This is a genomic window from Lewinellaceae bacterium (assembly GCA_020636135.1).
In the GTDB taxonomy this organism is placed as follows: domain Bacteria; phylum Bacteroidota; class Bacteroidia; order Chitinophagales; family Saprospiraceae; genus JAGQXC01.
Genome location: JACJYK010000001.1, coordinates 57,672 through 173,014 on the forward strand (window position 1 = coordinate 57,672; position 115,343 = coordinate 173,014).

The 115,343-nt window shown below is 48.6% G+C and carries 103 protein-coding genes (1 of these 103 only partly in view); 32 read left to right on the forward strand and 71 right to left on the reverse strand.

Features of this window, described 5'->3' with window-relative positions:
* Nucleotides 1-104: 104 nt before the first annotated feature.
* Nucleotides 105-1,346: an aminotransferase class V-fold PLP-dependent enzyme gene (locus H6570_00200; protein ID MCB9317671.1), complete on the forward strand. Its 1,242-nt coding sequence runs from the start codon at nucleotides 105-107 to the stop codon at nucleotides 1,344-1,346.
* Nucleotides 1,347-1,352: 6 nt separating this feature from the next.
* Here the strand turns inward: H6570_00200 and H6570_00205 are convergent, their stop codons facing one another.
* A complete protein-coding gene (locus H6570_00205) occupies nucleotides 1,353-2,615 on the reverse strand; it encodes an HlyD family efflux transporter periplasmic adaptor subunit (GenBank protein ID MCB9317672.1) in 1,263 nt (420 codons plus the stop codon).
* A 64-nt stretch (nucleotides 2,616-2,679) separates the two neighbouring features.
* On the opposite strand from H6570_00205, the gene H6570_00210 reads away from it, so the two are divergent.
* Nucleotides 2,680-3,075: a transposase gene (locus H6570_00210; protein MCB9317673.1), complete on the forward strand. Its 396-nt coding sequence runs from the start codon at nucleotides 2,680-2,682 to the stop codon at nucleotides 3,073-3,075.
* Between the two features lie 65 nt (nucleotides 3,076-3,140).
* Nucleotides 3,141-3,923, forward strand: a complete 783-nt coding sequence (locus H6570_00215) for an IS3 family transposase (GenBank protein MCB9317674.1) — start codon at nucleotides 3,141-3,143, stop codon at nucleotides 3,921-3,923.
* A 177-nt stretch (nucleotides 3,924-4,100) separates the two neighbouring features.
* Here H6570_00215 and H6570_00220 read toward each other — a convergent pair whose 3' ends face one another.
* Genes H6570_00220 through H6570_00235 form a run of 4 tightly spaced genes read right to left on the reverse strand, consistent with a single transcriptional unit; the run spans nucleotide 4,101 to nucleotide 7,254 of the window.
* The gene (locus tag H6570_00220) at nucleotides 4,101-5,351 is read right to left on the reverse strand and encodes an ABC transporter permease (protein ID MCB9317675.1); all 1,251 of its coding nucleotides are present in this window, start codon (nucleotides 5,349-5,351) and stop codon (nucleotides 4,101-4,103) included.
* A gap of 2 nt (nucleotides 5,352-5,353) precedes the next feature.
* A complete protein-coding gene (locus H6570_00225) occupies nucleotides 5,354-6,193 on the reverse strand; it encodes an FtsX-like permease family protein (protein MCB9317676.1) in 840 nt (279 codons plus the stop codon).
* Nucleotides 6,194-6,247: 54 nt separating this feature from the next.
* Complete coding sequence (locus H6570_00230; GenBank protein ID MCB9317677.1) at nucleotides 6,248-6,583, reverse strand: ABC transporter permease; 336 nt, start codon at nucleotides 6,581-6,583, stop codon at nucleotides 6,248-6,250.
* Nucleotides 6,580-7,254 (reverse strand): ABC transporter ATP-binding protein, encoded by a 675-nt coding sequence (locus tag H6570_00235; GenBank protein ID MCB9317678.1) that lies wholly within the window; start codon nucleotides 7,252-7,254, stop codon nucleotides 6,580-6,582. The genes H6570_00230 and H6570_00235 overlap by 4 nt, the downstream gene beginning before the upstream one ends.
* A gap of 197 nt (nucleotides 7,255-7,451) precedes the next feature.
* On the opposite strand from H6570_00235, the gene H6570_00240 reads away from it, so the two are divergent.
* Entirely contained in the window at nucleotides 7,452-8,282 is an 831-nt protein-coding gene (locus tag H6570_00240; GenBank protein ID MCB9317679.1) for a CHAD domain-containing protein, read from the forward strand.
* 125 nt (nucleotides 8,283-8,407) lie between these two features.
* On the forward strand, nucleotides 8,408-11,041 hold the full coding sequence (locus tag H6570_00245; protein ID MCB9317680.1) for a carbohydrate binding family 9 domain-containing protein: 2,634 nt from the start codon (nucleotides 8,408-8,410) through the stop codon (nucleotides 11,039-11,041).
* Nucleotides 11,042-11,282: 241 nt separating this feature from the next.
* Here H6570_00245 and H6570_00250 read toward each other — a convergent pair whose 3' ends face one another.
* From H6570_00250 to H6570_00285, 8 genes are all read right to left on the reverse strand, one after another.
* A complete protein-coding gene (locus H6570_00250; GenBank protein MCB9317681.1) occupies nucleotides 11,283-12,749 on the reverse strand; it encodes an amidohydrolase family protein in 1,467 nt (488 codons plus the stop codon).
* A complete protein-coding gene (locus H6570_00255) occupies nucleotides 12,746-14,260 on the reverse strand; it encodes a beta-lactamase family protein (GenBank protein MCB9317682.1) in 1,515 nt (504 codons plus the stop codon). The genes H6570_00250 and H6570_00255 overlap by 4 nt, the downstream gene beginning before the upstream one ends.
* Nucleotides 14,261-14,399: 139 nt before the next feature.
* The gene (locus H6570_00260; GenBank protein MCB9317683.1) at nucleotides 14,400-14,798 is read right to left on the reverse strand and encodes a VOC family protein; all 399 of its coding nucleotides are present in this window, start codon (nucleotides 14,796-14,798) and stop codon (nucleotides 14,400-14,402) included.
* Nucleotides 14,799-14,821: 23 nt separating this feature from the next.
* Nucleotides 14,822-16,660 (reverse strand): carboxylesterase family protein, encoded by a 1,839-nt coding sequence (locus H6570_00265; protein ID MCB9317684.1) that lies wholly within the window; start codon nucleotides 16,658-16,660, stop codon nucleotides 14,822-14,824.
* A gap of 102 nt (nucleotides 16,661-16,762) precedes the next feature.
* Nucleotides 16,763-17,449, reverse strand: a complete 687-nt coding sequence (locus H6570_00270; GenBank protein MCB9317685.1) for an NAD(P)-binding domain-containing protein — start codon at nucleotides 17,447-17,449, stop codon at nucleotides 16,763-16,765.
* A gap of 99 nt (nucleotides 17,450-17,548) precedes the next feature.
* The gene (locus tag H6570_00275) at nucleotides 17,549-17,974 is read right to left on the reverse strand and encodes a MarR family transcriptional regulator (protein ID MCB9317686.1); all 426 of its coding nucleotides are present in this window, start codon (nucleotides 17,972-17,974) and stop codon (nucleotides 17,549-17,551) included.
* Between the two features lie 131 nt (nucleotides 17,975-18,105).
* On the reverse strand, nucleotides 18,106-18,480 hold the full coding sequence (locus H6570_00280) for a DUF1801 domain-containing protein (protein MCB9317687.1): 375 nt from the start codon (nucleotides 18,478-18,480) through the stop codon (nucleotides 18,106-18,108).
* A gap of 63 nt (nucleotides 18,481-18,543) precedes the next feature.
* The gene (locus tag H6570_00285; protein ID MCB9317688.1) at nucleotides 18,544-21,123 is read right to left on the reverse strand and encodes a T9SS type A sorting domain-containing protein; all 2,580 of its coding nucleotides are present in this window, start codon (nucleotides 21,121-21,123) and stop codon (nucleotides 18,544-18,546) included.
* Between the two features lie 1,173 nt (nucleotides 21,124-22,296).
* Between H6570_00285 and tnpA the strand changes: the two genes are divergently transcribed.
* Entirely contained in the window at nucleotides 22,297-22,758 is a 462-nt protein-coding gene (gene tnpA / locus H6570_00290; protein ID MCB9317689.1) for an IS200/IS605 family transposase, read from the forward strand.
* 625 nt (nucleotides 22,759-23,383) lie between these two features.
* Here tnpA and H6570_00295 read toward each other — a convergent pair.
* Nucleotides 23,384-25,084: an acyltransferase family protein gene (locus tag H6570_00295; protein MCB9317690.1), complete on the reverse strand. Its 1,701-nt coding sequence runs from the start codon at nucleotides 25,082-25,084 to the stop codon at nucleotides 23,384-23,386.
* A gap of 432 nt (nucleotides 25,085-25,516) precedes the next feature.
* Here H6570_00295 and H6570_00300 point away from each other — a divergent pair, with 432 nt between their 5' ends.
* The 3 genes from H6570_00300 to H6570_00310 all read left to right on the forward strand — a co-directional run bounded on the left by H6570_00300 (nucleotide 25,517) and on the right by H6570_00310 (nucleotide 27,994).
* Entirely contained in the window at nucleotides 25,517-26,380 is an 864-nt protein-coding gene (locus H6570_00300) for a helix-turn-helix transcriptional regulator (GenBank protein MCB9317691.1), read from the forward strand.
* A gap of 149 nt (nucleotides 26,381-26,529) precedes the next feature.
* Nucleotides 26,530-27,084, forward strand: a complete 555-nt coding sequence (locus H6570_00305; GenBank protein ID MCB9317692.1) for an OsmC family protein — start codon at nucleotides 26,530-26,532, stop codon at nucleotides 27,082-27,084.
* 61 nt (nucleotides 27,085-27,145) lie between these two features.
* Nucleotides 27,146-27,994: a methyltransferase domain-containing protein gene (locus tag H6570_00310; protein ID MCB9317693.1), complete on the forward strand. Its 849-nt coding sequence runs from the start codon at nucleotides 27,146-27,148 to the stop codon at nucleotides 27,992-27,994.
* 150 nt (nucleotides 27,995-28,144) lie between these two features.
* Here H6570_00310 and H6570_00315 read toward each other — a convergent pair whose 3' ends face one another.
* The 12 genes from H6570_00315 to H6570_00370 all read right to left on the reverse strand — a co-directional run bounded on the left by H6570_00315 (nucleotide 28,145) and on the right by H6570_00370 (nucleotide 41,919).
* Nucleotides 28,145-29,374 (reverse strand): cellulase family glycosylhydrolase, encoded by a 1,230-nt coding sequence (locus H6570_00315; GenBank protein MCB9317694.1) that lies wholly within the window; start codon nucleotides 29,372-29,374, stop codon nucleotides 28,145-28,147.
* Between the two features lie 46 nt (nucleotides 29,375-29,420).
* Nucleotides 29,421-30,320 carry a hypothetical protein gene (locus H6570_00320; protein ID MCB9317695.1) on the reverse strand — a complete coding sequence of 300 codons (900 nt, stop codon included), beginning with the start codon at nucleotides 30,318-30,320 and terminating at the stop codon, nucleotides 29,421-29,423.
* Nucleotides 30,321-30,585: 265 nt separating this feature from the next.
* Nucleotides 30,586-32,904 (reverse strand): glycoside hydrolase family 92 protein, encoded by a 2,319-nt coding sequence (locus H6570_00325; GenBank protein ID MCB9317696.1) that lies wholly within the window; start codon nucleotides 32,902-32,904, stop codon nucleotides 30,586-30,588.
* Between the two features lie 125 nt (nucleotides 32,905-33,029).
* Nucleotides 33,030-34,232 carry a T9SS type A sorting domain-containing protein gene (locus H6570_00330; protein ID MCB9317697.1) on the reverse strand — a complete coding sequence of 401 codons (1,203 nt, stop codon included), beginning with the start codon at nucleotides 34,230-34,232 and terminating at the stop codon, nucleotides 33,030-33,032.
* A gap of 86 nt (nucleotides 34,233-34,318) precedes the next feature.
* A complete protein-coding gene (locus tag H6570_00335; protein MCB9317698.1) occupies nucleotides 34,319-34,822 on the reverse strand; it encodes a hypothetical protein in 504 nt (167 codons plus the stop codon).
* A 106-nt stretch (nucleotides 34,823-34,928) separates the two neighbouring features.
* Nucleotides 34,929-35,282 (reverse strand): cupin domain-containing protein, encoded by a 354-nt coding sequence (locus H6570_00340; protein MCB9317699.1) that lies wholly within the window; start codon nucleotides 35,280-35,282, stop codon nucleotides 34,929-34,931.
* Nucleotides 35,283-35,390: 108 nt separating this feature from the next.
* Nucleotides 35,391-36,308: an AraC family transcriptional regulator gene (locus H6570_00345; GenBank protein MCB9317700.1), complete on the reverse strand. Its 918-nt coding sequence runs from the start codon at nucleotides 36,306-36,308 to the stop codon at nucleotides 35,391-35,393.
* 160 nt (nucleotides 36,309-36,468) lie between these two features.
* On the reverse strand, nucleotides 36,469-37,086 hold the full coding sequence (locus tag H6570_00350) for a hypothetical protein (protein MCB9317701.1): 618 nt from the start codon (nucleotides 37,084-37,086) through the stop codon (nucleotides 36,469-36,471).
* A 228-nt stretch (nucleotides 37,087-37,314) separates the two neighbouring features.
* Complete coding sequence (locus H6570_00355; protein MCB9317702.1) at nucleotides 37,315-37,728, reverse strand: hypothetical protein; 414 nt, start codon at nucleotides 37,726-37,728, stop codon at nucleotides 37,315-37,317.
* A gap of 33 nt (nucleotides 37,729-37,761) precedes the next feature.
* Nucleotides 37,762-38,229, reverse strand: coding sequence for a nuclear transport factor 2 family protein (locus H6570_00360; GenBank protein MCB9317703.1), 468 nt, complete (start codon nucleotides 38,227-38,229; stop codon nucleotides 37,762-37,764).
* A 189-nt stretch (nucleotides 38,230-38,418) separates the two neighbouring features.
* A complete protein-coding gene (locus H6570_00365; protein ID MCB9317704.1) occupies nucleotides 38,419-41,247 on the reverse strand; it encodes a response regulator in 2,829 nt (942 codons plus the stop codon).
* Nucleotides 41,248-41,451: 204 nt separating this feature from the next.
* Nucleotides 41,452-41,919: an N-acetyltransferase gene (locus H6570_00370; GenBank protein ID MCB9317705.1), complete on the reverse strand. Its 468-nt coding sequence runs from the start codon at nucleotides 41,917-41,919 to the stop codon at nucleotides 41,452-41,454.
* Between the two features lie 204 nt (nucleotides 41,920-42,123).
* On the opposite strand from H6570_00370, the gene H6570_00375 reads away from it, so the two are divergent.
* Nucleotides 42,124-42,582: a hypothetical protein gene (locus H6570_00375; protein MCB9317706.1), complete on the forward strand. Its 459-nt coding sequence runs from the start codon at nucleotides 42,124-42,126 to the stop codon at nucleotides 42,580-42,582.
* A gap of 133 nt (nucleotides 42,583-42,715) precedes the next feature.
* Here H6570_00375 and H6570_00380 read toward each other — a convergent pair whose 3' ends face one another.
* From H6570_00380 to H6570_00405, 6 genes are all read right to left on the reverse strand, one after another.
* Nucleotides 42,716-43,327: a DinB family protein gene (locus tag H6570_00380; GenBank protein MCB9317707.1), complete on the reverse strand. Its 612-nt coding sequence runs from the start codon at nucleotides 43,325-43,327 to the stop codon at nucleotides 42,716-42,718.
* Nucleotides 43,328-43,466: 139 nt separating this feature from the next.
* The gene (locus H6570_00385; GenBank protein ID MCB9317708.1) at nucleotides 43,467-44,228 is read right to left on the reverse strand and encodes a hypothetical protein; all 762 of its coding nucleotides are present in this window, start codon (nucleotides 44,226-44,228) and stop codon (nucleotides 43,467-43,469) included.
* A gap of 84 nt (nucleotides 44,229-44,312) precedes the next feature.
* Nucleotides 44,313-44,936, reverse strand: a complete 624-nt coding sequence (locus H6570_00390) for a DinB family protein (protein ID MCB9317709.1) — start codon at nucleotides 44,934-44,936, stop codon at nucleotides 44,313-44,315.
* 84 nt (nucleotides 44,937-45,020) lie between these two features.
* A complete protein-coding gene (locus tag H6570_00395; protein ID MCB9317710.1) occupies nucleotides 45,021-45,599 on the reverse strand; it encodes a hypothetical protein in 579 nt (192 codons plus the stop codon).
* Nucleotides 45,600-46,228: 629 nt separating this feature from the next.
* Nucleotides 46,229-46,912 carry a hypothetical protein gene (locus H6570_00400; protein MCB9317711.1) on the reverse strand — a complete coding sequence of 228 codons (684 nt, stop codon included), beginning with the start codon at nucleotides 46,910-46,912 and terminating at the stop codon, nucleotides 46,229-46,231.
* 574 nt (nucleotides 46,913-47,486) lie between these two features.
* Nucleotides 47,487-50,039, reverse strand: a complete 2,553-nt coding sequence (locus tag H6570_00405; GenBank protein MCB9317712.1) for an adenosylcobalamin-dependent ribonucleoside-diphosphate reductase — start codon at nucleotides 50,037-50,039, stop codon at nucleotides 47,487-47,489.
* A 472-nt stretch (nucleotides 50,040-50,511) separates the two neighbouring features.
* Here H6570_00405 and H6570_00410 point away from each other — a divergent pair, with 472 nt between their 5' ends.
* From H6570_00410 to H6570_00420, 3 genes are all read left to right on the forward strand, one after another.
* A complete protein-coding gene (locus tag H6570_00410; GenBank protein ID MCB9317713.1) occupies nucleotides 50,512-51,438 on the forward strand; it encodes an RraA family protein in 927 nt (308 codons plus the stop codon).
* Nucleotides 51,439-51,517: 79 nt separating this feature from the next.
* The gene (locus H6570_00415; GenBank protein ID MCB9317714.1) at nucleotides 51,518-52,969 is read left to right on the forward strand and encodes a mandelate racemase/muconate lactonizing enzyme family protein; all 1,452 of its coding nucleotides are present in this window, start codon (nucleotides 51,518-51,520) and stop codon (nucleotides 52,967-52,969) included.
* Nucleotides 52,970-53,321: 352 nt separating this feature from the next.
* Nucleotides 53,322-53,534 carry a hypothetical protein gene (locus H6570_00420; GenBank protein MCB9317715.1) on the forward strand — a complete coding sequence of 71 codons (213 nt, stop codon included), beginning with the start codon at nucleotides 53,322-53,324 and terminating at the stop codon, nucleotides 53,532-53,534.
* Nucleotides 53,535-53,701: 167 nt separating this feature from the next.
* On the opposite strand, the gene H6570_00425 is transcribed toward H6570_00420, so the two are convergent.
* A complete protein-coding gene (locus H6570_00425; GenBank protein MCB9317716.1) occupies nucleotides 53,702-54,289 on the reverse strand; it encodes a hypothetical protein in 588 nt (195 codons plus the stop codon).
* Between the two features lie 183 nt (nucleotides 54,290-54,472).
* Here H6570_00425 and H6570_00430 point away from each other — a divergent pair, with 183 nt between their 5' ends.
* Nucleotides 54,473-54,799 carry an antibiotic biosynthesis monooxygenase gene (locus H6570_00430; protein MCB9317717.1) on the forward strand — a complete coding sequence of 109 codons (327 nt, stop codon included), beginning with the start codon at nucleotides 54,473-54,475 and terminating at the stop codon, nucleotides 54,797-54,799.
* A 93-nt stretch (nucleotides 54,800-54,892) separates the two neighbouring features.
* Nucleotides 54,893-55,309 carry a VOC family protein gene (locus tag H6570_00435; protein MCB9317718.1) on the forward strand — a complete coding sequence of 139 codons (417 nt, stop codon included), beginning with the start codon at nucleotides 54,893-54,895 and terminating at the stop codon, nucleotides 55,307-55,309.
* A gap of 10 nt (nucleotides 55,310-55,319) precedes the next feature.
* On the opposite strand, the gene H6570_00440 is transcribed toward H6570_00435, so the two are convergent.
* The 9 genes from H6570_00440 to H6570_00480 all read right to left on the reverse strand — a co-directional run bounded on the left by H6570_00440 (nucleotide 55,320) and on the right by H6570_00480 (nucleotide 61,343).
* The gene (locus tag H6570_00440) at nucleotides 55,320-55,847 is read right to left on the reverse strand and encodes a ferritin (protein ID MCB9317719.1); all 528 of its coding nucleotides are present in this window, start codon (nucleotides 55,845-55,847) and stop codon (nucleotides 55,320-55,322) included.
* Between the two features lie 97 nt (nucleotides 55,848-55,944).
* Nucleotides 55,945-56,736, reverse strand: a complete 792-nt coding sequence (locus H6570_00445; GenBank protein ID MCB9317720.1) for an enoyl-CoA hydratase/isomerase family protein — start codon at nucleotides 56,734-56,736, stop codon at nucleotides 55,945-55,947.
* 2 nt (nucleotides 56,737-56,738) lie between these two features.
* Nucleotides 56,739-57,239, reverse strand: coding sequence for a phenylacetate-CoA oxygenase subunit PaaJ (paaJ, locus tag H6570_00450; GenBank protein ID MCB9317721.1), 501 nt, complete (start codon nucleotides 57,237-57,239; stop codon nucleotides 56,739-56,741).
* Between the two features lies 1 nt (nucleotide 57,240).
* Entirely contained in the window at nucleotides 57,241-57,996 is a 756-nt protein-coding gene (gene paaC, locus H6570_00455) for a phenylacetate-CoA oxygenase subunit PaaC (protein MCB9317722.1), read from the reverse strand.
* Nucleotides 57,996-58,280, reverse strand: a complete 285-nt coding sequence (paaB, locus tag H6570_00460) for a 1,2-phenylacetyl-CoA epoxidase subunit B (GenBank protein ID MCB9317723.1) — start codon at nucleotides 58,278-58,280, stop codon at nucleotides 57,996-57,998. Before paaB ends, paaC begins: the two co-directional genes overlap by 1 nt.
* Before the next feature lie 18 nt (nucleotides 58,281-58,298).
* Nucleotides 58,299-59,243: a 1,2-phenylacetyl-CoA epoxidase subunit A gene (gene paaA / locus H6570_00465; protein MCB9317724.1), complete on the reverse strand. Its 945-nt coding sequence runs from the start codon at nucleotides 59,241-59,243 to the stop codon at nucleotides 58,299-58,301.
* Between the two features lie 6 nt (nucleotides 59,244-59,249).
* Nucleotides 59,250-59,828 carry a TetR/AcrR family transcriptional regulator gene (locus H6570_00470; GenBank protein ID MCB9317725.1) on the reverse strand — a complete coding sequence of 193 codons (579 nt, stop codon included), beginning with the start codon at nucleotides 59,826-59,828 and terminating at the stop codon, nucleotides 59,250-59,252.
* Complete coding sequence (locus H6570_00475; protein MCB9317726.1) at nucleotides 59,815-60,888, reverse strand: 2Fe-2S iron-sulfur cluster binding domain-containing protein; 1,074 nt, start codon at nucleotides 60,886-60,888, stop codon at nucleotides 59,815-59,817. The genes H6570_00470 and H6570_00475 overlap by 14 nt, the downstream gene beginning before the upstream one ends.
* A 203-nt stretch (nucleotides 60,889-61,091) precedes the next feature.
* The gene (locus tag H6570_00480; protein MCB9317727.1) at nucleotides 61,092-61,343 is read right to left on the reverse strand and encodes a 30S ribosomal protein S20; all 252 of its coding nucleotides are present in this window, start codon (nucleotides 61,341-61,343) and stop codon (nucleotides 61,092-61,094) included.
* Nucleotides 61,344-61,597: 254 nt separating this feature from the next.
* Here H6570_00480 and H6570_00485 point away from each other — a divergent pair, with 254 nt between their 5' ends.
* On the forward strand, nucleotides 61,598-62,635 hold the full coding sequence (locus tag H6570_00485) for an LD-carboxypeptidase (GenBank protein ID MCB9317728.1): 1,038 nt from the start codon (nucleotides 61,598-61,600) through the stop codon (nucleotides 62,633-62,635).
* Nucleotides 62,632-63,645 carry a dipeptide epimerase gene (locus H6570_00490; GenBank protein ID MCB9317729.1) on the forward strand — a complete coding sequence of 338 codons (1,014 nt, stop codon included), beginning with the start codon at nucleotides 62,632-62,634 and terminating at the stop codon, nucleotides 63,643-63,645. The genes H6570_00485 and H6570_00490 overlap by 4 nt, the downstream gene beginning before the upstream one ends.
* A gap of 38 nt (nucleotides 63,646-63,683) precedes the next feature.
* On the opposite strand, the gene H6570_00495 is transcribed toward H6570_00490, so the two are convergent.
* Nucleotides 63,684-64,466: a hypothetical protein gene (locus H6570_00495; protein ID MCB9317730.1), complete on the reverse strand. Its 783-nt coding sequence runs from the start codon at nucleotides 64,464-64,466 to the stop codon at nucleotides 63,684-63,686.
* A gap of 31 nt (nucleotides 64,467-64,497) precedes the next feature.
* Here H6570_00495 and H6570_00500 point away from each other — a divergent pair, with 31 nt between their 5' ends.
* Together H6570_00500 and H6570_00505 are read left to right on the forward strand one after the other, a co-directional pair.
* The gene (locus H6570_00500) at nucleotides 64,498-66,546 is read left to right on the forward strand and encodes a sensor histidine kinase (protein ID MCB9317731.1); all 2,049 of its coding nucleotides are present in this window, start codon (nucleotides 64,498-64,500) and stop codon (nucleotides 66,544-66,546) included.
* On the forward strand, nucleotides 66,543-67,160 hold the full coding sequence (locus tag H6570_00505) for a DNA-binding response regulator (GenBank protein ID MCB9317732.1): 618 nt from the start codon (nucleotides 66,543-66,545) through the stop codon (nucleotides 67,158-67,160). The genes H6570_00500 and H6570_00505 overlap by 4 nt, the downstream gene beginning before the upstream one ends.
* Here the strand turns inward: H6570_00505 and H6570_00510 are convergent.
* Nucleotides 67,157-67,342: an Arc family DNA-binding protein gene (locus H6570_00510; GenBank protein ID MCB9317733.1), complete on the reverse strand. Its 186-nt coding sequence runs from the start codon at nucleotides 67,340-67,342 to the stop codon at nucleotides 67,157-67,159. The two genes, H6570_00505 and H6570_00510, sit on opposite strands and share 4 nt — an antisense overlap.
* Nucleotides 67,343-67,358: 16 nt before the next feature.
* Complete coding sequence (locus H6570_00515; GenBank protein MCB9317734.1) at nucleotides 67,359-68,207, reverse strand: SPFH domain-containing protein; 849 nt, start codon at nucleotides 68,205-68,207, stop codon at nucleotides 67,359-67,361.
* A 162-nt stretch (nucleotides 68,208-68,369) separates the two neighbouring features.
* On the opposite strand from H6570_00515, the gene H6570_00520 reads away from it, so the two are divergent.
* The 3 genes from H6570_00520 (at nucleotide 68,370) to H6570_00530 (ending at nucleotide 69,876) form a co-directional block, all read left to right on the forward strand.
* A complete protein-coding gene (locus tag H6570_00520) occupies nucleotides 68,370-68,786 on the forward strand; it encodes a GNAT family N-acetyltransferase (GenBank protein MCB9317735.1) in 417 nt (138 codons plus the stop codon).
* A gap of 68 nt (nucleotides 68,787-68,854) precedes the next feature.
* Entirely contained in the window at nucleotides 68,855-69,382 is a 528-nt protein-coding gene (locus H6570_00525) for a metal-dependent hydrolase (GenBank protein MCB9317736.1), read from the forward strand.
* A gap of 113 nt (nucleotides 69,383-69,495) precedes the next feature.
* A complete protein-coding gene (locus H6570_00530) occupies nucleotides 69,496-69,876 on the forward strand; it encodes a VOC family protein (GenBank protein ID MCB9317737.1) in 381 nt (126 codons plus the stop codon).
* A 13-nt stretch (nucleotides 69,877-69,889) separates the two neighbouring features.
* Here H6570_00530 and H6570_00535 read toward each other — a convergent pair whose 3' ends face one another.
* The 3 genes from H6570_00535 to H6570_00545 are packed head-to-tail and all read right to left on the reverse strand — an operon-like array spanning nucleotide 69,890 to nucleotide 71,492.
* Nucleotides 69,890-71,152 (reverse strand): sigma-70 family RNA polymerase sigma factor, encoded by a 1,263-nt coding sequence (locus tag H6570_00535; protein ID MCB9317738.1) that lies wholly within the window; start codon nucleotides 71,150-71,152, stop codon nucleotides 69,890-69,892.
* Nucleotides 71,152-71,271 (reverse strand): hypothetical protein, encoded by a 120-nt coding sequence (locus tag H6570_00540; GenBank protein MCB9317739.1) that lies wholly within the window; start codon nucleotides 71,269-71,271, stop codon nucleotides 71,152-71,154. The genes H6570_00535 and H6570_00540 overlap by 1 nt, the downstream gene beginning before the upstream one ends.
* Nucleotides 71,250-71,492, reverse strand: a complete 243-nt coding sequence (locus tag H6570_00545) for a hypothetical protein (protein ID MCB9317740.1) — start codon at nucleotides 71,490-71,492, stop codon at nucleotides 71,250-71,252. The genes H6570_00540 and H6570_00545 overlap by 22 nt, the downstream gene beginning before the upstream one ends.
* Nucleotides 71,493-71,692: 200 nt before the next feature.
* On the opposite strand from H6570_00545, the gene H6570_00550 reads away from it, so the two are divergent.
* The 5 genes from H6570_00550 to H6570_00570 all read left to right on the forward strand — a co-directional run bounded on the left by H6570_00550 (nucleotide 71,693) and on the right by H6570_00570 (nucleotide 82,645).
* Entirely contained in the window at nucleotides 71,693-72,283 is a 591-nt protein-coding gene (locus H6570_00550; protein ID MCB9317741.1) for a TIGR00730 family Rossman fold protein, read from the forward strand.
* A gap of 368 nt (nucleotides 72,284-72,651) precedes the next feature.
* Nucleotides 72,652-74,913 carry a DPP IV N-terminal domain-containing protein gene (locus H6570_00555; protein ID MCB9317742.1) on the forward strand — a complete coding sequence of 754 codons (2,262 nt, stop codon included), beginning with the start codon at nucleotides 72,652-72,654 and terminating at the stop codon, nucleotides 74,911-74,913.
* A gap of 256 nt (nucleotides 74,914-75,169) precedes the next feature.
* Nucleotides 75,170-76,093 carry a hypothetical protein gene (locus H6570_00560; protein ID MCB9317743.1) on the forward strand — a complete coding sequence of 308 codons (924 nt, stop codon included), beginning with the start codon at nucleotides 75,170-75,172 and terminating at the stop codon, nucleotides 76,091-76,093.
* A gap of 22 nt (nucleotides 76,094-76,115) precedes the next feature.
* The gene (locus H6570_00565) at nucleotides 76,116-80,579 is read left to right on the forward strand and encodes a hypothetical protein (protein ID MCB9317744.1); all 4,464 of its coding nucleotides are present in this window, start codon (nucleotides 76,116-76,118) and stop codon (nucleotides 80,577-80,579) included.
* Nucleotides 80,576-82,645 carry a hypothetical protein gene (locus H6570_00570; GenBank protein ID MCB9317745.1) on the forward strand — a complete coding sequence of 690 codons (2,070 nt, stop codon included), beginning with the start codon at nucleotides 80,576-80,578 and terminating at the stop codon, nucleotides 82,643-82,645. The genes H6570_00565 and H6570_00570 overlap by 4 nt, the downstream gene beginning before the upstream one ends.
* Nucleotides 82,646-82,774: 129 nt before the next feature.
* On the opposite strand, the gene H6570_00575 is transcribed toward H6570_00570, so the two are convergent.
* From H6570_00575 to H6570_00595, 5 genes are all read right to left on the reverse strand, one after another.
* Nucleotides 82,775-83,242 (reverse strand): hypothetical protein, encoded by a 468-nt coding sequence (locus H6570_00575; GenBank protein MCB9317746.1) that lies wholly within the window; start codon nucleotides 83,240-83,242, stop codon nucleotides 82,775-82,777.
* Nucleotides 83,214-83,672 (reverse strand): thioredoxin-dependent thiol peroxidase, encoded by a 459-nt coding sequence (gene bcp, locus H6570_00580; protein MCB9317747.1) that lies wholly within the window; start codon nucleotides 83,670-83,672, stop codon nucleotides 83,214-83,216. Before bcp ends, H6570_00575 begins: the two co-directional genes overlap by 29 nt.
* Before the next feature lie 21 nt (nucleotides 83,673-83,693).
* The gene (locus H6570_00585; protein MCB9317748.1) at nucleotides 83,694-85,394 is read right to left on the reverse strand and encodes a M23 family metallopeptidase; all 1,701 of its coding nucleotides are present in this window, start codon (nucleotides 85,392-85,394) and stop codon (nucleotides 83,694-83,696) included.
* Nucleotides 85,391-86,428, reverse strand: a complete 1,038-nt coding sequence (meaB, locus tag H6570_00590) for a methylmalonyl Co-A mutase-associated GTPase MeaB (protein MCB9317749.1) — start codon at nucleotides 86,426-86,428, stop codon at nucleotides 85,391-85,393. Before meaB ends, H6570_00585 begins: the two co-directional genes overlap by 4 nt.
* Nucleotides 86,429-86,678: 250 nt before the next feature.
* Nucleotides 86,679-87,746 (reverse strand): hypothetical protein, encoded by a 1,068-nt coding sequence (locus H6570_00595; GenBank protein ID MCB9317750.1) that lies wholly within the window; start codon nucleotides 87,744-87,746, stop codon nucleotides 86,679-86,681.
* Nucleotides 87,747-87,859: 113 nt separating this feature from the next.
* Here H6570_00595 and H6570_00600 point away from each other — a divergent pair, with 113 nt between their 5' ends.
* Both H6570_00600 and H6570_00605 read left to right on the forward strand, forming a co-directional pair.
* Complete coding sequence (locus tag H6570_00600; GenBank protein MCB9317751.1) at nucleotides 87,860-89,068, forward strand: IscS subfamily cysteine desulfurase; 1,209 nt, start codon at nucleotides 87,860-87,862, stop codon at nucleotides 89,066-89,068.
* Nucleotides 89,069-89,134: 66 nt separating this feature from the next.
* Complete coding sequence (locus H6570_00605) at nucleotides 89,135-89,461, forward strand: iron-sulfur cluster assembly accessory protein (protein MCB9317752.1); 327 nt, start codon at nucleotides 89,135-89,137, stop codon at nucleotides 89,459-89,461.
* Between the two features lie 41 nt (nucleotides 89,462-89,502).
* Here H6570_00605 and H6570_00610 read toward each other — a convergent pair whose 3' ends face one another.
* From H6570_00610 to H6570_00660, 11 genes are all read right to left on the reverse strand, one after another.
* Nucleotides 89,503-89,874, reverse strand: a complete 372-nt coding sequence (locus H6570_00610; GenBank protein ID MCB9317753.1) for a hypothetical protein — start codon at nucleotides 89,872-89,874, stop codon at nucleotides 89,503-89,505.
* Nucleotides 89,864-90,133 carry a hypothetical protein gene (locus H6570_00615; protein MCB9317754.1) on the reverse strand — a complete coding sequence of 90 codons (270 nt, stop codon included), beginning with the start codon at nucleotides 90,131-90,133 and terminating at the stop codon, nucleotides 89,864-89,866. Before H6570_00615 ends, H6570_00610 begins: the two co-directional genes overlap by 11 nt.
* A gap of 41 nt (nucleotides 90,134-90,174) precedes the next feature.
* Nucleotides 90,175-90,912, reverse strand: a complete 738-nt coding sequence (gene lptB / locus H6570_00620) for an LPS export ABC transporter ATP-binding protein (GenBank protein MCB9317755.1) — start codon at nucleotides 90,910-90,912, stop codon at nucleotides 90,175-90,177.
* Entirely contained in the window at nucleotides 90,909-92,510 is a 1,602-nt protein-coding gene (locus H6570_00625) for an Ig-like domain-containing protein (GenBank protein ID MCB9317756.1), read from the reverse strand. Before H6570_00625 ends, lptB begins: the two co-directional genes overlap by 4 nt.
* Nucleotide 92,511: 1 nt before the next feature.
* Entirely contained in the window at nucleotides 92,512-92,976 is a 465-nt protein-coding gene (smpB, locus tag H6570_00630; protein ID MCB9317757.1) for an SsrA-binding protein SmpB, read from the reverse strand.
* Between the two features lie 2 nt (nucleotides 92,977-92,978).
* Nucleotides 92,979-93,293, reverse strand: a complete 315-nt coding sequence (locus tag H6570_00635; GenBank protein ID MCB9317758.1) for a YbjQ family protein — start codon at nucleotides 93,291-93,293, stop codon at nucleotides 92,979-92,981.
* 11 nt (nucleotides 93,294-93,304) lie between these two features.
* Nucleotides 93,305-95,497, reverse strand: a complete 2,193-nt coding sequence (locus H6570_00640) for a S9 family peptidase (protein ID MCB9317759.1) — start codon at nucleotides 95,495-95,497, stop codon at nucleotides 93,305-93,307.
* A gap of 74 nt (nucleotides 95,498-95,571) precedes the next feature.
* Entirely contained in the window at nucleotides 95,572-95,847 is a 276-nt protein-coding gene (locus tag H6570_00645) for a 2Fe-2S iron-sulfur cluster binding domain-containing protein (protein MCB9317760.1), read from the reverse strand.
* 149 nt (nucleotides 95,848-95,996) lie between these two features.
* The gene (locus H6570_00650) at nucleotides 95,997-97,865 is read right to left on the reverse strand and encodes an ABC-F family ATP-binding cassette domain-containing protein (protein MCB9317761.1); all 1,869 of its coding nucleotides are present in this window, start codon (nucleotides 97,863-97,865) and stop codon (nucleotides 95,997-95,999) included.
* 347 nt (nucleotides 97,866-98,212) lie between these two features.
* The gene (locus H6570_00655) at nucleotides 98,213-99,373 is read right to left on the reverse strand and encodes an aminotransferase class I/II-fold pyridoxal phosphate-dependent enzyme (protein ID MCB9317762.1); all 1,161 of its coding nucleotides are present in this window, start codon (nucleotides 99,371-99,373) and stop codon (nucleotides 98,213-98,215) included.
* The gene (locus H6570_00660; GenBank protein ID MCB9317763.1) at nucleotides 99,370-99,783 is read right to left on the reverse strand and encodes an OsmC family protein; all 414 of its coding nucleotides are present in this window, start codon (nucleotides 99,781-99,783) and stop codon (nucleotides 99,370-99,372) included. The genes H6570_00655 and H6570_00660 overlap by 4 nt, the downstream gene beginning before the upstream one ends.
* Before the next feature lie 216 nt (nucleotides 99,784-99,999).
* Between H6570_00660 and H6570_00665 the strand changes: the two genes are divergently transcribed.
* Nucleotides 100,000-101,547, forward strand: coding sequence for a YifB family Mg chelatase-like AAA ATPase (locus H6570_00665; protein ID MCB9317764.1), 1,548 nt, complete (start codon nucleotides 100,000-100,002; stop codon nucleotides 101,545-101,547).
* A gap of 432 nt (nucleotides 101,548-101,979) precedes the next feature.
* Here H6570_00665 and H6570_00670 read toward each other — a convergent pair whose 3' ends face one another.
* The 6 genes from H6570_00670 to H6570_00695 form a co-directional block, all read right to left on the reverse strand.
* Nucleotides 101,980-103,449 carry a glycosyl hydrolase family 32 gene (locus tag H6570_00670; GenBank protein MCB9317765.1) on the reverse strand — a complete coding sequence of 490 codons (1,470 nt, stop codon included), beginning with the start codon at nucleotides 103,447-103,449 and terminating at the stop codon, nucleotides 101,980-101,982.
* Nucleotides 103,450-103,510: 61 nt separating this feature from the next.
* The gene (locus H6570_00675) at nucleotides 103,511-105,697 is read right to left on the reverse strand and encodes an HAD-IIB family hydrolase (protein MCB9317766.1); all 2,187 of its coding nucleotides are present in this window, start codon (nucleotides 105,695-105,697) and stop codon (nucleotides 103,511-103,513) included.
* Nucleotides 105,698-105,808: 111 nt separating this feature from the next.
* Nucleotides 105,809-106,585 (reverse strand): TIGR02757 family protein, encoded by a 777-nt coding sequence (locus H6570_00680; GenBank protein ID MCB9317767.1) that lies wholly within the window; start codon nucleotides 106,583-106,585, stop codon nucleotides 105,809-105,811.
* On the reverse strand, nucleotides 106,585-109,344 hold the full coding sequence (infB, locus tag H6570_00685; protein ID MCB9317768.1) for a translation initiation factor IF-2: 2,760 nt from the start codon (nucleotides 109,342-109,344) through the stop codon (nucleotides 106,585-106,587). The genes H6570_00680 and infB overlap by 1 nt, the downstream gene beginning before the upstream one ends.
* Nucleotides 109,345-109,397: 53 nt before the next feature.
* Nucleotides 109,398-110,639, reverse strand: a complete 1,242-nt coding sequence (gene nusA, locus H6570_00690) for a transcription termination/antitermination protein NusA (GenBank protein ID MCB9317769.1) — start codon at nucleotides 110,637-110,639, stop codon at nucleotides 109,398-109,400.
* A gap of 7 nt (nucleotides 110,640-110,646) precedes the next feature.
* On the reverse strand, nucleotides 110,647-111,126 hold the full coding sequence (locus H6570_00695) for a ribosome maturation factor (protein MCB9317770.1): 480 nt from the start codon (nucleotides 111,124-111,126) through the stop codon (nucleotides 110,647-110,649).
* Between the two features lie 884 nt (nucleotides 111,127-112,010).
* Between H6570_00695 and rpoN the strand changes: the two genes are divergently transcribed.
* Together rpoN and H6570_00705 are read left to right on the forward strand one after the other, a co-directional pair.
* On the forward strand, nucleotides 112,011-113,573 hold the full coding sequence (gene rpoN, locus H6570_00700; protein MCB9317771.1) for an RNA polymerase factor sigma-54: 1,563 nt from the start codon (nucleotides 112,011-112,013) through the stop codon (nucleotides 113,571-113,573).
* A 496-nt stretch (nucleotides 113,574-114,069) separates the two neighbouring features.
* Nucleotides 114,070-115,143 (forward strand): MBL fold metallo-hydrolase, encoded by a 1,074-nt coding sequence (locus tag H6570_00705; protein MCB9317772.1) that lies wholly within the window; start codon nucleotides 114,070-114,072, stop codon nucleotides 115,141-115,143.
* 13 nt (nucleotides 115,144-115,156) lie between these two features.
* Here H6570_00705 and H6570_00710 read toward each other — a convergent pair whose 3' ends face one another.
* Nucleotides 115,157-115,343 carry the end of an ABC transporter permease gene (locus H6570_00710; GenBank protein MCB9317773.1) on the reverse strand. The gene runs 596 nt beyond the window's last position, so only the last 187 of its 783 coding nucleotides appear in the window; its start codon lies off the right edge, out of view — the gene reads right to left on this strand; it ends in the stop codon at nucleotides 115,157-115,159.

Below are 115,343 nucleotides of genomic sequence, written 5' to 3' on the forward strand. Positions count from 1 at the left end.
CATATTCTCTTCAAGCGATTCAACTCATTGCTGTTTTTCACCTGACCTTAGTCGGTATTTCGTTGGAATAAAACATTTGTATCTTAATGCCAAAATCAGAAGTCATGGCTTCCAGAAGGAATTTTATCCGGCAAGCGGGATGGTTAAGTTTGAGCCCGGCGCTCACCGGAGCTGTTGGGCCAGGAAGGAGCAGGATAGGGATTGACCTGGCAAAATGGTCATCACTGAACGACGATGCATTTTTTGCATTGGTGCGGGAACAGCTTTTGATCCCGGATGGTAGAATCTATTTAAATACGGGAAGTCTGGGGCCCAGCACCTTACAGGTGATTGACACCGTATATGAGGCCATGAGGGAGCTGGAGATGAACCCGGCTGCGGAAAACTGGGGGCCACTGGGACAAAAGATGGAAGCGGTAAGGCAGATCATCGCGGATTATATCCGGACTGAAAAAGACAACATTCTGCTTACCAGGAATACTACCGAAGGCCTAAGCCTCGTGGCACAGTCGATCCGGCTGAATCCGGGAGATGAGATCCTGACCACCGATCAGGAACATGGAGGCGCCCTGGTCGGACTGGAATATACGGCTGCCAACCAGGGGGCTGTCATCCGGAAAATGACCATACCCATGCCAACCCAGAGTACCGGACAAATTCTGGAAACCCTGCATGCAAATCTGACAGAGAAAACCAAAATGGTCCTCCTCAGCCACGTGAACACCATCACCGGCCTCGTTATGCCTTTTGCTGAAATAGCAAGGATCACCAAACCGCGGGGTATTCTGCTTATTGCCGACGGTGCCCAGGCTCCCGGGCAGATAAAGGTTGATGTTCAGGCCTTGAATGTTGATGCCTACGCCACCAGCGGTCATAAGTGGTTGCTCGGACCCAAGGAGACTGGTTTCCTCTATGTGAGCCCTGAACTTCACCCGCAGATACACAGCGCATTTACCCATTCCGGATTTGCCGGTTATTCGTCATCCTCAGGCACTCGGAATGTAGCCACGATCATTGGACTGGGAGAAGCCATACGGTGGAACCAGGAAATAGGTGTGGAACGCATTCAGCAGCGCTGCCTGGAGATGCGGAATTATTGCCGGCAAAAGCTGCTAGCACTGCCTGGCATCCGGATCATCAGCCCGGAAGATGATGCACTGAGCTGTGCCATCGTCAGCTTCACACTGGACAAGGCAAAAAATAATGAGGTAGCTCAAAAACTCAAGGAACAGGACATCATCATCAAGGTATTACCGGACGTGAACGGTAACCGGATATCCTGCCACCATTTTGTGCTCAGAGAGGAAATTGACCGGTTTATCGGCGCACTGGCATCTGCCATTTAAGTCAGATTAGTTGGATGTTGTGGCCGGCTGAGCTACTTCCTGCTGGACTTTCACCTGCATGGTCGTATCAAGGCCGCTGGTGATTTCTGTGATTAATCCATCGGATATACCTGTGGTGACCGGGACCTTTTCCACTGCCTTGTCTCCTTTCTTCACCTCAACATACGCTTTGTTGTCTTCATAGAGAATGTCGCGCTCCTTCACGGTAAGCACATTGATCTTTTTTTCCATGATCACATCCCCGTTGGCACTGTATCCGGCACGGAGGAAGACATTGGTGGTCGGTTTGACGGCTGCACGCACTTCAAATTTTACAGTCCCTTCTTCTTTTTCACCTCTGGGCGCAATGAATTCCAGGAATGCATCGATTGCTGAACTGTCGATCGCGCCGATCTTCAAAACCAGTGGCATGCCTTCTTTCAGCCTTCCCACATCGGACTCATCGACTTTGCCTTCGAAGATCAGTGCATTCATATCGGCAATGATGGCGACGGTGGTACCCTCATTGAAGTTGTTGCGCTCGATTACCGATGAACCTTCCTCCACCGGAATGTCCAGTACCATACCGGAAACCGGTGCGGTGACGATGTTGGACACTTGCTTGGAGTTTTTCGCCGCACCTTCCTTTAGTAACTGGAGGTTGTCTATGGCAGAGTTTAGTTCCTGTCTACGGATGTCAAGGGTGGTCTCAAACTGTTTAAGCGTATTTTCAGAAGAGATCTTGGTGTTCTCATAGGTCGTCTTACGCAATTCCAGGTCAAGGAGGATGCGGTTGTAATCCTGTTCGGAGATGATGCCCTCATCACGCAGCCGGCGTTGACGCTCTTCTTCCTGTTTGGCATTTTCATAATTAAGCCGGGCGCTCTCAACATCCAGACTCTGTGAGGCGATCTTCTTTTGGCGTTCCAGTTCCCGCGCGGCTTCTTTGACCTGTAGTTGGGATAGCTCGACATTGGTCTGTGCCTGGTTGATGCTGATCTGGCTGGGTATCAGCTGGATTTTGGCTACTTTCTGTCCTTTTTCGATGACCTGCCCTTCGTCGATATAAAGTTCTTCGATGACACCGGAAACCTGGGGTTTGATGTTGATTTCCAGACGTGGCTTGATGGTACCCGTCGCAACGGTTTTCTTGATCACATCCTCATAGGCCGGTTTTTCAAAACGCAGGTTATCCGGCGATTTTTTACGTTGCTGGATAAAGTAAAAAACAAGTCCTACGGTTAAGATCCCGACGGCAACTATGGTACTAATAAAACACCCACGATTCATTCTTATTATTTGTTTTAGTAATCAGTGTAAAGTCCTGAAATAAGTTGACAACAAAACAAAAACGATGGAAGTTGTCAAATTGAAGTATTCAAAAGGTTATCGCCGTTATAGTGAGAGCTTTAAATTGCATGTATTGCATGAGCTACGCACCGGGAAGTACAATAAAAATGAGCTGGCTCACAAATATGGAATTGCGGCAGGTTCGTTATTAAATTGGATCAACAAATACGAACAGCCAGACTTATTAAACCGTCGAATACGTATTGAAATGCCAGAAGATCTCAATCGAATCAAAGAGTTAGAAGCCAAAGTGAAGGAGTTGGAAAAAGCCTTGGTAAAGACCCAGCTTGATTACTTGTACCATGCAGGCTTAAATGAATATGCTGCACAGCGCTTAGGCTATGCCAATTCGGACGAGTTGGCAAAAAAGCGAGATGCCAAGGAGTCGAAAAAGCAATAGTTCTACGGAACTCGCTTGGCACGGGGAAACAACCAACCGTAGAACAAGTAAGCAGACGATTTGGGTTGAGCCGGCAAGGTTACTACCAAGGGCTACAACGGCTTGGCAAGAAACAAATCCAGGAGGAAGTGATTGTGGATAAAATTGTGCAGTGTCGACAAAAGCTTACAGAAGAAGGAGGCCGAAAAATGCTTAAGCGCATCCAACCTGTACTGATGGAATCAGGCATCAAACTGGGTAGAGATACGTTGTTTGAGCTACTACGCAAATATGACCTGGGCGTAAAATGGCGCAAGAACTATGTGCGAACGACGAATTCGTTGCATCGTTTTCACGTCTATAGTAATCTGATCAAAGAAATAAAAGCACAACGATCCAATGAAGTGTGGGTCAGCGACATTACCTATATCAGTACACGTGCCGGGTTCATGTACCTGGCTCTGATTACGGATGCATATTCGCGCAAAATCGTCGGATACGACATCAGTGATAGCCTGGAATTACACGGCTGTTTACGGGCTTTGAAAATGGCTTTGGCACAACGATCTTCAACGTTACCATTGATTCACCACTCGGACCGGGGCATTCAATACTGTAGTCATGCTTATACCCGCTTGTTGAATAGTAACAACGTTCAGATCAGTATGGCTGCCAAAGGAAACTGTTATGAAAACGCAATGGCTGAAAGAGTAAATGGTATTCTCAAGAAAGAATTCTATCTCGATCAGGAATTCGCATCAAAAAAGGTTGCTGTAAATGCTGTAAAAGACGCCATTTACCGCTACAATTATGTACGATTCCATTTAAGGCTCAATTACCAAACTCCAGCATCAGTTCATGCTGCATAAATATCATTGAACCTTACCATGGATAGTATTATTTTTAAATCATCTCTTAATCTGTCAACTATTTCCAGGACGAGACACAGTAATCAGTAATCAGTAATCAGTATTCAGTATTCAGTATTCAGTCGTTTTTTTGATGCACTCACATCTGAAATCTCACATCTGAATTCTCAAATTTTATTATTCGTCTTTCAATGCAACCACCGGATTTACCCTGGCTGCCAGGGTTGCCGGGATCAGTCCGGCGACGGTACCGGCGATGGTAAGCAAAACCATAGCGCCGATGGCGATGCCCAGATTGACTTCCGGGTTGTAAAACATCTGGGACTCCACCCCAGCTTGTTCCATTAAAAAATTGATCCCGCCAATAACCAGAACACCAGCCAGCAAGCCCAGATAACCGGATACTGCCGTGATGAATATGGACTCGGTCAATATGCTGCTGATGATCGATGCCGGCGTCGCTCCGATGGCTTTGCGTATGCCTATTTCCTTGGTACGTTCTTTCACCACGATCAGCATGATGTTGCTGACACCCACGATTCCTGCTAATAAAGTGCCTATTCCCACGATCCACAGAAATGCCGATATGCCGTCAAAAAGCCCCCGGATTTGTTGGAATTCTGCCTCGAGATTAAATCCACCGATGCCTCGGGGATCATTGGGGGCCACATGGTGCCTTGCTTTGAGCAGACTCCGGACCTGTGGTTCGATCTGTGCGATGCGATAACCTTCCTGGGCGCTGACGGCGAAATAGTGTACCCGGCCATCCATGCCAAAGGTGCGGTGCATGGTTGTCAGGGGAATCACCACCGCTTCCTGGTCGTCTTCGGTCCAGGGTTTGATCACCCGGGGGCCGAAGATGCCGACAACCAGAAATTCCGCACCGTTGATGGTGACATACTGGCCGATGGCTTGTTCAGCATTCCGGCCGAAAAGAACTTCAGCGGTTCGGGTGCCCAGAACAGCAACCTTCCTGGTTTCTTCATTATCCAGGTCACTGATGTAGCGACCATGGTATACCTTGAGGGCCTCCACTTTGATCATCTGGCTCAGCTCGCCACGGATCTCATAGGTTTCGGCAGTTTCTCCGTGCACAACTTTGGCATCCAGCCGGGTACGGGGTGCGATAAATCCAACCCCTTTGACTTGTTGCTTGATGGCTTCAAGATCATCGAAGTTTAGACGCGGGAAACGTCCCGGCTGATAACCCTGGTAGGGTAGGGATGTTGAAGAGCTCCACACATACATGATGTTCGTGGCCCGGTCACCAAAATCACGGAATACCGCATTTTCCAGACCGGAACCCATACCAAGCATAAAAATCAGCATAAAGACACCCCAGAATACTCCAAGCACGGTTAAGAACGTACGCAATTTATGCTGTTGGATGGTCATCCAGATTTCCTGCCAGGTGTCTCGGTTGAACATAATTATCTAGCTTTCATAGCGATTACAGGATTAATACGGGATGCCTGCCGGGCAGGAACCCAGCCGGCTAATGCGCCTGCGATGGTCAGGATGACGATGGCCAACAATCCAACACCCAGATGGATTTCCGGTTGCCGGAAAAATTCCGATTGGATGCTGCTGGCAAAATACAGTACCATCAGCCCGAGGATCATACCAATATAACCGGCCATGAGCGTGATAAATATCGACTCAGACAGGATCATATTGACTATGGACCCGGGGGTTGCTCCCAATGCTTTTCGGACCCCGATCTCCCTGGTGCGGTCTTTAACAATGATCAGCATGATGTTACTGACTCCGATGACACCGGCCAGTAAACTGCCTAATCCTACGAACCATAAGAAGGCTTTAATGCCCGCAAACAGGTTCTGGAAGTGCTGGTATTCTTCCAGGGCATTGGAGATCCACATCGCACGCACATCTTCCGGATCAAACAGGTATTTGGCTGACATCATCCGGCGGATGCGGTTTTCCAGAGACTTGGCCTGATCCAGATCCACCTGTGCCGTAGAGAACCAGATGTTGTTGACGTATTCAGTGCCCTGATATACGCGCTGTGCCAGGGTGATTGGGATGTAAATATCCCGTAAGGAGCGCTCACCTTCCTTATCGTAATAGACGCCAATGACTTTGTAGACAATTCCTCCGATGTTGATTTCCTTTCCTACGGCATCTTCATTTTTACCAAACAACTCTTCCTTGACCAGTGTCCCGATAACTGCATTTTTCTGTAATAAATGGTCATCGCCATCATTAAGAAACCTGCCCTGAACCATCATGAATTGCTCCAGGTAAGCCATGGCAGGAGAAACACCGCGTACCGAATAGGCAAAGATTTTGTCTTTGAAGCGTACTTATTGATTTCCCTGTAGAAAGACCCTGCCGGAAATATTCTCCACTTCCGGAAAATCGCGCTGCAGGATCGCGATGTCTTCATTATTCAGGTAAATACGGCGCCCCTTTGGGAGGCCTCTGTAGGCTTTAGAAGTCCAGCCACCGGATATCCGGATGCTGTTGGTTGCATCACCTTCAAACTGGAATTCGATGCCATTTTGCAGGCCTTGTCCGGCGCCAAGGAGGATGACCAGCATAAAAATACCCCAGAATACACCCAGGGCTGTCAGCGCGGTACGCAGCTTGTGGCGTTTGATGCTCTCGAAGATTTCATTCCATTTGTCCAGATCGATCATAAGCCTTCGTTTAAGATCAACCCATCCTTGATGTGGATGATGCGTTTTGTACGATGGGCAATGTCCATCTCATGGGTTACCAGGATCAACGTTTTCCCTTCTGAATTGACCCGGTCGAAGATCTCCATGACCTCATGGGATGTTGTGCTGTCAAGTGCCCCGGTGGGTTCGTCAGCCAGGATAACTTTGGGATTAGTTGCCAGTGCCCGTGCTATCGCTACCCGCTGTTGTTGTCCTCCGGACATTTGATTGGGGAAGTGGGTGGCCCAGTCAGCCAGACCGACTTGTTCCAGGTGGTGCATTGCCAGATCGGCGCGCTCTTTGCGGTTTATTTTCTGGTAATACAGCGGAAGGGCGACATTTTCCTGTGCTGTTTTGAAATTCAGTAAATTGAATGACTGGAATACAAAACCGATGAAACGATTGCGGTAGAAGGCAGCTTCTTTTTGTGAAAGATCTTTGGAAATCAGGGTGTTATCCAGATGGTAGGTGCCACTGTCATAGTCATCCAGGATCCCTAAAATGTTCAGCAGGGTAGACTTACCCGATCCTGACGAGCCCATAATAGACACGTACTCACCATCGCCTATCGTCAAATCAATTCCTTTCAAGACCTCTAGCCGGGTAAATTCCGTGGCGTAGGCCTTGCGTATATCACGCAGTACAATCATCAGGTTTATATGAATGGTTCCAAGCTAGAGATAAACGTGTGAACCAAAGGGAATATTAGGCTAATGCCGTATAAACTTCGACCAAATACCGGATAACGATGCCGACCGCTTATCTTGTAGGATAGCAAGCGGAAAACCCTGTCCTCCTCATTCAATAAGGTCAGGGAATGCTTGAATTGGTGTTTAAAATGCTAAAAATGGAGGACGGAACCCCGAAAACTGTGACGGAAAGGTGGACTGAATTGGTGAAGTCTACGCTTCATGAGATCCAGCTTCATCTTGGAAATTTACAAGGCGATTTGGATGTTAAAACTGTTCATCAGTTACGGTTGGCCATTAAGCGCCTCCGGGTATTACTGGCCGTTCTCAGACAGACCGACGCCGGCCGGAAACGGACCGAGACACTCCAGAAAGCCGCCAATAAATTATTTCAAACTGCCGGAGTCCTGCGGGATGCCCAGGTCCGGCTGGCTTTGCTGGAAGGCGAACCCGCTCTTGAACTTCTGTTGCCGGAGGCACAAAAGCATGTGCAAAAAGCAGAGAAGCAATTCAAGGCATACCTGAAAGCTTTCGAGCCTTCGGCGTTTAATTTTAAAAAACCATTCCAAAGCTGGCTCCTGACCCTCGACCGGGAAGTCATTGAAAACGCCATCTGGTATCTCAAACTCAAATACCTGAAGCAGATCCAGGTCCGGCCAGGGCAATCGAAAAGTGAATACCTGCATTCCATCCGGACAGCGCTCAAACGGCTGGTGGAATTGCACAAGATCCGTGTACTTATCGCACTGGATGAACGGTTATCGGAACATTGGGAAACAGCCAAATCACTGGCCCAGGAAATAGGCACCTGGCATGATCACCATCTTTTGGACCGCTACATGACTCAGGCTTTTCGGAACAGGAAACAAGAAGAATCCCATAAAGATAGAGTGGCACACCGCCATGAAGTACAAAATTCCATGCGCCAGGATCTGGAAGGTAAGATCTATACATGGGTCCGGTTGACCCGCCAGGCATTCCTGGTTTGAGGTTACTTCGCAACATGCTTTCGGCCGGCAGATAAGCCAGGGTGCCAGACACCAGATCAAAGAAAAACAACTTTTTTTGCAACTTCTTAAGGTTAAGGCCCGTCTTATCCCTGAAACCAGACTAAATGAAAGCGATGAAGAATGCTCTTGGGCTTCTGTTAGGGAGCATAGTACTGCCATTGTATGCAAGCACCCCATATCCAACAAAATCATTGCAGGCTGAGCGCATCCAAATCACGGAGTTGACTATGGATGGCCAGTTTAATGAGCCTTTCTGGCAGACGCTGGAGTGGCACGATGACTTCGTGCAATACGAGCCGGTCGAAAAAGCAGCTCCCTCCCAACGGACAGCATTTGCCCTGGCTTATGACGACAATTTTATTTACGTAGGGTTTAAGGCTTTTGACACATCTCCGGATAGCATCTATCACCGGCTTACCCGCCGGGATGATATTGACGGCGATTTTGTGGGTGTACAGTTTGATTCCTATTTTGACCGCAGGACGGCATTTACTTTCGTTGCCACGGCTGCGGGAGTCAAACTGGACTTCATCGTAAGCAATGACGGAGAAAATGAGGATAATTCCTGGGACCCAACCTGGTATGTGAAAACATCCCGTGACCAGGCAGGCTGGTATTGTGAGATGAAGATCCCCTTGACTCAGTTGCGGTTTAAGAAAGCAGATAACCAAACCTGGGGTATTCAGGTAGCGCGCAAGTTGTTCCGTAAGGATGAGACCATTGTCTGGCAACCTGCTGCGCGCGAGCAGGCCGGATGGGTATCCCAGTTTGCCACCCTCGATGGATTGACCAATCTTGAGCCTAAGTTGCCACTGGAGATCGCTCCCTATGTCGTGGCACAGGCGGATCGCTACAAGGCAGTTCCCGGTGATCCTTACCGCAACCATGGCGCTACCAATTCACTCAATGCAGGCCTGGATGGCAAAGTGGGATTGTCAAACAATTTTACGCTTGACTTTTCCATCAACCCCGACTTCGGTCAGGTCGAAGCGGATCCATCCCGCGTGAATCTGACCACCCAGGAGTTGTTTTTCGAAGAAAAGCGGTTACTGTTTATAGAAGGAAAAAACATCTTCAATTTTCCATTGCTATTTGGTGACGGAGACCTCGGTTCTGAAAACCTGTTTTACTCACGACGCATAGGCAGGAGGCCGCATTACGATCCCAGTATACTGGACGGCGAATACATTAAATCACCGGAATTCACCTCTATCCTGGGTGCAGCTAAATTAACCGGGAAAACTGAAAAAGGACTCTCCATCGGGATCCTGGAAAGCCTTACCGCTGAAGAGCACGCTTCCATCACCAACAGTGAAGGAGACGAACGCAAGGAAACCGTAGAACCACTGACCAATTATCTGGTCGGTAGAGTACAGAAAGATTTTGACTCTGGGAATACCATTCTGGGTGGGATGATTACCTCTGTCAACCGGCAAATCAGTCAGGTCAACCTGCAATTCCTTCCGGAGAGTGCCATGACCGGAGGTGTGGACTTTACCCATAAATGGAATAACCGTACCTGGGAGTTTTCAGTCAGCAATTACTTCAGCCGTCTAAAAGGTGATCCCGAGGCTATTGAAACGGTCCAGACTTCTTTTGTGCACAATTTTCAGCGCCCGGACCAGAGTTATAAGATCCTGGATCCGAGTAAAGAAGAGTTGACCGGATTTGGCGGCAAAGCCCTGCTGGGAAAATTCAGTGGGAAATTGCGTTTTTTGGCAGCGGTCGCTTGGAAATCACCCGGCCTGGAACTTAATGATGCAGGCTACATGCCGGAAGCGGATAATCTCTTTGAAGTGATCTGGGTAGGCTACCGCGTATATAAACCGTACAAAATCTTCCGCAATTTCTCCCTCAACTTTAATCAATGGCAAGCATCGGATTTTGGATTTGAAAACCTCGGGTTGGGTGGTAATGTAAACATGCACACACAGTTTACCAATTACTGGCATCTGAGCACAGGAATGAATGTCAATGGTCAGGCGCTGTATACGGCGGCACTGCGCGGTGGACCGGCGTTGCTTATTCCGACGCAATACAACTGGTGGGGCTACATTAGTACCAATGATCAGAAACCCTGGCAGCTGGAGTGGGAATGGACCCAGAACTGGAGCGCGGAAACTTATCGCAAAGGCTATTACGAAAGCCTGGGATTCAGCTACCGGCCCACCAAATCCCTGCAGACCAGCATCAACGCTTACTTCCAGAAAAACATCAGCGAACTGCAATACATTGATCAGATACCATTAGGAGAGGATACACGCTACATCTTCGGTACCATCGACCAGAATGTACTGGGTATGTCACTGCGGTTGAATTATACCATCACACCGGACCTCACCATCCAGTACTGGGGTCAGCCCTTCGTAGCAGCCGGCAAATACGATAAGTTGAAATACATCACCAACCCGCAGGCTGGTGAATATTCGCAGCGATTCCATGTGTACCAGCCGGCAGAAATAGAGGAAGGGGCGGACTACATCGCCTTGCATGAGACAGGCGCTGGTCCATCGTATTCTATCGGTATCCCTGACTTTAATTTCAAGGAATTCCTGTCCAACCTGGTACTGCGCTGGGAATACAAACCTGGATCGGTATTGTATTTCGTCTGGTCACAGAACCGCAATGACGCGGTATCGATGGGGCAATTCAATTTTGGCCAGGATCTGCACAGCCTTTTCACGACCGATGCGCGGAATATCTTTCTGGTTAAGGCATCGTACCGGTTCAGCCGCTAATTAACAGACACTAATTACGCATGGATGCCGGTACCAATCCGGACCAACGATGCGATAGTTTTGCCTGCGAGGTATTTGCCTGCCTGGTAGCGCATACACTCATTCCATTCGCATACTGCATTCACATAATGTACGCGGTTGCGTATCAGATGCCGATCGGATTTTAAAAGTCATTTGCACGAACTGTGGCTGGTAACTTCCTATCTCTACAGTGATCCGCTAAAACAGCGGAATGCATTTATTATTGTTTCAGTTTGTCCAGGATATGATCCAGGTCTTCCCGGCTGTAGTACTTTCCCTGTTTGATGACGGCGTTAATTTTCCGGGTATTATTGATGTCATCCAATGGATTGGCATCAAGGACCACCAGGTCTGCCCATTCGTTCTCTTTCACCGAACCCAACTCCTTTTCCATCCCAAAATACCTGGCCGGATTCAGGGTTGCCGAACGGATAGCCTCCAAAGGTGTTAATCCGGCTTTGACCAGTACCACCAATTCCTGATGTAAACTCCTGCCGGGTGGCTGAAAGAAAATAGGACAATCGGTGCCGGCCATAATTGGGATCTGCTCCTGATTGATCTTTCCGACCATATCCAGAAACCATTGGGTGTATCGTTTTTGAAATTCCGTAGGTTGATAATCTTTAAAATGTTCTATTTCTGACATCCATTCTATGGCGATGGTATCGGGCAAATAGGCAAAGGATTCCTGATAATCCGGGAGCATAAAAGGCTGCAGGATGTTGCCGCTGGCCAGGTTCAATGTAGGTATTTGCCAGGTTTGGTTTTTGTACAGGACTTGTAAAATAGAATCAGCCCGGTGTTCATCATAATGATTGATCGCATTTTCCCGCTCGGCATTATGGATTCGGCTGCGCAATTCTCCTCCGGGATCGTGTATGCCATCGGTGAGCATGCTGCGCCGGGCATTTAACAATGAATCGGAATTGGAAGCGCAGGAAAGTTCCAGGTTTCTGAGATGCTCCATGCTATTGAGTCCGGCATTGCTGGCGGTAATCACATCCATGCTTAATGGTACATGCCCGGTGACTTTCAGGTTGTGCGCCTGTGCCATCCGGGTGATCTCATAGAATTCTTCCGGAGTCAGCATTTCATAAGCCTTCAGAAAGTCCACGCCTGCGTCGATCAGTTGTTGTACTTCTTCATGGACTTCTGCGACTGAATGCATGCCTACGGATAAGGGCGGATGATCCGGATCGCTACCATCGTATACATTGGGTATGCCATCGATCAGCGGGCCTGCAATCATCACGCGCGGTGCTTCAGTTGGTTTAGCCCGTGACAGGTTTCGCCATTGTTGTACAAAACTCAATTTTCCACCCGTATCCCGGACACTGGTGATGCCATAAGCCAAAAAGAGATCAAACATAGAGGGCGCGAGATCTTCCATAAAAGCAAAATGGACATGAGCGTCCCACAAGCCGGGTATCAGGTATTTACCGGTCCCATCTATGATGATATTGTCTGAGGACAAAGGCAGCAGCTTGCTGTCGGCTACCCTCAGGATCTTTCCATTTTGGATGACTACGGTTTGATCTTTCTTAATGCCGGTCTCCGGATCCAGGACGTCAATATGTTGCAGACAGAGGGCGTCCGGGTAGGATACATTGGCAGTATTACATCCCCAGATTAGTAATACAATTCCCAACCACAATGGATTTCGGCGGATTTGAGGTACTCTATTCATTCATCGGAATTTTGCATACGGCTTGTTTGGTAAAATACAAATTGATTGTTCCAGGTAAGCTGGAGAAGACCTGGCGTTTTACCTGAAGCAGCAAAAACCACTTCATCGCCGGTGTTCACATCGATAAATTTCCATTCATCAAGCGGTGAAAGGATATTGGTTTCTTTATTGTTCGGGTCATAAACAATCACCTTCCCGTCTTTTATGGATAGCTCGACCAGGTAATCGCCAATATCGGGTACCTGGTGATCCAATTGGTACGAGCCTGCCAGACGGTTCAGTTGCTCATCGGTTAGTTTGGTGATTTCCACGGTCCTTGGATTGCTGATACCCCAGTGATAATAAGCAGAAACAGACCGCATGATTTCATTCATAAGATCGATACCCTGGTCGGCATTGGTCATTACAATTACGCCATAACCCTGGTGGACGGACGCCAGCATATTATTGGAAAAGCCGGCATTTTTACCACCATGACCGAACAACAGCGAGTCGCCATCCCAACGCAGAGCAGGTCCCAACCCCCAGTCATTGAGGTGTTTGGTCAGCATCGTGCGAATGGTCCCGGGGTTAAGTACCTCTCCTGTTGCCCCACCAGCAATGCCTTGTACGGCCAGACAATAACGGGCCAGGTCGGCAGGGGTAGTCCATAATCCGGCAGCTGCCTGCTCGGGATAGTTGTGCCAGAGTCCTTCAATTAATGTACCGCTGCGATCATAAGCGGCACTGGCCTGTGGATGCCGGGAAGCAATCAGAGGCTGGGCATAAGTGCTGTTGTGCATACCCAGAGGCCGTAGTATACTATCATCCAAAAAACTGGTAAATGGTAGTCCGCTGACATCTTCAATCATTTGTTGCATGACCGTATAACCCCCGCCTGAATACCGCCAAAGGCTGCCGGGAAAGGTGTCGGCAACAATAGGCGGAGTGTTTCCTTTGCCATCCAGGACTTCTACCAGCGATGGCATCGTATCCGATTGTGCGTAGCCAGGGAAACCATGTACCGTCATCCCTGCACTATGGGTAAGCAATAATCTCAGGGTCACCTTGTCCTGATTGGTGAATCGATTGTCGGGTACTTTCCAGGATTTCAGATAATTATTGACATCGGCATCGAGGTCGAGCCTGCCTGCTTCAACCAGTTTCAATGCTCCCAGGGCAGCCAGGGGTTTACTTATCGAACCCGCCTGAAATAAAGTGGATGTATCAACACGTGTCCCGGATTGGGTGTTGGCCATTCCATATCCCCTGGCCCAGCGCATTTTCCCGTCTTTAACGACTGCAATACTTACACCGGGTACGTGATAGTGATCCATTCGGGCCTCCATGGAATATTGGGTCAAGGTGTCTCCGGCGACCTGAATGGAAGGCAACAGACCATTTTCGATATCGGTGATCTCCTGTGAGATATCCACCGGAGTATTGTGTGTGCAGTAACAGAAAAGGATGGAAGTCAGGAAAAACAAAAAAAACGGAATGATGCAGATAGGTTTCGGAAATTGATATTTCATCATGCCAGGTTTAGGTAGTAAAAGGTAGCTAAATTCCCTGGTAATCGGATTGGTTTGATCACCAAAAGCATAGATACCTGGAGCTGTTGATCTGTGATGAAGTAAAGCGGGACCGCCGGTGTTTGGAAAAAATCAATTTTCAGATCCGCATCTCGATCAGCCACTGGTGACCAAAAGGATCCACGATCATGGCCTGCCGGTAACCGTAATCGTAATCACGGGCCGGAGACAAGATCCGCGCACCCGCCTGGATTGCTGCCTGGACAACGACATCCACGTCTGCAACAAACAGCCCGATGGCAACCGTGGTGCCATCTGCAGTATCCGGATCCAGTTGACCGTTGGCTTTTTTGAGTTCATGCAAATGAAATATCCGGCCTTCTATGGCCAACTCTGATACGTGATAGCTGCCATCGTCATTCAGGAACCGGCGCAATTCGGTAGCAGCAAATGCTTTGATGTAAAAATCAACGGATGTTACACCCGCAGGAATGTAGAGGTGGGGAGCAAAAAACGGAACATGAACCGGATCATCCATATTCCAAATTACAATTTCTTCCCTTACCGCGCCAGATTGAGTTTTCGAACGAATTGTTTTCTGCCATCATTCAGGATCAGGAGATATGTTCCAGGATATAAATAGCTTAAGTCCAGGCTTGAAGACTCCCGGTAAGTGCCAAGAGAATGGCCCAATAAGTCAAATACCCGTACGGAAAGCATGGGCTCATCCCATTTGATATGGATAAATCCTGCGGAGGGATTGGGATAAATTTCAGGTCCGGTCTGTAATTCCGGCTGGATTTCAAGACCCGTTAAACTGCTGGTGCATCCACTGAAGCCGGTTACCTGATCCCACAAATCACATTTAGGAGTACGCAAGCCACACGAGGTATCATCGGATACAGCCCCGATGTTCAGATAGCAATCGGTACCGGCATCGTAGACGGGCCAGGCAGGTAGGGTGCCCTGATTGGGATCCCCGCTATAAGCAAATTGAGTCCAGTAAGTCAGCATGTTGTTCGCGATCGCTTTATCCGCATCGGTGTACCAGGGGCCTAAAGCGAATAACGAATTTTCCAGGTTGTTGAATACATAAAAGAGCTCCAGGCCATGAAATGCTCCCCATTCTTTGATGGCAGGAAAATCATTGGTATGGCTGAAAAAATATCGCCAAACCGGGGCTTGCTGGTTAAGACTTACACATTGGGCGGTTCGTCGTGTGGTGGACGTAAATTGACCATCGGTCAGGATCCCGGCATAGGAATCCTTCGATTCTGCATTGGTATTACCGGGAGGATACAAAGTCAGTGCGGTATTTCGGTAAGCGGCGGGCACGACATTGTTGATGAGCGCCCGCACCTGTGTGGAGGTTACCACCGGAGGTACGCCGGGACGCATTTCGTCGGCATTGGATCCAATGATCAGTGGTACCTGATTGAAGGTGCCTGACTCGAATGCTACGTTGGGAAAGCTGGAGAAAAGATAATGGTCAAGTACCGGCTGCCAGGCTTGCTGAACGACACCACCCTGCACAGGATTGCTTAAGGTGCGGCTCAGTTCATCAGCCGGCACGGCACGCATAAAGGCGATTTTTTCTTCGTCGCTTCCTTGCGATATGAATTCGTTGACCAGGTCGACACCTTTGGATTGGGCGGCAGGGTAGGCATTGAGCAGCGGAATGGCGCTTTCGATGATGGCTTTATGGAAGAGACCGGAAGCGGCTGTACAGGTCAGCAGATTGCCTACGTTGACACCTCCTGCACTTTCACCGAAGATGGTGACATTGGCCGGGTTGCCCCCGAACTTACTGATGTTGTTTTGCACCCATTGCAAGGCAAAGAGCTGATCCATTACCGCATAGTTGCCGGAGGTATGGTGCGCATTTTCTGACTCCAGTCCCGGGTGAACCAGATAACCCAGGATGCCCAGCCGGTATTGAATGGTCACGACCACGACTTTTCCCTTGTTAGCCAGGTTTTTGCCATCGTATAAGGCGATTCCACCAGCCATTTCGCTGCTGCTGCCCTGCTGGTTTCCACCGCCGTGGATGAAGACCATCACCGGGTAATTTCCTGTGAGGTCCGGGCTCCAGACATTGAGGTATAGGCAATCTTCATTTCCTTCCAGCGTATAGGTGGTATCGCCCTGTTCGTAATGTTTTTGAGGACATATTGGCGGATAATCCGTTGTCAGCAGCGGTGCGGTCCACGATTGGGGAGATTCCGTCGGTCGCCAGCGCAGATCTCCGGTCGGCGGAGCGGCAAAAGGAATGCCCCGGAAGGCGTACACCGGACCATCTATTTCACCGGTGATGGGGCCGTATTGCGTCTGTACAGTTTGGGCTTCAGCTCCAATCATCCAGCAAACCCATCCCCAAACCAGCAGCATTTTTACAGTCATGGAACTCTTTTTAAGGCTTAGATGGATGTCTTATTCGATCGTTTAATGCCTTTATTCAAATCCTGCAAAAACAAGGCCGGTTCGGGGAAACGGGAATGTGTGTTATCCGGTGACAATCTTAAAATTGAAATTGGCGTGGCCCATCTTCGAATAGATCCTCACCCAGATCGGGAGCAATTGCTCCGTACCTCTCGCGGTAGATATGTCTCCCAGGTCGATCATTTCACTTTCCTTCCAGCCAAACGATTTCAGGATGACCTTTACGGTTTCTTTCGCATCTGCATCATTCCCACTGATGAATACGGTTTGGTCCCCACTTAAAGCACGGGGGTGAACCATAAGATTGGTATTCATGGTATTCAGCGATTTGACCACTTTGAGCTGAGGAAAGGTGCGCTGAATTTCTTCTCCCAGTGAATCCGTATTGCAGATGGAAAGCGACGGTGGGAAACCCCTGGAAAAGTCCAGAGGATTTGCAATGTCCAGTAAAATTTTTCCACTTAAGTGGTCCGGACCGATGGTTTGCAGGGCCTGGATGGATCCCATACCGTACATGGCATTGATGAGCAGGGTTCCGAATGCTGCCGTTTCATCAAGGGTGCCCACTTGAATCCCGGGATGGGCATGCAGCCAGTCCTTAAAAGGTGGACGGCCATAGGAGTCAGGATTACTTTTTGCCAGTAATGTGTCAACGTTGCGGGTTCCGGACATGACTTCATGACCCACTTCCGCTACTTTTTCGGCCAGGGTCTGGCCGACGATTCCGGTTCCAAGAATTCCAATTTTCATGTTATTATCATTTTTGTGGTGATGCTTACTCGTGTTTTATGTCGTCTTTCGGCTAATTCGACAATAATGTATGTACATACAAATAATTTAATCAAAAAATTATTCCAGCTTTTTGCTTGCCTCATGGATGGAAGCGGTCAGGGATATTCCTTCTTCCTCACCCAATAAGGCTGAATAGTTTTTATACAGCTGTTGCCATGCTTGCAGGATCTTTGGCTGGAGCTCCAGACTTTGCGAGGTGGGGTACACTTCGGTGGACCGGCCGGAGGATTGACGTAGCAACATACCGCGTACTTCCATTTTTTCAATAAGCCTGGTGACCGTAGATGGTGTTAGCTGCATTTTCTGGCTGATCTCTTTGGGTTGAATGCCGGGTTTATTGTTGACCGTCATCAGTAGAAAGGCATAGGAAGAACTCAATCCCGTGGTCGCAAAAGCTTCATCCGCCATGCGCGTCATGATGCGGGCCAGGGCGTTGCTCGCATAGTACAAACATTGGCAATAAGGTGAATCTTCTCGCTCCATCCTTCAAAGATAAATAATTTTGTTTGTACATACAAATATATTTTCAATATTTCAATTCTTACCTGGATGGTAGTTTGTCAGGTAGTCTATCATTTATTACAAAAAGGGAATCTTGACGGATATTAATCCATTTAATACCTCCATTTGGCATCCTCATCCAAAACCTGCCGGTACCGGTAATAGGCTATTTTGAGAATAAGGTCCCGGGGCAGTGGCTGATCGTAAGGGAATTGGATGGTGTCCTGGCCCAGGGTGTAATCCTGCAGTTCTTCCCGAAAGGGTTCCAGGCATGGCCCGGTGGGCATAAAATTCAGGTGTTTTTTATAAGCTGCATAAGAGAATAATATCCGCTTCTCGATCATGACCGGTACTCCCCACTTTAGTTGCTCTTCTGCTAAGGGAGCCACCTCATGTAAGATTGCCCTGATTTCCCGTAATTTTGCATGTGCCTGGTCGGGAGCGGCTAATATGTATTCTTCGACCGTTTTCGGTTTTGGTTTATTCATTGCAGGAGTTGAGCACAACCTGATTGGTCAGTTGAATGTAGTAAAATTACAGGTATGTCTTCGTTATTTGGATGAAGCAGCCTTTATAATTTTATAAGTGTTTTGCCGGTCATTAATTTCATCAGTAATCTTAATCAGGTAGGTCCCCGGAAGCCATTTGCTGGTGAGGATAGGTGATTGAGTTATTTGACCATTAGCTAATACTTGGCCCTGAATGTCATAAATCGTATAGGTGAATGCCGAGACATCCTTAATACCGCTAATGTTCAGATAGTCTGTCACTGGATTTGGATAAATACGGAGTCCTTCGATCTCATCTCGTGTCACCGACGCCGATCCTGCATCATAATTGGTCAGGTACAAACCCTGGCCCCAGGTCGCAGCAACCAGGCGTTGCCCGATGGCGCTGTATGTCAGCATGTTGACCCGCATTTTACCTAATCCGCTCTGGTAGGTTTCCCATTTTGTACCTGCTCCATTAAGGGTAGTGGAATGCAGTACTCCCAGTTCAGTAGCCAGAATCAGTTCGTCCCGGTTCAGCGGATTGATGATGCCCCAGCGTACCGGCATGTCCGGCAGGTCGCCGTCGACATTGGTCCAATGCAAACCGCCGTCTTCGGAGATCCACACATTGGGACTGCCGTAATTGGCAAAGGTGAGGAGCAGGTAATTGGGGTCATTGGCATCAATAAAGATATTGCGGGCTGCCAGATCTTTATCCCAGCCCGGATCAGATAATTCAGTGACGACCGGGTTATGGGTATTGGCCTGGTCAATGCGGAAAATGCCGGCATGCCCCTGGCTTTGATTGGGCCGGACAGCCACCCATAGCCGGTTGGATACCTGGGGGTCAGGCGTTAATGCACTGATTTTTGCCCCTTGAAACTGGGATACAGTGACCGAGTCAAAGGCGTCTCTTGTTTTGAGGTCTTTAATGATAAAGTATTTGTTGGACCCCAGAGCGCCGTAAAATAAATTGGCATTATCATCCAGGGTGTAGGGATGGATAAAATCACCTCTTCCCGGCAGATCAAAGGACGTATAGGTTTTTGATCCATCGGTGGTAATGGCGATGTCAATGCCGGTAGCCGAGAGCGAAAATATCCCACTATTCTGCTGACTGACCTGGGTAATCCCACCGTCTCCAGCTCCGAGAAAATAATTGGCAGCCGTATACAGATCTTCTCCCACGATGGCCCAGTTGCCATTGTCCTGCGCACCGCCCAGATAAAGGTCTGTGTCAAAAAACAGGGCACAACTGTAAAATTGGGTGGTGTTGTATCGGGTATTCATTTCCTGGAAGGTAGGGAACTCATTTTGCAGATCCCTGGAATAATAGATGCCTCCGTCGTTGGAGAAGAGAGCCTCCTGATTGCCACCCGGGAAGAATAGGATTTCGTGCTGGTCGGTGTGGACCACGCGATCGCCGACGTAAAAGGGAGGATAAGGGTATTCGCTCGAAAGATGGGTCCAGGTATTGCCACCATCATCGGTCCGGACCAGGTCAATACCCCCTATGTACATGGTATTGGGATCCTTCGGGTCCACTTGTGCGATGAGGGCAAACCATGCGGCAGAAGCGGTGAACGGCGAGGTCACCAATGCAGTCAGTGAAGGAATTGTCATGGATTGCCACGATTGTCCTCCATTTTCACTACGCCACATGTCGTTCACCTGCAGGTCGGAACCTGCGCACAGGGCATAAATGCGATTCTTATCGCTTGGGGCTATTGCCATTTCGATACGCCAATAATTGCCTGGTGGGGTTATATCGGTCCAGGCGTCCTTATCCCCGGTATTTTGCTGATTTATAGTGAAGTCGGATTTGAATATCCTGCCCGGCCCATAAAGGTTAAGGCTGGCATAAACACTGCCGTCGGGGCCAATTTCCAGGTCACCCCCCGCATTGGTATTTCCATTGCCCATAAATTCCCCGAGTACAGGTGTCCAGTGGTCGCCCCGGTCAGAGCTCCTCTGGATGCCATTAAAACGGGTTGAGACATACAGGTTTCCATTTTGATCAACATCGATGTCCAGTACGTGCCAGAATGCGGGTTCAGTGCCATCATCCAGTTGCAACCAGTTCCGGCCGCCATCGGTGGACCGCCATACGCCTGCACCCCGGATGTCATTGGCACTTCCCCAGCCTTCACCGGTCCCGACATAGATCAGATTGGGATTGTTGGGATCCTGGACAATGGCTGATATGGATAGGTTTTCATCGATTCCCGAGGCCGTCTCCCAGGAATTGGATGGTGATTTAAATGCGCGGTTCTTATAAAGGCCGCCGGAAGTGCTACCGGCAAAGATGGTGTTTCCGGTCGGATCGTTGGCGTCGATCAGCAGGGCACGGGTACGGCCACCTACGTTAGCCGGTCCTAAAGGTTTCCAAAAGCTGGATCGGGTGGATAGTTGATTTCTTTCCCGCAGAGTCAGGATTTGTTGAGCTACCGCAAGGCGTTGCACCGGGATATCTCCGGTCGCTGGATCATGGGTCAGTTCCCATTCGTACTGGGCATATCCGTTCATTCCGGCGATTTCATCCAAATCGGGATTAAAAGGGGCAGAAGATATGGGTGAATGTTCCGTACAATTGTATAGAGAGGTAAGGAAAAAAAAGAGCAGGAGAATATTCTTTACCATGATCCGATCTTTTGGTGTGCAATGTAAAAGATAGAAAAATGTGATTAATGCGGAACTATACCCAGGTATAGTTTGACGATTTTCAGATCGAGCGAATTTATATGGAACACGATGAGCAGACCATCTTTGACCCCATATTATAGAAGGGTGCTGTACCTACGGCACAGGTTGATTTATTGCTAATAATTGCTACCGGGGTAGAGTCCCTAACGGGACTGAAAGCGGATTCTAATACCGCGCCTCTTCGGATCCAATTGGAATCTCTCCCCGGTCCCATCGGGACCCCATCCCGGTTGAACCAAATGGCATGCATCCCCACCGTGCCGTAGGTACGGAATATAAATATCGGGATTCCATGTCACCCCTCCGATCCCATCGGGACCCCATCCCGGTAGCGAAGAATTCAACGGCATTCCCACCGTGCCGTAGGTACGGAATATAAATATCGGGATTCCATGTCACCCCTCCGATCCCATCGGGACCCCATCCCGGTAGATCCAAATGATATGCATTCCCGCCGTACCATAGGTACGGAATATAAATATCCGGGTTCCATGTCACCCTTCGGTCCCCTTGGGATCCCATCCCGGTAGCGAAGAATTCAACGGCATTCCCACCGTGCCATAGGTACGGAATATAAATATCGGGATTCCATTTCACCCCCGGTCCCATCGGGACCCCATCCCGGTAGCCAAGAATTCAATGGCATTGAACCCGTGCCGTAGGTACGGAATATAAATAACCGGATTTCATTTCACCCCTCGGTCCCCTTGGGACCTGATCCCGGTAGAACCAAATGGTATGCATTCCCACCGTGCCATAGGTACGGAATATAAATATCCGGGTTCCATGTCACCCCCGGTCCCATCGAGACCCCATCCCGGTAGCCAAGAATTCAATGGCATTGAACCCGTGCCGTAGGTACGGAATATAAATAACCGGATTCCATGTCACCCCTCGGTCCCATCGGGACCCCATCCCGGTTGAACCAAATGGCATGCATCCCACCGTGCCTTAGGTACGGAATATAAATATCATGATTCCATTTCACCCCTCCGGTTCCCTCGGGACCTGATCCCGGTAGAACTAAATGATATGCATTCCCACCGTGCCGCAGGTACAGAATATAGTTAACAGAATAATTTGTATTTTAGAAATCAATAATTATCCATTATGGCAAATACCTACACCCAAATTCACATTCAAACCGTCTTTGCGGTAAAAAATCGGGCAAGTTTAATCAGGGCCGCATGGCAAGAAGAATTGTATAAATACATGACCGGCATCATCCAAAATCGGGGACATAAACTCCTTGCAATTAATGGAATGCCAGATCATATCCATATATTTTTTGGGATGCGACCAGTCGAATCATTATCCGACCTGATGAAATGGGTTAAGAGCAGCTCTTCCGAATGGATAAATAATAATGGCTTTGTAAATGGGAAATTTGCCTGGCAGGCTGGTTTTGGTGCATTTTCATATTCAAAATCACATGTTCAGGATGTTATCAAATACATTCGAAATCAAAAGGAACATCATGATTGTAAAACATTTTTGGACGAATACGTTGAGCTCCTCCAATCATTTGATATCGAATACGAAGACCGGTTCATCTTTGACCCTATATTATAGAAGGGTGCTGTACCTACGGCACAGGTTGATTTATTGCTAATAATTGCTACCGGGGTAGAGTCCCTAACGGGATTGAAAGCATATTCTAATACCGCGCCTCTTCGGATCCAATTGGAATCTCTCCCCGGTCCCCTTGGGACCCCATCCCGATAGAACCAAATGATATGCATTCCCAACGTGCCGTAGGTACGGAATATAAATATCCGGATTCCATGTCACCCCGGTCCCATCGGGAACCCATCCCGGTAGCGAAGAATTCAACGGCATTTCCACCGTGCCTTAGGTACGAAATGTAAATATCCCGATTCCATTTCACCCTGGTCCCCTCGGGATCCCATCCCGGTTGAACCAAATGGCATGCATCCCCACCGTGCCTTAGGTACGGAATGTAAATATCCGGGTTCCATGTCACCCCTCGGTCCCATCGGGACCCCATCCCGGTAGCGAAGAATTTATTAGCATTCCCACCGTGCCTTAGGTATGGAATATAAATATCCGGGTTCCAAGTCATCCCCGGTCCCATCGGGACCCCATCCCGGTAGCCAAGAATTCAATGGCATTGAACCCGTGCCGTAGGTACGGAATATAAAAGGATCTATCGGGAACACCCCCCGGTAATGTCGTATCAATATTGCATTAGGAGCTGGGCGATTTCCGGGCGCGTTCGTTGCAGATAATCATAATCCAGCTTCAATCCTAACGGACCCAAGGTTTCCTGGAAATAATCGTAGCCTGCGCGGGCGTCTTCAAAGGGCCCGGAAACCACCTCCAGTGGGGTTAACCCATCACGGCTACGTATCGATCGGTTGGCGCCATGGTCCAATAACGCCTTCACCAATTCCGGCCTGCAAAAATAGGCGGCGGCATGGAGTGGGGTAGAACCTCCTTTATCCTGAAAATTGACATCAGCCCCTCCTTCCATTAACGCTAGCGCAATCTCCGTACGGCCAAATACAATCGCGGTCATCAACGGATTGGACCCGCTGGCTGGGTCTGGAACGTCCAGATCGACACCATTGGCAATCGATTGTTCTACCGCAGCCAGGTCATTCCGGATGGCCGCTTCATGAAGATTTGTACCGGAAGGCGAGATTGGAGAGGATAATTCTATCGTAGGGTCGTTATTTTTTGTGCCGATATAACCTGAAAGGATCAATGCCGCCACCAGTATCAGCCAGTCCAACCGACTGGGCAAAATGCGCGGCACATTTTCCCTGATCACGAGGACCAGACCATGCGAAATCACGAAGGTCAACACCGTCAGCGAAAGATATTTGATCACGACCGGTATATGCACCGGGACCAGAAGCATAGCAATGATCCCCAGCACGATCATATGAATGAGATAAACATAATAAGAGTTCGGGTTGATGCGATCAAGGACCTTGATTGGTTTGTCAAGGGACCGCTGGAAGCTGTAAATGAAAAGGTATAGAAAACTCAACATGGAGATCAGCGATGTGCCGTAATAGACGATGCGGTCTCCTAATGCAGAAATAAAAAAGTGGGTCTGAGTAGGATTGACCAGGTTATTGAAAAGGTTAAGTGCGAATATCGTGTAAGCTGCAAGTGCAATTCCCAAGGCAATATTGGAACCAATAAACAGTGTGAAATTCCCTTTTTCTCCTGCAAACACATTTTTTGCATGGCATAAAGACCCCAGCAGAAACACCAGGAAATAGGACAACAAGCGTTCGTGCTGGAAGTCAGCAATCGCCGAGTGCGTCCAGCCGGTAAGACCTGCTTGTGCGATGAACACGCTGGAAACCAACCCGGTAAGAAAGGTAAACCCCAAAGCCACCGGAAAGGAAATCTTTATTTTAATTAATCCAATTTTGAAGATCGCGAGATACAAAATTTGAAATAAAAACAATATGGGTAAAAACCACAACCAACTTTGGGTGGGATTATGTGGAAAATAATAGGGGTCACCACCTTTTAACCGGAAAATATGGAAATAAGTGAACCACGGTTCCTGAGGCAGGCCCCGCGAATACAAATAGATAATTTTGTAGGCGGGAATAAGAAGAAATACCGCAACAATCCAGGGGATGAAAATCCTGTGAAACTTGGATAATATAAATTGCCAGCTTGTCTTATGGGATAATGATGCAGGTGCAAAATAACCTGAGATAAAGAATATGGTGAACATCACAAATAAATCCAGATATAATCGCACCAGAGCTATACTATTAAGTTTAGTGGGATCGCTAACAATCCAGAAATTGTCGAATCCTGCTTCATAGGTCATGCCCGCATGCGTGAGCACGACAAGCAATATCATAAAGGTGCGGAGGTGGTCCAGAAAATAGATGCGTTTGTTCATGATCTGATAGTTTCCATATGAAGATGCAATAAGCATATTCGCCGGGATCAATCTTAAATATTCGGTATGAAGCTTCGATGAGAGGTGAGCAATACACTTTGAAGGTACAAAAAATTGAACTATCATGAAAATGCTAAAGCCGGCGATGACAGAATGGTAGACGTATTTCCGGGATCCTAAAGGTCAGGATCCCTGGAAATATCGGTTTATTCCGTAATTAATTCCATCATTTCCTGTAGTAGTAGTGCATTTCTCGGATCAGCAATTTAGGCCAGGTGACTGATTGTTGGATTGAGCTTGACCTTCTTCAATACCTGATGATGAAAAAGATTGAATTTCTGGTTTCGAAGTACCGGCTGAACCGGTTTGACGCAGAAGGTAATTAGGTAAATTTGGGTTATATTTATCAGGCAATATCTGACAAATAATCCAATGATTAATCTGTATTCATTCATTCGTGATGCGAAATACTACAAAAAGCTGATCATCGACGATTTGCTTTTTGTAGAGTATAAATGCCTGGTGGAGGAAACAAAAGCCGGCATCTGGTCGGAGGTCAATTATTTTGTATTTGTGACCAGCGGCAAGAAGATGTGGAAAAGCATGCATAATGATTATGTGGTTCAGACGGGCGACTCCTTATTTGTTAAAAAGGGAGCAAATCTTGTGCATCAATATTTTGATGAAGATTATTGCGCCTTAATGGTTTTTATATCCGATGATTTTATCTGCAAATTCATGTCCCGGTTTACCACCATTATGCAGAAGAATCCTGATGGTTCCAACCGTACGGATTCCGTAATTCGTATTCTCATGGATGAATTTCTGGCCGGTTATGTCCATTCCATGGCTTCTTTTTTTGGTACGGATACCGTCCCTAACAAAAACCTCCTGGTCCATAAGTTTGAAGAACTGCTGCTCAATATCTTCACCAGACCACTACACCGGACGGTAGCCGGGTACCTCAACTCACTGAATAGCAGCCAGAATGCACAGGTTGAGCAAATAATGGAGGATAATTTCAGTTACCGGCTGAATCTGGAAGAATTTGCGAAGCTCTGCAATATGAGCCTCAGCTCTTTTAAAAGGACTTTTACGGGCATATACAAGACATCGCCGGGAAAATGGCTCTCGGAAAAACGACTCGATTTTGCTTCCCACCTGTTGACTACATCGGATAAAAGCATCAATCAGATCGCATTTGACAGTGGGTTTGAAGATGCCTCCAGCTTTATCCGTGCCTTTAAACAGAAGTTTGCTTCTACCCCTTTGCAGTACCGTAATTCCCCGGCCTGATCCTCATTCAGACCATTTTCCGGTAGAAAAGTATAGTTAATTACCCATTGAACTGATTTGCAGATTATGTGAACTGATCGGCCTATCCGCTGGCCTGCATCCGCCTATAGATTTGTGTCATAATTGATCACAAACTAAAAACAATCATCATGGAAACTAAGACAAAAACAATCAACGGATTCAATGCAGAAGCCATTGAAAAGACAGTAGCAGCTATCGTGGAGAACCCCAAAATTGCTGCATTTGAATTGCGGGCAACCAACACCTGGATCTCCGGTGGTCACAACCGCAGTTTTGTTCAGGGCTTTTATGGCGGATGCCAGGAAGATACGACCAGGAAAACTCCTTTTGTATACGACAACGACGAACCACCCATTCTGTTGGGTGAAAACAAAGGTGCCAATCCGGCAGAGGTCGTATTACACGGCTTGCTGGGATGTATGACAACCTCTATGACCCTGCTGGCAGCAGCACAGGGCATTAAAATCGAAGGTGTCTCCTCCCGCGTGGAAGGTGATGTGGATATCCAGGGCTTTTTAGGGTTGAATCCAAATGCGGGTAAAGGGTTTAAGCAAATCCGGGTAAGCTTTGAGATTCAGGGTGCTTCTCCGGAAGATAAGCAGCAATTGATTGCGCTGGCAAAACAATCCCCGATTTTCAACACGCTCATTAATCCAATTGATGTGGCTGTAGATGTACAGTAAAACACGACCCTCCACATCTTATTTCAAAAAAATTAATCATCATTTCACAAATCATCAAATCATGAATACGCAACAATTAGAAATACGCAATAAACAACTCGCATCCTGGAATACATTCTCTCCCGGATGGGCAAAATGGGACAACTTTACCATGCGCTTTCTTGAAACACAAGCGGAACAGATCATTTCTCATCTGGATCTCCGCACGGATGACCATGTTCTGGATATCGCGACGGGCACCGGTGAACCGGGCTTGACCATCGCATCCCTAGTGAACAAGGGTACAGTCACTGCAGTAGACCTATCGGATGGAATGCTGCAGATAGCCAGAGAAAAAGCGACTATCCTGGAACTCAATAATTTCCGTGCGATTCAAGCCGATGCCTGCGAATTGCCCTTTGAGGATGGCGCTTACGATGCCATCTCATGCCGGCTGGGTTTCATGTTCTTCCCGGATATGGAACTTGCCGCCAGGGAGTTGCTCCGGGTGCTCAAGCCGGGCGGGAAAATTGTAACGACAGTTTGGCAAGGTCCGGTAGACAATCCCTGGGTAACCATTGTCATGCGCGCCATCAAAAAATATTTGGAGGTGCCGGCTGCTGCTCCCGGTAGTCCCGGAATATTTCGCTGCGCTCAGCCGGGAGTCCTTACCGACCTGTTTGCTTCTTTGGATTGTTCTGAAATCCGGGAAATCGAAATTGCCGGCAAGATGGCCTGTAGTTCCGTAGATGAATACTGGAATTTCATGAACGATGTGGTTCCGCCGGTTGTGTCAGCTCTAAAAGTGGTCGACCCGGAAATCCGTAATAAGATCCGTCAGGAAGTACAGCACCTTTTAGGAACGGATTCGAATGTAAACCAGAAAATTCCTTTCGGGGCGCGGTTGATAACCATCAAAAAACCAGCTTAAGGTCTATCATCCGAAATACGGAACCCGGTTCTCACAGGACCGGGTTTCTTGTTTTAACCCAATTTATTCATTTGGAATTCAAACCGTAACAGATTTTTCTAATGAATAAATGGGTCTATCCATTATTACCGTACTCCTTATGCAAAATCATCATTTAAATCCCAGCGCTTCACAATAACCTTTGTTTGGGTAACAGTTTTCAAATTTGCTATTCTCCACAAACTGGTCCAGTACGGCTTTAATCGCTTCAGCCTGGATGCCGGGCAGGCTGTCCTTCAGCATCCTGATCTGGCCGTAGGTCTGGCGATCACTCTCGGCATAAGCGACAAAATGTTCATACCCTTCCGGCTGATTAAAATTCATCGGTCCCCGGGTATTGTTCATTTTTTTGTAGGGCCAGAAAGTCCAGTGGATGGCATTGGCATCCAGTAATTCACGGAAAGCCTTCACCCATTCGTCATCGTTCTCGCCACTCTCTCCCATCAGGATGGGCACCTGATATTTCTCCCGGAAATCGATGTATTCCTGGATTTGTTTTTGCTCTGGAGGCATCCAGTATTTGTGAAAAGTGTAAGCCAGATTACTGTCGAATGGTTCCGAGAAAACGGAAAAGTCTGTCTCCCACACGGCGCCACCCAGAAAGACTATGTGATAGGGGTCCACTTCGCGAATAGCAGCAGTAATACGTCGGTAGAGCGGCTCGAGATAAGGCTTCAGGCTGTCATCGGCAAAATAATGGGGTATGGGCTCATTGAGCAGGTTGTATCCGATAACGGCAGAATTGCTGGCATACCGGCGGGCAATGTCCTTCCACAGGTCACAGACCTCATGCTGCATCCCGGTGTCAACCATCAGCCACGGATAACCATCACTGTCATCGATGTTATCGCCGGTTTGTCCACCCGGTGCGGCATGCATGTCCAGCAGGACGTAGATGCCGTATTTGCCACACCATTCAATGGCGCGATCCAGGTATGCATAGCCCTGGATGTCGCGGCCGAGGAAATCATCATGGGTAAGCAACCGGTAGTCAAAGGGGAGGCGTACCACATTAGCTCCTTCCTCCGCAAGCCACCGGATATCGGGTTCGGTGATGTAATGATCGAGATAGCTGTCCCAAAAGTCCGTTGTGGCGCTGTTCCCGATCAGCTCCCGGATAGCCTGATCAATCTTGCGGGGCGCGCTGCATTTACTTAATTTGAACATGTAGCCCTCCGGCAGAAGCCAATTTCCCAGGTTGACACCTTTAAGGTGTAAAACCTCTCCATTGGGTGCATATATTTCTTTGCCCTTCACGTAGGCAAAATCAGGGGGCGTCTGTTGGTTGCATGCTACTAAAAGGCCCACCAAACTGACGAAAAGGTATATTGCTGACTTCATAACCGTAAGTTAGGAAGATTTGACTGACGCTGGCTCATAGCAAGGCTTACTGGACCAGTTGACGTAGCAGATCTTCAATATTTCCCGGTGTCGACATGATTTTGGTAAAGGTCCCCATCGTCAGATCGGGAAATGAAAGTGCAATGCGATACCGGCCATGCAGCATATGTACTTCATTATTCATGACCAGCAATTCATAAGGCAGAAATGCGGTATGTTTTGGCGTGCTGATATCGATCACGGGCATGAAGGTTGCTTCTCCATCATCTCCGGAAAGTGCAAATCCATACAACGTCAGGTTTTTCCCGGAAATAGTGACTTTATAAACCAGTTTTACATTGGGAACACCACTATTGATGGATGCTTCTATTTTATTGATGGCTTCCTGATAACTGCCAAAAGATTTCAGCATTTCCGTATCGTCGAAATAAGGCATACCCATCATGTAGCGGTATTTCTGTAACTGGGCAGCAGTCATTCCTTTTTTGGAACCAAATTCTGTCCCCAGGAAAGGTCCGGCAGTTCCCAGGGCGGCTTTGATCTTACCGTCAAAAGCGCGGTAGTCCGCAGCCACTTTTTCGTAATCCCCCCGGAAATAAGCATTGCCCCAGTACGCGGGGTTGGTATAAGTAACCTTGGAAATGCTGCCTTCACGGGTAATCGCAACGCGTAATGCAGCAGCGAAACCGGTCAATCCGCCCACGGTACGTACTGCATTTTGCAACTCCGGCGAGGTGACGACCAGCACCCACCGGTTGTTGTCGCTGGCAGGCTGATACTGTCCGGCGACCGTAATCCCATTCGCTTCCAGGTTGGACTTAATCGTGGACTTCAGAGCTGCGACCGGTTCACTGGATTCTAATCCCAGTATGTAGGGCTTCATATTTTGTGCAGAAAGCAGGGTCATGGTTAGCAGGAGCATCGTGATCAGTCCCAATGATTTCATGGTACTCGTTTTAGAAGTTCAAAAAGGACTTGGTATGCTAAGACTTACTAATGAAGCTATCCGGTCTTGCCGGATAAAATGTCAACCCATCAACCGGATTGCATTGAGGTCCAAAATTAGCTACTCTGGCATCTTATCCGGTTTACGGAGGTCATACCATCAAATGATGTAGATCGGAATAAGCAAGTGGCCCAAAGTAATTGGCCGTGCAACAATTGTGTTAGGTTGAGCGAAGTCGAATGTCAGGTTGAGCGAAGTCGAAACCCTACTCCGGCGTGGACCGCATGGTAAACACCAGGTCTCCTCCCGCCATCAGGTCGCTATGATGGACCTCATGGTTGGACAGCTCCCTGCCATTCCATGTCACCTTACTTACGTACACATTTTCCGGGCTTTGATTTTCGGCTACGATCCGGAGTTCCTTACCGTTATCGAGCCGGATCACTGCTTCCTTAACCAGAGGACTGCCCAGGGCGTACACATCCGATCCGGGAGTGACCGGATAAAAGCCTAGGCTGCTGAAGATGTACCAGGCGCTCATCTGACCTGCATCGTCGTTGCCACACAGGCCATTAACATTGGGAGCATACATCGTATTCAGGATCATACGAACCCGGGACTGGGTCTTCTCAGGATGCCCGGTCCAATTGTAAAGATAAGCGATATGGTGCCCCGGTTCATTGCCATGGACATAGTTCCCGATGATACCATCACGGGTGATGTCTTCATTCTTTTCGATGTATTCGTCGGCAATCTCCATGGTAAATAAGGAGTCCAGGTGCTGGGAAAACCGCTCCTTGCCGCCCATCATTTCAATCATTTCTTCGAGGTTTTGTGGAACATATAACCCATAATTCCAGGCATTCCCCTCGATAAATCCCTGGCCGTGCGTATCCATCGGGTCAAAGTCTTTGCGAAATTTTCCATTCGCCAACCTGGGACTCATAAAGCCGGTAGCCGGGTTGAACACATTCCGGTAATATTCCGCCCGTTCGGAAAAGGTCTTTTCAGTAGCCGGATCACCAGCATGCCGTGCCAGCTGAGCGATACACCAGTCATCGTAGGCGTATTCCAGGGTCTTGGTTACCGAGTAGGGGCTTTTATCTTCCGGCACATAATGGTAGTCCAGATAGTCGCCCAGGCCGGCAAAATAACGGACATTTGCTGTACTTACGGTAGCCTTCAGCGCCGCATTCAGGTCAAAATCGCCGACTTGTTTGACGGCAGCATCGGCGATAACCGAAACCGCATGATAACCGGTCATGCACCAGTTTTCATTGGCATAGTGACTCCAGACCGGCAGCATGTGGTGGACGCTCTGCGCCTGGTGGGCCAGCATGCTTTTGATCATGTCGTTATTCCGCTGCGGCTGGATCAGATTAAACAAAGGGTGAAGGGCACGGTAAGTATCCCAAAGTGAAAAGATGGTGTAGTTGGTAAAACCGTCAGAAGTGTGGATGTTCTGGTCCAGGCCCCGGTATTGGCCATCAGTATCTTCGTACAGGACTGGAGACAAACTGGCATGGTATAGGGCGGTATAGAAATTGATTTTATCACCTTCCGTCAGAGTTGTTGCTGCGATTTTAGCCAGTTCATGATTCCATTTCTGACGGGTTTCTTCGTGGATCTGGTTGAAATTCCAGTGGGGTATCTCAGCCTTCAGGTTTTTTAAGGCTCCATCCGTACTGACCGGTGACAAAGCCATTTTAATTTCAAGTACTTCCCCGGCAGCCATATCAAAATCAAAATAGGCCCTCAGGTTATGGCCAGCCATTTCTGGAAAATTCTCCGTTTGGTCAAATTGCCGGTAAAAACCGTCGTAAATAACCTTGTCGTATTTTTTGTGTCCGTAATGCTTGAATGGTTTCGAGAATTGCATGGCAAAATATTCCAGGCGCGTACGCGCCCATCCTTTGGTCTGCCGGAAGCCGGTGACCAGCGAATCATTCTCCACGCGGATAAACGTCCATACATTTTTATTATCGTGGTAATACACATCGTATACCATGTCGAGAATGATATGGGCGTCACGAGTTTCCGGAAACGTATACCGGTGGTAACCGACCCGGTCGCTGGTGGTCATTTCAGCCCGGATGCCATAACTGTCCAGATCGACAGCATAATAGCCAGGCGATGCTACTTCTTTATCGTGAGAAAAGACCGAATAAAATCCTTTTTTCCCTTCCGGCGTAAGCAGGGGTTCCAGAACCAGAGGCCCGGTGGTGGGCATCACCAGAAAGTCACCCAGGTCCGAGTGCCCGGTTCCGCTGAAGTTCGTATGTGAAAATCCAATAATGGTGGAATCCCGGTATTGGTAACCTGCACAGTATTCATAGGTTTCCTTGTTATAACCTCCATCCTCCTCATACATGGGTTCGAAATTGGTTTGGGGACTTAGTTGAACCATCCCGAAAGGTGCGGTAGCTCCGGGGAACACATGGCCCATTTTGCTGGTTCCGATACGTGGGTTTACGTATTGTGTATAATCTTCTACAGGACTTTCGGATAGGTTCCCTGGCCGTTCTGTATTGGAGCAGGAGGAAACCAGAAGGATAAACAGAATGGGAATAACTATCAGTCTCATGATTATTTGGTCAATATAAGGTTGTCGGAATGGAGGCGAAAATAGTGATTTACCTTCTTTATGTGTCGCTCGAATTAAAGGGACAGGTATCCGGTTAAGGTCCTGTGCAGTCCTGAATTGTGGTTCTAGAGTTTAAGTATGGTAAATGTTCGTTTCAGAGAACCGCTCTCCACGATGACGAAATAGGTGCCTTTCGGATAGGGACTTAAATCCACGGATACCTCCGACTGCTGCATGTAGTGGGATGTCCTCAGGAGGCGTAAGGATTGCGAATACAAGGTGATTTTCAGGTTCTTCTGATCTTCCATTTTGATCTGCAGAACATCGTTAGCCGGATTTGGATACAGCGTAATTTTCGAGGTTTCTGTTGCAGTGTAATTAGAAGTAGGGTTGAAAGCAGCAATGGTTTCGGCAATTCGCCGGAGCAATGAAAGAGGTCCAAACTGGTCTTGTCCGATTTCCCAGATCATTACGCCACTCGTCATGCTAAGCGCCAGTCTGGTTTTATCGGTCATGGTAGGAAGGCCGTTGTAATAAATTGCCCCGACCTGGTCTGTTTGCGCGTAAGCGCTGTCCCGGGCCACCATATCACCATAAGTGACCGAAATGATGTGATCAAGGTATGTAAAATCGTAGCCATAAAAGGGTACACCCAGCGTCATCCGGTCTTTGGTTAGTCCTTGCTGGGTCCAGAAGTTGATGGAGCTCACAGCAAAAGAGTAGGGGGAATGCGGCCCCGGATCATCGGGAGTCCAGGGGCCGGTCAGGTCGTAAACCATTAGATTGACCCAATCAAATGCAGCCAGGGCTTCCGAAGTGATTTGCGGATAGCGATAACCTCCGGGCAGGGCTGCGGAAAGCATGAAGCCATGGTGTGCGAGAGAATCTTTTAACTCGAGCACGAAACCACTGTAATCATCGTTGACGTTATCCCATTCCAGGTCCACATCGACGCCCTGAAGTTGATGCTGGTAAACATACCGGATGATCCCGTGGATGAATTCCGCCCGTCCGGCCGGAGCAATCCGGTCTTGCCAGTCGGCAAGTTGAGCAGAGGCCCCGGCCAGAGAAATGAACACGGCAACATTATAGGTATGGGCTTTCGCGACAGCAGCATCAATGGAGATGCCATCCGTGATCAGATTGCCTTCCGCATCCGGGTTTGCAAAAGCAATGTTTAAATGTGTCAGGTGATCCAGCTCGATGAACTCCAGTGCATCAAAATGATCTGTCAGCAGATAACCGATGGTTTTGAAGGATTGTGCCGGTAATGCAGCCACCGTAGTGCATGTCACGCCAAGCAGGATGATGTTCTTGATGAAAGTCATGAGTTTAAATAATTTGCCGGATACAGCCGGATAGGAGTAAAACTATGAATTGTCCGGAATACACACTCATTTGCGGGTGGTACCGGTCAAGCATACAATAATGGTGTATTTGATTCGGCGTATTGCTTCATTCGAATGATCCCATGTCGCATCTGTCCGCGCCAGAACAGCTGACCGAATAGCCATTGAGCCGGATAAACTATGGCTGAATTGGAGATCAGGGTATAGGTCCAGGTGACAGCAATGCCATTGGGGCTGACCTCCACAAAATGCACTTCACCCATAAAAGCCGTAAATCCCATGCTCCACTGGCTGAATTCTGTGACACCCCATTTCCAGTAGTGGTTTTCGATCCGTTCATACACCCGGTCAATCCCTATGGGACCGCCCGGCGAAAGGAGAGATTTGGCGGAATGTGGGATGCGATGCCCGCCAGGCTTCCCCCAGGTCTCATCATCGGAGAACCGGACTACCGCCGGAACCGGACCGTATCCCACCAGAAATTGGGTGGCATCACCTAAAATGGGTGTTTTGAATGCCCGCTCCAGGGAACAATTAAATACGGCAGACACGGTAATGATCGTCTTCATGTAGTGAAGATAAACAGACAGGTTGTGCTGCCAATAAAAAAAGGATTTCCTGCTGCCGACGGGAAATCCTTTATTGGATAAGATAATGGCTCGTTCAAATGACAGGTTACAAATGCTTTGCGTAGTCGATCATACCCTGAAAATCAATGACTACGGCCGGTTCATCTCCAACCGTCCACGCATCATGGCCTGAAGGCAGGATGGACACATCTCCCGGATAGCAGTCAAATTCCGTTCCGTCGTCCATCACAACGTGGAGGATGCCGGAAACATGATATTGGAAATGAGGCGCTTCACAGCTGTGGGTATTTACGATGGGTTGCACGGAATCGGCCCAGCGCCATCCGGGATCAAAAATGCCACGGCCAATGACGGCCCCTCCAACGTTGATCAGTTCAAGTCTTCCTTTCGGAAATTCGCGGACCTCATCGGGTGTCCCGAAATTTTTCCATTCCGCCATTTTGGATTTGATTTTTACAGCTTCCATTGCTTACATTTTTTAATTACTGCAAAGCAATGCAACCACGCCAGAAAGCGATTGTAAAAAGTTCGGCAAGATGGGTATAATTCAGAGTTTCTTGCGCAGTTCCAATGGCGTGCATCCGGTACGTTTTTTAATGAAATGCGCGAAGTGGGACTGATCATCGAATTTCAGCTGATAGGCGATCTCGGATATGGATTTATCCGTAGAACCCAACAGGACCTTCGCTTCGAGCAATAAAATGTCGTGAATGATCTGCAAAGGCGAGCGGCCAAACGTTTCACTAACCACTTCAGTAAGGTGTTTGGAAGAGATGTGGAGCATTTCCGCATATTCGATCACGGTACGCTTTTCAATAAAATACTTTTCAACCAGCAATTTAAAATGATTGGCCAGTTGCTCACGCCGGTTTATGGTATTCTTTAATTCCTTTGCACGCTTTCCATAAATTTCTCTGGTCCGGAGGAGTAAAATAAATACCAGGTTATTTAGAATGGATAATTTCTCGGAAGAAAAGCGGTTGTATTCTTCGATTATATTTTTGAATGAGGACTGAATCTGCTCACTCTCTTCCGGAGTCAAATTAATAATATGGGGAGCATCAAAATGGAAATAGGGAAACTCCTCGGTCAATGGACGGGATAACGATTGCTTCAGAAATTCGGATTTAAAATGGATGCAGTACCCTTTGCAGTTTTTAATATGATCACTGGCATAGAGCGTATTTTCGGGCACAATGACGAGATCATTGCAATTAAGTTGTAGTTGCTCCGCCCCCAGTTTTACATCATGCTCCCCTTCCAGTAAAAGGTAGACCAGGTTAAATTGCCTTCTCAGCGCCGGAATGGTTTCGCAATTTTTATGCTTATCCTCCAGGGTTCCCGGCATGACCATCAGATCGATATCAAAGGGCGCCGGATTCAGGTTGATCAACCGCTCGAATTTCTCCAGCGTTTCAATATTGATGATTTCTTTTCTTTTCAGGGTTATGCCAGATTTGACCATGAGCCAATTGCACTTTGTACGAAGTTAAGGAAGCTTTGAATACGTTGCTTGAAAAGAAATTCGATGGGTTAATGGCTGTTAAAATATCCGGATAAGCTCTTTATCTCCTTTCTAGCAGCGTTGCTGCTTTATTGGGTTATGCTGGTGCAGTTAAGTATTCCTAACCTGTAAATTGCTCCGCCAGAAAATATACCGTGGTAACAATTAACGGCACCCTGAAATTATCATCGAATGGTTTTACCAGAATTTCACTTATTGTTCCAAAAAATACTGCAAGACCGGCAGCCTTCAGGTCGGTATCGGGAAAGATGGTCATGGTGATCATTCCTGAAATAAAAAATGCAAGTGACCCTTCCATGGTCTTTTTGCTTGCGGGCCAGAAGTGTTTGCCAATCCATTTGCCCACCAATGCTGCCATACCATCGGCGATGAGAAACATCGTATAGCATAAGGTCACCAACTTGACCGGGTATAGGATGGTTAATATCGCCAGGGACCACAGCACCCATGTGGCGCCAATCAAATGGATATCCTTTGGCTTACTTTCCAACTCTTCCGGCCGCATCAGAAAGGCAAATCGTTTTTGCAGCTGAAGAGCAGCCGTAAAATGCCTGATGCGGAGCCATTCAAATATTCCTGCCAGGATGGCAAGCGCAACGAACAAACCAATAATGACTGGTCTGTTCGTGGCCCGGTACAGCACGATAAGGACCAATGCCATCATCAGATGAATGGACTTCCGCTGCAACTCTGCTTTAATCGGTAAACTCGTTTTCAAGTTAATTCGATTGATTTATCCATTCATTCAATGCTCTAAAGACTTGTCTCCTGTCTGTAAAGTAAGGATATCCGGATAAATAAGATAACCTCTGGAGATTATGGGCCCATTAAAATGACCCATTGCAATCGTTCGTAGCAAATAGCACACCTCCTTTGATCCTGGAGAATTAAAAAAGGCCCTTGTGTATACACAAGAGCCTTCTTATCGAGTAAAAATCTCTTTGGACTATTTCATTTTGCCATACAGCCATCCCGTAGCTATACCTCCGGCGATACCACTCAGGGTATTGCCGATGATGTCTAGCGGCATCCAGTTGAGTTCATAAGCTTTGAAGGATACATAGGTGAACAAAGATATGACCAGGCCGATCAGACCATAGATGATCAGGCCCGTCATACCACCGCGCATTGCATCTTTAATATTTAGTTTATCCAGTGCCAGGGCACCGATAAATCCCAGAACCAGGATGGCCAGGATCCAGGCCCAATACGGCATTTCATCCATTTGCCGGGCACAGCCTGCATTTTCTGCCAGCCACTGATCGGCTTTGGATCCAAATAGTCCTACGAACCAGATGCTTGAAACGATGGTCCCGGCAACACTGCCAATCAGTGTACCCAAGGTTAATTTTTTGATCATTTTATTATATTTTAATAGTTGTGAAATTTTCAATTAATATTTTTCCCCTTCTGATGGGACCGTTGTTATTTGCGTTTGTTCGATCATCCATTTGCCTTCTTTTTTCACCAATACCGCTGAAGTTGTTCCCTTATTTTTTAATGTTTCGCCATTGACTGTAAATTCCACAGTCCCTGACCAGACGATCAGGGCAACATCTTCACCTATTAGTTTCGAGTTTTTAACGAGATAGGTGAACTTAGGCTTCGATTCCATCGTGACGTCAAAATTTTGGTAGTAAGCATCCAGCTGGATTAACCCGCTGGTGATCGTCCCATCCGGATCGACTTCAGTAGCGGTAGGAGTGTAGTAGGCTTTGAGTTTTTCCCATCCGCCCTGATTAAAAGCTCCATACACCTCATTGAGGTAGTTTTGGAATTCCGTATTCAGGTCCTTCTGAGCATTCATAATAAGTGTGAACAGCATTGCCATTACTGTAAAAGTCATCTTAAGTGTTTTCATGATAGTTTGAATTTGAAAAGTTGATGACTCAAATTTCAGGGTAGATCAGACAGTGGGCATATCAACCTTGTAGCATGGTATATCAAATTTGTCGCCTTTGTCTAAGAGGTTATAAGCCAATGAATTAGATTTTCATTAAGTTGTTGGCTGACGAAATAGGCGTCCAGATTTGTCAGGAGAAATTGGAAATCATTCGCTGGAAAGTGGAGTGGTACCGTATTTATCCTTATAACATTTATTGAAGTAGGCTGGTGAACTAAACCCACAACGGTAGGCGATCTCCGATACGGTACCAGCATGTTGTCTTATGAGTTGCCGGGCTCTTTCCAAACGGAAATTTCGGATGAGCTCATTCGGCGCCTGATCGATCAAAGCAGTCAACTTTCGGTGCAGTTGAGACCTGCTGTATCCAATTGCATTGGCCAGTTCCACGACGCTGAAGGTTTCATCCTCCATATTCTCTTCGATGATCATTTTGACCCGGGATAAAAATACCTCATCCGGATTCTCGGCTTTGATTTCGTTTGGCTTCATGGTCAATAACTGGCGAAGAAAATGTTTCTTTTGCCGTTCTGTCCGTTCCAGTAAATTATTGACCCTGGTGGTTAATTCATCGAGGTTAAAAGGCTTTGTCAGGTAATCATCTGCTCCAATTTTGAGCCCGCTGATTTTATCTTCTGTTTCAGACAAGGCCGTGAGCAAAATGACTGGTATGTGACTGGTATGTTCCTTTGTTTTAAGGAGGCGACATAACGTTGTTCCATCCATTTCCGGCATCATAATGTCTGAGATCACCATATCAGGGATGACTTCCTGCGCAGTACTCAATGCTTCTTTACCATTGCGCGCAAGAATGACCTCGTATTTAGGATTGAGGATGCTGAAAAGGTAGTTGCGCAGCTCTGCATTGTCCTCTACCACCAGTATCTTTGCGGCTCCTTCGACCGCTAACGGTTCACCGGGTATTTCTTCCTTTGCGGTTGTAGCAGTTGCAATGATTGCCGGGGAATACCCTCGAATGTCTTCCGAAGGCCCCACCGCTTGAACTTGGAGGGTGAATGAAAAACAAGTTGTACCATTTTCCAGGCTCTCAACCCGGATCGTGCCGCCGTGAAATTCAACCAGCTCCTTGGTGAGAGCCAGTCCAATGCCGCTTCCGGGCTGAATTTCGGATACCACGGACTGGCCAAAACGGTTGAATATTTCCGGTATATCCTCAGCAGGGATGACCAGACCCTGATCAGTGACCTGGATGAGCAGCATATTTTTTGCCTGTTCGACCCATTTCAAATCCAGTACTATGCTGCTGTTGTCATCACAAAATTTCATAGCATTGGAAATCAGATTATTCAGGATTTTCTCCAATTTATCCCGGTCAAAATTCACGACAATGGTTTCATCCGGAGCATTAAATTCGAGGGTTACATTTTTCCTAATGGCCAGACTTTCGAATGAATTGATGATTAACCGGAGAAATTTTTTCATGTCTCCCGGTTCGGTATTCAACTGCAGATTGCCACTTTCCAGCTTGCTCAAGTCAAGCAGTTGATTAACCAGCAATAACAACCGTTGTGCATTGCGAAGCATGGCTTCGTAATATTTTTTTACATCTCCCTTCAGGTCACCTTTCAGTAATTGCTGGAGTGGACTCGTGATCAGGGTAAGGGGTGTTCTGAACTCATGACTGATGTTGGTAAAAAATATGCTTTTGACCTGATTTATGCCTGCCTGACGCTCAGCCTCTGCATGTTCCAGGGCTGCCTGCATCTCAGTCTCTTTGCGCAGATGGATCTGCTGGTTGCGTACAATGAAAAAATACCCGACAAATAGCAACATCGCGAATGTTGAGCCGAGTACCCATTGATTCCTGCGTTGTTTTTCTTTCAGGATTTGTTGTTCTTTTAATGCAGTCTGATATTTAACCTGGTATTCCGAGATATTGCGCAATGTATTTTCAGAGAAGACCGAATCGGCAGTGGCTTCAAAAAGGTTTTTATATTTTCTGGAATTTTCTAGTTCTCCTTTGATCAGATAAACCATTTCCAGTCCATGGTATGCCACCTTGAGTATTTTATAATTGTTGTCCAATTGAGCCAATGATACCGATTGCAAAAAATATTTTTCAGCGATGTCGAATTCGTGCTGATCGAGGGCGACCAAACCCAGCACCTTGTAGGCCTCTCCTGCCAATGGATCATTGAGTGCGGAGCCCAGGACACGTAACATCTCCTCACTGGTCTCTTTGCTCTTAATCTGGTCACCAAGCTCATAATAGGCGTTGGCAAGTATGGCCTTTGCCTGAGCTACTCCCACGTCGTAATTCATTTTAGCAAAAACAGCGGCTCCTATTTCGGTGTGCTTGATGGCATCTTCCCAATTATGTTCCCGGTAATAATTTTCTCCGAGATTGACCTCGGCTCTCCCGTATTCATAATCCCTGCCGGCCAGTTGGCTTAGCCTGATGCATAATTCGTTCAGGGCTTTGGCTTCCTCGAAATTTTTCAATTCCATGTGGCAAACGGCAATGATACTGTAGGCATCCAGCATGCCCAGAGTGTCCTGGATCGCTTCGGCGACCTGTCGGCTTTTGTCGCCATAAATGAGCGCTTTATCCCATTCGGAATTAAGACCATAAGCATTGGAGAGTAAGCCGTAGGACTCTAGCAAGGTGATGTTATTGTTGGATTTCTCTGCATAGCTCACTGCTGATTGAGCCATTTCATAGGCGTCTTTCATCTCTCCGTGGATCTGAAGGCATGCCACCATTATGTTCATGGCGCGGGCTATCCATCGTGGGTCTCCGTTTTGGCGGGCAATAGTCAATGCTTTATTGGCAGCATCGAGTGCTCCTGCTTTGTCCTGCCCCACCAATTCCCGGCAGATTTCAAAATAGGTGGATATTTTTTGGGTATCCGGCAATGATGGTATGACCTGGAGCAGACTGTCGGTCGCCGCCTGATGAGCGAATGCATGAAAACCGGTCAGCAAGCACAAGAGGATGAAACTGCGAATGAACATAGCATCTGGATTGTTGGGGAAAATTGGGTTGTGTTGCCGGGAACCCATCTGATGGCCAGTAAGAATGGATAGTTCGTTAAAAGTCCATGGTCACTAGATCACCAGCTTACTTTTACACCGATTTCCTCCTGCGAGAAAACCAGTTCTAACAAGATAATGTACTTACCTGGAATTATTTTGTTCCTGTTTAAAATTCAATTTCTCTCATAGTTTATACCAGGATATCTTAATACTCAACGTATCCTTTTTGATACTCTGGATTTCCGGATGGATGACAAATTGATTTTTTACATAAAACCCAAGTGGTGATGTATAGACTTCGCCGTTCTGTTTTAGCTCCTCATCGTCCGGAATGACCCACCCGTGTAGTTCATTGGTTTTCTCCTTGGCAAGGTCCAGAATGCGGGTGCCCCAGCCCTGTCCCTGTAAAGATGAATCCAGCAATATGGCAAACCACTGTCCGCCTTCCCGGAAGAAATAAGTCAGCCAGCCCTTGATCGTTTGCTTGGTGTCGAGCAGCACCAGGTGTTTGGGCTCCAGCAGCGAATCCAGATACTGATCGAATTCCGTCAGGCCGGCCAGGCTGATTTTTGCCGGATATTCCCGGTTCCATAATTCGATGACCTCTTCTTTTTGAGATGGGGTCAGTTCATTTAATTCGATCAATTCCATGGTCTTCCTGACGGTTTAGACTGGAAATGTACAAAAGGGATGAGGTGTTCACAAATTCAATAAAGCCAGTCCGGATAGATGTTTGATGGTGATGCCTTTTAATTTCATCCTTTCGGGTGATTGGCGCTGGTCCGTTTCCGGGGTAGTTTTGTTAACCTGTTTGGAAATAAATCCACAATATTAAATCATTAAAAAATCGCCAAAATGAATGCAATTTTGATTAGCCTCTTATGGCCTTTCTTTCTGGTCTCAACCGGGCAAATATCCTCCATGGTGGATGGTCCGGTTATTGAAAGAAGAGAAGACTTTGGAATTGTTATCCGGGTTGAGGTGGAGTTTGGCCGTAAAAGCAGAGGATGTTCTGACTTTGGAGTTTGCCGGTTTAATTCAGACGCCTCCATAATGGGTGTGTTGGATGGCAACCGGGCCATTGCGGAAGCGACTGCAGATAATGGTGTGATAACCAGCATTACGTTCCTTCAGGCTTCGATGAATGCCTCAACCATAAAGACCTATTTTTCCGGAGATCAATTTGTCGTAGGAGAAAAATTCTCAACGGTGATCACTTACGAAGGAAAGCAGTACAAATTAAATCTGAAAGCGGGCAAGTTTAAACTGGCAAAAACGCCGCAAGGCTGGAGTTGGGGAATGTCTAATACCTGATTCTGAATGATTATTGCTACTGAATACCACCCGGCTGGAAAAATGCCAGCCGGTTTTTTTATTTGGGTTTAATTAGATCCATTTATAAACTTAATCCTGGCCCATTGTCCTCATGGAGGTATGCCAACGGATCCTATATCGGGTATTTGGGATTATTTTTGATCCGTAGTATCTGCCTGAGATGCCGGTCAGTATGCCCAAAATGGACGACCATCAACGCATGAATGCTTCTCCTTTTTTCATCTCCCCATCGGAAGGTAAAATGTGATTTGAGATCATAGCTGGTGTTCTTTACGAAATTCACCAGATGATTGCGACCGAATAAGAAGAAAGTTAAGTTATCTTCTCCCTGCATAAATCCCAGGGGTTCGGCATTCCATTCCGCTTTGTGGGGACTTGGATCATTCATCCAGTTGATATAAGAGCTATCCGGCATGGACAGTGTATCCATTTGCGGATCCGGATCCGTACTTAACATGATGTCCGCCTCCTGGGCAAAGATGCGTTCATACAGTCCCAGATGCTCCAGGACCTGACCGATACTCCACTGATTCGAATCGGGTTTGAAGCTCCATTGCTCCAGCGTTAAATTTTTGGTTTCTTCAATGATCGCATTCCGCGTACGTTCCAGATTCTCAACCAGATAGGCCCGGTCTTTTTCTGTCCATGGCCTTGCTAGTTGGCCGTACACCTGATTTTTCGAAACCGGCAATATAAAAAGGAGAAGGAATGAAAGCAGTCTCATAAAAGAAAGGATGGTGGTAAAATTTCACTTTTGAAAGATAGCGCAAATTATTGCAGATTGTAATTACCCCTGGCCATAATAAATTTATCAAACCAGCTCTAATAGATAACTGCCTGGACAATAACCACAATTTCACCTTTCAATTAAGTTCCTCATTGATCAAATGAATGATTTCAGTGGCCTGTATCCTTAACTCCTTGTAAAAATGAATTAGATTGCCGTGTTTATTCTTGAACAAAATTTGACCCATTTCCATCAGTTCAAACGCGTGGGAAGTGTGTTTGGTGATAAAACTGAAATCTTCCTGGTAATTCAATTGTTCATCTGAAAACAAATAAGTGTTCCAGGAATAGTACTTTCCGACGGGGACGGCACTCATGAACTCGACTTGCAAATTCCAGGTTAATTGATTAAAATTGTCAATAGCCCTTGCGGCCTGTTCTGCATTTCTGTAATAATCAACGATAATTAATCTCAAACGATCATTCCGGATGATATTCAGATTTTGGGTACTTACAAGATCGTCATACGTTGCCTTATTGATGGTGAGTGCCTCCGCAAAAAAACTATGGTGACTTAGTAATTCAGTTATGTCATGTTTATTATTTTTAGCTTCATAGGCCATTTGCAGTCCTATGTTAACATTATTTATTTCATACTCGGTTCGGGAATAGGTAGATCGCAGGTAGGTTGTATCACGGGTAAGTTCATTTTGCAGGCGTTTCAGATAGCTGTGCTCAAGGGTATGTTCCAGTCTTTGCTGGTTCCAGGTGTTGATCTGGAGTGCGATCAAAATTCCCAGCACGACCAGTATGATTTCACCAAATGCATACCGGAGGTATTTCAAAACTTTGTTGTCATCAGCTAGCAGTTTTCTTTTTCGTCTGAAGAAGTTAATCATTCGTGTGTGATTGTTATCTATGTTTCAGGCAGGTGGTTGGTACGTTTTACGTTTGTTACTGCTCATGTATTGTTATATAGATTTCTATTCTGGAAACCCAGGATTTGATTTTATTCTCTTTATCTGATTTAAATGCCTGTCGGTATGAGCAATCCAAAGTAAGGTATATTGATGGAGGTCCCTGATGTGCCAGACACCCCAATCGGCGGGTCTGAAAATGAAATGCAACCTGAAATCTACATCGGTATCCTGTACTAAGGTGATCACTTCTTTACGAAAACGGGTAAAGTAGTTGATGAGGTCTACTTTTTCTTTGAATCTTCCGATCGGTTGTGCGACAAATGGTGCCTGACCTTTGTTAGGGTCAGTGGAATAGGCAACCATGATGCTATCTATCCCATAAACGGCATCTACAAGGTCCGGGCGTTCTTCGGTATATTGATTGTTTAAAAGGTCCCAATACAGTAGTTCTTCATAGACTCCTAAATGTTCCATTACCTCTGCAATAGACCATTGACTACTATCCGGTTTAAAATGAAGTTGTTCATTGGTTAAATCCCTAACTTCTTGCAGGAAATTGGATTCGGTAGTTTTTAATCCGGATAGTAAATATTCCCTGTCGGTACTTGTCCAGATTTGCTCTTTGCTTTGTGCCAGCCCAAAATGAGGTAGCAGCAAGATCAGGTGAAAATATATTATTGGTTTCATCTTACTTTTCATTTATAGTTCGTCGGTAATGTGGATGCCTGTTGTTTCGAAATCTGGTTTAATATTTTTTCATTCGATTGGTAATTAATTGTTTTCAACAGGCATTGGATAATAATGGAACCCCAGGTAGGCTATTTTCCATTCACCGTTTTGCTTTTCGAGGATACGGGTTTCCATTGACTTTCCGAGAAACTTCCGGGTATCCTTTTCATAGGAATTTTGCTCAAACGTATACCAGGCCATATCGTTAGAGATTCGAAAATTTTCATTAGTTCGTTCCTCGGTAGAGCCCTGCCAAAGCGTTTCATTACTATCAAATTGTTTTTTCTTTTCTGCTGCCAAAGACTCAAAACCTATGTAGGATACGACTTTTTCTGGATAACCTTCCCAGTATCCGAATTTTCGGAAAGCAGGTGATTGCAAATAGGTACTTTTCCAGGCCTCAAAATCTTCCTTGTAGTAAGAATCCGTTTCCTTGGCGATGACTGCCTCTATGGCTGCTTTTTCCTTTTCAAAATCAACCGCGTCTGCACCTGGTTGCTGTTGTGAGCAGTTGGTAAGAAAAATACCAATGCCTAGCAAAAGAATGACTGTTATTATTGGGTTTTGAGGGGCGGTTAATGCTTTGAGATTGATGCTGTGAATTGATAGGTTATTGCACATAGGTAAACAGTTTTATCGATAAGAGAATTCTATGCTTCTTAAACTACAGGTTCCGGCAAACCGGCTTCTATCAAAGCTTCCTAAATGTACATTGCGGTCCTGACATTACAAATGGTTTCATCAAATTGCCCGACCGCCAACAACTATTATCTGAGGTAAAGTATTATCTAAGGTTAATGCATCGAATGTAGATTGGGCTAATCCAAAGCCCGGCTAGCAATTACAACGGTTTCGAATAGGGCAATATAGGGTCTTAACCTAATAGACTGTCCGATATTTAAATGTGCTTATAGTAGGGTAACTGCACTGGATTTAGATCACCGGTCTATTTTTCTCAGGTTTTTAAACAAGCGTATGATGAGAGCCCGACTGCTTTTCACGTTAAACGGCAGGCATAATTTCACTGTTTGTATATTTATCTGGGGCAATGTGGGGTAAGCTATATTCCAAATGTTGTTTTGCTCTATATCTCGTTGAGATCGCCAGATGTGCTTAGCCCTTTTTGGCATAATAGACTTTCATCGTCTAATATTCAAGATCAAATTCATATTGCAGTTTATGGTATAAAACAGATCAATGGCAGGTAGTTGTTCGATATTATTATAATCGCAGTTTAATCGCTCAACGCGTTAGTTATCCAAAATATCATCAATAAGTTTAAGTGTCTCTTCAAAAATTGATTTTCTAAAATCATTTCCAAAATTGACCCTTTCTATATCGTCTAAAAGTATATCAAGTCTTTCAGAATCAAAAGCCCCAATTTCACCTGTTGTTAATTCGCGAACATAGATATCCCGAATCCTTAAATTTCGTTGGTCAACCAATTCACCATTATACACAAGTCGTGGATATTTTGAATTGTACAAGAAATGCGCCTTTTCAATCAGTTTTTTATTTGTAAAATTGGAAATGTTACCACTTGATATTGCAGTATCAAAAGTACCTGATACTGGAAAAAATGAAACCAAGGGTTGCATGATGACATTAAACAATGAATCAAGTGATTTTTTATTGGCTTCATAAGACGTTGGTAGTTGCGATGTTAATATACTGTGAGCTAATATTTTTTGGTCAATATTTAATATACAAAATTCAAGATTATCTTTATCTCTTGTTAAATCATTTTTTAAGCCAATTTTGAATTCTTTCTCTAGGATCAAATTTTTTCTTTTTTCATTCCATGTGTTTACCTGAAGAGCCAGTAGGATCCCTATCATCACTAAAATGATTTCGCCTATAGCATATTTTAAGTACTTTCCTGTTTTGTTTTTATCCATAAGGTCGTAAGGTATTCTTCTAAAGAATTTTATCATTGGTTAATGGTTTGTCATAATGAAGCGCTGCGGTTTGCGTCTTTGTTCGGATGGAGATTTCAAATGCGTCAATTCAAATGTAGTACAAAAGATGAATAGAATTGCAGATGTTGAATTACTTTCATCACCCCAACTTGTATAAAACCGATGCTGTATGCGGTTTTTCTTCGTGCAGTTTAAGTTAGGCAAATCCTCCCAACAAAATACTTGTCAGTAAGTGCTGGAACATTGTAACTTGAATTGAAATCACAAGCATGCAAAATATCCTTTTCAAATTTTCTGTCTACAAACTCTTTACACTAACTCCAATTTTTAATGTTCTCCAATAAGGTTGATGAATTAGCAGTTAATCGAGAGGGAAAATACTTATACATATCTAGAATCTATTTTCAAGCTTCGAAGATTGGGTAGCATGGTATCTCAGCTTCAGAGTTTTCCATGATGTACGAAAACAAAAAAGGCCCCTCGCTGTCGCCCGGGAGCCTTTTTTTAGTGTTAATGAGTTGATGTGTATATCAGTTAACGAGTTGTGCCATGAACCGATGCAACAATCAACAAATAAACAATTCGTTTATCAGCCACACTTGGAATAGCCGCAGCTCTTGCACATCAGGCAGCCTTCCTTATACATCAGGCCGTCCGGATCGTCGCACTGCGGGCAGGTAGAGTCCGCTGCTTTGGTGCCGTCTGGAATAAACTGTTTCAGAGCACGGACTACGCCGTTCTTCCAAGTGTTGATGTAATCGTCTTCTACGTTTAAGCCATCCACCAGGTCGACCACCTGATTCAGCGGCATGCCGTGACGGAGAACGCCGGAGATCAGCTTGGCATAGTTCCAGTACACCTTGTCGAAAGAGCGGCTCAGCCCCTCGATGGTTACCTTGTAGCCATCACGGTCCTTAAACTGGAAGTCGTAACGCTTGTGGCCTTCCTCATCCTTCTTGCGAATGACCCAGCCGCTGGTCACGTAGTTTGGCAAACGGAACGTATCGTGAGCCCGTCCGGTAAAGATCTCGTAGGGGCGATCATCGACCAGGCCGATGACGGCCAGCCAGTCTTCGTCGTTGTTCTTGAAGCGGACCACGGCAGCATCTAGTTTGTCGGGACGCTTGGAGGGGAATCCGGCAACCGCTTTCTTCTCTTCTTTTTTCTCTTTGTCGCTGACCAGGACACCGGCGCGGGAACCTTCGCGGTAGATGGTGCAGCCTTTGCAACCACTCTCCCAGGCCGTGAGGTAGATCTTGTTGACCATATCCTCGGTGGTATTTTCCGGTACATTCACGGTCACGCTGATGGAGTGATCCACCCATTTCTGGATGGCGCCCTGCATCTTCACTTTCTGGACCCAGTCCACATCGTTGGCGGTAGCCTTGTAGTAGGGTGACCGCTTGATGAGGCCATCCAGCTCAGTACTGGACATGCGGGCCACTTTATGGACATCGTAGCCCTGACTCTCTAGCCAGGTGCGGAATTTATGGTGCAGTACGTGGAATTCTTCCCAGTGGTCGCCGACCTCGTCGATAAAGGACACGTTGGCTTCCTTGTCGGAAGGATTCACCTTACGGCGACGCTTGTAGCTGATCATGAAGGCCGGCTCAATGCCGGAGGTGGTCTGCGTCATCAGGCTGGTGGTGCCGGTAGGGGCAATGGTCAACAGCGCGATGTTGCGACGGCCGTATTTCAGCATGTCTTCGTATAATTCCGCATCGGCATCTTTCAATCGATTAATGAATGGGTTCTTTTTCTCTTTGTTGGCGTCAAAGATGGGGAAACCGCCGCGCTCTTTGGCCATAGTGACGGAGGAGCGGTAAGCATTAACAGCTAATGTCTGGTGTACTTTTACAGCAAATTCGATGGCTTCGTCGCTGCCATACTGCAGTCCCAGGGCAGCAAGCATATCGCCTTCGGCGGTGATGCCTACGCCGGTACGGCGGCCTTTGATACACATCTCGCGGATCTTCTCCCACAGGTGCCGCTCGGTGGATTTGATCTCCGTAGACTCTGGGTCGGCATCGATCTTTTCCATAATGGCGTCAATCTTCTCCAGCTCCAGGTCGATGATATCGTCCATCATGCGCTGGGCGAGCTGTACGTGCTCGGCAAACAGGTTGAAGTCAAAGACAGCCAGGTCCGTAAAAGGCTCGTGAACGTAGCTGTACAAGTTGATGGCCAGCAGGCGGCAGCTGTCGTACGGACAGAGCGGGATCTCACCGCAGGGATTGGTCGATACGGTCTGGAAACCCTGGTCAGCATAACAATCCGGCACCGATTCGTTCAGGATGGTGTCCCAGAAAAGGACGCCGGGCTCGGCAGATTTCCAGGCATTGTGGATGATCTTGTTCCACAGCGGGGCGGCATCGATGGACTGCTTGACACGGGGATCCTTACTGATGATGGGAAACTGCTGGTTATATTTTCCGTTGGCTTTTACGGCACGCATAAAATCATCGTCGATGCGCACGGAGATATTGGCTCCGGTTACTTTGCCACGCTCCAGTTTGGCATCGATAAAATCTTCGGCATCGGGGTGTTTGATGGCGATGGACAGCATCAGGGCTCCACGGCGGCCACCCTGGGCTACTTCACGGGTGGAATTGGAAAAGCGCTCCATGAAGGGTGCAATACCGGTGGAAGTCAGGGCACTGTTTTTTACCGGAGCACCTTTCGGACGCAGATGGGACAGGTCGTGGCCGACGCCGCCGCGGCGTTTCATCAGCTGCACCTGCTCCTCATCGGACTTCATAATACCGCCGTAGGAATCGGCCTGGCTGCCGATCACGAAGCAGTTGGACAGGGAAGATACCTGGAGGCGGTTACCGATGCCGGCCATGGGACTTCCCTGGGGGACGATGTATCTGAAATGATCCAGTACGTGGAAGAGTTTTTCTTCGGTGACCGGATTGGGATAACGTTGTTCGACGCGGGCGATCTCGGCGGCGATGCGGCGGTGCATGTCGGCAGGGGTCTGCTCGTACAGGTTGCCGTCAGAATCTTTCAGAGCGTATTTGTTGATCCATACACTTGCAGCAAGTTCATCTCCGTCGAAGTAATCGATACTGGCTTTCAGGGCTTCATCGTAGGTATAGGTTTTTTTCTTGACGCGGGTATCCACTTTCGGGCGTGCCATTACTTCCATATTAATCGCTTTAAAGTTACCAAATTCCAAATCCAATGTCATATTCGAATATCTTCTAATATGACGTAGGCATCCCAAAATACAAGCAAGCGATCAACTTTTTTAGGATGGCTGGAGAAAAGTTATTCACATAGTGTGGATAAGCATGTTTTATATTATGACTACCAACTATTTATGAAACTGTATTCGACTTATAGAAATTTTTTGTCGATCTCCAGCCTGTTTTTATAGACAAAAAACCAAAAGATGGATGGCTTTTTTTACCACGTAATGTAAATTCGTAACTGTGTGCGATAACAGCCCGGACAGGAGGTAAAAATGACGCTTTAGATGGTCTCCAGAAGACGGATGAGCGACCGGATAGCATTCCTTTTTGGGGCTGGTTTCGTTTTTTACTATTTTTAACAACAGGGCATGTGGCGGCACGACCCGGCATGACCCGCCTAACCAAAATTCAGAATCTATGCACAAACATATTGTACTCTCCTTGTTTCTCCTGGCCGGATCTTTATCATTGTGGAGCCAGGCGGTAACGCTGACGCCGGATCAGATCATCGCGCTCACACCGCAATGGCAGGGACCACGATTTCCCGACGGCAGACCCAACACTCCGGACCGCCTGCTGGAGCGGCTGAAAAACATCTCCCTGGAAGAAGCCTGGGGCATCCTGCGCAATGAGGGTTACAACAATCAGTACGAGGGCGACTGGAAAGTGATGTGGCCCGGACAGCCCATGGTAGGGCGCGCAGTGACCGCTCAGTATATGCCCCTGCGCCCGGAATGGGACAACCTCATCCGTGAACAGGGAAAAAAAGACGGCCGGATCGGCAACACCAACTCCTGGCCCATTGATGTACTCAAAGACGGAGACATCTACATCGCGGACAGCTATGGCAAGATCATCGACGGCACCCTGATCGGAGATAACCTGGGTAACTCAATCTACGCGCACTCCCACAACGGGGTGATCTTCTACGGATCGGTACGCGACTGTGAAGGACTCTCCAAAATCGATGGTTTCAATGCCTGGGTCAAGGGTTATGACCCATCATACATACAACAGATGATGCTCTCTTCCATCAACAATCCTATCCGCATCGGTCGCGCCACGGTATTGCCTGGTGACGTGATCCTTGCCAAAGAAGGAGGGATCATTGCCATTCCTCCACATTTATTGGAGAAGGTCGTCATCACCTCAGAATTTATTGCACTGCGCGACCAGTTTGGACATCAGCGGCTGCGCGAAGGAAAATATACGCCGGGACAGATCGATGCCCAGTGGTCCGATGAGATCAAACAGGATTTTATTGCATGGCTCGATGCCAATCCGGATAAGATCCCGATGACCCGCGCTGAATTGGATGCTTTTATGAAAGACCGGACCTGGTGATGAGCCAGCAAGTCAGTAGTGAGTAATCAGTAGACAGTAGTCAGAAATCTTAAATCTCAAATCATAAATCTTTAACCCCATGTCTTCTCCTTCGAAAAAATTTCTTGAACGCTTTGGTGTCCGCGATAATGAACAAACGGACAATAGCGCTAATAGCCGGCGTGATTTCATTCGTAAATCCGGTATGGGCGGACTGGCCCTGGGAGCCATGATGGCGGCGCCGATCACGGAGACGCTGGAATACACTACGCAGAAGGTGAACCGCGCTTCGGCACCCACTGACCTGAAGATCACCGATATGCGTTATGCGACGGTGATGAACAGTACCGGCCGCTGCCCGGTTATCCGGATCGATACCAATCAGGGAATATATGGATTGGGAGAAGTGCGTGATGGTGCCAATTGGAGGTATGCGCTATTTCTCAAGTCCCGGATCCTGGGCCTGAACCCATGCAATGTTGAGATGGTCTTCAAGCGCATCAAACAATTCGGATACCATGGCAGGCAGGCAGGAGGAGTCTGTGCCGTGGAGATGGCCCTCTGGGACCTGGCCGGCAAAGCTTATGGAGTCCCTGCTTACCAGTTGCTGGGTGGAAAGTATCGCGACAAGGTACGCCTGTACGCCGATACACCGGAGGTGGATGATCCGGCAGGTTTCGCAGAAAAGATGCGAACCCGCGTAGAGGATCAGGGCTTCACCTTCCTGAAAATGGATTTCGGTTTGCGCATGCTAGCAGACATACCCGGTACCATTGTCAACTCCAACTTCTGGGATATCCGCCGTCAATGGGATATGTCTCCCGGGAGCTATGGGGCGACAGAGCACCCCTTCACTGCGGTACAGATCACCGAGAAGGGGCTGGACATTCTCACGGACTATGTATCGCGGGTTCGCGAAGCGGTAGGCTACGAGATCCCCCTGGCGTCCGACCATTACGGCCATTTTGATTTGAATAATGCGATCCGTCTGGGCCGGGCCATGGAGCCCTTCCGTCTGGCCTGGTTAGAGGACCTCATACCCTGGAAATACACGGAACAGCTGGCGGAAATAGCCCGTGCCATCGAAACGCCGGTTTTGACGGGAGAAGATATCTACCTGAAGGAAGAATTCATCAAATTGATTGATAACCGGGCAGTGGACATCGTTCATCCCGACCTGGCCAGCGCTGGAGGTTTATTGGAAACCAAGAAGATCGGCGATTACGGCGAAGATCACGGTGTGGCGATGGCCATGCATTTTGCCGGCACACCTATCTCTTTTATGGCCAACGTACACTGTGCTGCGGCCACCCAGAATTTCATTGCCCTCGAACACCATTCCATCGATGTGCCTTACTGGAATGACCTGGCCAATACCGGTGGTGAGCCGATGATCGAGAAAGGATTTGCCATCGTACCTGAGCGTCCGGGCCTTGGCATAGAACTGAACGAGGAGATCGCAAGGCAGCACCTGGATCCGGAGGATCAGTCATTCTTCCGTCCGACACCGGAGTGGGATGACGTGCGGTCGTGGGACCGGTTGTGGAGTTGATGGGGAGGGAAAGAGGTATTAGAAGTAAAAAAGGTAGCAGAGGTATCAGAAGTGGCAAAGGTTCCCATAGCCCCGCGGCTCAGCCTGGGGGACAAAGCATGGTGCATGGAGCATGGAGCATGGAGCGAGGAGGTAGCAGAGGTATCAGAGGTAAAAAAGGTATCAGAAGTATCAGAAGTGGCAAAGGTTTCCATAGCCCCACGGCTTCAGCCTGGGGGACAAAGCATGGTGCATTGGGCATGGAGCATGGAGCGAGGAGGTAGCAGAGGTATCAGAAGTAAAAAAGGTTGCAGAGGTATCAGAAGTAAAAAAGGTTCCCATAGCCCCACGGCCTCAGCCTGGGGGACAAAGCATGGTCGCGACCGCCACGACTGCATGGAGCGAGGAGGTAGCAGAGGTGTCCATGGGTGGAAAAGGTTCCCATAGCCCCACGGCCTCAGCCTGGGGGACAAAAAATGGTGCATGGAGCATGGAGCATGGAGCATTGGGCATGGAGCATGGAGGTAGCAGAGGAATCAGAAGCATAACACCTTATAACCCCACGGCTTCAGCCTGGGGAACCTAGCATGGAGCATGGAGCATGGAGCATGGAGCATGGAGCATGGAGCATAGGGCGAGGTGCATAGAGGAAAGAGGTATCATAGGGTGCAGATGTCTCTATAAACCTACGGCTTCAGCCTGGGGAAACACGTCCCTATAACCCTACGGCTTCAGCCTGCGGAATGCGATGCGTTAATTCCGGGTAATCAGCATAACGATCAGGGCCAGAGCCGATGCCGAAATTCCCAGGATAAATACCAGGAAACAGATACGGATCTTATGGTATTTCTGGCCGATGCTCCTGCCGAGAAAATAAAGGTCCAATTTGATGGAATCCAGGATCAGTTCGGGTTCTGCCAGGGTCTCCTCGAGCATTTCAAAATAATTTTCCCGCTGCATCCGGTAATAATTACCAAAGAAGAACGGGCTCATCCGGGTCCGATCTCCCGTATCCGCCTTTACTTTTTGCGTGCCCATCTTAACCGGCCGGGTGGCCAGGGCGGCAATGATGATGCATGCCACACAAGTGATCGCCAGCAGGATCAGCGGGACATAGAGACGGTAAAGGATAATTTCATCAAGATTGGACAGGACAATCGGAATCAGAAATGTCAGCATCAGCGAATTTAAACTCATCAGGATGTTCGCCTTACTGTCCGCAATGCTGGTCAGGTCGATGTTGTTGCGATAGGTCGTCCGGATGATATTGATCGCTTCTTTGCTGATGCCAAGCTTCTTCTTCTTTTTTTCTTTTTCGGTTTTTGGTGTTTCTTCGTCCATGAATGTAGGGATATACCTTCCCCTCAATGAGAGAAGTATCTCAAAATAATCAAAAATTTAAGGTATTGTATTTTGTCTCGATATGCAATTCCCTGAGCATGCTGCCGGGAGATATAAAAATGCACCGTGCAAAGGCGGGATGTATCTTTGCCTTTCTGAATGATGTACTAAAAAACTCACCTTATGATTGCACAGACTCCTCAGCCTCCCTACTATGCCGTGCTGTTCACATCACTCCGAACCGAAGGGGACCAGGGTTATGGAACCATGGCAGACCGGATGGAAGAGTTAGCCATGCAACAGCCGGGATACCTGGGTCATGAAAGCGCCCGCGATGGCTTGGGCATCACCATATCCTACTGGGCAAGCCTGGAGGATATCCGGAACTGGAAACGGCAGGCAGAACACTGGGAGGCACAACAGCGTGGACGGTCTACCTGGTACAGCGAATACAAAGTCCGGATCTGTAAGGTGGATCGGGACTATGGATTTACTGCAGGCAACCCGTAGGTGCAATCATACCGTTTATTTGGCGTAAACCACCATTTCCCGTGCCGTTGCAAAGGCAGAAATTTGCATTATACCTTTTAATGACAGCTCATCATGGCTCAATTAGCAAATTATCTGCACTTCAATGGCAACTGCCAGGAGGCAATGACCTATTACCAATCCTGCCTGGGAGGAGAACTGACCCTGCAAAGGATATCCGAATCACCGATAGCTGACCAATGCCCGGCTGGGATTCAGCATCAGATTCTGCATGGTACGCTGCAAAACGGATCGCTGGTGGTGATGGCCTCCGATATGATTGCGCCCGGCAAGCCCTATCAGGTAGGCAATCACATTGCCTTATCGCTTGCCTGCGACAGTGAAGACCAACTGCGTTCCCTGTTTGACAAATTATCAGCAGGTGGAAATATCATGGATCCGGTGCGGGTCCAGTTTTGGGGCGCTGTCTTTGGCTTCTGTGAAGACCGGTACGGATTCCGCTGGATGCTGCATTATCAATTACCAGCTTAAGGTGCCGAAATTATTCTCCGCCTTCTTCCCCTACTCCCGATGCTGTGGCCTGGTTGATGGCTTCCACTTCCTTATCGATAAAGTAAAGACTGTTCGAGCCATCACCGATCAGGCGAATGCGGTCAAGGATATTTCGCATCAGGTCTTCTTCCTCCCGTTGCTCAGCTATATACCATTGTAAAAAGTGGTGGGTGGAATAATCCTTCTCCTCATCGGCCAACTGGACCAGATGGTTGATGGATTTGGTGACTTTCTGCTCGTGAGCATACACTTGTTCGAACATGGACCGGACCGAATCGTAGTCCTGGGGTGGCTGGCTGACAGCCGGGATTACGGCGCGTCCGGCGACGGTGGACATGTAGTTGACGATCCGTAACATGTGTTCTTTTTCCTCATCCGACTGGCGGCGCATAAATGAAGTACATCCGCGCAGGCCCTGGTGGTCACACCACGACGCCATGGCCAGGTATAAAAATGAGGCATATGCTTCAAGGCCCATTTGTTCATTCAGGGCCGTTTCCATTTTCTTCGAGATCATTCGGTCGATGTTATTAAGATGATGTAATCAGAAGGGACAATCCTTCTCCAGGTACAAGACCTGAATTATGTTAGAAACAAGGAGAAGGGATCATGGTTTACTTCCCCTTGAACTGAGGGGCACGTTTTTCCAGAAAAGCACGGACTCCTTCGTGGTAATCATCGGTCTGGCTGGCGGTGGTCTGGAACAGCTCTTCCAGACGCAACTGAATGGACAGACCATTTTCCATCGAATCGTTAAGTGCGCGTTTGGTCAGCCCCAGCGCGATAGTAGGCATGGAGGCTAGCTTATGCTGCAATTGTTCCAGTGCATCTTCAAACTCCCTATCCGGCACAGCCCGGTAGATCATACCGATGCGTTCGGCTTCGCTTGCCGTCACTTTATCTCCCAGCATCATCAGGGCCGTGGCCCTGGCGAGCCCGACCAGCCGCGGCAGAAAATAGGTTCCGCCGCTATCGGGTATCAGTCCGATTTTGGAAAAAGCCTGTATAAATGATGCCGATTCGGCTGCAAGTACCAGATCGCAGGCAAGAGCGATGTTGGCACCGGCGCCGGCAGCAACGCCATGCACTGCAGCGACGACCGGTTTTTCGATGGCACGGATACGCTGGACGATGGGATTAAAATGGTCGCTGACGATGCGGGTCAGATCCGGCCCGTTTGGATCTACCACCTCTTTCAGGTCCTGTCCGGCACAGAATGCTTTGCCATTGCCACGGATCACGATCACACGGATGGAAGGATCTGAAGAGATCTGATCCAGATGGTATTGAAGGGCCAGGGCCATGGACCGGTCAAAACTGTTGTAAACTTCGGGACGGTTCAGGGTGATGGTAGCTATGCCCTGCTGGGTAGAAAACCGTATCGATTCATGCGGAGAAAGGGACATGGTTAATGGCATTTAAAGTAATCAAAAGGCTCCAGGCAATCGGTACAGCGGTACAGGGCCTTGCAGGGTGTAGAACCGAACTGACTCACCAATTCGGTTGCCTCTGAGCCACAATGGGGACAAGATACACTGGCTGCGTCATCCCGCCAACCGGTGAGGGATTTTCGCCGCTTTGGAGCGGCTATGCCATAGTTTTTCAACTTTTGCAATCCTTCCGCCGTGATCCAGTCCGTGGTCCACGGCGGATCCAGGGTGATCTGAACCTTTACCGGCACTGCGAGGGATTGTTCCAGCACGGCGCGGATCTGCATCCGGATGACTTCGAGTGCCGGACAACCATTGTATGTCGGAGACAGATAGACGATCACCTGTTCACTCGTGATGTCGATGTTCCGGATCATGCCCAGCTCTACGATGGATATCACCGGGATTTCCGGGTCCGGTATGGTAGCGAGCTGCTGCCAGATCACTTTTTCATCAGGGATATAGGAAGTTCTGTTCATCTTACCAGGTTAAGCCGGGGTAGGCGCGTTGCATGTATTGTAATTCAGTCAAAATAAATCCTAAATGCTCGGTGTGCCGCCCTTCGCGACCCCGGGCCGGGAGCCATGGTGCATCCGGCAGCGCTAACCCGGCCTCCCGGAGAACTTCCAAGATCTCTTGTTCCGTCCCGGGCCATAAACCTGTCATATCCGGGAGAGAACCATCGTCTATCAGCGCCTGGTGGAGGCTTACATTTTGAAATAATTCACCGGTGTATGGGATGATGAGGTCGAGTGCTGCCTGTATGCGACGGCGGCTCTCATCGGTGCCGTCGCCCAGGCGGATAACCCACTCACTGCTGTATTGGCGGTGGTAGCGAGCCTCTTTGCGTGATTTGGCTGCAATGCCAGCCAATCGTTCATTGGTGCTTCCTTCCAACGCTTCGAGCAAAGCATTTTCATACCAGTCAAAGTAGAATTGCCGTACGATGGTGTGGGCAAAATCACTGTTGGGTAACTCCACCAGCCAGGCATTGTAATAATTCCGTTCATACCTCAGATACGCGAGCTCATCTTCCGTCTTACCCAATCGCTCGCCGGCATACTGGTAATAAAGCCGCGCCTGCCCGATCAGGTCCAGCGCGATATTAGTCAGTGCCATGTCCTGTTCCAGGATCGGGCCGTGACCGCACCATTCGGAAAGGCGGTGACCGAGGATAAGGCAGTCATCTCCCCGCATCAATAATAAATGATCCAACGGTTGCCAATTGCTATCCATCACATGTGTTTTACTTCGTCGGGTAAATCGTAAAAAGTCGGATGCCTGTAAATTTTATCCCTGGCCGGTTCAAACAGCATATCGGCATCTTCCGGATCGGAAGCATGGAGGTGAGCCGATTCCACGACCCAGATGCTTACACCTTCATTCCGGCGGGTGTAAACATCGCGGGCATTCTGGATGGCCATGGCGGCGTCAGTGGCATGGAGGCTACCGGCATGGATGTGATGCAGCCCATTTTTAGGCCGGATAAATACTTCCCACAGGGGCCATTCTGTTTGCATGATTTAATACGTTTAAGTTCAACCTGCTATTTTCGTCCTTTCTCTTTGCTTTGCAGCATACGCTCGTGCGGCTTCCCGCACCCAGGTACCATCATCGTGTGCCTGCTGCCGGGCAGCTAATCGCTCGGCATTACAGGGGCCATTGCCTTTCAGTACCTCGCGGAACTCATCCCAGTCAATAGGGCCGATATGGTAATGCCCACTGGCTTCATCCCATTGCAATTCCGGATCCGGAATGGTCAAGCCCAGCACCGCTGCCTGAGGCACCGTCATGTCAATAAATTTTTGCCGCAACTCATCGTTCGTAAATCGTTTGATCTTCCATTGCATGGATTGAGCAGTATGGACCGAATCCTGATCCGGAGGGCCAAACATCATCAACGAAGGCCACCACCACCGGTCCAGGGCATCCTGAGCCATGGCTTTTTGCTCGACCGAACCCTGACACAGCGTGAGCAGGATTTCAAAACCCTGCCGCTGATGGAAGCTTTCTTCCTTGCACACCCGCACCATGGCACGGGCATAAGGACCATAGGAACAGCGACACAACGGTACCTGATTCATGATGGCAGCGCCATCCACCAGCCAGCCGATAGCGCCTATGTCTGCCCAGGTCAGTGTCGGGTAGTTGAAAATGGATGAATATTTTGCTTTGCCGGAAAGTAATTCCCCGATGAGCTCTTCCCGCGTAACACCCAGTGTCTCGCAGGCACTATAAAGATAGAGGCCATGGCCGGCTTCATCCTGCACCTTGGCCAGCAGGGCGACCTTGCGCCTTAATGACGGCGCGCGGGTTATCCAGTTACCCTCCGGCAGCATACCGACCACTTCCGAGTGGGCATGTTGTGCTATTTGCCGCACCAGGGTTTTGCGGTAAGCGTCCGGCATCCAGTCTTTGGGTTCGATCTTGATTTCCTGGTCGATCTTATCTTGAAAACGCCGGGCTAAGGATTCCGTGGTCATAGGATTTCAGTTTTTGATAATTCCATGCATATTCATAGCTAATAACAACTCAATCAATTGCTCCTGTTCATTCGGTTCCCGGTTTATCCGGGTGCGGTACAGCCAGGTGAGACTGGAGATCAGCGTGTGCATGATCCAGGGCGCAGGGTAAGCACGGAATATTCCACGTGCCTGACCAGACTGGATGACAGCCAGAAACTGTTGTTCGTAATGTCTTCGCAGCTCCAGAAACGCCCCCCGTTCTTCGGTCCTCAGGTGTTTCCATTCATCTGAAAATACCGTAGACGAGGTGGGATCTTCGAGTGCGATCTGGATGTGGAAGCGTAATAGTTCTTCCAGTTGCTGCTTCGGATCCTCCCATTGCCGTTGTATCCGGTTGATGGCATCCAGAAATTGGCCCGCAACGCGAAAACAGATCTCCTGCAACAACTCCTCTTTCGACCGGATATGGCTGTACAATGAGGATACTTCGAGATCTACCGCATCGGCGATCGCACGCATGGAGGTGGCAGCATATCCGCGATGCTGGAACAGTCGTGCTGCCTCCAGATAGATCTGCTGTTTCTTGGGACTAATTTCCGTCATAACTGATGGTTATGTGACCGGATTTGGGAATAGCCTGACAGGCCAGGATGTAGTTGGCTTCCAATTCATCCACTTCCAGGGCGTAATTGGTCTGCATGGATACTTCACCCTTCAGCAACCGGGTTTTGCATGTCGCACAGACACCTCCACGACAAGAGTAGGGCAGATCAATTTCTGCCGCTTCGGCTGCGTCCAGGATGGTCTGCAGGGAATGTACTACCGGTATGTGCAGGTGCTGGCCGTCCCGGATGACCTCGATGGTAGCATGGACGAATTCACCAGGAATGTCCTGGTTTTCCTTCTTATATGAAGCGGTCAGGGCAGGGGGTGAAAACCACTCCTGGTGGATGTTGGCGGACGGTACACCCAGATCGAGCAGGGTTTCGCGTGATACCTGCATCAGGTTGCCCGGGCCGCAAAGAAAGATCCCGTCGGCATGGGTGAAGTCCACCAGGTGCATATTCCACTGCCTGAGTTTCCAGGCATCGATGCGGCCGCTGAACAAAGGATTGTCCAATAGTTCGCCGGTCAGGATATGAAAAATGGAAAGCCGGTCCAGGTAGGTATTCTTTAATGCGTCGAGTTCTTCGCGGAAGATGATATCCCGTACCGAGCTATTGGAATAAAAAACGGTAAAATGCCAGGCGGAGTGGCCTTGTAAGCCATGACGCAGCATGGCCATCACCGGGGTGATCCCGCTGCCACCTGCCAGCATAATAAAATGTTCCGGCTGCTCACTATCCGTCGCAGGCAAAACAAATCTACCCATGGGCTTCAGGGTTCTGACGGTGCGTCCGGTCTGCCAGTGATCGTAAACAAAGGTGGTGAAACGACCACCGGTGATTTTCTTGATGGCTATGGCCAGGGTTTCATCGTGAGGCCCGGAACAGATGGAATAGTTGCGCCGGACTTTTTCACCATCGATGATCTCTTCAAAGGTTAGATGCTGTCCAGGCCGGTATTGAAAGTTGTCTTTCAGTTCCGGTGGAATGCGAAAGTGGAATTCAGAACACTGATCGGTGAGGGGGATGATCTTATCGATGGTTAATTCGAACAGCATAGATACGAATGATCGTTCGTATAAATGTAGGAAAAAGTTCTTGGATGTCTGGCATCAGAAATAAGTACCTTGACCGGGAGGTGGTCACCAGATCAGACGATGAACTGCTTGTACTGCTGAAATGGGAAAATGGCACAAAAAAAGTGCATCCGGAATACGAATGCACTTACTATATGGATCTCCTTTGGGCGTTATGGATATCCTTAGATGGCGTTGACGAAATGCATCAACTTACTCTTGATATTATTCGCTTTGTTTTTATGCCAGATGTTTCTCTTTGAAAGGCGATCAACCATGCTGATCACTTTAGGCAGGAAAGCCTGCGCTTCCGAAGCATCGGTCATAGCACGCAATTTTTTCATTGCCGTACGGGTAGATTTGCGATAATAGCGCTGCTGAATGTTACGCTTTAGGGTCTGACGGATACGTTTTTTAGCCGAAGCGTGATGTGCCATAAATCAAAAAAGTTAAACGAAGTAATTTTTAGGACTGCAAAGATAATACTTCCGTTGGATTTACCAAATAAAAAAGGTGATGCAGAAGCAGGAGCATTCAAGTTCCAAAGGATACCTGATCACCTGATGTCCGAAGTGCAGCAGTAGAGAGGCAAGGAACGCGGATGGGTCACAAGAGCGCGCGGGACATCCAGCACAGAGCCATGCAGGGTCTTCCGGATCTAATTGTGGAAATAACCATTATCTTGTCTTCCATGAAACGCCGTCAGTTCAACCACCTTGCACCGGCTCTGATCTCCGGAAGCTGGATACGTCAATCACCGGAAAACACCCAAGATCACCGGGCCCTGCGCAAATATAGGGGCCCGATCCAGCCGGGAATGACTGTTGGACTGATCACCCCCGGCAGCGCTATCCGTGAAGAGCAGCTGGCCCGGGCTATTGCCAATGTGGAGTCCCTGGGCCTCAAGCCTCATTATACGGATGCTGTGCATGCGGAATACGGCTATCTGGCTGGAACCGACGCTGTGCGAATCCAGGATCTGATCCATCACCTGGAACACCCGGATGTGGACCTGATCTGGTGTATCCGCGGTGGCTATGGCTGTTCTCGGCTTTTACCCCAGCTGCCTGCCGGTCTGTGGCGGAGAGCAAACAAACCCATCCTGGGCTTCAGTGATATCACGGCCTTCCATGCAGCCCGGTGGGCAGAAGACAGGATGCCCGGTCTGCATGGCCCGGTAGCTGGCATGGAACTGACGGATTACTCCCGCGATCAGTTGCAGGCCATTCTGATGAATACGGATTTTCCGAAAACCATACCGCTTGCCACCCTTGATCCGGCCCCGGAAGGAGTGTTATCGCCGTTTGTAATCCGGGGTGGGGTAGCCACAGGACGATTGGTGGGAGGAAACCTGTCTCTGGTTGCTGCATTGGCCGGCACGCCATACGCACCGGATCTGGAAGGAGCGCTGCTCTTCCTGGAAGATGTTGGTGAGAAGCCTTACCGCATCGACCGTATGCTGACGCAACTTCGGCAGGCTTATGACCTGGATCGGGTAGCCGGCGTGGTATTGGGAGATTTTGCCGATTGTGAGGCCGGTCCGGAGGACCGGTCGCTTACGTTGCGGGAGACCCTGACGAATCAATTTGCCGGTCTGGGCGTTCCGGTTTATTGCGGCTTTTCGTTTGGGCATGTACCCAATCTGTGCACTTTTCCGGTAGGCTGCCGGGCGACTCTGGATGCTGAGGCGGCCACCATCACCATTCACGAACCCTGGTATCAACTATGAAACTGATCGTTAAACCACTCCGACTGGAGATCGCCGGAAGCTTTGCAACCGCCCATGGGCAGGTAAGCCACCGAGACGCCCTATTGGTAGGCCTCGAACAGGACGGCCAAACCGGATGGGGCGAAGCGACCTGTGTTCACTATTACGGCATTACACCGGAACGTTTGCAGCAGGCCCTGGAGCGGGTGAGGACATTGTTGCTTTCACTGGAGATTACGCATCCCGAGGTGGTTTATGAGCATCTGCAGCCGGTGCTGGCGGATGAGCCTTTCGCCCTTTGTGCACTGGATATGGCGGCCTATGATCTGTTTGGTAAACTGAACAGCCTGACGACCTGGAAATACCTGGATCTTTCGGTAGCGTCGGTGCCGCTCAGTTCACTGACCATTGGACTCATCCCGGTTGATCAGGCGGTGGCTTTTCTGGAAGCCAATCCCTGGCCGGTATATAAGATCAAACTGGGCGGTCCGCAGGACCGCCAGCTGGTGGAAGCTGTCCGAAGCCGGAGCAATGCCACGATACGGGTCGATGCCAATGCCGGATGGACCCCTGAGGAAGCCATCAAGATGAGTGCTTACCTGCGAGACATGGACGTGGAATTCATCGAGCAACCGCTCCCGGCTAGCGATCTGGCAGGTATCCGGGCTATACAGGGTAAAATGGCCTTGCCGATCATGGCTGATGAAAGCTGTCATCTGCCCTCAGACGTCGCATCCTGTGGCCAGTATTACGATGCCATCAACATCAAGCTTATGAAATGCGGTGGTATCACACCGGCCCGGGCCATGATCACCGAAGCCCGTCAGCTGGGACTGAAGATCATGATCGGCTGCATGACCGAAACCTCAGTTGGCATATCCGCTGCCGCCCAATTATTGCCTCTGGTGGATTACGCAGACATCGACGGTCCCTTTTTGTTAAAACAGGATCCTGCGCAGGGTGTCCGGCTGATAGATGGGGTGGTTACCTATCCGGATGTGCCGGGAAATGGCTGTTCAGTACCCACCTAGATCAGGATCGTTTTAATGTCGATAATCCCTAGGTCCATTTATTGGGGAAGAACAGGTTCGCCGTATACAAAGTCATCCATGACAGCCACATCAACATTCCCACCATCATCGGGCCCGAGTGTGGTATTGCCATAGGTGATCCGTACATGATGCACGATGGCCTGCTTAAACAAAACACCCAGAAAGACATGCCCTTCATTCTGGGTCTCGGTCTTGTAAGTTCCAAGCAGCTTTTCATTGATGTCGTAATATTCGAACGCAGTATTTTCAACCTCGTCGACATCCACATAAACAGCGCCAAACCCGTTCACGACGGCTGCCTGGTTGGTACCGGGTATATAAAATCGTAAATCGACAATATTGCTTTCAACGGGTGAGAACAGCTTGTCACCGCTGAATGCCGGAAATATTTCGGTGTATTGGGGATTGATGTTGCCAAAATGCAAGAGTGTCTGGGTCGGATTATTTTTTGAGGCGCTTACCTGAATTTTCCCGCCAGGAGAACTGAAAACGGCACCCCGGGCCCGCGTGCCTTCAGCGGTGTTGAAGAATTCAAACGGATAGTCGTTGGGTGATGAGTATTCATCGGGAACACCTTCCCAGTTGATCTCTCTTCTTCCCGATCCCTGACTTCCTGCAGTGCCACCGTTATTTGGCCCCAATAAATTCCGGTATTCATCGATGGCAGCCTGGATGTCACCGGCGGCAGACACGACCTGCTGGACCGGATCTTCCTCATCTTCCTTCGAACAGGAAAAGATGGCGGTCACAACCACGCCGGCCAGGAATAATCTGAATAATAATCCAAATGGTGCATTCATAATTTTGATAATTTAGAGAACGATATTTTACATGAGATCAGCTGGCCATTTTCATCACAATGACCTGATGCCAACCGTAAGTCTGAGGCAAATTTGCCAGCATAGCCTTCGATTGCGCATCAACCCCAGGGTGGATTTTTTGTCCGGATTTTTCCAAATCAGCATGGTACTGATGGCTATGGGTTGGATCATAAACCCGTATTCATCCTTTGCCCAGGCACAGGGTAACCTGGATTCATTACGGCAAGCCTTTAACAGTCATCCGGGTTCCAGAGAACAAATGGAAGCAGCGGTCGAACTGGCCCGGGTCATGTCATTACAGAATCCCGATAGCGCACTTATTTTACTCGATCAGGCGCTTATCATTGCCCAAAAAACAGGCGATCGTGAAAGTGAGGCGAAAATTTTGTTTCGTAAGATTGTGGCGCTTCGCCTTCATGGTGACCAGACAACAGCCTTGCAGTTAAACCGGTCAGCTCTTGTTCTGGCTGACGATCCGTCCAGTGGTTCCTGGGGTGGAAAAATCTATCATACCCTTTCACATTTTTTTATGGAAGACCTGGCCTCGGACAGTTGCCTGTACTTTTTGCAAAAAGCGGAGATCATGAATGATGAGCGGGGAGAGCACTACGCCAATTACCTGGTTTACGCCGATATCGCCAACAATTACGAAAATCAAAAACGGGATAAAGAGGAAGAAATCTACCTGCTTAAAGCTTACGAAGTCTCCAGGACAAAAATGATCCGGAAAGACCACGGGTTGGTTCTCTATCTGATGATGCAGTTTTATTTCGGTCGCAACCAGATGGCGGAATATGCCCGCTATGCCAGGGAATACCTGGACCTCGTTGGTGAGGATGAGGACCGGATGAAAAATGATAAATTCCATAATGTGCTTTACTTCTTTGAACCGGAAGAGTCTACCGATGATAAAATAGCCCGGATGCAAACTGCAATCAAAGAACAAACCAGACTGGAGCATTGGAACAATCTGATCATCAGCTATGATTACCTCACCGAACTGGAAGAAAACGGGGGTTATCTCACGGCAGCGCTTGATGCGGCTTTACATGGATTAAAGCTTACCGTGGATCAGAAAAAATTATATCAGGAAAAAGGATTTCTGGAGATAATAGCACACCTGTATGAAAAAATGGGCCAACCGGCCAGAAGCCTGAGCTATTTAAAACAGACCATGCTGTTGGAGGACAGTTTGCGGACGAAAACCATGGAATACAATCTCCAGGACCTGGAAGTTAAGTACCAGACACGCCTGAAAGAAGAAGAATTACTTAAATCCAATCTTCAGCTCGACAAGAAAAAGACGGAGAATACATTGCTGTTTTATATTTCGGGTTCGTTGCTTGCTCTGGCTGGCCTCAGCCTTGGATTTGTCCGGTATAAGTCCCGCATCAACAGTAAGCTTGAAAGTCAAAACCGCCGTATCACCGACGCCCTGGAAGAAAAGGAAGGGCTGTTACGGGAGATACACCACCGGGTCAAAAACAACTTACAGATCGTTTCCAGTCTGCTCAATTTGCATTCCAAGAAAATGCAGGACGAGTCCAGTAAAGCCGTCTTCAAAGACGGTCAGAACCGGGTAAAATCCATGGCCATCATTCATCAAAATCTCTACCTTTCCGAGGATCTGGCCGGAATGAATGTCAACGAGTACATCCGGCAATTAACCCATCATTTATTCCATTCATTTCATGTAAATGATCAGGACATCCGGTTGCATACGGATATTGATGATGTGGTACTGGATGTCGAAACATTGATTCCACTGGGATTAATTCTGAATGAATTACTGAGCAATACGCTCAAACATGCATTCACCACTCAGGACAAAGGAGAAATCAATGTCATGCTGAGGCATCATCCAAACGAACTTGTGCTTACAGTGAAAGACAATGGCAGAGGAATCTCCAAGTCCGAGCTTGACCAGGAAAATCAATCCTTTGGGTTGCGACTGATCCGTGACTTTGCGCGTAAACTGGAGGCTGAAATGGAAATCAGCAATCATGCGGGTACCTGGGTCGAGATGCATATTCGTAAATTCCGCCTGTCCACCACGTGATGCGTATACTGATCGTAGAAGATGAACCGCTGATAGCCCGGGATATTGCGGGCGAACTGACCGAACAAGGCTATGAAGTGGTCTCCGTGTGTCCGGACTATCCCGCGGCGGTAAGAGCCCTGACGCTTGAGCAGCCCGACTTCGCAGTCCTGGATATTCATCTTGGCAAGGGACCAGGAGGTCTGGATCTGGCCACCTTAATCAATGAAACCCTCTTCATTCCATTTATCTTTCTCACTTCATACGCTGACAAGCCAACCATTGATAAAGCGAAATTTCGCTATCCAATGGCCTATCTGGTTAAGCCTTTCAATGGCGATGAACTGGTTGCGACTATAGAAGTGGCAGTGATGAATCATGCACGATACTTCCGGAAACGGGCAATCCCGATCGCGGTTCTCAATCAGGATTTAACCGATCCGGTAAGTCCCAGGGAATTTGAAGTTTTGAAAGATATGATCGAAGGGTTGACCAATCCTTTGATTGCTGCCAGACATTCCATCAGCCTGAGTACCGTCAAGACGCATATCAATCACCTGTTTGCCAAGCTTGATGTCCGCAATCGTGCAGAACTGTTGATCAAAATGCGCGACTGGGACGAAAAAGAAACCTAGGCGCTTTCATTTTTTGATTTATCATCACCCGCTTTTTTCCACCGCCCTGCCTCTTTCAGCGCTTTGCTGATGATCCATTCCAGCTGTCCATTGACACTGCGAAACTCGTCCGCAGCCCATTTTTCAATGGCTTCGTAGGTCTTGTCATCAATCCGAAGTACGAAATTTTTCTTTTTGGACATAAAGTCTCGGATCGGATTAAGAATGCAGGGTTCCGGTATTAATTACCGGTGTGGCATCGCGGTCGGCACACAGGACAACCATCAGATTGCTGACCATGGTGGCTTTTTTATCTTCATCCAGCTCGATGATCTCTTTTTTGGAAAGATCAGCCAGGGCCAGTTCGACCATGCTCACGGCTCCTTCCACAATCTTATGTCTGGCAGCGACGATGGCTTCGGCTTGCTGGCGACGCAACATGGCATTGGCAATCTCAGGAGCATAGGCCAGGTATCCGATACGGGCTTCCATCACTTCGATACCGGCAATGGCCAGCCGCTCTGCGATCTCATTTTCCAGGGTGTCATTGACTTCATTGACGCTGGAGCGTAAGGTGTGGGCTTCCGGCTCATCATCAAATGTATCGTACGAATAGTGCGATGCCAGTGTACGTACGGCAGCATCGGTTTGAACGCGGACAAAGGATTCATACTGATCCACCTCAAAGGCAGCTTTGTAGGTGTCTTTCACGCGCCAGACCAGGATTACATTGATGAGTATCGGGTTTCCTTTTTTATCGTTTACCTTGATGGTTTCGCTGTCGAAGTTGCGGGCACGCAGGGAGATCGACTGACGGGCATAAAAAGGATTGACCCAGAACAGACCATCCTTTTTCACGGTACCGACGTATTTGCCAAACAGGGTAAGCACCTTGGATCCGTTGGGATAGATGAAGAAAAGTCCTTTAGCCAGGAAAATGAAGGCTACCATGCTGGTGACGATGCCAATCGGTTGTGCCATGATCAGAAAATAGATGCCTGTTGCCAGTGCAGCTACCATCAGCACCAGGGCGAAATAGCCGGAAACGGGGTGATTTGATTTTTCCATTATGATATTAATTTGATATCAATATAGTATAATTTCCGGAATTGCTGAGCTGGTTTTTCGATCAATGGATATATGACCTCGATATGTGTGTTATTTAAGTCGCGTTTTTTGGGCCAAGTGATGTGTATTTCCTCGGTATCTTCGGCCGAAAGAAATACCACGATGTCTTATCAGTTTGTTCAATGGGAGAAACCGTTCCAGCGTGTAGAAGATCTGATGGCCCTTTACGCTGATCCCTGGTGGACGCGGTCCAGGACAGTCGCTCAGGTGGAGACCATGCTGGTGCACTCCACCTATTTGTTTGGACTGGTAGAGGACCGGGATGACCGCATGGTAGGCTTTGCACGGGTACTGTCGGATGGCGTTTTCCGGGGCATTTTGTTTGATGTGATCATCCATCCGGATTGTCAGGGTCAGGGACTGGGTCGTCAGTTAATGGATGGTGTTCTGCAGGCACCTTGCATCAGGGCCCTGGAGACGTTTGAATTGTATTGCAAACCGGAACATGTCGAATTGTACAGGAAGTTCAATTTTTATCCGGTCGCGCCGGGATTGCATTACCTGCGCTTGAAGAAATAACCTATTTTATTCATTTTGAGGATCCAAAATCTTAAATCACGAATCCTTAAATCTTAAATCACTTCCTATTGGCTTCAGCATTTGGACATGCATTTTTTGCCGGCACGGTTTCATTCTGGCCATCTTTTCAAAAGCTGGATAGCCGCACCAGGTGGCTGGGCGTTGCTTTCTCTGTAATCCCGGACCTGGATGTTATTGCTTTTCGGTTTGGTATCCCCTACGATCATGTACTCGGGCACCGGGGATTAACCCACTCGCTACTTTTCGCAGGTTTGCTGGCCTGGATGGCTGAGCGGTGGCTTTGGACCAACCACCAGCTTCGACGCTGGCTTTATCTGTTCATCTGTATGGCTTCCCATGGTGTTCTCGATGCCCTTACCAATGGAGGACGGGGCGTTGCTTTTTTTGCACCAATATGGAATCAGCGTTACTTCTTCCCGTTCCGACCCATTCAGGTATCTCCCATTCATGCCGGGGCATTCTTCAGTGAGCGTGGTTTGCAGATATTGGTCAGCGAATGGTGGTGGATTGGCTCACCTTCGCTGATTTTACTACTCGTCCTGTGGGCCTTCCAATCAATAAGGTCCAAATCCTGAAACCGGGTTGTGCTTATCTGACCTCTAAATTTGACGTAGCTACCCCTCGGGTGTCCGGGATGAATTTCTGAAATTTGAGGGCAAATTCAAATTGATTACTTAAATGGAATCGGATGAATACCATTGCTTATTTCGAAATTCAATCTTCCCAGCCTGAAAGAGAAGTTCATTTTTACAGCAAGGTATTTGGATGGACGATTGTAAAAGAAGATGGTTTACCGATCGAGTATTATCGCATCATAACGACGGGTATCCCGGGAGCCATCTTAGCACGGCCGTCCTCTGTACCAGGACCGAATCAAGGCACCAATGCCTTTACTTGTTCGGTTGAGGTTGCAGATTTCGATGCTTGTGCCCGGATTATATTAGAGAATGGAGGGCAGATAGCCTTGCCCAAGTTTGCTGTCCCGGGCAGGTGTTGGCAGGGTTATTTCCTGGATACCGACCACAACGTTTTTGGCATCTTTGAAGTGGATGAAAACGCTGGTGCGTGACCTTATTGCCCCATCAATGGATTTGGTTTAAACGCTGTAACTTTTCGATATACAGGCGGGTAGAAGCAGGGTGGCTGGTATACAGAAGCGCTTGTTCCAGTGCATCACGCGCTTTGTTAAAATCTTCCATGGCCTGGTAGTAGGCAGCCTTGACAGCATGAAAATAGTGATGCTGATGCATGGCGGGTTCCTCCTCCAGGAAGGTGAGCAATTTTAATGCTTCCTGGTGACGATCCATTTGCATCAGTACCACCACCTTATTGAGGCCCAGAACCGGCGAAGGCTGAACTTCTTCCATGATTTCATACAAATGCAGGATACGTGTCCAGTCGGTTTCAGCCAGCGATGAAGCGATGCAATGCTGGCCCGAAATGGCAGCTTCCAGGTGATAGACGGATATCGGCTTGAAAGCCAGCGCTTGTTGCAGGTAATAATGTCCTTGCAGGATCAGGGGCTTACTCCAGGACTTACGATCCTGGTCTGCCAGTAAGATCAGCTCGTGATCCGTCGATGTGCGGCTTGCCAGCCGGGAGGCATGGTACGACATCAGCGCCATTAAAGCTGCCGTTTCACCCCTCCGGGTGCGGGGATGTTCCCATACCAGGTGGGTTAGACGCATCGCTTCGGCACATAGTTCCTGCCGGATGACCCAATCGGGATGGCTGGCCTGGTAACCTTCATTGAATAACAGGTAGAACACCTTAAGTACCACCTGTAACCGGGTGGTAAGCTCCGGTCCGGCAGGGATGGACATCACTACCTGGTTTTCCTGCAGGGCCTTTCTGGCCCGGTAGATGCGTTTCCGGATGGTTTCTTCCTGGGCTAACAATGCGCTGGCAATTTCATGGATACCAAAACCCGAAGCAATCTTCAGGGTCAGGGCAATCTGGTCTTCCACGGCGAGTGAAGGGTGACAGGTGGCGAAGAATAACTGCAGTTGCTGGTCGTGCAATTCATCAGGGAGCGTCAGACCCGGAGGAGATTCCTGTTCTTCCTGAGCTTTTATGATTTGTGTTTGATGCGTCTGCCGTACCTTTTTTTTCCGGACCCAGTCGATGGCCCTTCGTTTGGCCACCTGCATCAACCAGGCTGCCGGCTCATCCGGGATGCCGGTGAAAGGCCACGTATGCAATGCCTGATAAAAGGCTTCCTGCACCAGATCTTCCGCTTCTTCCAGGCGGCCGACTCCGAGCATCCGCACCACTACGGCGATCATCTTTCCCGCTTCGTGACGGAAAAGATGATCAACCAGTGTATGCGAATGAGATCCGGACATCACATTTCCATCACTTCCCGTACTTCTACGCTCCCGCCCAGATGGAAATCCGGAAAACCTTTAGACAATTCGGCGGCTTCGGCCAATGAATTTGCCTTTACGATAAAATACCCGCCCACGATATCCTTGATCTCGGGAAAGGTCCGTCGGTAACCACTGCCGAAGGACCGCGGAGGGTTTTAGCTGCCGGAGAAAGAGGACGGCCTTCGATGTAAAGATCTTTGGCTTTGAGCTCATCAATCCAGGCAAACCATTTTCCCATCAGGTTTTGAATGTCATCGGGTGATAGTCCTAATTGCTGGTAATCGGCTCCAATGAAAATGAACATGAACTCTTTCATAATCGTTTTTTTAATGGTTTTAAAATTAATCGATTTCTAACTAGTCGTTCCCGGAAGAAAGATTGGGACAGCCCGGCAACTTTTTTTTGTACTATTTTTTGAAAAAGATTTGATTGATCCTATAAAGTACCGCAGATCAGGATCATCTTTTTTCCATCAAAAGAGCCCTATCTTGTCATCAGCAAAATGAACCAATCGAAATGAACGATCTACACGCAATTGCCGTTTTCTGCGGATCGAGCGCAGGAAATGATCCCGTCTACCGGGAGTCGGCTCAGGCTCTGGCTTACCAAATGGTGAAAAAGGAGATCCGTCTCATCTACGGGGGTGGAAATATTGGATTAATGGGCATTATGGCCGATACGGTATTGGCTACCGGAGGAGAAGTTTACGGCGTAATTCCGGCATTTCTCAAAGAAAAGGAAGTGGCACACGGCAGCCTGAGCCAGCTTTTTGTGGTCGACACCATGCATACGCGCAAGTATAAGATCTTTGACCTTAGTGATGGTGTCATCGCCTTGCCGGGAGGATTTGGCACCTTGGATGAATTGTTTGAAATGATCACCTGGGCTCAGCTGGGCCTCCATCAATTTCCGATCGGCATATTAAATACCCGCGGCTATTACGATCATATGATACGGCAAACCGACCATATGGTGGCAGAGGGATTTCTGAAGCCAATATTCCGTTCTATGCTGATCATCGAGGAAGATCCCGGAAAATTGTTGGCCAGGATGGCTGCTTATGAACCTCTGGGAACTGAAAAATGGATTCGCCCCGATCAGGCTTAATTCAATGATGTTCTGTAATCAAGTCTGTCTGCACCCCGGAATTAATCTTCATTTCTGGAATATCCTAAAAGCAAAGACAAAAAAAAGCCCTGCCTGTGTGAACAAGCAGGGTTGTCGTGACTGGATACGACATTGGGTTGAGATATAGGTTGTTCCAAAATTCTGTATCTCTATATGCATGAATGCATTTTAATGCATAAGGTAACCCAACAGCTAAGCAGATTTTGATAATCCCTAACCAAACACCGGTAATTATCCATGAACCGGCAGAATCTCATCATGTACGAATAATTGGCTGCCGGTGCAATAATTCCCCCCAGTAGCTGCTATCTTACAGGTATTATCCTATCCGAAAAAATCGAAAAGGTATGCGTTTGTCTCTGTTTTTAAACCTGATGATAACTCTCCTGTGCTGGTTGCCTGCAGGTCATGCCCAGTGGATTGATTCATCCCTGTTGACGATGGACCGGATCTTTCTGAATGGAGAGTTCCGGACCAATGGATACGGCCCGGTGCAATGGCTGAATAATACCAGTGCATTTACCACGCTGGAACGTAATCCCGATGCCGGTGGTCGTGATGTGGTACAATACGATGTACCTTCGCTCAATCGAAAGGTGCTGGTCGCTGCCGGCAAGTTAAAACCATCAGGAAGCACCCAACCCCTATCCATCGATGCCTATGACTGGTCCAACGATCACGCCTATTTGCTGATCTTTACCAATACGGAGCGGGTCTGGCGGACCAATACCCGGGGAGATTATTACCTGTACCGGATGGCGACCGGCCAGCTGACCCAGCTTGGTGCCGGGCTGCCCGCCTCATCACTGATGTTTGCCAAATTTGCTCCCGACGATGCCTCGGTAGCGTATGTGAGTGGGTTCAACCTCTGGGTTGAAGACATCGCAACAGGCAAGAAGACCCAGCTGACCCACGATGGTAATGGTGATGTGATCAATGGAACATTCGACTGGGTGTATGAAGAAGAGTTCAGTTGTAAGGATGGATTTCGCTGGAGCCCGGATGGGACCAGCCTGGCCTACTGGCAGGTGGACGCTTCCGATATCCCGGACTTCTATATGATTGACAATACTGACTCCATCTACAGCAAGATTATTCCGGTCCAGTATCCCAAAGTAGGGATGTCTCCCTCCGCTGTACGGGTAGGAGTGGTGACGGTGAAAAATGCCAAAACCACCTGGATAAAGATTCCTGGTGACACACGGGACAATTATCTGCCCAGGATGCAGTGGCTCCCGGATGGTCGACTGGTCATTCAGCAATTAAACCGTAAACAGAATGATTATCGGATGTGGTCTGCTGATGCCAGGACCGGACAAGCAAGATTGGTGTATGAAGAGAAGAGTGACACCTGGATCGATATTGACCAGCCGGATCTGACCATGGGGTTTGTCGTTACGGATCTCCCGTTGACACCGGACGGTAAACAGATCCTCCGACTATCGGAACAGGACGGCTGGCGTCATTTGTATTCCATCGACCCGGCCAATGGCAAGGAGACCAACTTATCCCCCGGTAACTATGACATCGCCCGGTATTATGGCGTCTATGGCAATCAGGTGTACCTGGTAGCTTCCCCGGAAGAGTCCCGACAGCGTTTACTCTTCCGTATTCCACTGGATGGTTCCGGAACCCTGACCCGTGTTACGCCGCAGGATGTGGATGGCATCAACACTTACCAGATTGCTCCTGACGGCAAATTTGCCATTTATACCCACCAGAGTATGCGTGACCCAGTCTCCTATGAACTGGTATCATTACCCGATCACCGGACGCTTAAAATGCTGGAAGACAATGCTGGTTACCGTAGTAAAATAAGCAAACTGCGATGGCCGGATATGCAATTTTTCCAGGTGAATACGGCGGATGACATAACCATGGATGGACGGATCATCTTTCCGGTTCCCTTTGACCCTTCAAAAAAATACCCTGTCCTGTTTAACGTCTACGGTGAGCCGTGGGGGCAGACAGCCACGGATGGTTGGGTTTCCTTGTGGAATGTGTACCTGGCTCAACAGGGCTACGTGATCATCAATGTTGACCCGCGTGGAACACCCTGCCTGAAAGGGGCCGGCTGGCGCCATTCGGTATACCGCCAAATTGGGCGGTTGAATGCCCACGACCAGGCCTTGGCAGCCCGGGAGATCCTGAAATGGGACTTCATCGATCCGGAACGGGTAGCAGTATGGGGTTGGAGCGGTGGTGGCTCCATGACATTGAATATGATGTTTCAATATCCGGACCTGTTTCAGACCGGCATGTCGGTCGCTCCGGTTGCCTACCAGCTCTGCTACGATAATGTGTATCAGGAACGGTACATGGGTCTGCCTCAGGAAAACATGGACGATTTCATTGCGGGATCTCCTGTTACCTACGCACAGAATCTGCAGGGCCATCTGCTATTGATGCACGGCACAGGCGATGATAACGTGCATTACCAGAATTCCGAAATACTGATCAACGCCCTGATCAAATACAATAAAGTCTTTGATTTTATGCCCTATCCGAACCGTTCACACGGCATCTATGAGGGTGAGAATACAACCAGGCATGTCTACACGACCCTGACAGCCTATCTGAATGAGCATTGTCCGCCTGGTCCGAAATGATTTAATCAAGATCTCTCCTGACTCGCAAACCTGTGGGCAGGATTTCGGTTATTCTTCACCTTCGGTTATTTGTAAACAGCCAGGGAACAAGCGTTGGTGCGAATTGACAGTTAGTTATTGTGAAATTTCCTTTTGGGAGTAGACTCATCCTTCAAATGTGTATTGCTGTCAGGCCATCTATACAGGTTCAAAAATCCGCATGGGCATACAGGTGAATTGGTGGGAATTCGTTAGCTTTAACTAAACCACTTTGCCCATGCCCAGAAAATTTAAGCACATTTTGCTGTTGTTGGGGTGCTTCTGCACGTCATGGATGCTGTTTGCCCAGGAAGAGTATGTGGATGCATTGATGTCTGGTTATCGACAGGAAAAGATCCTTCGTGTACAATTTCAGAAACTCGACGACTCCGCCTATGCATATGCCAATGTGAGCCGGCTGATCTACTATACCCGTGATAGCCAAAGTGACATACGGCTCCAGGCCTACCGGCTGATGGGACACATTGCCCAGCGTGTACGGGATCCGGAACTAAGGAATAACGTATTGGATCAATTCACCAAATGCCTTGACGACCCGTCCACCCGGGTACGCAACCAGTGCATCAGCCAGTTAACCGGGTTTCCGGATAACCTTTTCTCCTCTTCTCAGGGACAATCGATCCTCAATTATGCCATCCGGTATGCCGATCCGGAAGCACTCAAGCTGGCCGGGTATCTCCATGTGGATGGCTCCACAGACCGCATCAGTCTCCTGATTGGCGATGCATCGCTTTCCCGGGAAGCCAGGGTTGCCGCCAGGATGGCTTTGGCGCGGATGGGAGACCCGCAGCAGCTCGATTACTTCACCGGAATCCTTCACAAAGCAGAAATCAACGACGACAATCTGATGGCCATAGCAGAGCTGGCGGGTTATGTGAAAGCCAGATCCTTTACCGACTACCTTCTGCAGATCATTCTTGATGACAATACAAACTGCACTTCAACCGATCCGGATCATCCCCAATCCATCCTTTGTGCTTACCGGGCCATGGAATATGTGGCTGGTATCATACATGATTTTCCTTTTGGTATACGACCTGGCGGTGACCTGGATACGGACGATTATCCCACGGCACTGAAGACCGTGAGACAATGGATACGCATGCACCCGGATTATCAGATAACCACAAATTCATATTGATACTACACGAACAACTACCAGGATGCTACGAACTACCTTCACCCATTTTATATTATTACTTTTCATTTTCAGGTCAACAGCCGAATCACCTGTTACCATTGTCCCATTGTTCCCTCTAACTCCGGTTCACGTTTTACCCGAATATCCCGATCTCCTTCGGGGTTCTCTGGAACATCCGCACCTGATCACATTTACCCAAAAGTATGAAGCACACTACCCCAATGCAGCAGATTTGCTCCTTCCCCCGGTATATCAGGAACAGGACCCACTCGACGATCAGGCCAATACCATGCTGAGCATATATCAGGAACAGACGCGCCCATTGAGATCACTGTTCAATGGGTTGAAAACCAGGTTGGTAAATAGTCTCACCACGGATGACTTATTGCAATTGCCGGTGGGAATACGAAATGAGATCGGGGGAAAGGGTTATACTCTGGGCATATTGAAAGCGGAGTTCACCCCCCAGGGTGCTTTTTTGACCATCATGGTTGAGATTGAAACGGCGGATACCTCACGTCGTCTCTATTTTGCGGCTGATCGCATTCCATTTTCGGGAAGCAATGGCTTGAGCAGTGGGGTGCGTATCGGACTTATTGGCGATTATCCGCTGAAGATTGGAGCCAGTCAGGCCTTAATTGTTCTGAAAGGGCACGATCCACTGAATTCCGGCGACCAGGGAGGTACCTATGTTCGTGTTGATTGCGACGGCTTTAAAGGTCTTCATGCGGGAGCAGACGTATTGATCAACAGCAACCATATTATACCCGTGGATGCTTCCGGACAGGATTTGCCGGGAAGGCTGGAGACTCACTTCGAGATCGATGTGGCAAGCCTGGATGATATTTATGTGGATATCAGTATGGATCCATTCCGCATCAGTGGCGTGCGTGATTTTTATTTTACCATACAGGATGTCGTCCTGGATTTTAGCGACGCCACGAGTCCGGATGCCAAATCCATGCCCGGGGAATACCATTCGCCATTCCTGCTCCCCGGTGGCATGCTGGATCCGTTGTGGCGGGGTATTGCCATTGGTGAATTAAACATACGGATGTTGCCTGGATTAGCTGGGTCCGGTGGAAATGCAAAACCGGAAATAAAAGCCAGTCAGGTATTGATCGATGATCAGGGTTTTACCGGAGAGGTGACGGTCAACCGGTTATTATCCCTGAATGAAGGGAACCTCGATGGATGGGCGTTTTCCATTGAATTGCTGGAAGTCGGCGTCATTGCCAACCAATTCCAGAAACTCGGTTTTTCCGGAATGGTCCATGTGCCCATTTTTAAGAATCAATCGGCCGATAGCGCGCGCATAGACAAGCAGGATTGTTTTAATTACCAGGCACTGATCACCGCGGATGGCGACTATCAATTTTCGGTCAGGAGTTTGTCGGAGATGAGCATTCCGATGTGGAAGGCCCGATGTCACATCGCTCCGAATTCAGCCTTGATGATTGAAAAATTTGCTTCCCAGTTTTTCGCGGAGGCTACCTTGCATGGTGACTTCTCCCTTTCGGAAGATCAGCCGCAGGATGAGATGGCCGGAGCAGTTGCCTTTCAGAATCTGGTGGTTCGCAATGTTCGCCCGTATATTTCCGTAGGTAACATACAATGCAAACTCAAATCAGGATTCTCCATAGCTGGCTTCTCAGTGGTGATGGATACGCTGGGCATAAAATCAGTGGCTGGTGACCGTGTTGCTTTGATGATCGGTGGAGGAGTCAGTCTGACCGGTGACATACAAGGAGACAGCCAGGGTATAGGAGCAAGTGGTGGATTTACCCTGTTTGGCAAAATCCGGGAAATGTCTCAACGCCAGGTCTGGGTTGGCGACGGTTTTAAAGTCAATGATATTTGCATTGATATTGAGTTGAAGAAGTTCAGGCTGGCCGGATGCCTTGCTTTCTATGACGATGATCTCACCTTTGGCAGGGGTTTTTACGGCGTAGTTGATGCGGAGCTGCAACTGCAATCAGGAAGCAACCCGGGATTTGCGGTAGTGGCACAGTTTGGCAGCATGCCGGACTATAAATATTACCTGGTAGATGTGCTCGTCAAATTAGGTAAGGGCATTCCACTGGGCGTGTTGTCATTGCAGGGTTTGGGCGGTGGATTATCGCACCACATGTCAAGAAATGATCCGGGTATTGATCAGGTCAATTTTGAAGCCAATTCGTCTCAGCAGGTAATCCTGGGTCAATCGCTATCCGGTATTGTTTATACACCCGATATCTCTGCCGGATTTGTTTTCCGGCTGAATACCATCCTGGCTCTTTCCACCACACCCAAAATAGTAAACGGTATTGTGGCACTGAGCATGGAATTTAATCAGGGAGGCGGTATCCGTTCCCTGGCTTTGAATGGTACCGGAGGAATGATCACCGAAGTCAAAGACAACCAGGCTGCCTATCAGGATGCAATCGTGCGGGCTAAAATCAACCTGCTGTTTGATTTTGAAAATCAATCGTTTACCGGGATACTGGAAGTAGGCATGCATACCAATAGCCTGCAGGCCAATGGTATTGTAGAATGCAATTTTAGCCGGGACAACTGGTATATCTGGATTGGGACACCGCAAGCACCTGTCCAGGCCAGATTGATCGGGATCGGCGCGGAAGCATACCTGGATGTAGGCGATCGAATACCGCCTCCGGCTGCATTGCCTGCCAATGTCGCCAGGCTTGCCCGGGTGCAGGATTTCAGTCAAAATGCGAGCATGCTTTCCAGTGGCCGCGGACTGGCTTTCGGTTTTAGCATTGGTAACGCCGGAGATACCTCCCGGGTGGGGCCGCTATTGGTAACGTTGTCGGCGCAGTTGGGGGCAGACCTGTTGATGAGAGAGATGGTGGGTGTGCAATGCGCCGGGCGTGATGGCCCGGTAGGTATTAATAACTGGTATGCCATCGGACAGGTCTTTGCTTTCCTGGGTGGGAGCATTGTGTTTGACGATGTGCTGTTCAGAAAACATGTGACCTTCACTATCGCTCAGTTGGCTGCCGCAATGTTGTTACAGGGCAGGGGGCCGGATCCAACTTTTTTTCAGGGTATTCTCGCAGGACAATACAACCTGCTCAATGGATTGATCAAAGGCAGTTTCCGGGCCAGACTCAGCATTGGTGATGACTGTGAACTGGTCGAACAATCAAGTGCCGAAGAACGCCTGAATCTGATCGTAGGGGTAAATCCCGATCCGGTGTTGGATACGGAGATTCCTACAGATATCAATCCATCCGTGGATTTCATGTTTCCGGTCGGCAGCACCTTCGTCCTGCCCAATGCCGATGGTACCAATAACTATTTTCGTTTTGAGGTCGCAAAGGCGGCATTGACCTCAGCACAAGGGCCAGTGGATGGTATTATCCCATTTGCCACTGGAAAGAATCAACTGCAATTTCAACCCAATGCATTGCTTGCACCCCATACTCAATATCAGTTTGCCGTTAGCCTGCGGGTAAAAGAGCGGGTGAATGGTACCTGGCGAAATGTGGAGGAAAATGGCCAGCCGGTGATTATCGATACAGCCATCGTATTTATCACCGGCGATGGAGATTCAGTCCTGGTGTTAAATAACCTCACCGCCACCTACCCCGTCATGGGGCAACAAAATTTCCATCCGGATGAATTTGAACTCGGATACCTGCGCCTGCAAAAATGGCAACCTGAGCTCCTTGATGACCGTAAACTGGAAGCTGTGCTGGAACAAAACGGACATCAATTTGCCATACCCATCACACCGGATGCCGGGCAGCTTACCTTGAGCTTTGTACTGCCTTCCCTGGAAACCGGGCAGCTTACGAGTCTGATCATCCGTGAACAGGGTGGATCAACTCCTTTGCTGGCATACAACTTCAGAACCAGTAAATACCGCACTTTTTACGATAAAATGGCCGCAACCCGGCTAACCGCCCACCAAAAATCAAATGCTTCGTTTGCCACCGACCAGTATGAAACGGATGAACCACTTGATGCAGCGGATCTGGAAAACTTCTGGAAGCTTGCTGTGGATATTGACATTCCCTGGTACCAGCAATTTGCAGGGCCGGTGATTTACAGCCAATATCCCAATGCCACTTTTAATCTTACCCATGAGGATGAGGAAGTAGGATTCCCTCCGGCAGAAGCTGTGCGTCTCCAACAGGAAGAGGGAAGCAGTTCATTTGTCGTGACCAATGGTTTTTATCAGATGGTGGAGAAGGACTTCTATGCATTCAAAACCATGGTGATCGACTATCTGGAAGAATACCTGAGAGGAATTGATCAAAGTGATGTCGTAGATAGCAAAGGATCCAGTCCATCTGATATGGTTCAGCTCCGGAAAATCCTGCCGGATGACATGCAATACATCCTGACCTTGTATTCAACGGCCTATAAAGATCCTCCGAATGCCTCCCTGGAATATCAGATCAATTATACACTGCCAGGAGGTGGCATTCAGGGACACCGGATCACCTCGACCTATTTCACGAAAAGATCCGGTCAATGAGGTGTTTGAGATGGATCACGCTTTTGCTATTCACAGCAACGTTTGGCATGGCGCAGGACACCCTGCATCTATCAGGGTTCGGCATCTACGAGCAGGATCAGGTATGGTTGCGGTGGGCGCCGGTGGATTGGCTGGATTGGGGATATCCTTCCGATTGTGGGTTTACGATAACACGCTGGGAGGTCGAGTCGGATGGCATAGCGCTCATCCCGTCAAAATGGAAACCTACCGAACACATCTTTCCCGTAGTCGCATGCCACCCACTGGAACACTGGGAAGATCTCGTTCAACAGGATACCTTTGCCGGCATAGCAGCGGTAGGATTGTGGGGCACGCCCACTACTTCTACAGATCCGGTGGACCGTGTGGTTGACCTGGAAAACAGGAAGTCCATCGTGCTGTGGGCTGCTGATCATTCCTTCCAAACGGCACAATACCTGGGGTTGGGATGGAGGGATAGCTCCGCGATGCCTGGTCGTCTGTATGCTTATCGTATTTCGACCAATTGCACTGATTATCAGTCAGATACATTGTTGATTCTGGTGCCAACCTATCATGCTTATTCCTGGCCTGTGGTGGGAGATCTTATCAGTCAGGCCGTTGATGAAGGTGTACAACTGCAATGGCACCCATTCGCGGATCTGGCCTATTCCAGTTATCAGATATACCGCAGTGAGGACAGCATTCACTGGCATTCCATCCAGGACGCCAACCTGTTGGTTATGGACCCGGCTGGAGTGTCTTCAGGACCTTATTATTTTACAGACACTTCGGCCCGGCCTAATCAGAATTATTTTTACCGGTTGCGTGGCATGACCGCATTTGGATTTCCCGGGCCGTGGTCAAATGTGACGGGATGTTCTGTGCCACCACCACTTCCCGATTTGGGTTTACGAATTTTTTCTATCGTCGGGATACAGGGACAGCTGCACATCTCCTGGCAGTGCCGGGAAGAAGCGGCATTGGAGCTGGATTCATGGCAGATATGGCGTACCGGTGCCCCGGGTGAAGAAAGTCAGCTTCTGGCAAAACAACTGCCATCTTCTTCCCGGAATTACGTAGACCTGCTGCCTTTGGCAGCCAATTATTATCGCCTCGAGGCGTTGGACCATTATGGACGGTCGATAAGGAGCAACCTGGCTTTCTACGAATTGGAGGACTCGGTGCCGCCTCCACTGCCGGATAAAATGCAAGGATGGGTAGACACTTTCGGATATGTCCATTTGCAGTGGACAGCCAGTACAGCGCCGGACCTGAAGGGGTACCGGGTTTACCGCAACTACCGTCCGGAGGTGCCGGCTGCCTTGCGCACGGCTGCTATCCGGCCGGATACCATGATGCTCGACTCGCTTGATATCCATAATCGTTTGGATGACACCATTTATTACACCCTTCGTACCGTTGATTTTCATGAAAATGAATCGGAATACCGGCCCTTCCTGGCCTTAACTGTACCCGATCTGATCGCCCCTACACCGCCGCTCATCACCGGCTGGAAAAGCATTTCAGATGGTATCCGCCTGCAACTGATATCTTCAGGCAGCGAAGATGTAATACGATACCAGATAGAAAGATCACTGGATGGGGCAAATTGGAAGATTATTAAGGACTATGATGCGGAACTCCTGCCCCGGGAATTTGCTGACACCACTCTGAACCCTGGACAAAAGGCTGTTTACCGGATAAAGGCATTGGATGATGCCGGCCTGTATTCGACATCGGCTCCAGTGCAAGTTCAACGGTTGGACAATCAGATACCGGAAGGCGTTCAGGTTTTGCAGGCAATGCAGAGCCGTGACGATAGTCATCAGATGGACATTTTCTGGCAGGCGTTAGCGGATCAGCCTATTCAACAAGCCATTCTATACCGCGCTATCAATGATGAATCTTACAGCAATTTCAGGTCATTCCCGTTTGCATCCTGGCAGATAAAAGACGGACTGGCAACCGGAACATTCAGGGATATTCTTTTTAAGATGCCGGACCGCATCCGTTATAAAATGATCCTGCAATATGAAAATGGCCGGTACTCCGACTGGTCAGAAGAAGTGATCATTTCTCCCTGACAGCATTGGCATAGACCGTTCCACCGGCCATTATGGCGATGGGAACCAAGATCCGGATGCATGATTTTCAGGTAAAAAAAAAAGCCACCGGTTGTTGCCGGTGGCCTATCCTCGATTTACCAGATATCCTTATTGTTCACGAGGTTTTTTGGTTTCATCTATTTGCTTGAGCAGATCCTGAATGTCTTTGATCCGGAACTCAATATAATTCAGTTTTTCCTTGGACTCATTCAATTTTGCCATGAGTTCGTCGCCCGTCAATTGTGAGACGGTCTCCGGAGTTGCATTTGTTGCTCCTGGCACAATTGGCAGGTCTCGCCGCCACTGCATCAGCAGTTGTTCCACCGATTCTACGCCTTCGATGGCATCAGAGATCCGGTGTACATTGACTGTGTCGGAATTGGTGATATGATTGTCCATGACCTTGGTATCATTGACCAGGTGAGCATGATCGTCGATGGCTTTTTCAGCTTGCTCACTAAGTTGATTGTATAACTGCAAAGCTTCTTTTTTGCTGGGGTCCAGACTACCCTGGCATTGCATGATCAATACCCCTAAAGCAATGATACTACTGAATTTCAAGAATCTGATTAGCATGATCTTTCGTATTTACATGATCGATTATCCGTTCTATTTTACCTTGCTGGTTTATGACAAAGGTGGTTCTTAATACACCGTCGTATTCGCGGCCAAAGGTTTTCTTTGGACCCCACACTCCATAGGCCAGGATCACTTGTTTATCCTGATCAGCCAGAAGGTGAAATGGCAGGTCAAATTTATTAATAAAATTGGTATGCTTGCGTGTGCTATCCGGGCTTACACCCAGGATTTCATAACCTTCTCTTTGTAATTCTCGCCAGCCATCGCGCAGACTGCAAGCTTCATTGGTACAGCTGGGTGTATTGTCCTGTGGATAAAAGTACAATACCAGCTTTTTGCCCCGGAAATCTTTCAGGGAAACCTTCTTCCCGGTTTCATCAACACCGCTGAAATCAGGTGCTGCATCTCCAACTTTTAGTTTCATCACCAATCTCGTATTAATTCATTGCTACGGAATCACCAGACTTCGTTCGAAGACCGATTGATTCTTTCTATCGTCCTCAACAACCAAACGAAAAACATGTTTGCCCGCCGTCAAAGGTTTTGTGTAGCCCACTTCGATCTGATCCTTTTTCAGATCGTAAGAAGCCAGGTACCACACCCCATCAATGGTCGTGGTGTAGCTAAGACCATTTGCCTGTCCGGAGGTCACTAAATTATCGGTGATCCTGAATTTCAGGCTCTTATCCTTTTGCCAGGTTGTTGGAAATTCAACCGCCTCAATGATTGGCGCCACCGTGTCAAGTCCGATAAAAAACTGACCAAAATCCCGTACTTGTGCTTCCAAGGTTCCATCGCGCCATTGCCCGCCCATGCTGACTTCACTACCATCTTCATCACAAAGCAGAATCACCGCTTTGTCCTGTCTTGATGCCGGTATATCTCGTGTAGAGTGTATGCCGATGGTGTAATACCGATGGACTGGTTCAAGGGGATCATGGAAATCATGAACACGGGAATAGATTCCGGACGAAAGATCGGTCACGGCAGAATAGCGAATGGGAGTCTCCGTATACAGCAGGTGGCTGGGTAGCTTCACATTAAAATCCTCATTCTGCCAGGTCACCTCATGGTCCCGGTAGGTAAATACAATATTCTGGTCCTCATCCGGGACCATTACTTTTAAGTGTTCTGAGCGGATCACCGTTTTCAGGGTCATCCGGTTATTGAAAGCATCGGCAATAGTCAAAGAAACCGGAATGATATCATTGGGTTTAAGAGTGATCCAGCCGTCGGACTTACTTGATTCGGAAAAACGATCGTAATTCAGTCGGTGCAGACGGTGAATGGTCTGGCCATGGGCATACCACTGGCCGTAATCCTTATGTGCATTGAGGTATCTGGTTTCCCCAAATGCAAATTGATCCAGCTCCATTTTAAAGCGGGTGACCGAATCGGCGATCAGCAGCATGCTGTAAATTCCGTTTTTATTGGTAGCACCGTTGGCCAGGTCAAAAGCTTCAACACCAAATGCCAGGTCGCTGAAGTCCCAGTCCAGGGTGTCCGGGATGTGATTGTTGACCACCGGTACCTCACGCACCAGGCAGGGCTTTGTCCCCCGCATGGTATAGAGCGCCAGTTGGTAAGCTCGGGGTTTGGTCCGGTCATCTACGGGAATGCCAAACAGGGCCGGGTTGATGGGCTCTGCAGATGATGCCCGTATCTCGAAGTGCAGATGGGGGGCGGACGAACTCCCGGAATTACCCAGGGTACCGATCTGTTCCCCTTGTTTCACCGGGAACAGGGATGCCGGAGGATACAGATTGACCTCAAAAGAATGCAACCGGTACTGCTCCTTTAATACATATCCGGCAATGGCCGGGATAAATCCCTGCATGTGGCCATAGACGGTCTGGTAGCCATTGCCATGCTGAATGTAAATGGCATTACCATAACCACCGGAACTGACGGCAATACGGGCGATATGTCCGTCAGCGGAGGCTAAGACCGGGTCGCCGGCACCACCAGTTGAGGGTTTAATATCCATGCCGCTATGGAAATGACCTGGTCGCAATTCACCAAATGTTCCGGACAGGCGGATCGGAAAATCTACCGGCGCATGAAAATAATCCTGAGGATACGATCCGGCATCCGGAGAGGTCCAGGCTGCCATCAGGTACATCCCCACCAATAATAGCCATCGCCTCATAGCGAATTCCATTTTGACTTCCGGATGGATTCCAGACAGCGGGCGGCAGCCACCACCGGGGCGACTGAGCCTGCTCGAACGGCAGCTTCCATTTCCTGCCAGATCGTTTTTAATTGAGGATCGGCCAGCATCCATTGCAGCAGCTGGCGCTCCAGGGAACGGCGAAACCAATCCTGGTTTTGAGCTTTTCTCTGCTGACTAAATGACCCATTCTGCTTTTTTTGTTCAATCAAGCGGGCAATTTGATGCTCCAGCCCGTCCATGCCCAGGCCTTCCTGCGCTGAGATGCAGAGCACTTCCGGCTGTTCTCCGTGAGGCATGATATGAAGTGCCTGCCGGTATTCGGATTGGGTATGCAGGGCGGCTGGAGCAAGGTCCCCATCGCATTTATTCACTACGATCAGGTCCGCCATTTCAACAATGCCCTTTTTGATCCCCTGAAGACGGTCGCCAGAGCCTGGTTGTAACACCAGAATAAACAGGTCTGTGAGACTGGCTGCTTCGTATTCCGACTGGCCTACGCCAACCGTCTCTATATAAATACGTTGGAAACCGGCAGCTTCACAGATGGATATGGTCTCCCGGGTATAGGCCGCTACACCGCCGAGGTGGCCACGGGCTGGGCTGGGGCGGATGAAGGCCTGCTTTTGTTGCATGAGCATTTCCATCCGGGTTTTATCGCCAAGCAGGCTGCCGCCACTCCGCGAGGACGAAGGGTCGATGGCCAAAACGGCCACAGGGATGCCTGCTGCAATGTCTAAAATCCCCAATTGTTCGATCAGAGTACTTTTTCCTGCTCCAGGAGGACCTGATATGGCAATGCGGACGCTGTCTGAAACGGAATCCGGCAAATGGCTCAGCAGAGCAATAGATTCCTCCTGATCCGCCTGCAGGCTGGACTCGATTAATGTAATTGCTTTGGCCAGCCACATTCGATTGCCCTGGCGGATCCCTTCGAGGTAGTCCTGCCACCGGTGCCGGCGTGATGCCATTCGGGGTTCTGCTGTTGGATTTATGGAAACTTTTTTTGTCAAAGGACTCTCGATTACAAGCGCTAATATATGACGAATTAACTCAATATAAGAATGGCAGCATCTTAACAATTGTTAACAAAAAGGTCTAATAATGTATTAAAGTTTCTGCTTTAAAATTCCCTTAAGAATATCTCGCCGTCTTAACACATATCTTTTCCATATGAGGCCGGTACTCCCTGTAAGCACATTATGTATTTTACCTGGACAAACGGGGAGGCCGGCCTTCTTTCCATTGCTTTAAACCAGTCTTTCACAGGACTCGCTGCCACTGCCTCCATGCTGCCGCAACGAACTGACTGGTCAGATCATCGAGCACATAGCTGCCGGCAATCAGGTCTGCCTTAGGAGCCAGATGGCTTTCCAATTGCAGCAATTGCTGAATGTTTACGGACAAACGGCGGTAAAAATTGCTCTCTGCTTCTGCCGGAGTTATGTACATCGAGTGAATTCCGGAGAGTGCAAGTGTGGTGGCCATGGCTGCCGACCGTATCAAATTGATGTTGGCATCAGCCGTAAAGTTCTCTTCACCAATGCAGCCCAATACCGTGAGCGGAGGGGTCCGGGAATGAAATAATTGTTGCCAGAGCAAATGGAGGGCACGCGTTGCAGCCAGATGGGCCAGGATTCGGTTATCCCCTGGCCATACCACAAGGAAACGGCTCAACCAGTCATCGATACTGCCAGCATGGGATGGTCTTGAGGTTGTCATTCGATTCACCTGCTCCAGGATCGAGGTCAGCCGGTCTACAAAATTGTAGTTCCAGGTTGGTTCCATTTTTATCCAGTACCAGCCCGGATACCGTTGCAGGAGATCCTGCCAGTCCAGCGTTTGCCATCCACCATCTCCATCTCCAGGAAAGAAAAAACCTCCGCTGGCAGGGAGTTCATCCTGCAAGCTGAGAAATTGATCCAACTCACGCCAGGTATCAACCGCGTGCGCTTCTTCGGCTGGCTCAATGAACATCGTAATTAATTCCAGTTGGATACCGGCAAATAGCCTTTGGAAATCCGGTAGCTCCATCTTTTGATGCAGGACCATCCAAAGCGATTGAACGCCATGTTGCAAGGCCAATTTAAGCTGGACATTCGCTTCGAAAGGGTCTGCCACTGTTATTTGCATGCCGGTAAGCCAGGGATGTTCCGGCCAGTTGATACTCAGGACCTCTGGCACCTGCTTCTCGGTGAGGGAGGGGTCGAGAAAGATACCAGGTTCGATTTCACGGGCCAATGCCGTATCTGCCTCCAGCTTCAGTTCCTTGCGGATCTGATGCTGCCAGGCATTCTGAAGGTCATTTTGGGCTTGAACGGGATCTCCCATGGTACATGTTGGTGGAACAATGTTGGCTGCCGGTCTTATAGAGCCTAAACCAAATCGGCGATAAATTACTTTATATTCGTAAACGGATCAAATTCATTGACCATAATCATCCGATGAGCCTCAATCGCATCTATCTGGACAATAATGCAACCACACCCTGTGATCCCCGGGTCATAGAAGTCATGTTGCCTTATTTTTTTGAAAAACCTGGTAATGCCGCCAGTCGCAATCATCCGTTTGGATGGGAGGCGGAAGAAGCAGTGGACACGGCAAGAAATCACATTGCCCATCTGATAGCAGCCGATCCGAAAGAGATCGTCTTTACTTCCGGTGCCACTGAGTCGGACAACCTTGCTCTGAAAGGACTTTTCGAGCTTTACAGACGCAAAGGCCAGCACCTCATTACGGTGAATACGGAGCATAAGGCTGTGCTGGACACCTGTAAACATCTGGAAAAAATGGGTGCGGAAGTGACTTATCTGGGTGTGGATTCGGCGGGACTGATCGATCTGGATGAACTGGAAAAGGCCATCCGGCCGGATACATTGATGGTGAGCGTAATGTGGGCCAATAATGAAACCGGAGTGATCCAGCCTATGGCTGCTATCGGTGAAATCTGCGCCCGGCACGGCATTTTCTTTTTCAGTGATGCGACACAAGCTGTAGGCAAGATACCTACTCATCCCCGGGAATATGGCATTCACATGATGGCATTTTCCGGGCATAAAATGTATGGCCCCAAAGGGGTAGGTGCTCTCTATGTGAGCAATCAGAACCCACGTGTCAAGCTGGCAGCCCAGCTGGATGGAGGTGGTCATGAGAGAGGCATGCGGTCAGGAACGCTGAATGTTCCGGGCATTGTTGGTTTTGGTCACGCCGCCATGCTGGCCAACAAAGAAATGATGGAGGAATACGATCGATTGGAAAATCTGAGGGATCATTTTGAAAAGGAGATCCAAGCTCAGCTGGAGGAAGTCTATATCAATGGCAGCATCCAGCACCGGATGCCTCATGTATCCAACCTTTCCTTCCGGCATGTGGATGGCGAAAACCTGATGATGACCTTTAATCAGACAATGGCGGTGAGCAGTGGTTCAGCCTGCACCTCGGCATCCCTGGACCCTTCTCATGTGCTGGTAGCGCTGGGTATGGGCGATGACCTTGCGCACGCTGCATTGCGTATCAGTATGGGTCGCTTCAATACAGCAGAAGAAATTGACCTGGCCATCCAATCCATCGTTAGCGGGGTCAATCGACTGCGCGATGAAAGCCCGGTATGGGAAATGTTTAAGGACGGCATTGACCTGGAATCAATTGGCTGATCCGGTTGTTTATATTTTTGTAATTTCGATGTTTAGATTACTTCTAAATTATTTAATAGCTCTACCATGCTCTATGTAGCAGACTCTGCCAAAGAAAAAATTCACGAGATCATCGAGAAGGATGGTCTCACACCAGAGCATTTTGTCCGGGTAGCCGTCACTAGCGGCGGTTGTAGCGGTCTGACCTACAACATGTCATTCGATCATGTATTGCAGCCCAATGATCAGGTGTTTGAGGATAATGGCATCAAAGTGGTCACCGATCTGCGCAGCATCCTCTACCTGTTTGATACGACGCTGGAGTTCTCGGGTGGGCTGGAAGGTAAAGGTTTTCATTTCAACAACCCCAATGCAACCCGCACCTGCGCTTGTGGGGAAAGTTTTTCCGTTTAACCTTCATTGACGGGGACACAGATCCGCCTGAATACGATTACTTATTGCTTTTTTGGCCTGCGTAGGGTATCCTGTGGTGGAGCCACGGAGTCCTGCCAGAGTGGTTTTACGGGGGTAGAATCCTCTATTTTAGGAATTACAGGCATACCTGGCTTCTCCGGACGCTCAGGCACATGAAAGAAATCCAGTTTTTCCTGGTAGGTGCGCAGCCAGAGGATAGAGTCCACTTTGACCTGGGCAGCTTCCACAACCCGGTTAATGCATTCGCGCTCCAGATCGGCCTTCCGGGCAGCGATTTTTTCATCGTAGAGTTCTTGGGCTTTCGGTGAAAGACCTTCGGACGGTTGGGGCTTCTGGTAACAACCAGCCACACCCACCAGAATTATCGTGAGGATGAATATTTTACTGGACATCTCCATATTGCATCAAAGCCCTTTTTTGTTCGAGACGGATCTCCATGATGGAATCAAATGCCCATTGGTAAATGGAATCATAACGCATTGCGCATAGACTGTCCGCCTCCGGCTGGTAGGCGTGAAGTGCCTGTTCGACGAGCGTGTCGACATAAATACGCGTCCTGGCATCCAAAGGCCGATCCTGCTCCTTACAGGCCCCCAGTGCGGCTATCAGGAGACTTCCTGCCACCACGATACATTGCCAGGATGTTTTCATCCGGAAACTTCGCACAATACGATCAGGGTGCCTGGAGGTACTCAACTGAATTTTTTCTTGCGGAGTTCGAAATGCTGACCCAGGTAAACTTTCCTTACCAGCGGATCATTGGCAAGATCATCGGCGCTTCCGGACCGCAGGATGCGTCCTTCGAACATCAGGTAGGCCCGGTCTGTGATCGATAGCGTCTCCTGAACATTGTGGTCCGTGATCAGGATGCCGATATTTTTTTCGGTAAGCCTTGCTACGATTTGCTGGATGTCTTCCACAGCAATCGGGTCAATCCCGGCGAAGGGTTCATCCAAAAGGATGTAATAGGGATCGGTGGCCAGAGCGCGTGCGATCTCGGTACGCCTTCTTTCGCCGCCACTCAGGCTGTCGCCCATATTCTTGCGGACTTTATGCAGTCCAAATTCACCAAGCAGTGACTCCAGCTTTGACTTTTGTTCTTCCCTGGAGAGTTTGGTCATCTCAAGCACCGCCTTGATGTTGTCCTCTACGCTGAGTTTACGAAACACTGAAGGTTCCTGGGGCAGGTATCCGATACCCAGGCGTGCCCTTTTGTACATGGGAAGCTCGGTGATCTCCTGGTCCTCCAGGTAAACGGCACCGCCATCGGGCTTGATGAAGCCTACGACCATATAAAAAGTAGTGGTTTTTCCTGCGCCGTTGGGACCGAGCAATCCGACGATCTCTCCCTGATTGACCTCGATGGTCACATCGTCCACGACTTTGCGACGACCGTAAAATTTTTCAAGCTGCCGGGTGTAAAGTTTCATAATCCCGAAGATTTCCAATTAAAACGAATTTCCAGGTCCCAATTCGCTCTTAAATTTTGAATGGGTTGAATTTGTACCGGCTCGGAAACACGATGTTTCAAATAATCCCCCGGATCCCACACCCCATTGGCATTCTCATCTGCAATGATACGTAAATCATATTCAGCAGGTTTGAGTCCCCGCCAGGTTATCTCCTGAGTAGGCACACCGTAGACCTTACCTTCTTTGATGATATTATCCTTTGACATCAACTGGACGAGATAATGGGTTAGAGGGTCCAGACTGTCGGCCTGGATCACCAGATTAGCCAGATCTTCGGTTTTGGCCGTACGCAGGTTGAGTTGGATGGTGTCTTCCTGCAAACGGATCCAGCCCTGTATAGCTCCTGGAAGTAGTTGTGCCCGGTATTTGGTATCCGGCTTCCAGCCAAAAGTACCTACTAGAACTCCAGGTGTCGTCGTATCGATGTACCAGCCCACATCTATTGCTGTAGCCAGGGAGTCGTCTACTTGCACCTGGATCAGCGCTGTATCGATCCTTTGGATAGGCTGATTGAATTGGATTTCCCAGGGCGCAGCAGCAGGTTGACCGGTGGTATTTGCAGATCCTTCCAGTTTGACCGGAAGCTCATAACGACTTGTTGAATCCTGATACAGGACTAGGGTGTCCCTGAAATTGGCCGAATCTGTCAAATAAAAGGTCCAGGGATCAGGCACGCTGTTATCCAGCCATAACCGCAAGGTATCGAGGTCTTGCTCCATCACCGGAGGCTGGTAACCGGATTCCAGATGGAGGTCCCGCGGACTGCGATTGAAAGTCAGTTGGGCCAGGTTTTGATACAACCTCCTTCGGACTACTTTATACGGTAATAATTCCTGAAATACTTTCAGGTGAATCGAAGTCAAACTGGTATCGGTTACGAAGATGGTGGAATCCTGAAAACCGATCTTTTCGTTCACATTGTCAAAAAGGTAATTCTGGTTGCCATCCTCGAGGGCAAATACTTTAAACCTGCCGGGCCGGATGTTTTCAATGATGCAGTGTCCTTGTTTGTCTGTCTTGGCGAAATAATAGGGTGGTTCCTTGTACACTATGGAGTCGTCCGTATTCACGTACAACATGACGGTTATATTTTCCAATGGCAGTAAGGTCAGGGCATCCGTTATGGTTGCTTCCACCCTTCCACTGTCCAGGACCGGGCCGGTGGCAAAAACAAACCGGTAATCCTTCAGTATGTTGCCCTCGGTAATGTCCTTGATGGCGTCTCCGAAATTTATGGTGTAGGTAACGCTGTCAATCAGATTCTCCTCCTCCGGCCACTCAATGTGGATGGATTTTCCCCGCTGCGTAAAGGTTGGTTTCTTACGCATGGGCGGTGAAACCACAATTTGATTGGGCTTATCCAGTTTCAACCATTCATCAAAAGTGAGGTTGATGGGCTGTTTGGTGAAATTCGTCTGGTAGTTGGGTGTAGACCTGGTCGAATCGATCCTGGGTGGATCTTCATCCTTGGGGCCCCCGGTAGGTGCTATCGGGTTTGCACAATGCCAAAGGCAGAGAAGCAGTCCTATACCAATAATCCACGCCAGTCTGGACATGTCAACGGGTATATTTATCCATGCGATCGATTTCGCGTTGCTGATCCTTCTGCTTAATGGATTCGCGTTTATCAAAGGCTTTCTTACCCTGTGCTAATGCGATTTCCATTTTTGCAAATCCGGAATCAGCAAAAAAGATGCGGTAAGGCACGATGGTAAACCCTTTTTCGCTCACCTTCCGCGCCATTTTTTTCAACTCTGAGCGCTTCAGCAGCAATTTACGGTTCCGCATCGGATCATGGTTTTGCTCGGAAGCTTGCTTGTATTCGCTGATATGCAAATTGCGGACATAGAGTTCTCCGTTCTGAAACACACAATAGGCATCGCCCATATTTACCAGACCTTCCCGGATGGATTTTATCTCGGATCCCGTAAGCTGGATCCCCGCCTGGAAGGTTTCGATAAAGATGTATTCAAATTTTGCCTTCCTGTTTTTGATTTCGTATTTGGAGAAGTCGCGTTCCATGGTTATTTCAATTTGACGGCGGTGCCATAAGCCAGGATCTCACTGGCTCCCTGCATCACCATAGCAGTCATAAAGCGAACATTGATGATCGCATCGGCACCGAGGTCCTCTGCATCGGTGATCATCCGGTCGATGGCTTGTTCCCGGGCGTCAGACATCAGCTGGGTGTATTCGGAGATCTCGCCTCCGACCAGATTTTTTAAACCTGCCATGATGTCCCGACCAAAATTCCGTGCCCGTACGGTACTGCCGCGGGCGATGTCCAGAACCTGAACGATCTCTCTGCCGGGAATGAAGTCGGTGGTGGTGATGATCATCGGATTTCGCATTATAGGTTGTTTAAAATAAAGTTAGTCATCTTCGTATACAAATGGGTCCGGGCATTGTCGCCATAGATCCCATGATTACGATTCGGATAGAAATACGTTTCAAACTGCTTATTCGCTGCGATGAGTGCATTGGCCATTTCTGCCGTATGTTGAAAATGGACATTGTCATCGGCTAATCCATGGACCAGGAGATAAGCTCCCTTCAGACGATCTGCAAAATATACCGGTGAATTATCCCGGTATCCCGACGGATTTTCTTCTTCCGTTTGCATATAACGCTCGGTGTAGATGTTGTCGTACCATTTCCAGTTTGTGACCGGCGCCACTGCAATGCCCATCTTGAAGACGTCATTACCCTTGAGCACACACAGGCTGGACATGTAGCCGCCGTAACTCCATCCGAATATGCCGATTCGTGCCGGGTCAGTGTAAGACAGACTGCCCAGAAAACGTGCTGCAGCAATTTGATCTATCGTCTCGTAATGCCCCAGTTGTTTATAGGTTATTTTCTTGAATTCCTGGCCTCGTGCACCGGTGCCCCGGTTGTCTACGCAGGCAACGATGTATCCTTTTTGGGCCAGTGACTGGAACCACCAGTAATTTTGACCGCGCCAGTTGTCCAATACCTGCTGGGAACCCGGCCCACCATAAAGGAACATGAAGACCGGATATTTTTTCGCTGGATCAAAATTGGCCGGTTTGATCATCCATCCATTCAGGGTTACCTCTTCCGGAGTTTTAAAGGTGAAAAAGTCAACTGGTGTGACCCCGTATTCTTTTTGAAGTTCGGTGACGTGATGGTTGTCTTCGATGACCCGCACGGCATGACCTTCCCGGTCCAGAACCGTGTAGACCGCAGGCTGATTGATACGGCTATAGGTATCGACCCAATAATCAAAGGTGTGGCTGAATTGGGCCTCGTGAGTCCCAGCCGACCCATTGATGGCCCGTTTGCCACTGCCATCCAGCTTGATCTCGTACACTTGTCGTTGCAGTGGCGACGCTTCGGCAGCCTGGTAATAAATGAGGTCGTGGGCGGGATCGTAACCGTAGAACAAGGTTACATCGTAGTTACCCGAGGTGAGTTGGCGAACCTGATTTCCCTGCATGTCATAGAGGTAGATGTGATTGAATCCGTCCTTTTCAGACGTCCAGATGAAGTGGTCGCCATCCGGAAGGAATGTCAGGTCATCCTGGACATCCAGGTAATAAGGATTCGTTTCTTCCAGCAACACTCTGGCATTGCCTGTTTGCGCATCGGCCAGGCGTAACTGCAGTTCATTCTGATGGCGGTTCATGGTCATCACACAGAGCTGGTCATCCTGTCTGGTCCATTTGATGCGCGGGACATATTCATTACCGGCTGGGAGGGCAACATCGGCTATTCGCCCGGATTTGATCTCGTAAATGTGAATGGAGACTTCCGAGTTTTTCGCTCCAACCTTGGGATATTTATAGGTGACCCAGTGCGGATAAAGATCATCGTAATAAAAGGGCAAGGTGTATTCGGGTACTTCGCTTTCATCAAAGCGATAATAAGCCAGGTAATTTCCTTCCGCTGACCAATAGATGCCCTGTACCAGTGAAAACTCTTCTTCGTAGACCCAGTCGGTGGTACCGTTGATGATGGCGTTGATCATCCCGTCTTCTGTTATCTGACGGACTTCTCCATCCCGCAGATCCTGGATATAGACATTGTTCTCAAAGACAAATGCCACCTGCTGCGCATTCGGTGACAGTACGGCAAGGGACAATTTGTGGCCTGCATCGATGTTCTGCAGGGTGTGACTGGTCCGGTCCCAGACGGCATAATAAGCTCTTGTCGATCGTCGATAGACCGACTCGCTCCCGAATGACAACAAGATCCTGGACTCATCGTCGCTCAGCGTGTAGCCATCCACTCTGCCCGGAAGGGAAGCGGCATCCATCTGATCGGCAGAAAACAAAGTACCGGTTGGAGATCCTGTACGGATGTCATAAACCTGAATGGTTCCATTTTCCAAACGGGCATATTGGGTTCCGTCGAGCAGAAAATTGAACCCGGGCACCACGTTAGGATTATAAGTGTAGTTGGTCCAGATGTCTTCGACCGTTATAGGCTTCTGGGCATATCCGGTGGATATCCACGCTATGTGAATCAGCAGGGCGCATAACACCCAATGGTGTTTTGTTGTCTTTATTGAATTAACCATTGCGGATTAATTTATCATCACAGGAAAATATCAGTTTCAATTTCGACACCGCCAGTTTGAATCCGGCCTCCAGGCTAAACGTTGTAATCCACTTCCACGGTATCCGTCAGTGGCCTGGACTGACAGGTAAGAATGTATCCGGCATCCACTTCTTCGTCCGTCAGTGCATAACATTCATCCATGGTTACCTTACCATCTACCAGCTTGGCCATGCAGGTTGAGCAGGAACCGGCCTGGCAGGAGAATGGTGGATCATATCCTTCATCCAGAAGTGCATAGAGGATTTTTTCATTGTCCGGCATGTCAATTTCAATGCGCTCTCCATCCAAATGTGCTATCAACTTCGTCATAATTCTTCATTTTTCATTAGGCGATGCGAATATACTTAACCTATCATTGAGTTAAGAAGATCAGGCGGTTATAAGTTCCGGCAGCCCATGATTTTGCAGGGAATTCAGGAAGTGCGGCTGGCAGGACCAGCTATGGATCAAAGAGGATGTCAGTCTGAAGATTCCTCCAGTTCACTGGCAAGTTCCAGCCATTCTTCTTCGAGTTGGGTTACTTCAGCTTCGAGTTGCTGCAGTCTGTTGTTTTTGCGGGTGCTTTCGTCTATATCGGTATGTCCTTCTGCAAACCAGTCGAGGATCTTCTGCCTTTCCTGTTGAAGTTGTTCCAGGGAACGTTCCACTTTTTTCAGTTGCTTCTTTTTCTCTTTGGTGTCCTGGAAGCGCTGGGCTTGCTGACTGACCGTTTTTTCCGTATTTGGATCCGGCAGCGGTGCCAGCACCTGACTTTGTTCTGCACGGAATTCGGAGTAAGTCCCATTAAAGTCGATGACCGTACCGTCGCCACGGAAGACAAACAAGTGGTCGACCAGTTTATCGAGGAAATAACGGTCATGGGTTACCACCACCAGGCAGCCGGGGAATTCGGAAAGATAGTTTTCGAGCACATTCAGCGTGAGAATATCCAGGTCGTTGGTAGGTTCATCCAGGATGAGAAAGTTGGGATTACTCATCAGCACCTGAAGCAGATGCAACCTTCGTTTTTCCCCGCCGCTTAACTGTGAAGCAAATACCTGCTGCTGAGGTCGGGGAAACATGAAATGTTCCAGCAACTGTTCTGCGCTTAATTTCATCCCTTTTTTCAGGGGCAGGTATTCGGCGATGTCGCGCACAACATCGATCACCCGTTTATCTTCCTTGAGGCTCAGGCCATCCTGCCTGTAAAAACCGATTTTTACCGTTTCGCCAATCACCCACCGGCCGGCATCCGGTTTTAGATCCCCTGCCAGCAGCTTGAGGAAAGTTGTTTTCCCGGCGCCATTGGGGCCTACAATTCCTACCCGCTCGCCCTTCTTGAAGTTGTAGGCAAAATCCTTTACCAATAATTTATTACCCAGTGACTTGGTTACGTATTGCGCTTCGACAATTTTAGAACCCAGGCGCTCTGGTTCCATATCAATTTGCATGGCATCCTGGGTCAATTTTACCCGGGCCGACTCCTGCAGTTCGGCAAACCGGTCAATGCGCGCCTTGTTTTTTGTGGTTCTGGCTTTGGGCATCCTGCGTATCCATTCCAATTCGTGGGATACCAGTTTCCTGGTTTTGGAAAGGGTTGTGCTCTCCATCTCTTTCCGTAAGCTTTTTCTTTCCAGGTAGGTGCTGTAATTTCCCGGATAGGGGTATAATTTGCCATTTTCCAGTTCAACAATCTGATCGCAGACATTTTCCAGAAAATAGCGGTCGTGGGTGACCATGAAGAGGGTGAGTTGTGGATGGAGCAGATACTGTTCCAGATATTCGATCATGGTAATGTCCAGGTGGTTGGTCGGTTCGTCCAGGATCAGGAAGTCCGGACTGGCAACCAGTAATTTGGCCAGGGCCAGGCGTTTTGCCTGTCCTCCGGAAAGGGTACCAACGACCCGGTCAAAGTCGGTGATATTCAATTTATGAAGCACCTCTTCAGCCCGCGTCTGGGCATCCCAGGCACGCAGTCGTTCGACTACCTGGGCTGCCTCGGCGATAGCCGACTCATCATGCCGGTTCATGGCTTGTTCATAACGGTAAATAGCCTGGATGGCAGGATCATCCGAGAGAAATACCTCCTGCAGGACCGTATTACCCGGGTGTAAATGCGGCTCCTGAGGTAAATATCCAATGCGGATATCAGGCCGCAGATAGGTTTTATAACTGTCACCATCGGGCTTGATCTCTCCGCCGACAACGCGCAGCAGGGTTGATTTTCCGGTTCCGTTACGGGCAATCAGCGCTACCTTATCACCCTTATTGATGTAGAGTTGTAATGCATCAAACAAGAGTTTTTCTCCATAGCGCAAGGATACATTTTCTAATGTCAGAAAGTTCATTCCCTTTTTTATTCGGTTTAGTACTGATTCTGGTTGATCCGTTTCTTAGGATAAGGCGCCCACGGTACCAGGCTTTTATCTTTCTCGAAATAATCTTCAAACATATGAAACCAACAGCTTCAATGTTCCTTGTCCTTTCTTTTTTTCTGATTGCATGCCAGCCAAACGAATCTGGTTCAGCAGCACCCGATGTCGCCCCACATTCTGACCTGGCAGCAGAAATAGCCCGGGGATAATATCTGGTGACTGCCATTGGCTGCAATGACTGCCATACACCCAAAATATTCGGGCCCATTGTTCCAAACCCATTGCCGTCCGTAGCAACCGCACAATAAGTTTCACTCCGCTCAGTCCAGTGCTTGCAGGATATCGTGGAGAATATCATCGGCATGCTCGAGGCCTACCGAGACCCGGATCAATCCGTCGGTGATGCCTACGCGCTGTCGTTCTTCCACGGGAAGTTTTGAATGCGTGGAAGAAGCAGGATGGGTGGCTATGGTACGGGTATCTCCCAGATTTGCGGTAATGGTGATCATCTCCAGCTTGTCCATAAACCGTGTTCCAGCCGATAACCCACCTTCCACTTCAAAGGTCAGCAATCCTCCTCCGGCGCGCATTTGTTTGAGTGCGATCTGATGACCAGGATGATCGGGAAGAAACGGATAATGGACCGCCTGTAACTTTGGATGGTCTTTTAATTCAATGGCTAGCTTCAATGCGTGGTCGCAATGCCGGTCCATGCGGACAGCCAGTGTCTCCAGGCTTTTGGACAAGACCCAGGCATTGAATGGAGAAAGCGAAGGACCCGTATTGCGGATGAATTTATGAATCGACTTGATGTGTTTTTCGGATGCACAGACGACACCACCAAGGACTCGTCCCTGGCCGTCAATGAATTTTGTCGCTGAGTGGGTGATGATGTCCGCTCCCCACTGTACCGGTGTTTGCAGGTAAGGTGTGGCAAAGCAGTTATCCACGACCAGCAACATACCGTTCTGGTGAGCAAATTGCGCGGCCCATTCCAGATCGATCACATCCAGTCCGGGGTTGGAAGGTGTCTCTATGAACAGGATTTTAGAACTAGGCCGTACTGCATCCTTCCAGCCGGATGGGTCACCGGCATCTACAAACGTGTGGCTGATACCCCATTTGACCAGGTATTGGGTCATGATCTGGTACGATGATCCAAATATGGACCGGGAGGCAACAATATGGTCACCTTGTTCAAGCAGGGTGGCCAGCGTACTGTATATGGCAGCCATGCCCGTTGCTGTCGCCACGGCATCTTCGGTCCCTTCCAGGGAAGCCATTTTTAGTTCGAATTCCCTGACCGAAGGATTGGAAAAGCGACTGTAGATATTACCCTCCGCCTCTTCGGCGAATAAAGCCCGCATGTGTTCGGCATCGTCGAAGATGAAACTGGAAGTCGGAAAGATTGGGGTGGAGTGCTCATGGTGCTGTGAGCGCTCGGTTTGCAGCCGGATTGCCCGGGTCTCAAATTGTTTCATGATTCCAGGGTTAAGGTATAATCCACCTTGATCGACTCTTTCAGCATCATCGAGACCGAGCAGTATTTGGTTAGCGACAATTCGATGGCACGGTGAGCACGCTCTTCTTTAACCTGTCCGCCGATGTGAAAATGCAAATGGATGGTGTGGAATATCTTCGGGTGTTCTTCCACGCGCAAACCTTCGACATCAACCCAAAAGGTGGTTACCTCCTGGCGCATCTTGGCCAAAATAGCCACGATATCGATGGAACTGCAGGATACCATAGCCGAGAGAAATGCCTGCATGGGCCGCATGCCCAGGTTTTCTCCACCCACAGCTGCGGATCCGTCAATATCAATAGTCATACCTTCCGGACTGGTCGAGCGGAAATGCACCGCATTGTTCATTCGTTCCAGTTTGATCTTCATAGTCTTAATTTAGAACTACAAAGAACCGAAAACCACAGCTATTAATGCGTGATTTCGATCGAATAATGCATGACAACCTGTACCTGTTTCGCGTGAAGGACAGGATTTCATTTAAACCAAAAGGGTAAAAATGAAAGCCTGGAGCAGGATCTGATGTGGATAATGATCCGTGAATTGCAGAATAATTGCTATCATTATTGTTCAACACCATCCCACATGCTTGCAAAAACATACGCCAGTGCCGTTTTCGGGGTTGACGCCCGGACCGTTACCGTTGAAGTGAATGCCGGTGGTGCCCAACAGCCCAAATACTTTCTGGTCGGCTTGCCGGACAGTGCTGTCAAAGAAGGCGAACAACGGATTGAGGCAGCCATTAATAATTCCGGATTTCGGCTTCCGCGTCTCAAGTTGGTCGTCAATCTGGCACCGGCAGACATCCGGAAAGAAGGCTCCGCCTACGACTTACCGATTGCCATGGCTATCCTCGCGGCAACGGGTCAGGTGGATAAGGAGAAACTGGATCAGTTTGTGCTGATGGGTGAACTGGCGCTGGATGGCCAGATCCGCCCGGTGCGCGGGGTATTGCCCATGGCGATCCAGGCCCGGAAAGAGAAATTTCAGGGTTTATTGATCCCCACCGCAAATGCCCGGGAAGCTGCCATTGTCAATCATCTGGACGTATATGCCGTAACGAATCTAAGAGAGGCTGTCGAAGTGGTGGAAGGCCAGGGTGAGCACCGTCCGGTGCAACTGGACACCCGGGATGACTTTTTCGCCAACCAGGAGGCTTACCAGCTGGATTTTGCCGATGTACGTGGTCAGGACAACATCAAGCGAGCCCTCGAGATTGCTGCTGCCGGTGGTCACAATGTGATCCTGATCGGCCCACCCGGCGCCGGTAAGACCATGCTAGCCCGCCGTATGCCCAGCATATTACCGCCGTTAGGGCTGCAGGAAGCGCTGGAGACGACCAAGATTCATTCGGTAGCCGGTATTTTGCCGCCTAATTCGGCGCTGGTCTATCACCGGCCTTTCCGGTCACCCCATCACACCATTAGTGATGTTGCACTGGTAGGCGGAGGCTCCAATCCATTGCCGGGGGAGATCTCACTGGCGCACCACGGGGTATTATTTCTGGATGAACTGCCCGAATTCAAGCGCACTGTGCTTGAGGTGATGCGACAGCCTATGGAAGAACGCAAAGTGACCATATCGCGCGCCAAACTGACGGTGGACTACCCGGCCAATTTTATGTTGATTGCCTCCATGAATCCCTGTCCTTGCGGTTATTACAATCATCCTGAAAAGGAATGCGTTTGCGCTCCCGGTGTGGTTCATCGGTACCTGAATAAGATTTCCGGACCCCTGCTCGATCGCATCGACCTGCATGTGGAAGTTACTCCGGTCAGTTTCGATGAGCTAACCGGTGCAGATCGGCCGCGCACCGGCAGCGCCGAGATCCTGGAACGAGTCATTGCCGCTCGTCAAGTTCAGGAAGCGCGTTACGAATCCACTCAGGATATTCATGCCAATGCTCAGATGCCCAGTCGCATGGTTCGTGAAATTTGTGTGCTGAGCCAGCCCGGACAAATCCTGCTGCAAACTGCCATGAAAAAATTACAGCTTTCAGCACGGGCTTACGACCGTATCCTAAAGGTTTCCCGTACCATTGCCGATCTGGCTGCTTCGCCGGAGATCAAAATCGAGCACATCGCTGAAGCCATCCAGTACCGGAGTTTGGATCGGGAAAACTGGGTGGGATAAAATTATGTGGTTGAATGTTGAGTGTTGTAGGTTGAATGATCAGGTTGGGCATCAAAATCTGGTAGCCATTTGTTGAGGATTCAACAGTCGATTGTTAATTAACGTTAAGAAAACCTTAACGATGCAACCTTTTGAAACCAATTACCGTCTACCCTATACAAGTGCATCGCATGCGCCGGCCATTAATCGGTATTCGCGAGGCATTCATCTAGAATAGTGGAGAACGGACAGGTTTACAAGCATCTTCGCTTCATGCATATTAAACCTGACTGACTGAACCTGACATGAAATGAGATCTTCAAATGGTCCGTTCGCCATCCACTTTACTATTGGAATTATTGCAATGTTCGAAAAAACGAAAGGCTAATCCGTTTTTTCATAGTGAGAGTTTTTTCATCGTCCACAATCAAAAACGTTTGATTGTGGATTTTTTTATTCGGTAGGTTCCTGGCTGGCGTACTCCAATACCGGATGGGGCAAGGACTTAAGGGTACTTTCGCTGAGCAGAATGCGGGATGAGGCGGAATACAAACCCAGTAAGGGTGCACTGAAGGTATAGTCAATCAAGGTAAGGCGGATCACCCCGTCCAGGGACAGTTCAAAATAATTACCGTAACGGATCAACTTGAAATGGAACGAGCGATCTGCAGGAACAATGAATAAGTTGGACTGTAAATCCTTAAAAATGAAATCTTCTTTCATGTTGTCAGGGTTACAACCCCAGGTGCGGATCTTAACCAGACCATTAACGACATCAAAAGGAATGAAGTAACCATTTCCGTTCTGGTCTACATCGCAAAATAATCCACATTTACCCAATCCTTCCACCGTGAGACGTCCTTCCCAGATGTAACTCGTACTGGTGCTGCTGAAGCAAAACAATTCGTAACCGCTACGGCTTTGCAGACGCCATTCCTGGTCATCGACCTCCATCGAAGCGGTCGGGTTATTCAGTAACGCACGGACCGGGGTCAGTTCTGATTGATTCATGGTGTGGATGGTCATCGTTTCCCACCGGTAAAAGCTGGTGAGTACAAGCCTGCCATGCGCGTCGGTATCCAGTTGTTTGGGCGGTGGCAGGACCCGCTTTGAATTCACCCGGCCATCCATGAAGTAAAAATTATACAAGAGCCAGTGTCCATTGTCTTTTACCACCCGCGCAGCGTAATTGCCCTGAGGCAATAAGACATCGGAATGGAAGCTGTGGTATTCGCCCCGTATTTCATCGCTAAACCAATAGCGCACTTTAATGTCTTCCCGGATAGATCCCAACAAGTAATAACGGTCATTCAGTTTGAACAGACAGGGGCATTCCACATCATCGTACATGCGCGGATAAAGCAACGCGGTGTGCATCGCTAGGTTATTATCCTCCGTAAGCTGCAATAAGCCAACACAGCCCCGGCGGGAGAAAGGGCCTTCAGCTGAACGGCCACAAACGAGCAGATAAGCCTGACCTTCTTCCTCGTAATAATAAGGATCTCGAAAACTGAGCCACCCGCGTGGATTGTTGTTGAGATCTTCGTAATGGGGTCCGCAGGACCTGATCGGGAAATTGCCCGTTTTACGTTTTTCCCAACGGATCAGATCGTCGCTGATGGCGATCCCTATTTTTTGAATCATTCCCCGGTCGCGGATAGCCAAACCGGTGTAGAATAAGTAGTATAGATTTCCCCGGCGGGTGGCATGCATGGTCCAGAGCATATCGTCATCCCAGGCGCCCGGATGCCCGACGAATAGCGCATTGTCGACACGACGCCAGGAAATACCATCGGTCGAAATGGCGTGGGCAATGTAATCATGGTTGGGAATGATCAGATGAAAAAGATGGTATACTCCATTCTGGACAAACACATCGATGTCACCGATCTCCCAGTCACTAAATCCTCCTCCTGCATACATGGTTCTTCGATATGGCGGTTAAAGTACCAATTCAACCAGGATTGACCAATTATCATGCCCGCTAATGAGCAATCTCGGCAAGAGCATCTTCAGGTATTACTCCGTAGTGCTCCAGGCCTTCCAGAATGCCTTCAGCTGCATAACCCGCTGCCCGGTACAGATTTTTACTTCCCTTGATGGTAGTTAATTCAGAAGCATGGTTACCTACGATGATACCCTTTCCTGAACCGATGAGCATGTCGAGGTCATTACCTGAATCCCCTGCGGTGATGAGGTGGCTGTAAGGTATGGACCATTTTTTACAGAGATAGCGCAACGCTTTACCTTTGGAAGCTTGTTTCGGAAGGATATCCAGATACAGGTCATGAGAGACGATGATGCTTAACTGAGGCAGTAGTTTGCCCAGCACAGCTTCCAGCTGATCTTTCTTGAATTGCTTGTCCTTCAGATAGTAGGAGATCTTATGCGGGTTTTGTCCTTCCGCCTCCTGAAGTTCCATCCAGTCCAGACTCTCCAACCGTTTGCTTACCTCATCGCGATTCCAGTTCTTATCCAGGTAGGCCCGCCAGCCCTTGTCCAGGACATAATCCATACCCTGGCGGTAGAAAATCTGAGAGCCAACCGAACAAACCAAAAATTCAGGCTCGGGGAGGCTCATCTCCTTGATGACATTCCGAACCAGACGGACAGAACGGCCGGAAGCATAAGCCAAGGCCAGATTATCAGGCCGATGGTTCAGAAACGCAACCAGTGACTCCAGACCCGGATGCTTGTGCTCCTCGCTGATCAGGGTGCCGTCGATATCGGTGGCAAAAAGGTATTCGGCCAGTTTCATCCGGTCTGGAACGACTTCTACCCTCGGTGTTTTGCCCGTCTCTATTGATTTTTCTACCCACTGCATGTATTGTTCGATGTGGTGCTGCCAGCTGAAATATTTCTGAGTATTCAGGACTCCGGCATTGGAATAGGACCGCCAGAGTTGATCGTCTGCAATGATCTTTTTAATTGCCGAGGCGATCTCCACCGGATTCAGTGGATCGACAAGGAGTCCATTTTCACATTGGGGGATGATTTCGGCAGGTCCGCCATTATTGGTCGATACGACCGGTAGTCCGCTGCTGGCAGCCTCAATGATGGTCAGGCCAAACGTTTCATGCAAAGCGAGACTGGCGAATACGCCCCGTTTTTCGGCACAGTAACGATAAATGGTTGCTACCTCATTTTCGACATCGTGTTTTTTAGGAATGGCAAGTTTCCCATACAGGTCGTATTTATCCATCAATAACAGGATCTGGACCAATACTTCCCGCTCACTTTCCGGCATTTTTTCGATGTCCTTGCGTATGCCGGCAAAGATCACCAGGTTGGCCATGGATTGCAGTTCTTTGTCCTGTCCGTAAACATCGATGAGGGTATGTAAATTCTTACGCAAATCAGGGCGTGAGAGCGCCAGGATGCAGGGCTTGTTGGGTGATGAAAGAAATTTTTCAATGTATTCACTGACCCAGTACCGGCGTTGCATCTCCTCCGTTTTCTGATCGACACCCGGCTGCAACTGATAATAAGGAGTAAACTTTTCGGTGTCTACTCCCGGAGGTATCGTGTGAAAGACCGCTTTGGAATGAGCGGGATATTTCTCATAGGTTTCCTGCTCCTGGTTAGTGGAAGTGACGATAAAATTGGCATGGGAAAGGGTTGCGTTTTCAGCAGCTATCCGTGTGGCAAAACGGAATTTCCTTTCCCCTTCTTCTTCTGTCATACCCATGGCTTTCAGTTTCTCTTTTTTAGCAATCCCCAGCGAATGTGCCGTATGAACAAAGGGTACTTTAAGTAACTTGGAAAGCTCGACTGCTGCATAACCTGCATCACCGTAATGGCTATGAATCCAATCCGGTATGATGTTATAGGTTTTAAGGTATTGCATGGTGTTGGTGACAAACTCATCCAGGAAAGGCCACAGTTCTTCCTTCATCCGGTAGCGCTTGCCGGCAAAGGGAATCCGGCGGATGTCCAGTTTGTCATTGATGATCTCTACCGGCAACGCGTAGGCGTCATCCAGCGCGGGGTCATCGATGAGCCGGGTGATGAGGTGTACCTGCTTTACCTGTGGATGACGGGAAAGATATTCAGCAAATTCATAAACATAGCGGGTCTGCCCGCCATTATCTGCATCCCGGCCGATTTCCAGGCCGCTGGATTTGATCAACCCATGAATGTTAATAATGGCTATGCGTAATGATCTCAAAATGAATAAATTTTGTGTTTAAGAATTGGATAGAACCGTTAGGCCCAGAAACCTAAGCGTTTAAACGGGGAATTGTTTGCAACTTTTTTAGAAATTAAAAGTGCGCTACATGCGCTAAGGATTGTCCTGAGGGACCATCGTGGCAGAGCCAAACAAGGCAAAATCGTACTTGACCGGGTCATGGGGATCGAACTGACTAAGCCGGTCTGTAAGCTCAATCACGGTACGCCAGTCGGTCTGCCTCCGGTCGATCAGATGGAGGCTACGTGCTACACGGTCAACATGAACATCCAGCGGGATTTTTAATTCGGAAGGCTTTATGCGACTCCAAAGACCGAAGTCAACACCGCTGGCATCGCGGCGTACCATCCAGCGTAGAAACATATTCAGCCGCTTGCAGGTGCTCTGACGGGCAGGGGAGGGAATGTGTTTGCGGGTCCTGCTGGGTGCATAGGGTAGTGAAAAAAAATATTCCTGAAAGTTGATTAACCGTTCCGCGATGGAATTGCCTTGAAGAAAAGCATCCTCCAGAGAATCATGATTCCGGTAATGATGCTGAAGAAAACTCAGAAAATACAAGGTATCGAGGGACTGGAAGGTGCGATGCCGGAATTCCAGAAAGCGTTGACGCTCGGGTTCCTGATGATTAACGATAAACTCATAGGGAGATTCGCCCATCAGAGCAAAGAGCGTGTTGGCTTTTTGAATAATGGTCTTACGTTGACCCCAGGCCAACACAGCGGTCCAGAAACCGGTGATTTCCACATCTTGCTTTCGGGTATAGGTATGCGGTATCTGAATAGGGTCTGTGCAAATGAATTCCGGTCGGTTGAACTTAAGGGTTTGTTCTTCCAGCCAATCCCTTAAGTCCTCCTCATTTCCGGGGATCATTATTCGTAGGTCTGCTTGACTCTTTCGATTTCGTAAACCTCGATGATATCACCCACTTTGATGTCGTTGAAGTTTTTGACGGTGACACCGCACTCCATGCCGGATTTGACTTCCTTGACATCTTCCTTGAACCGTTTCAGCGAGCTGATTTCGCCCATCACATTTTCACGGGTGGGATAGATGACGATACCGTCGCGGATAATCCGGATATGATTGTTCCGGTTGACTTTGCCTTCCTGAACAAAACATCCGGCGATGGTACCCACCTTGCTGATCTTGAATATGTCGCGTACTTCCAGCTGACCGAGGATCTTTTCTTCTTCGGTGGGCTCGAGCAAACCTTCAATAGCAAGTTTAACCTCTTCGATGGCTTCGTAAATGATGGAATAGGTCTTGATTTGGACCCCTTCTTTTTCAGCCAGCTTACGAGCGCCAAGCGAAGGCCGTACCTGGAATCCGATGATGATGGCATCCGAAGCGGAAGCCAGGAGAACGTCGGATTCGATGATCTGACCGACGGCTTTATGGATGACATTGACCTGGACGGTCTCAATTGAAAGTTTGATCAACGAATCGGAAAGCGCTTCCACCGAGCCATCCACGTCCCCTTTTACGATCAGGTTCAGCTCTTTGAAGGTTCCGAGTGCCAGGCGGCGACCGATCTCATCAAGACTGATCCGCTTGCTGGCTCTTTCCGTTTGTTCGCGGATGATTTGGGAGCGTTTGGAGGCCAGTGAGCGAGCTTCCTGCTCTTCAGCCATCACTTTGAACTTCTCACCAGCCTGAGGAGCGCCACTCAGACCCAGGACAAGAACCGGCGTGGATGGTCCTGCATCTTTCACCCGTTTGCCGCGTTCATTAAACATCGCCTTGACCCGACCGGAGAACTCTCCGGCAAGGAAGATATCGCCAATGTGCAGGGAACCGTTCTGTACCAGGCATTTGGTGACATAACCACGGCCTTTGTCGAGGGAAGCTTCCAGGACGGTACCCAGTGCCATCCGGTTTGGATTCGCTTTCAAGTCTTGCAGTTCTGCTTCCAGCAATATCTTTTCCAGCAACAGGTCTATATTCTCACCGGTTTTGGCCGAAATGTCCTGAGACTGGTATTTACCGCCCCATTCTTCGATGAGCAGGTTCATAGATGCCAGCTCCTGCTTGATCTTATCCGGGTTGGCTCCCGGTTTATCAATTTTGTTGATTGCAAAGATGATGGGTACGCCGGCTGCCTGAGCGTGGGAAATGGCTTCTTTGGTCTGCGGCATCACATTATCGTCTGCAGCCACAATGATGACGGCAATGTCTGTCACCTTGGCACCCCTGGCACGCATGGCGGTAAAGGCTTCGTGACCAGGTGTATCCAGGAAGGTGATCTTTTTTTCATTGACCACCACCTCGTAGGCACCAATGTGCTGGGTGATCCCTCCTGCTTCGCCGGAAACGACGTTAGCGGACCGGATGTAGTCAAGTAATGACGTCTTACCGTGGTCTACGTGACCCATGACGGTAACGATCGGAGCGCGTGGCTCCAGATCCTCCGGAGCATCCTGCTCTTCTTCCTCCTCTGTCTCCTGTTCTTCCAGGCTGATGAATTCCACTTCATGGCCAAACTCATCGGCGATAAGCTCAATGAGCTCGGCGTCCAGGCGCTGGTTGATGGATACGATAACACCCAGGTTCATACACGTCATGATCACGTCGGTGACGGCCACATTCATAATGTTGGCCAGCTCGGAGACGGAGATAAACTCGGTCACCTGCAGTTTGCCGCTGATGCCCTCCATTTCCATCATTTCCTGGCGTTCGCCTTTACGTTCGCGGCTTTCCCGCCGGATCTTCTGACGCTTGCTTTTTCCTCCGCCTGACATTTTTGCCATGGTCGAGCGGACTTTATCGTCGATTTCACGGGTGGAAGCTTTCTTGAAATCTTCTTTTTTGCCTTTTCCTCCTGTTCCTCCTCTTGCTCCTCCACGTGAATCGTCTTCTACTTCCATGGTAGACACCGTCTTACGCTTGCGTTTCCGCTTCTTGCGGGTATCATCGGAGGAGGCAACCGGTGCGGGACCAGGAACGGCGTCGGGGCTTTTCCTGGCAGGAGTTTCCTCCTTGGCTTTCGGTTTTTCTTTTTCTTTTTCTTTTTTCTTCTTGGGTTTATTGAACTTATTGGTATCAATTTTACCCAAAATCTTCAGACCCTTGAGTTGAGGAGCCTCGTGACGAATGATATCGTCGGTGGCTTCGGGTTCGGGTTCAGGTGCCTTTACCGGAGCAGGTGGTTCCTCCACGGTAGCCTGAGGTTCCTGAACAGGTTCTTCCTGTGGTTCTTGTTTTTCGACCTCCTTGGCTTTTGGCTTGGGTTTATCCAGGTCGATTTTGCCCAGGACTTTAAGCTTGGGGATCATGTTGTCGTCCACTTTAGCCTTTTCGACAACAGGTTGTTCTACCGGCGGCTTCATGCCCGGAGTCTTCGGTACTGCCGGTTCCGCTGTTTTCATGGAAGGCATAGCATGGCTGGTCCGCTCGGGCTCTTTTTCGTGCTGCTCCGGACGGGTATGATGACCAATCACCAGCTTTTCCGCTTGTTCTTTGATCACCACAGAAGACTTGAACTCCTTCATGAGTTCATCATACATCTCGTCTGAGATGTTTGCGGTAGGCTTGTTCTCCACCTCGAACCCATTATTTTGCAGGTGTTCGATGATGGTAGAAGTCCCAACGTTCAGTTCCTTGGCTACTTTAACTAATAATCTTTTCGACATGCTGTAACTTCCAAATAATGCGCAAAATTAGACAAAAAAAAGCACATCCCCGGTTACGCTTCGTCCTCGAACTCAGAGGCCAGGATGCGCAATACTTCACTTACCGTTTCCTCTTCGAGGTCAGTACGGCGTAATAATTCTTCTTTACTCAGGCTGAGGACGCTGCGTGCGGTATCACAACCGATCCGCTTCAGGTCATCGATGATCCACTCTTCGATTTCATCTGCGAATTCATCGAGATCGACGTCGTCCATTTCATATTCAGCCTGTTCACGATAAACATCAATTTCAAACCCGGTCAGGCGGCTTGCAAGTTTGATGTTGGTACCTCCTTTACCGATGGCCAGGGAAACCTGGTCGGGTTTCAGATATACTGCAGCCCGCTCTTTAACTGTATCCAACTCAATGTTCGAGACTTTGGCCGGCGTGAGTGCACGCTGGATAAAGAGGGACACATTGGTGGTAAAGTTGACGATATCGATGTTTTCGTTCTTTAATTCCCTTACAATGCCATGGATCCGGGATCCTTTCATACCTACACAGGCGCCCACCGGGTCGATACGGTCGTCGTATGATTCGACAGCTACTTTGGCACGTTCACCGGGAATACGGACGATACGGCGGACGGTGATCAAACCGTCTTCGATTTCCGGAACTTCCTGTTCAAGCAGTTTTTCCAGGAAAGTGTTGTCGGTCCGGGATATGATAATGGCGGGATTGTTATTACGCATCTCCACACGGTTGATCACACCCCGCACCATATCTCCTTTACGGAAGTAATCGCCTTTGATCATTTCTGTCTTCGGCAATACCAGTTCGTTGCTGGTGGCATCATCGATGATCAGGATCTCTTTTTTCAGAATCTGATGAACCTCTCCGATCACGATATCACCGACACGGTCGACGTAGCGCTTGTACACTTCGTCTTTCTCCAGTTCCTGGATGCGTGAAATCAGGGTTTGCCGGGCAGCCATAACTGCTCTGCGGCCGAAATCCTCCAATTCCAGCTGCTCATAACATTCATCACCCACTTCGTAGTCGGAATCAATGGATTTGGCTTCGGAAACGGAGATCTGGGTGCGCTCGTCTGTGACTTCACCGTCCGGTACGATCTCCCGCACACGCCATAATTCAAGGTCACCTTTCTGGGTGTTGACGATGACGTCGAAGTTATCATCCGAACCATATTTCTTCTTGATCAGGGTACGAAATACATCTTCGAGTACCCGCACCATCGTAGGACGGTCAATGTTTTTTCCCGCTTTAAAATCTGCAAAAGATTCTACCAGTTTCATGACAACATCATTTAAATGCTATTTGAACCAATGCTTTTCGGATAGAAGCGAAAGGCACTGTTCGATGGTTGATAATAGTTTTTTTCTTTTTCGGATCAGCAGCGTCCTTTTCTTTAACGGCCAGGATAATTCCATCTTCCTCTACACCAACCAGTTCACCGTTGAGTTGTTCCTCTCCGGTGGTTATGGCAAGATTTCTGCCGATGTGTTTGGGATACTGACGCAAGAACTGCAGCGGCCGGTCCACCCCACCGGATGAAACCTCTAGCGTGTAGTCTTCACCTGCTGTGCCGGAAGCATCAAGCTCAGCCTCTATCCTGCGGCTTAATTTCTGGCACTTGTCAAAGTCAACCCCGCCATCCGCATCGAAAAAAACCTGGATCTTTTTTGGTTTCTTCCAGATGACGTCAAGCAGAAAACAATCGGAAAATTGCTCTTCGGTTGAGAAAAGCTGACGCACTATTTCTTCTACGTGCTGATCGATCATATACTATAAAAAAAGGAGGGAACGGTTCGCGTTCCCTCACAAATCCTTTAACGCCACAAAAGTAACGATAATTCTCAGGATTTGCAAGGATGTCTTTTTAAGGTCATCATCAGAATTCCCGTTGTCCGGATGGCCATATCATGGATATCACATCAAAATACTTTTGCCTGAATCAGGTGCGTTATCCTTAAGCGCGTACAATCGTATATCGCGGAGTCTTGGAATAGATGATATTTCGGAGCAGGAAGGCAACACTTCCCTGTTGTGGACCGGCTAGAAGGTCAGGTGGCCGTTCATGCGATAAACCCAGATCAGAAGGATGATGAACAACAATATTGCTACTATGGTGAGTAGAAAACATCCGCCTTTCTTGCCGTAATTCGTATTACCCTGTTCCATGGAGTGACGCTAAAAGTGTTAATAACCGTTGCAAAGAAAAGGCAAATATATGTAAATCCAAATACGTGCGATCAATTCCACTCCATGATTCTCCGCACGGGTCCGGTTTGCTGGCTGGTCACATCCGGCCTTCACGGATAAGCAGGGTATAATGAGTGTTAAGCAGCCGTTCCCTGCTGGTTATTTTTTCACTCCGGGAGGGTAGATGGAACCGGATTACATACTATTTCTCACATTTTTATTTTTTGTATTAAAAAGATCCTTACGGATAAGTGATTGGCTTTAGTTAAATTATATGCGGTGTCAATATTTCAAGGAAGGTTTGGGCGGCGGGTTCCCGGAACCGTAAACAGATCATGGCATCTTTTTTGCTAATATATTAAAGTTTGTTGTCATATATTTGACGCAATTAGTTGGCCGGCGGCGAACTCAAAGCAAGTGCAATAAGTTTTTAATGAGGTTATAACATCCATTGGCGTATGAGCATGATTAAACAAAAACTAAGTCAGAAGATGCTGCAAAAGCTGTCACCGCAGCAAATACAGGTGATGAAGCTATTGCAAATTCCCACGGCTACGTTGGAACAGCGGATCAAAGAAGAGTTGGAAGCCAATCCGGCATTGGATGAAGGCGAAAACCGGGATGAGTTATTTGATCTTAATGATGAAATCAGCGAAGACTCCCTCCGCGAATCCAACAATGAAGAATACGAATCCGGAGAGCAGGAGAGTGAAAGCTCGGATCTGTTGGATACCGATTTTGAATCGTCATCCGACTTTGAACTTGATGACTACATCTCCGATTACATTGACGAAGACCCGATCAGCTATCAAAGCCGTTATAATGACGGTGAAGAAGAACGCACCCTGCCCATCGCCTTCGAGAACTCATTCCACGACTTCCTGGATACCCAGCTGGGCATGCTGAACCTGCAGGATAGCCGTAAGATCCGTATCGCCAAACAAATCATCGGCAGCATTGATGACGATGGATACCTGCGCAGGGAACCGCTCGCGATCATCGATGACCTGTTGTTTTCCGAGAACATCGACACCTCTGAAGAAGAGGTTGACAGCCTGCTCGCAAAAATTCAGCTTTTTGATCCACCGGGAGTTGGTGCCCGGGACCTGCAGGAATGCCTGCTTATTCAGATCAATACCTACAAGAAAAAGAACCCGGACAGCCGATTAAGCACCGAAACCATTGACCGTGCCCGCTGTATCGTAACCAAGTATTTCAACGAATTCTCCAAGAAACACTTCGATAAACTCAAGAAATACGTCAATCTCACCGAACCGGAGCTCAAGGAAACCATGGACTTTATCCTGAAGCTCAACCCGAAGCCAGCCAGTGGTTATGTTCCCCAGCACGGTTCTTCTTCCGGAGGGAACTACATCATCCCTGATTTTATCATCTTCAACCGGGATGGCGAACTGGAATTGCAGCTCAACTCTAAAAATGCGCCGGAATTACGCATCAATGAGCAGTATAAAAACATCCTCCATGGCTATAAGGAACGGACCGGTAAGAAACGGATCTCCCATAAGGATAAGGAGGCTATCCAATTTATCAAGCAAAAGATCGACTCGGCCAAATGGTTTATCGATGCCATCAAACAGCGTCAGCATACCATGTACCAGACGATGTACACCATCATGCAATACCAGTATGATTATTTCCTGTCCGGAGATGAGAGTAAGCTGAAGCCAATGATCCTCAAGGATATCGCCGATATCACCGGCCTGGATATTTCGACCGTTTCCCGCGTGGCAAACAGCAAATTTGTTCAGACCGAATTCGGTACCAAACGGCTCAAGGATTTCTTTTCCGAATCCATGACCACCCAGGACGGCGATGAAGTCTCCACCCTGGAAGTAAAAAATATTTTATCCGAAATCATTACCGCCGAAAATAAACGCAAACCGCATTCCGATGAAAAATTGCGTGACTTGCTGGAAAAGAAGGGCTATAACATCGCGCGCAGAACCGTAGCCAAGTACCGGGAACAATTAAATATTCCCGTGGCACGATTGCGTAAACAGTTGTGATTCGATCAATTTTTCATGATAGGAAAGCAGCCGGTATCTCCCCCCGATACCGGCTTTTTAATTGGAGGGAAAAGGTAAAAGAAGTATCAGGGGTTCCCGAGATACCAAAGGCAAAACTCCCTATAACCCCACGGCTTCAGCCTGGGGAACCTAGCATAGAGCATGGAGCATGGAGCATGGAGGGAAAAGGTAAAAGAAGTAAAAAAGGTAAAAGAGGTATCAGAGGTAGCAGAAGTAACAAAGGTATAATTCCCAATAACCCCATGGCTTCAGCCTGGGGAACCTAGCATAGTGCATGGAGCATGGAGGGAAAAGGTAAAAGAAGTAAAAAAGGTAAAAGAGGTATCAGGGGTTCCAGAGGTAACAAAGGTATAACTCCCAATAGCCACATGGCATGAGTCCGGAGGCTTGAATAAAGTAATTTCCCGGTTTATTCGTCAACACCTTAGAGAAGGTAAAAACAAATCCGTTCACCGGATTAAATACAGTTAAACAGATGACGGCAAGACCAACGTACAACGACCAATTACCTTTTATCAGAGAGGGGTGGCAGGGAAATGCTCTGGATGAGAAGGGACGCTATCGGAATTCAGGATCCTTCAAAGAATGGGGTTGGGATGCGGTCTGGAGATGGCAAACCGGTCCAAAGCCTTTTAAAGCACAGAAAAAGGCCGATAAATGGCGGCCTGAGCAGGTGCAGATGCACGACAGCACTTCCTGGCCGGAAAATGGGATCGCCTGGTTAGGACATGCCACCTTTCTGATCCGCCTCGATGGTTTGACGCTGATCACCGATCCGGTACTAGGGAATGTCTCCCTGATGAAAAGGATGACCCCACTACCGGTCAGGATACAGGATTTGCAGGACATCGACGTTTTGCTGATGTCCCACAATCACCGGGACCACTGTGACCTGCCCAGCCTCCGGCGTCTTGCCAGCCAGAATCCGGACCTGGTGAGTTATACGGGATTGGAAATGACTTCCTTGCTCCGGTCAGGAGGATTAAAGACCAATGCGATCACCACCGCAGGATGGTATCAGTCGTACCCGGCCATAGGAGATGTCCGGATTCATTATCTGCCCTCGAAGCATTGGACGCGCCGCTACTTAAGGGATACCAATACCATGCTCTGGGGCAGTTTCATTATTCAGACGCCGCAGTTGACCATCTATTTTGGCGGTGATAGCGGATACGATCAGCATTTTAAAGAGATCGGATCTATGTTCCCCTCAATCGACCTGGCTTTGCTGGGGGTTGGAGCTTATGAGCCTCGCTGGTTTATGAAGGATAGCCATACGGCTCCTGAAGAAGCTGCCCAGGCTGCCGATGACTTAGGGGCCAGATGGTGGATTCCGATGCATTTTGGCACTTTTGACCTCGCAGATGAGCCCATCAGCCAGCCGTTGGAATTATTGCGGAAGAGGGATGTCATCTTAAATAACGGGTCAATTCCAATTACTCAAAATGATGCTGGCCGGAATGAAGACATGCCCATTGCTTCCCGGTGGGTTTTGCCGGCAATCGGTCGTTGGATGCAGCTTGATCACGGTGAGCCCATCGGAATATGAACGTCGACTGCACCTAGAAATCTTTGCGTTTAGCTACCCGGCGCACACCCCACCAGGGCAGGATGACCCAAAGCATCAGGATCATGGCTGACATCACCCATCCCCAGAATTGACCCAGAAAGTGCTGGAATACCGCTCCGGTGTAGCCCAGCAAACTGGATATGTCCAATTGCAGCAACAACAAGGTCCTACCCAGGTCG

Bases quoted from the DNA above. Each gene is read 5' to 3' on its own strand.
- H6570_00200 (MCB9317671.1), top strand. From the start codon at position 105: ATGGCTTCCAGAAGGAATTTTATCCGGCAAGCGGGATGGTTAAGTTTG.
- H6570_00205 (MCB9317672.1), bottom strand. From the start codon at position 2,615: ATGAATCGTGGGTGTTTTATTAGTACCATAGTTGCCGTCGGGATCTTA.
- H6570_00210 (MCB9317673.1), top strand. From the start codon at position 2,680: ATGGAAGTTGTCAAATTGAAGTATTCAAAAGGTTATCGCCGTTATAGT.
- H6570_00220 (MCB9317675.1), bottom strand. From the start codon at position 5,351: ATGTTCAACCGAGACACCTGGCAGGAAATCTGGATGACCATCCAACAG.
- H6570_00225 (MCB9317676.1), bottom strand. From the start codon at position 6,193: ATGGCTTACCTGGAGCAATTCATGATGGTTCAGGGCAGGTTTCTTAAT.
- H6570_00230 (MCB9317677.1), bottom strand. From the start codon at position 6,583: ATGATCGATCTGGACAAATGGAATGAAATCTTCGAGAGCATCAAACGC.
- H6570_00235 (MCB9317678.1), bottom strand. From the start codon at position 7,254: ATGATTGTACTGCGTGATATACGCAAGGCCTACGCCACGGAATTTACC.
- H6570_00240 (MCB9317679.1), top strand. From the start codon at position 7,452: ATGGAGGACGGAACCCCGAAAACTGTGACGGAAAGGTGGACTGAATTG.
- H6570_00245 (MCB9317680.1), top strand. From the start codon at position 8,408: ATGAAAGCGATGAAGAATGCTCTTGGGCTTCTGTTAGGGAGCATAGTA.
- H6570_00250 (MCB9317681.1), bottom strand. From the start codon at position 12,749: ATGAATAGAGTACCTCAAATCCGCCGAAATCCATTGTGGTTGGGAATT.
- H6570_00255 (MCB9317682.1), bottom strand. From the start codon at position 14,260: ATGAAATATCAATTTCCGAAACCTATCTGCATCATTCCGTTTTTTTTG.
- H6570_00260 (MCB9317683.1), bottom strand. From the start codon at position 14,798: ATGGATGATCCGGTTCATGTTCCGTTTTTTGCTCCCCACCTCTACATT.
- H6570_00265 (MCB9317684.1), bottom strand. From the start codon at position 16,660: ATGACTGTAAAAATGCTGCTGGTTTGGGGATGGGTTTGCTGGATGATT.
- H6570_00270 (MCB9317685.1), bottom strand. From the start codon at position 17,449: ATGAAAATTGGAATTCTTGGAACCGGAATCGTCGGCCAGACCCTGGCC.
- H6570_00275 (MCB9317686.1), bottom strand. From the start codon at position 17,974: ATGGAGCGAGAAGATTCACCTTATTGCCAATGTTTGTACTATGCGAGC.
- H6570_00280 (MCB9317687.1), bottom strand. From the start codon at position 18,480: ATGAATAAACCAAAACCGAAAACGGTCGAAGAATACATATTAGCCGCT.
- H6570_00285 (MCB9317688.1), bottom strand. From the start codon at position 21,123: ATGGTAAAGAATATTCTCCTGCTCTTTTTTTTCCTTACCTCTCTATAC.
- tnpA (MCB9317689.1), top strand. From the start codon at position 22,297: ATGGCAAATACCTACACCCAAATTCACATTCAAACCGTCTTTGCGGTA.
- H6570_00295 (MCB9317690.1), bottom strand. From the start codon at position 25,084: ATGAACAAACGCATCTATTTTCTGGACCACCTCCGCACCTTTATGATA.
- H6570_00300 (MCB9317691.1), top strand. From the start codon at position 25,517: ATGATTAATCTGTATTCATTCATTCGTGATGCGAAATACTACAAAAAG.
- H6570_00305 (MCB9317692.1), top strand. From the start codon at position 26,530: ATGGAAACTAAGACAAAAACAATCAACGGATTCAATGCAGAAGCCATT.
- H6570_00310 (MCB9317693.1), top strand. From the start codon at position 27,146: ATGAATACGCAACAATTAGAAATACGCAATAAACAACTCGCATCCTGG.
- H6570_00315 (MCB9317694.1), bottom strand. From the start codon at position 29,374: ATGAAGTCAGCAATATACCTTTTCGTCAGTTTGGTGGGCCTTTTAGTA.
- H6570_00320 (MCB9317695.1), bottom strand. From the start codon at position 30,320: ATGAAATCATTGGGACTGATCACGATGCTCCTGCTAACCATGACCCTG.
- H6570_00325 (MCB9317696.1), bottom strand. From the start codon at position 32,904: ATGAGACTGATAGTTATTCCCATTCTGTTTATCCTTCTGGTTTCCTCC.
- H6570_00330 (MCB9317697.1), bottom strand. From the start codon at position 34,232: ATGACTTTCATCAAGAACATCATCCTGCTTGGCGTGACATGCACTACG.
- H6570_00335 (MCB9317698.1), bottom strand. From the start codon at position 34,822: ATGAAGACGATCATTACCGTGTCTGCCGTATTTAATTGTTCCCTGGAG.
- H6570_00340 (MCB9317699.1), bottom strand. From the start codon at position 35,282: ATGGCGGAATGGAAAAATTTCGGGACACCCGATGAGGTCCGCGAATTT.
- H6570_00345 (MCB9317700.1), bottom strand. From the start codon at position 36,308: ATGGTCAAATCTGGCATAACCCTGAAAAGAAAAGAAATCATCAATATT.
- H6570_00355 (MCB9317702.1), bottom strand. From the start codon at position 37,728: ATGATCAAAAAATTAACCTTGGGTACACTGATTGGCAGTGTTGCCGGG.
- H6570_00360 (MCB9317703.1), bottom strand. From the start codon at position 38,229: ATGAAAACACTTAAGATGACTTTTACAGTAATGGCAATGCTGTTCACA.
- H6570_00365 (MCB9317704.1), bottom strand. From the start codon at position 41,247: ATGTTCATTCGCAGTTTCATCCTCTTGTGCTTGCTGACCGGTTTTCAT.
- H6570_00370 (MCB9317705.1), bottom strand. From the start codon at position 41,919: ATGGAATTGATCGAATTAAATGAACTGACCCCATCTCAAAAAGAAGAG.
- H6570_00375 (MCB9317706.1), top strand. From the start codon at position 42,124: ATGAATGCAATTTTGATTAGCCTCTTATGGCCTTTCTTTCTGGTCTCA.
- H6570_00380 (MCB9317707.1), bottom strand. From the start codon at position 43,327: ATGAGACTGCTTTCATTCCTTCTCCTTTTTATATTGCCGGTTTCGAAA.
- H6570_00385 (MCB9317708.1), bottom strand. From the start codon at position 44,228: ATGATTAACTTCTTCAGACGAAAAAGAAAACTGCTAGCTGATGACAAC.
- H6570_00390 (MCB9317709.1), bottom strand. From the start codon at position 44,936: ATGAAACCAATAATATATTTTCACCTGATCTTGCTGCTACCTCATTTT.
- H6570_00395 (MCB9317710.1), bottom strand. From the start codon at position 45,599: ATGTGCAATAACCTATCAATTCACAGCATCAATCTCAAAGCATTAACC.
- H6570_00400 (MCB9317711.1), bottom strand. From the start codon at position 46,912: ATGATAAAATTCTTTAGAAGAATACCTTACGACCTTATGGATAAAAAC.
- H6570_00405 (MCB9317712.1), bottom strand. From the start codon at position 50,039: ATGGCACGCCCGAAAGTGGATACCCGCGTCAAGAAAAAAACCTATACC.
- H6570_00410 (MCB9317713.1), top strand. From the start codon at position 50,512: ATGCACAAACATATTGTACTCTCCTTGTTTCTCCTGGCCGGATCTTTA.
- H6570_00415 (MCB9317714.1), top strand. From the start codon at position 51,518: ATGTCTTCTCCTTCGAAAAAATTTCTTGAACGCTTTGGTGTCCGCGAT.
- H6570_00420 (MCB9317715.1), top strand. From the start codon at position 53,322: ATGGTCGCGACCGCCACGACTGCATGGAGCGAGGAGGTAGCAGAGGTG.
- H6570_00425 (MCB9317716.1), bottom strand. From the start codon at position 54,289: ATGGACGAAGAAACACCAAAAACCGAAAAAGAAAAAAAGAAGAAGAAG.
- H6570_00430 (MCB9317717.1), top strand. From the start codon at position 54,473: ATGATTGCACAGACTCCTCAGCCTCCCTACTATGCCGTGCTGTTCACA.
- H6570_00435 (MCB9317718.1), top strand. From the start codon at position 54,893: ATGGCTCAATTAGCAAATTATCTGCACTTCAATGGCAACTGCCAGGAG.
- H6570_00440 (MCB9317719.1), bottom strand. From the start codon at position 55,847: ATGATCTCGAAGAAAATGGAAACGGCCCTGAATGAACAAATGGGCCTT.
- H6570_00445 (MCB9317720.1), bottom strand. From the start codon at position 56,736: ATGTCCCTTTCTCCGCATGAATCGATACGGTTTTCTACCCAGCAGGGC.
- paaJ (MCB9317721.1), bottom strand. From the start codon at position 57,239: ATGAACAGAACTTCCTATATCCCTGATGAAAAAGTGATCTGGCAGCAG.
- paaC (MCB9317722.1), bottom strand. From the start codon at position 57,996: ATGGATAGCAATTGGCAACCGTTGGATCATTTATTATTGATGCGGGGA.
- paaB (MCB9317723.1), bottom strand. From the start codon at position 58,280: ATGCAAACAGAATGGCCCCTGTGGGAAGTATTTATCCGGCCTAAAAAT.
- paaA (MCB9317724.1), bottom strand. From the start codon at position 59,243: ATGACCACGGAATCCTTAGCCCGGCGTTTTCAAGATAAGATCGACCAG.
- H6570_00470 (MCB9317725.1), bottom strand. From the start codon at position 59,828: ATGACGGAAATTAGTCCCAAGAAACAGCAGATCTATCTGGAGGCAGCA.
- H6570_00475 (MCB9317726.1), bottom strand. From the start codon at position 60,888: ATGCTGTTCGAATTAACCATCGATAAGATCATCCCCCTCACCGATCAG.
- H6570_00480 (MCB9317727.1), bottom strand. From the start codon at position 61,343: ATGGCACATCACGCTTCGGCTAAAAAACGTATCCGTCAGACCCTAAAG.
- H6570_00485 (MCB9317728.1), top strand. From the start codon at position 61,598: ATGAAACGCCGTCAGTTCAACCACCTTGCACCGGCTCTGATCTCCGGA.
- H6570_00490 (MCB9317729.1), top strand. From the start codon at position 62,632: ATGAAACTGATCGTTAAACCACTCCGACTGGAGATCGCCGGAAGCTTT.
- H6570_00495 (MCB9317730.1), bottom strand. From the start codon at position 64,466: ATGAATGCACCATTTGGATTATTATTCAGATTATTCCTGGCCGGCGTG.
- H6570_00500 (MCB9317731.1), top strand. From the start codon at position 64,498: ATGAGATCAGCTGGCCATTTTCATCACAATGACCTGATGCCAACCGTA.
- H6570_00510 (MCB9317733.1), bottom strand. From the start codon at position 67,342: ATGTCCAAAAAGAAAAATTTCGTACTTCGGATTGATGACAAGACCTAC.
- H6570_00515 (MCB9317734.1), bottom strand. From the start codon at position 68,207: ATGGAAAAATCAAATCACCCCGTTTCCGGCTATTTCGCCCTGGTGCTG.
- H6570_00520 (MCB9317735.1), top strand. From the start codon at position 68,370: ATGTCTTATCAGTTTGTTCAATGGGAGAAACCGTTCCAGCGTGTAGAA.
- H6570_00530 (MCB9317737.1), top strand. From the start codon at position 69,496: ATGAATACCATTGCTTATTTCGAAATTCAATCTTCCCAGCCTGAAAGA.
- H6570_00535 (MCB9317738.1), bottom strand. From the start codon at position 71,152: ATGTCCGGATCTCATTCGCATACACTGGTTGATCATCTTTTCCGTCAC.
- H6570_00545 (MCB9317740.1), bottom strand. From the start codon at position 71,492: ATGAAAGAGTTCATGTTCATTTTCATTGGAGCCGATTACCAGCAATTA.
- H6570_00550 (MCB9317741.1), top strand. From the start codon at position 71,693: ATGAACGATCTACACGCAATTGCCGTTTTCTGCGGATCGAGCGCAGGA.
- H6570_00555 (MCB9317742.1), top strand. From the start codon at position 72,652: ATGCGTTTGTCTCTGTTTTTAAACCTGATGATAACTCTCCTGTGCTGG.
- H6570_00560 (MCB9317743.1), top strand. From the start codon at position 75,170: ATGCCCAGAAAATTTAAGCACATTTTGCTGTTGTTGGGGTGCTTCTGC.
- H6570_00565 (MCB9317744.1), top strand. From the start codon at position 76,116: ATGCTACGAACTACCTTCACCCATTTTATATTATTACTTTTCATTTTC.
- H6570_00570 (MCB9317745.1), top strand. From the start codon at position 80,576: ATGAGGTGTTTGAGATGGATCACGCTTTTGCTATTCACAGCAACGTTT.
- H6570_00575 (MCB9317746.1), bottom strand. From the start codon at position 83,242: ATGCTAATCAGATTCTTGAAATTCAGTAGTATCATTGCTTTAGGGGTA.
- H6570_00585 (MCB9317748.1), bottom strand. From the start codon at position 85,394: ATGAGGCGATGGCTATTATTGGTGGGGATGTACCTGATGGCAGCCTGG.
- H6570_00595 (MCB9317750.1), bottom strand. From the start codon at position 87,746: ATGGGAGATCCCGTTCAAGCCCAAAATGACCTTCAGAATGCCTGGCAG.
- H6570_00600 (MCB9317751.1), top strand. From the start codon at position 87,860: ATGAGCCTCAATCGCATCTATCTGGACAATAATGCAACCACACCCTGT.
- H6570_00605 (MCB9317752.1), top strand. From the start codon at position 89,135: ATGCTCTATGTAGCAGACTCTGCCAAAGAAAAAATTCACGAGATCATC.
- H6570_00610 (MCB9317753.1), bottom strand. From the start codon at position 89,874: ATGTCCAGTAAAATATTCATCCTCACGATAATTCTGGTGGGTGTGGCT.
- H6570_00615 (MCB9317754.1), bottom strand. From the start codon at position 90,133: ATGAAAACATCCTGGCAATGTATCGTGGTGGCAGGAAGTCTCCTGATA.
- lptB (MCB9317755.1), bottom strand. From the start codon at position 90,912: ATGAAACTTTACACCCGGCAGCTTGAAAAATTTTACGGTCGTCGCAAA.
- H6570_00625 (MCB9317756.1), bottom strand. From the start codon at position 92,510: ATGTCCAGACTGGCGTGGATTATTGGTATAGGACTGCTTCTCTGCCTT.
- smpB (MCB9317757.1), bottom strand. From the start codon at position 92,976: ATGGAACGCGACTTCTCCAAATACGAAATCAAAAACAGGAAGGCAAAA.
- H6570_00635 (MCB9317758.1), bottom strand. From the start codon at position 93,293: ATGATCATCACCACCACCGACTTCATTCCCGGCAGAGAGATCGTTCAG.
- H6570_00640 (MCB9317759.1), bottom strand. From the start codon at position 95,497: ATGGTTAATTCAATAAAGACAACAAAACACCATTGGGTGTTATGCGCC.
- H6570_00645 (MCB9317760.1), bottom strand. From the start codon at position 95,847: ATGACGAAGTTGATAGCACATTTGGATGGAGAGCGCATTGAAATTGAC.
- H6570_00650 (MCB9317761.1), bottom strand. From the start codon at position 97,865: ATGAACTTTCTGACATTAGAAAATGTATCCTTGCGCTATGGAGAAAAA.
- H6570_00655 (MCB9317762.1), bottom strand. From the start codon at position 99,373: ATGAAACAATTTGAGACCCGGGCAATCCGGCTGCAAACCGAGCGCTCA.
- H6570_00660 (MCB9317763.1), bottom strand. From the start codon at position 99,783: ATGAAGATCAAACTGGAACGAATGAACAATGCGGTGCATTTCCGCTCG.
- H6570_00665 (MCB9317764.1), top strand. From the start codon at position 100,000: ATGCTTGCAAAAACATACGCCAGTGCCGTTTTCGGGGTTGACGCCCGG.
- H6570_00670 (MCB9317765.1), bottom strand. From the start codon at position 103,449: ATGTATGCAGGAGGAGGATTTAGTGACTGGGAGATCGGTGACATCGAT.
- H6570_00680 (MCB9317767.1), bottom strand. From the start codon at position 106,585: ATGATCCCCGGAAATGAGGAGGACTTAAGGGATTGGCTGGAAGAACAA.
- infB (MCB9317768.1), bottom strand. From the start codon at position 109,344: ATGTCGAAAAGATTATTAGTTAAAGTAGCCAAGGAACTGAACGTTGGG.
- nusA (MCB9317769.1), bottom strand. From the start codon at position 110,639: ATGAAACTGGTAGAATCTTTTGCAGATTTTAAAGCGGGAAAAAACATT.
- H6570_00695 (MCB9317770.1), bottom strand. From the start codon at position 111,126: ATGATCGATCAGCACGTAGAAGAAATAGTGCGTCAGCTTTTCTCAACC.
- rpoN (MCB9317771.1), top strand. From the start codon at position 112,011: ATGATTAAACAAAAACTAAGTCAGAAGATGCTGCAAAAGCTGTCACCG.
- H6570_00705 (MCB9317772.1), top strand. From the start codon at position 114,070: ATGACGGCAAGACCAACGTACAACGACCAATTACCTTTTATCAGAGAG.